The 97,649-nt window shown below is 59.3% G+C and carries 86 protein-coding genes; 49 read left to right on the top strand and 37 right to left on the bottom strand.

Features of this window, described 5'->3' with window-relative positions; translation table 11 throughout:
* Positions 1-267: 267 nt before the first annotated feature.
* Positions 268-1,452, bottom strand: a complete 1,185-nt coding sequence (locus ACWKWM_RS18950; protein WP_483847603.1) for an alpha/beta hydrolase — start codon at positions 1,450-1,452, stop codon at positions 268-270.
* Positions 1,453-1,663: 211 nt separating this feature from the next.
* On the opposite strand from ACWKWM_RS18950, the gene ACWKWM_RS18945 reads away from it, so the two are divergent.
* The 3 genes from ACWKWM_RS18945 (at position 1,664) to ACWKWM_RS18935 (ending at position 5,482) form a co-directional block, all read left to right on the top strand.
* Positions 1,664-2,818 carry an alpha-hydroxy acid oxidase gene (locus ACWKWM_RS18945; protein ID WP_483847602.1) on the top strand — a complete coding sequence of 385 codons (1,155 nt, stop codon included), beginning with the start codon at positions 1,664-1,666 and terminating at the stop codon, positions 2,816-2,818.
* Between the two features lie 231 nt (positions 2,819-3,049).
* The gene (locus ACWKWM_RS18940; RefSeq protein ID WP_483847601.1) at positions 3,050-4,135 is read left to right on the top strand and encodes a sugar diacid recognition domain-containing protein; all 1,086 of its coding nucleotides are present in this window, start codon (positions 3,050-3,052) and stop codon (positions 4,133-4,135) included.
* A gap of 210 nt (positions 4,136-4,345) precedes the next feature.
* Positions 4,346-5,482 (top strand): glycerate kinase, encoded by a 1,137-nt coding sequence (locus ACWKWM_RS18935; protein ID WP_483847600.1) that lies wholly within the window; start codon positions 4,346-4,348, stop codon positions 5,480-5,482.
* A gap of 123 nt (positions 5,483-5,605) precedes the next feature.
* Here ACWKWM_RS18935 and ACWKWM_RS18930 read toward each other — a convergent pair whose 3' ends face one another.
* Both ACWKWM_RS18930 and ACWKWM_RS18925 read right to left on the bottom strand, forming a co-directional pair.
* A complete protein-coding gene (locus ACWKWM_RS18930; RefSeq protein ID WP_483847599.1) occupies positions 5,606-5,875 on the bottom strand; it encodes a DUF2790 domain-containing protein in 270 nt (89 codons plus the stop codon).
* 211 nt (positions 5,876-6,086) lie between these two features.
* Positions 6,087-7,634 carry an MFS transporter gene (locus ACWKWM_RS18925; RefSeq protein WP_483847598.1) on the bottom strand — a complete coding sequence of 516 codons (1,548 nt, stop codon included), beginning with the start codon at positions 7,632-7,634 and terminating at the stop codon, positions 6,087-6,089.
* A 179-nt stretch (positions 7,635-7,813) separates the two neighbouring features.
* Here ACWKWM_RS18925 and ACWKWM_RS18920 point away from each other — a divergent pair, with 179 nt between their 5' ends.
* Both ACWKWM_RS18920 and ACWKWM_RS18915 read left to right on the top strand, forming a co-directional pair.
* The gene (locus tag ACWKWM_RS18920; RefSeq protein WP_483847597.1) at positions 7,814-8,692 is read left to right on the top strand and encodes a LysR family transcriptional regulator; all 879 of its coding nucleotides are present in this window, start codon (positions 7,814-7,816) and stop codon (positions 8,690-8,692) included.
* A gap of 118 nt (positions 8,693-8,810) precedes the next feature.
* On the top strand, positions 8,811-9,848 hold the full coding sequence (locus tag ACWKWM_RS18915; protein WP_483847596.1) for a Fic family protein: 1,038 nt from the start codon (positions 8,811-8,813) through the stop codon (positions 9,846-9,848).
* 69 nt (positions 9,849-9,917) lie between these two features.
* Here ACWKWM_RS18915 and ACWKWM_RS18910 read toward each other — a convergent pair whose 3' ends face one another.
* Together ACWKWM_RS18910 and ACWKWM_RS18905 are read right to left on the bottom strand one after the other, a co-directional pair.
* A complete protein-coding gene (locus ACWKWM_RS18910; protein ID WP_483847595.1) occupies positions 9,918-11,240 on the bottom strand; it encodes a cellulase family glycosylhydrolase in 1,323 nt (440 codons plus the stop codon).
* A 62-nt stretch (positions 11,241-11,302) separates the two neighbouring features.
* Positions 11,303-12,757, bottom strand: a complete 1,455-nt coding sequence (locus tag ACWKWM_RS18905; RefSeq protein WP_483847704.1) for a mannose-1-phosphate guanylyltransferase/mannose-6-phosphate isomerase — start codon at positions 12,755-12,757, stop codon at positions 11,303-11,305.
* Between the two features lie 632 nt (positions 12,758-13,389).
* On the opposite strand from ACWKWM_RS18905, the gene yegS reads away from it, so the two are divergent.
* Positions 13,390-14,307, top strand: coding sequence for a lipid kinase YegS (gene yegS, locus ACWKWM_RS18900; RefSeq protein WP_483847594.1), 918 nt, complete (start codon positions 13,390-13,392; stop codon positions 14,305-14,307).
* On the opposite strand, the gene ACWKWM_RS18895 is transcribed toward yegS, so the two are convergent.
* From ACWKWM_RS18895 to ACWKWM_RS18885, 3 genes are all read right to left on the bottom strand, one after another.
* Positions 14,291-14,950: a response regulator gene (locus ACWKWM_RS18895; RefSeq protein WP_483847593.1), complete on the bottom strand. Its 660-nt coding sequence runs from the start codon at positions 14,948-14,950 to the stop codon at positions 14,291-14,293. The two genes, yegS and ACWKWM_RS18895, sit on opposite strands and share 17 nt — an antisense overlap.
* Complete coding sequence (locus ACWKWM_RS18890) at positions 14,947-15,840, bottom strand: sensor histidine kinase (RefSeq protein WP_483847703.1); 894 nt, start codon at positions 15,838-15,840, stop codon at positions 14,947-14,949. Before ACWKWM_RS18890 ends, ACWKWM_RS18895 begins: the two co-directional genes overlap by 4 nt.
* Before the next feature lie 161 nt (positions 15,841-16,001).
* The gene (locus tag ACWKWM_RS18885) at positions 16,002-16,517 is read right to left on the bottom strand and encodes a hypothetical protein (RefSeq protein ID WP_483847592.1); all 516 of its coding nucleotides are present in this window, start codon (positions 16,515-16,517) and stop codon (positions 16,002-16,004) included.
* A gap of 427 nt (positions 16,518-16,944) precedes the next feature.
* Here ACWKWM_RS18885 and ACWKWM_RS18880 point away from each other — a divergent pair, with 427 nt between their 5' ends.
* Together ACWKWM_RS18880 and ACWKWM_RS18875 are read left to right on the top strand one after the other, a co-directional pair.
* Positions 16,945-17,874, top strand: coding sequence for a chemotaxis protein CheV (locus ACWKWM_RS18880; RefSeq protein WP_483847591.1), 930 nt, complete (start codon positions 16,945-16,947; stop codon positions 17,872-17,874).
* A gap of 131 nt (positions 17,875-18,005) precedes the next feature.
* Entirely contained in the window at positions 18,006-18,815 is an 810-nt protein-coding gene (locus ACWKWM_RS18875; protein WP_483847590.1) for an MOSC domain-containing protein, read from the top strand.
* Positions 18,816-18,934: 119 nt separating this feature from the next.
* Here ACWKWM_RS18875 and ACWKWM_RS18870 read toward each other — a convergent pair whose 3' ends face one another.
* Positions 18,935-20,863 carry a transglycosylase SLT domain-containing protein gene (locus ACWKWM_RS18870; protein ID WP_483847589.1) on the bottom strand — a complete coding sequence of 643 codons (1,929 nt, stop codon included), beginning with the start codon at positions 20,861-20,863 and terminating at the stop codon, positions 18,935-18,937.
* 211 nt (positions 20,864-21,074) lie between these two features.
* Here ACWKWM_RS18870 and ACWKWM_RS18865 point away from each other — a divergent pair, with 211 nt between their 5' ends.
* Complete coding sequence (locus ACWKWM_RS18865; RefSeq protein WP_483847588.1) at positions 21,075-22,985, top strand: ATP-binding cassette domain-containing protein; 1,911 nt, start codon at positions 21,075-21,077, stop codon at positions 22,983-22,985.
* 77 nt (positions 22,986-23,062) lie between these two features.
* Here ACWKWM_RS18865 and ACWKWM_RS18860 read toward each other — a convergent pair whose 3' ends face one another.
* Positions 23,063-23,506, bottom strand: a complete 444-nt coding sequence (locus ACWKWM_RS18860) for a universal stress protein (protein WP_483847587.1) — start codon at positions 23,504-23,506, stop codon at positions 23,063-23,065.
* 110 nt (positions 23,507-23,616) lie between these two features.
* Here ACWKWM_RS18860 and ACWKWM_RS18855 point away from each other — a divergent pair, with 110 nt between their 5' ends.
* The 7 genes from ACWKWM_RS18855 to ACWKWM_RS18825 all read left to right on the top strand — a co-directional run bounded on the left by ACWKWM_RS18855 (position 23,617) and on the right by ACWKWM_RS18825 (position 32,008).
* On the top strand, positions 23,617-24,054 hold the full coding sequence (locus tag ACWKWM_RS18855) for a hypothetical protein (protein ID WP_483847586.1): 438 nt from the start codon (positions 23,617-23,619) through the stop codon (positions 24,052-24,054).
* Positions 24,055-24,635: 581 nt separating this feature from the next.
* Positions 24,636-26,783 (top strand): fatty acid oxidation complex subunit alpha FadB, encoded by a 2,148-nt coding sequence (fadB, locus tag ACWKWM_RS18850; RefSeq protein ID WP_483847585.1) that lies wholly within the window; start codon positions 24,636-24,638, stop codon positions 26,781-26,783.
* A 23-nt stretch (positions 26,784-26,806) separates the two neighbouring features.
* Positions 26,807-27,982 carry an acetyl-CoA C-acyltransferase FadA gene (gene fadA / locus ACWKWM_RS18845; protein ID WP_483836866.1) on the top strand — a complete coding sequence of 392 codons (1,176 nt, stop codon included), beginning with the start codon at positions 26,807-26,809 and terminating at the stop codon, positions 27,980-27,982.
* A 103-nt stretch (positions 27,983-28,085) separates the two neighbouring features.
* Positions 28,086-28,322: a DUF1653 domain-containing protein gene (locus ACWKWM_RS18840; RefSeq protein ID WP_483847584.1), complete on the top strand. Its 237-nt coding sequence runs from the start codon at positions 28,086-28,088 to the stop codon at positions 28,320-28,322.
* A 110-nt stretch (positions 28,323-28,432) separates the two neighbouring features.
* Complete coding sequence (topA, locus tag ACWKWM_RS18835) at positions 28,433-31,039, top strand: type I DNA topoisomerase (protein ID WP_483847583.1); 2,607 nt, start codon at positions 28,433-28,435, stop codon at positions 31,037-31,039.
* A gap of 138 nt (positions 31,040-31,177) precedes the next feature.
* Positions 31,178-31,699 (top strand): DUF6586 family protein, encoded by a 522-nt coding sequence (locus ACWKWM_RS18830; protein ID WP_483847582.1) that lies wholly within the window; start codon positions 31,178-31,180, stop codon positions 31,697-31,699.
* Positions 31,700-31,774: 75 nt separating this feature from the next.
* Positions 31,775-32,008: a hypothetical protein gene (locus tag ACWKWM_RS18825; protein ID WP_483836862.1), complete on the top strand. Its 234-nt coding sequence runs from the start codon at positions 31,775-31,777 to the stop codon at positions 32,006-32,008.
* Between the two features lie 90 nt (positions 32,009-32,098).
* Here ACWKWM_RS18825 and sulA read toward each other — a convergent pair whose 3' ends face one another.
* Positions 32,099-32,590 carry an SOS-induced cell division inhibitor SulA gene (sulA, locus tag ACWKWM_RS18820; RefSeq protein ID WP_483847581.1) on the bottom strand — a complete coding sequence of 164 codons (492 nt, stop codon included), beginning with the start codon at positions 32,588-32,590 and terminating at the stop codon, positions 32,099-32,101.
* A gap of 11 nt (positions 32,591-32,601) precedes the next feature.
* Positions 32,602-33,210 (bottom strand): transcriptional repressor LexA, encoded by a 609-nt coding sequence (lexA, locus tag ACWKWM_RS18815; protein ID WP_349802667.1) that lies wholly within the window; start codon positions 33,208-33,210, stop codon positions 32,602-32,604.
* A 251-nt stretch (positions 33,211-33,461) separates the two neighbouring features.
* Between lexA and psrA the strand changes: the two genes are divergently transcribed.
* From psrA to ACWKWM_RS18800, 3 genes are all read left to right on the top strand, one after another.
* Complete coding sequence (psrA, locus tag ACWKWM_RS18810; protein ID WP_483847580.1) at positions 33,462-34,166, top strand: transcriptional regulator PsrA; 705 nt, start codon at positions 33,462-33,464, stop codon at positions 34,164-34,166.
* Between the two features lie 87 nt (positions 34,167-34,253).
* Positions 34,254-35,264 carry a beta-N-acetylhexosaminidase gene (gene nagZ, locus ACWKWM_RS18805; protein ID WP_483847579.1) on the top strand — a complete coding sequence of 337 codons (1,011 nt, stop codon included), beginning with the start codon at positions 34,254-34,256 and terminating at the stop codon, positions 35,262-35,264.
* A 9-nt stretch (positions 35,265-35,273) separates the two neighbouring features.
* Positions 35,274-36,014 (top strand): S-methyl-5'-thioinosine phosphorylase, encoded by a 741-nt coding sequence (locus tag ACWKWM_RS18800; RefSeq protein WP_483847578.1) that lies wholly within the window; start codon positions 35,274-35,276, stop codon positions 36,012-36,014.
* A gap of 112 nt (positions 36,015-36,126) precedes the next feature.
* Here ACWKWM_RS18800 and ACWKWM_RS18795 read toward each other — a convergent pair whose 3' ends face one another.
* From ACWKWM_RS18795 to ACWKWM_RS18780, 4 genes are all read right to left on the bottom strand, one after another.
* A complete protein-coding gene (locus ACWKWM_RS18795; protein ID WP_483847577.1) occupies positions 36,127-36,540 on the bottom strand; it encodes a cupin domain-containing protein in 414 nt (137 codons plus the stop codon).
* A 146-nt stretch (positions 36,541-36,686) separates the two neighbouring features.
* Positions 36,687-38,018, bottom strand: coding sequence for an OprD family porin (locus tag ACWKWM_RS18790; RefSeq protein WP_483847576.1), 1,332 nt, complete (start codon positions 38,016-38,018; stop codon positions 36,687-36,689).
* 352 nt (positions 38,019-38,370) lie between these two features.
* Positions 38,371-38,664, bottom strand: coding sequence for a hypothetical protein (locus tag ACWKWM_RS18785; RefSeq protein WP_483847575.1), 294 nt, complete (start codon positions 38,662-38,664; stop codon positions 38,371-38,373).
* 103 nt (positions 38,665-38,767) lie between these two features.
* Positions 38,768-39,451, bottom strand: a complete 684-nt coding sequence (locus ACWKWM_RS18780; protein ID WP_483847574.1) for a GntR family transcriptional regulator — start codon at positions 39,449-39,451, stop codon at positions 38,768-38,770.
* 296 nt (positions 39,452-39,747) lie between these two features.
* On the opposite strand from ACWKWM_RS18780, the gene ACWKWM_RS18775 reads away from it, so the two are divergent.
* The 8 genes from ACWKWM_RS18775 to pstB all read left to right on the top strand — a co-directional run bounded on the left by ACWKWM_RS18775 (position 39,748) and on the right by pstB (position 48,428).
* On the top strand, positions 39,748-40,575 hold the full coding sequence (locus ACWKWM_RS18775; RefSeq protein ID WP_483847573.1) for an enoyl-CoA hydratase/isomerase family protein: 828 nt from the start codon (positions 39,748-39,750) through the stop codon (positions 40,573-40,575).
* A gap of 1 nt (position 40,576) precedes the next feature.
* Entirely contained in the window at positions 40,577-41,773 is a 1,197-nt protein-coding gene (locus ACWKWM_RS18770; protein WP_483847572.1) for a CaiB/BaiF CoA transferase family protein, read from the top strand.
* 62 nt (positions 41,774-41,835) lie between these two features.
* A complete protein-coding gene (locus tag ACWKWM_RS18765; protein ID WP_483847571.1) occupies positions 41,836-43,143 on the top strand; it encodes an MFS transporter in 1,308 nt (435 codons plus the stop codon).
* A 323-nt stretch (positions 43,144-43,466) separates the two neighbouring features.
* A complete protein-coding gene (locus tag ACWKWM_RS18760) occupies positions 43,467-44,405 on the top strand; it encodes an IS110 family RNA-guided transposase (RefSeq protein WP_483847702.1) in 939 nt (312 codons plus the stop codon).
* A gap of 283 nt (positions 44,406-44,688) precedes the next feature.
* Complete coding sequence (gene pstS / locus ACWKWM_RS18755; RefSeq protein WP_483836851.1) at positions 44,689-45,708, top strand: phosphate ABC transporter substrate-binding protein PstS; 1,020 nt, start codon at positions 44,689-44,691, stop codon at positions 45,706-45,708.
* A gap of 70 nt (positions 45,709-45,778) precedes the next feature.
* Entirely contained in the window at positions 45,779-46,774 is a 996-nt protein-coding gene (gene pstC, locus ACWKWM_RS18750) for a phosphate ABC transporter permease subunit PstC (protein ID WP_483847570.1), read from the top strand.
* Positions 46,771-47,649 carry a phosphate ABC transporter permease PstA gene (gene pstA / locus ACWKWM_RS18745; RefSeq protein WP_483847569.1) on the top strand — a complete coding sequence of 293 codons (879 nt, stop codon included), beginning with the start codon at positions 46,771-46,773 and terminating at the stop codon, positions 47,647-47,649. The genes pstC and pstA overlap by 4 nt, the downstream gene beginning before the upstream one ends.
* Positions 47,649-48,428, top strand: coding sequence for a phosphate ABC transporter ATP-binding protein PstB (pstB, locus tag ACWKWM_RS18740; RefSeq protein ID WP_483847568.1), 780 nt, complete (start codon positions 47,649-47,651; stop codon positions 48,426-48,428). Before pstA ends, pstB begins: the two co-directional genes overlap by 1 nt.
* Here pstB and ACWKWM_RS18735 read toward each other — a convergent pair.
* Entirely contained in the window at positions 48,425-49,360 is a 936-nt protein-coding gene (locus tag ACWKWM_RS18735) for a LysR family transcriptional regulator (protein WP_483847567.1), read from the bottom strand. The genes pstB and ACWKWM_RS18735 overlap by 4 nt on opposite strands.
* 299 nt (positions 49,361-49,659) lie before the next feature.
* Between ACWKWM_RS18735 and ACWKWM_RS18730 the strand changes: the two genes are divergently transcribed.
* The 3 genes from ACWKWM_RS18730 (at position 49,660) to ACWKWM_RS18720 (ending at position 52,707) form a co-directional block, all read left to right on the top strand.
* Complete coding sequence (locus ACWKWM_RS18730; RefSeq protein WP_483847566.1) at positions 49,660-50,460, top strand: SDR family oxidoreductase; 801 nt, start codon at positions 49,660-49,662, stop codon at positions 50,458-50,460.
* Positions 50,453-52,303 carry a glycoside hydrolase family 15 protein gene (locus ACWKWM_RS18725; RefSeq protein ID WP_483847565.1) on the top strand — a complete coding sequence of 617 codons (1,851 nt, stop codon included), beginning with the start codon at positions 50,453-50,455 and terminating at the stop codon, positions 52,301-52,303. The genes ACWKWM_RS18730 and ACWKWM_RS18725 overlap by 8 nt, the downstream gene beginning before the upstream one ends.
* Positions 52,304-52,497: 194 nt before the next feature.
* The gene (locus ACWKWM_RS18720) at positions 52,498-52,707 is read left to right on the top strand and encodes a hypervirulence associated TUDOR domain-containing protein (protein WP_483847564.1); all 210 of its coding nucleotides are present in this window, start codon (positions 52,498-52,500) and stop codon (positions 52,705-52,707) included.
* Between the two features lie 775 nt (positions 52,708-53,482).
* On the opposite strand, the gene ACWKWM_RS18715 is transcribed toward ACWKWM_RS18720, so the two are convergent.
* From ACWKWM_RS18715 to ACWKWM_RS18685, 7 genes are all read right to left on the bottom strand, one after another.
* The gene (locus ACWKWM_RS18715; protein WP_483847563.1) at positions 53,483-54,007 is read right to left on the bottom strand and encodes a hypothetical protein; all 525 of its coding nucleotides are present in this window, start codon (positions 54,005-54,007) and stop codon (positions 53,483-53,485) included.
* Between the two features lie 199 nt (positions 54,008-54,206).
* Positions 54,207-55,646, bottom strand: coding sequence for a DUF2723 domain-containing protein (locus ACWKWM_RS18710; RefSeq protein WP_483847562.1), 1,440 nt, complete (start codon positions 55,644-55,646; stop codon positions 54,207-54,209).
* A 46-nt stretch (positions 55,647-55,692) separates the two neighbouring features.
* Entirely contained in the window at positions 55,693-56,664 is a 972-nt protein-coding gene (locus ACWKWM_RS18705; protein ID WP_483847561.1) for a lysylphosphatidylglycerol synthase transmembrane domain-containing protein, read from the bottom strand.
* On the bottom strand, positions 56,661-57,401 hold the full coding sequence (locus ACWKWM_RS18700; protein WP_483847560.1) for an SDR family oxidoreductase: 741 nt from the start codon (positions 57,399-57,401) through the stop codon (positions 56,661-56,663). Before ACWKWM_RS18700 ends, ACWKWM_RS18705 begins: the two co-directional genes overlap by 4 nt.
* A 32-nt stretch (positions 57,402-57,433) precedes the next feature.
* Positions 57,434-58,750 (bottom strand): FAD-binding oxidoreductase, encoded by a 1,317-nt coding sequence (locus tag ACWKWM_RS18695; protein WP_483847559.1) that lies wholly within the window; start codon positions 58,748-58,750, stop codon positions 57,434-57,436.
* Positions 58,747-60,198, bottom strand: a complete 1,452-nt coding sequence (locus tag ACWKWM_RS18690) for a UbiA family prenyltransferase (RefSeq protein WP_483847558.1) — start codon at positions 60,196-60,198, stop codon at positions 58,747-58,749. The genes ACWKWM_RS18695 and ACWKWM_RS18690 overlap by 4 nt, the downstream gene beginning before the upstream one ends.
* A gap of 198 nt (positions 60,199-60,396) precedes the next feature.
* Entirely contained in the window at positions 60,397-60,657 is a 261-nt protein-coding gene (locus tag ACWKWM_RS18685; RefSeq protein WP_483847557.1) for a transmembrane sensor/regulator PpyR, read from the bottom strand.
* Between the two features lie 228 nt (positions 60,658-60,885).
* On the opposite strand from ACWKWM_RS18685, the gene norR reads away from it, so the two are divergent.
* Positions 60,886-62,442, top strand: coding sequence for a nitric oxide reductase transcriptional regulator NorR (gene norR / locus ACWKWM_RS18680; RefSeq protein ID WP_483847556.1), 1,557 nt, complete (start codon positions 60,886-60,888; stop codon positions 62,440-62,442).
* 165 nt (positions 62,443-62,607) lie between these two features.
* Here norR and ACWKWM_RS18675 read toward each other — a convergent pair whose 3' ends face one another.
* Positions 62,608-64,056, bottom strand: coding sequence for an MFS transporter (locus ACWKWM_RS18675; protein ID WP_483847555.1), 1,449 nt, complete (start codon positions 64,054-64,056; stop codon positions 62,608-62,610).
* 105 nt (positions 64,057-64,161) lie between these two features.
* On the opposite strand from ACWKWM_RS18675, the gene ACWKWM_RS18670 reads away from it, so the two are divergent.
* Positions 64,162-65,481, top strand: coding sequence for an Nramp family divalent metal transporter (locus ACWKWM_RS18670; protein WP_483847554.1), 1,320 nt, complete (start codon positions 64,162-64,164; stop codon positions 65,479-65,481).
* Between the two features lie 271 nt (positions 65,482-65,752).
* Positions 65,753-67,219, top strand: coding sequence for an MFS transporter (locus ACWKWM_RS18665; RefSeq protein ID WP_483847553.1), 1,467 nt, complete (start codon positions 65,753-65,755; stop codon positions 67,217-67,219).
* A gap of 185 nt (positions 67,220-67,404) precedes the next feature.
* Here the strand turns inward: ACWKWM_RS18665 and ACWKWM_RS18660 are convergent, their stop codons facing one another.
* Positions 67,405-69,039 carry a phosphoethanolamine transferase gene (locus tag ACWKWM_RS18660; RefSeq protein WP_483847701.1) on the bottom strand — a complete coding sequence of 545 codons (1,635 nt, stop codon included), beginning with the start codon at positions 69,037-69,039 and terminating at the stop codon, positions 67,405-67,407.
* A gap of 319 nt (positions 69,040-69,358) precedes the next feature.
* Between ACWKWM_RS18660 and ACWKWM_RS18655 the strand changes: the two genes are divergently transcribed.
* Positions 69,359-69,970: a glutathione S-transferase family protein gene (locus tag ACWKWM_RS18655; protein ID WP_483847552.1), complete on the top strand. Its 612-nt coding sequence runs from the start codon at positions 69,359-69,361 to the stop codon at positions 69,968-69,970.
* Positions 69,971-70,128: 158 nt separating this feature from the next.
* Here ACWKWM_RS18655 and ACWKWM_RS18650 read toward each other — a convergent pair whose 3' ends face one another.
* The 3 genes from ACWKWM_RS18650 to ACWKWM_RS18640 are packed head-to-tail and all read right to left on the bottom strand — an operon-like array spanning position 70,129 to position 73,023.
* Positions 70,129-70,890: a substrate-binding periplasmic protein gene (locus ACWKWM_RS18650; protein WP_483847551.1), complete on the bottom strand. Its 762-nt coding sequence runs from the start codon at positions 70,888-70,890 to the stop codon at positions 70,129-70,131.
* Position 70,891: 1 nt separating this feature from the next.
* Positions 70,892-72,238, bottom strand: coding sequence for a GGDEF domain-containing protein (locus tag ACWKWM_RS18645; RefSeq protein ID WP_483847550.1), 1,347 nt, complete (start codon positions 72,236-72,238; stop codon positions 70,892-70,894).
* A 2-nt stretch (positions 72,239-72,240) separates the two neighbouring features.
* Positions 72,241-73,023, bottom strand: coding sequence for a substrate-binding periplasmic protein (locus ACWKWM_RS18640; protein ID WP_483847549.1), 783 nt, complete (start codon positions 73,021-73,023; stop codon positions 72,241-72,243).
* A gap of 533 nt (positions 73,024-73,556) precedes the next feature.
* Here ACWKWM_RS18640 and ACWKWM_RS18635 point away from each other — a divergent pair.
* The 4 genes from ACWKWM_RS18635 to ACWKWM_RS18620 all read left to right on the top strand — a co-directional run bounded on the left by ACWKWM_RS18635 (position 73,557) and on the right by ACWKWM_RS18620 (position 79,143).
* Positions 73,557-75,611, top strand: a complete 2,055-nt coding sequence (locus ACWKWM_RS18635; RefSeq protein ID WP_483847548.1) for a 2Fe-2S iron-sulfur cluster-binding protein — start codon at positions 73,557-73,559, stop codon at positions 75,609-75,611.
* Positions 75,612-75,638: 27 nt separating this feature from the next.
* Complete coding sequence (locus tag ACWKWM_RS18630; protein WP_483847547.1) at positions 75,639-75,848, top strand: hypothetical protein; 210 nt, start codon at positions 75,639-75,641, stop codon at positions 75,846-75,848.
* A gap of 173 nt (positions 75,849-76,021) precedes the next feature.
* Positions 76,022-76,873 carry a class A beta-lactamase gene (gene bla, locus ACWKWM_RS18625; protein WP_483847546.1) on the top strand — a complete coding sequence of 284 codons (852 nt, stop codon included), beginning with the start codon at positions 76,022-76,024 and terminating at the stop codon, positions 76,871-76,873.
* Positions 76,874-77,031: 158 nt separating this feature from the next.
* A complete protein-coding gene (locus tag ACWKWM_RS18620; protein ID WP_483847545.1) occupies positions 77,032-79,143 on the top strand; it encodes a hybrid sensor histidine kinase/response regulator in 2,112 nt (703 codons plus the stop codon).
* Between the two features lie 156 nt (positions 79,144-79,299).
* On the opposite strand, the gene ACWKWM_RS18615 is transcribed toward ACWKWM_RS18620, so the two are convergent.
* Entirely contained in the window at positions 79,300-80,361 is a 1,062-nt protein-coding gene (locus ACWKWM_RS18615) for an SDR family oxidoreductase (RefSeq protein WP_483847544.1), read from the bottom strand.
* Positions 80,362-80,471: 110 nt separating this feature from the next.
* Positions 80,472-80,954, bottom strand: coding sequence for a DUF2938 family protein (locus ACWKWM_RS18610; RefSeq protein ID WP_483847543.1), 483 nt, complete (start codon positions 80,952-80,954; stop codon positions 80,472-80,474).
* Positions 80,955-81,168: 214 nt separating this feature from the next.
* Here ACWKWM_RS18610 and greB point away from each other — a divergent pair, with 214 nt between their 5' ends.
* Positions 81,169-81,657, top strand: a complete 489-nt coding sequence (gene greB, locus ACWKWM_RS18605; RefSeq protein WP_483847542.1) for a transcription elongation factor GreB — start codon at positions 81,169-81,171, stop codon at positions 81,655-81,657.
* A 459-nt stretch (positions 81,658-82,116) separates the two neighbouring features.
* Here greB and ACWKWM_RS18600 read toward each other — a convergent pair whose 3' ends face one another.
* Entirely contained in the window at positions 82,117-84,630 is a 2,514-nt protein-coding gene (locus ACWKWM_RS18600; protein ID WP_483847541.1) for an ABC transporter permease, read from the bottom strand.
* Positions 84,630-85,313, bottom strand: coding sequence for an ABC transporter ATP-binding protein (locus ACWKWM_RS18595; RefSeq protein WP_483847540.1), 684 nt, complete (start codon positions 85,311-85,313; stop codon positions 84,630-84,632). Before ACWKWM_RS18595 ends, ACWKWM_RS18600 begins: the two co-directional genes overlap by 1 nt.
* A 10-nt stretch (positions 85,314-85,323) precedes the next feature.
* On the opposite strand from ACWKWM_RS18595, the gene ACWKWM_RS18590 reads away from it, so the two are divergent.
* The 3 genes from ACWKWM_RS18590 to ACWKWM_RS18580 all read left to right on the top strand — a co-directional run bounded on the left by ACWKWM_RS18590 (position 85,324) and on the right by ACWKWM_RS18580 (position 87,441).
* Positions 85,324-85,929: an arylesterase gene (locus ACWKWM_RS18590; protein ID WP_483847539.1), complete on the top strand. Its 606-nt coding sequence runs from the start codon at positions 85,324-85,326 to the stop codon at positions 85,927-85,929.
* A 66-nt stretch (positions 85,930-85,995) separates the two neighbouring features.
* Positions 85,996-86,289: a hypothetical protein gene (locus tag ACWKWM_RS18585; protein WP_483847538.1), complete on the top strand. Its 294-nt coding sequence runs from the start codon at positions 85,996-85,998 to the stop codon at positions 86,287-86,289.
* 186 nt (positions 86,290-86,475) lie between these two features.
* On the top strand, positions 86,476-87,441 hold the full coding sequence (locus tag ACWKWM_RS18580; protein WP_483847537.1) for a L,D-transpeptidase family protein: 966 nt from the start codon (positions 86,476-86,478) through the stop codon (positions 87,439-87,441).
* A 164-nt stretch (positions 87,442-87,605) separates the two neighbouring features.
* Here ACWKWM_RS18580 and oprI read toward each other — a convergent pair whose 3' ends face one another.
* A complete protein-coding gene (oprI, locus tag ACWKWM_RS18575; protein WP_003199355.1) occupies positions 87,606-87,857 on the bottom strand; it encodes an outer membrane lipoprotei OprI in 252 nt (83 codons plus the stop codon).
* 658 nt (positions 87,858-88,515) lie between these two features.
* Here oprI and ACWKWM_RS18570 point away from each other — a divergent pair.
* Complete coding sequence (locus ACWKWM_RS18570) at positions 88,516-88,797, top strand: GNAT family N-acetyltransferase (protein WP_483847536.1); 282 nt, start codon at positions 88,516-88,518, stop codon at positions 88,795-88,797.
* Positions 88,798-88,873: 76 nt separating this feature from the next.
* On the opposite strand, the gene ACWKWM_RS18565 is transcribed toward ACWKWM_RS18570, so the two are convergent.
* On the bottom strand, positions 88,874-89,947 hold the full coding sequence (locus tag ACWKWM_RS18565) for a 3-deoxy-7-phosphoheptulonate synthase (RefSeq protein ID WP_483836815.1): 1,074 nt from the start codon (positions 89,945-89,947) through the stop codon (positions 88,874-88,876).
* Between the two features lie 268 nt (positions 89,948-90,215).
* Here ACWKWM_RS18565 and ACWKWM_RS18560 point away from each other — a divergent pair, with 268 nt between their 5' ends.
* The 5 genes from ACWKWM_RS18560 to cysB all read left to right on the top strand — a co-directional run bounded on the left by ACWKWM_RS18560 (position 90,216) and on the right by cysB (position 94,364).
* Positions 90,216-90,551 carry a thioredoxin gene (locus ACWKWM_RS18560; RefSeq protein ID WP_483847535.1) on the top strand — a complete coding sequence of 112 codons (336 nt, stop codon included), beginning with the start codon at positions 90,216-90,218 and terminating at the stop codon, positions 90,549-90,551.
* Between the two features lie 46 nt (positions 90,552-90,597).
* A complete protein-coding gene (locus ACWKWM_RS18555) occupies positions 90,598-91,554 on the top strand; it encodes a putative 2-dehydropantoate 2-reductase (RefSeq protein ID WP_483847534.1) in 957 nt (318 codons plus the stop codon).
* Between the two features lie 144 nt (positions 91,555-91,698).
* Complete coding sequence (locus ACWKWM_RS18550) at positions 91,699-92,619, top strand: 5'-nucleotidase (protein WP_483847533.1); 921 nt, start codon at positions 91,699-91,701, stop codon at positions 92,617-92,619.
* A gap of 138 nt (positions 92,620-92,757) precedes the next feature.
* Positions 92,758-93,252 (top strand): universal stress protein, encoded by a 495-nt coding sequence (locus ACWKWM_RS18545; RefSeq protein ID WP_483847532.1) that lies wholly within the window; start codon positions 92,758-92,760, stop codon positions 93,250-93,252.
* Between the two features lie 137 nt (positions 93,253-93,389).
* Positions 93,390-94,364 (top strand): HTH-type transcriptional regulator CysB, encoded by a 975-nt coding sequence (gene cysB / locus ACWKWM_RS18540; protein WP_483847531.1) that lies wholly within the window; start codon positions 93,390-93,392, stop codon positions 94,362-94,364.
* 100 nt (positions 94,365-94,464) lie between these two features.
* Here cysB and ACWKWM_RS18535 read toward each other — a convergent pair whose 3' ends face one another.
* A complete protein-coding gene (locus tag ACWKWM_RS18535) occupies positions 94,465-95,199 on the bottom strand; it encodes a phosphoadenylyl-sulfate reductase (RefSeq protein ID WP_483847530.1) in 735 nt (244 codons plus the stop codon).
* Positions 95,200-95,352: 153 nt separating this feature from the next.
* Between ACWKWM_RS18535 and thrH the strand changes: the two genes are divergently transcribed.
* Positions 95,353-95,970, top strand: coding sequence for a bifunctional phosphoserine phosphatase/homoserine phosphotransferase ThrH (thrH, locus tag ACWKWM_RS18530; RefSeq protein WP_483847529.1), 618 nt, complete (start codon positions 95,353-95,355; stop codon positions 95,968-95,970).
* Positions 95,971-96,059: 89 nt separating this feature from the next.
* Here the strand turns inward: thrH and pabB are convergent, their stop codons facing one another.
* The gene (gene pabB / locus ACWKWM_RS18525; protein WP_483847528.1) at positions 96,060-97,412 is read right to left on the bottom strand and encodes an aminodeoxychorismate synthase component I; all 1,353 of its coding nucleotides are present in this window, start codon (positions 97,410-97,412) and stop codon (positions 96,060-96,062) included.
* Between the last annotated feature and the right edge of the window lie 237 nt (positions 97,413-97,649).

Raw genomic sequence — 97,649 nt, 5'->3', positions numbered from 1 at the left:
TTCGCGAGGCGGTTTATCGGCACTGCAGACGGGCACGGATTTTGTGGGAGCGGACCTGTCCGCGAATGCAATCGGTCAGGCGCTGCAAATGTGTGGGATTTATAGGCCTTTTCGCGGACAGGTCCGCTCCCACGGGATTTGGACTTACATCAGATTGCTGTGGCGTCCAAAGTCCCCTGTAGGAGCGAACTCTTCGCGAGGCGGTTTATCGGCGCTGAAGATGTCCCAGCGGTGCCCCTACCTCGCGAACAAGTTCGCTCCTACAGATCACGGCGCCACATGTTCCGGCACCTTCACCAACGCCCCTGCATCACTCAACACCTGCACCATCACCTTCGATTGCCAGTCGTAATACGGATTGAACGTAAGGCGCGCAAACACTTTGCCCGGTTCGCGATGCCCCCAGTCCGAATACCAGACCTGTTCGCCATTCAGGCATTTGTGCATATCGGCCATTTCCTGACCATTCCAGCAAATGCGCTGAGTGCCGTCCTTGCCATACAGGCGGTTGTCCGGGGAAAACATCAGCCCCATGTGCGAGAACTGGGCGATCCGGTACTCCGGCAGATAGTCGTTACGGACCAGCACCCGTGGCGTTTTCGCAGCTGGCGCCGGATGGTCGCCGTACCAGATCAAACGGCTGGCCGGATTGCTGAAGTGCTGGTTGAAGTTGTCCAGCACATAAGCAGTGTCCAGCACCGAGTCATGCTGGGTGATGGCGACGAACACTGGTTTGTCGTACGTGCGCTGCTTCAAGCGTGACTGAGCCATGACCGCGCTGCGATAGAACTGAGCAAAACCATTGGTGGGCACGTTCAGATAACGAACCGGTGTCTGCATCGGTCGGATGCCGTCGTTGGGTTTGGCCAGCCACGGCTTGAACCAGCCGATGTATTGGGTCACCCAGGCGTAGGTGTTGTCCGGCCGAAACGCAGGAGAAAACAGCACCAGTCCGGCGATTTCGTCGTGTTGATAGGCGTAATCGAGCACCAGATTGGCACCCGTGGAGAACCCGCCCAGATACACCTTCGGCACCTCTCGCGTCAGAATCTGCGTCTGCTCACGCACCACCTGCTGCCACTGTTTAAGCGATACATCGAGCATGTCCGAAGGCTGCGTGCCATGCCCCGGCAGCAACACCGTGCGTACCAGAAAGCCTTGAGCGGCGAGGGTGGTGCCGATGTCATTGAATGACCACGGCGAGTCGCCCAGTCCGTGCACCAGCAAAATCCCGCTTTTCGGTTTGCCGGAGGGCCGCCATTCGTGGGGCGCGTTCCACTCAAGTTCAGTGGCGTGATCGTCGGTCTGGAACGTTCGGTGCTGCTGCATCCACTCGATCGTTTGCTGACGATACTGGGCAAAACTGGACTGCCCCAGCGGCGGCGTGCTGTTCGAGGCGCAGGCCTGCAGGGCGAACAGTGGCAGAAGCAGGGCGAGACGGTTTTTTGCCAAGATTCAGGGCGCTCCGGTCGATGATAGGGATTGGCACCGAGTGCCTGATCAAGCGCGGTAAAAGCCAGTGGCTTCAGGTGTGAGAGTGGCCGCGTGCAAAATGATTCTGCCGATCTTATTGGCTTTTTTACTGACCGGTAACTGGTTACAGTCGACGCGGCGAACCGACCCTGCGGCCCGCCGCCCACATAAAGCTGTCTGGAGACGCTTCGTGTTCGATTCCCTGCACCGCTATCTGTCCCTCCATGATTTTGAGGAGGGCGCTCGCAAAATACTGCCAAAACCATTGTTTGCGTACGTGTCGGGTGCGGTCGAGGACGGCCATTCGCTGGACGCTAATCGCAGCTCCTTCGCGCGCTATGGTTTTAAACCGGATGTGCTGGTGGACGTATCGAAACGCGATACCGGCGTCGAGCTGTTCGGCCATCACTACAGCTCCCCGGTCGGCATCGCGCCCATGGGCATTTCGGCGCTTACCAGCTATCGCGGTGACCTGATCATGGCGCAGGCCGCGGCCGAGGCGAACGTGCCGTGCATCATGAGCGGCTCCTCGCTGATTCGGCTGGAGGAGGTAATCGAAGCCGCGCCCCGTACCTGGTTTCAAGCGTATTTGCCGGGCAAGCAGGAGCAGATCGATGCGTTGATCGCGCGGGTAGCCCGGGCGAACGTGCAAACCCTGGTGATCACCGTCGACACACCGGTGTCCGGCAATCGCGAAAACAACATTCGCGCGGGCTTTTCCACGCCGCTGCGGCCCAGCGCTGCACTGGCGTGGCAGGGCGTGACGCATCCGCGCTGGTTGCTCGGGACCTTCCTGAAAACGATCGTCAAGCATGGCATGCCGCATTTCGAAAACAACTACGCCAACCGTGGCGCGCCGGTGCTGTCATCCAGCGTGGTGCGGGATTTTTCCGACCGTGGGCATCTGCATTGGGAGCATCTGGCGTCCATCCGCAAGCAGTGGAACGGGCCGATGGTGATCAAGGGCGTGCTCAACGCGCCGGATGTGCTGCGCTGTAAAAATCTTGGAATCGACGGCGTGGTCGTCTCCAATCACGGCGGCCGACAACTGGACGGCAGCGTTGCGCCGCTGCTGGTGTTGCCAGAGATCGTCGATGTGGCAGACGGCATGACCATCCTCCTCGACAGCGGCGTGCGTCGTGGCACCGACGTCCTAAAGGCATTGGCATTGGGCGCTGACGCGGTGCTCATCGGCCGACCGTTCAACTACGCCGCCGCCATCGCAGGTCAACCGGGCGTTGCCCATGCGTTGCAGCTCATCACCAGCGAAATCAGCCGCGACATGGGGCTATTGGGGGTGACGTCGGTGAAAGCGATTGAGAAGCGGCATTTGGCGTTGAGCTGACTTTGTTTTCTTATGCAAAGTCCTTTGTCCTGGTCGCGATCGCGGTGGGTCTGAGAAACCGCATCGCAGCCTTCGTGACCTCGGCAGCTCCTACAGAATATTTGCGTCGGGCCAAAGATTAAAGGCAGTTGGGCTCTTCGCGCAGATTCAGGCATGCTTCCTCCAATCCTATAAAAACCCAGAATGTAATCGCCATGCCCAACGTCGCACCCTTCTTGCTGGACTTTTCCTATGTTCGCCCTTGATCACGCGCTGGCGCAGGACATTGTCGATCGGGCGATGGCGATTCTGCCGTGCAACGTCAATGTCATGGACTATCTGGGCATCATCATCGGCAGCGGCGAGGCGGACCGTTTGTACACACGGCACGAGGGTGCGCAGCTGGTGCTAGCCAACAGCCGTGTGGTGGAGATCGATTCCCACACGGCCAAGCAGTTGAACGGCGTGCGGCCTGGGGTCAACCTGCCGTTGATGCTGGAAAACAAGCTGGTGGGCGTGCTGGGAATTACCGGGGAGCCGGACGATGTGCGCGTCTACGCCGAACTGGTGAAGATGACCGCCGAAATGCTGATGGAGCATCGCCGTCAGCAGGCTGATCAGCAGTGGCGGCAACAGCGCACCGAGGATTTGCTGTCCCGGCTATTACTCGGCGACAGCCCGGACAGTCTGGTCGATGAGGCCGAAAAGCTGGGGTTGCAGCCGCAGCTGCCGCGTCAGGCGGTGTTGATCGAGCTGGAGGGCGATGCCGACAGCGCAAAAATCGCCAGTTGGTTGATGGGCCGTTACGCCAACAGCTGGTGCGTTGAGTGTGAGCCGGCATTTTTGTACTGGTGTCGCGCGGCGGGCAAGGACCGGGACGATGCGCTGTTGCTCGAGCAATTTCATGAGCAAGGCTGGTCGATCACGCGGATGGGCACGGTCGAGCAAACGCCTGATCTGGCGGGCTTGCGTCAGGCCTGTGTCGCCGCCCGGGATCTGCTGGACTACGCGCGGCATGTCAAACCGCACCAAAAACTGCTGCGCCTGGAAACCCATCGCCTGCCGGTGTTGTTCTGGCGCAATCGGCACGACTGGCTGGCAGAGCGCGTCGCCGAGCCGATCCAGCGCCTGACCGGGCAAACGCAATTATTGGACACCTTGCGTTGCTGGTTCGATTACAGCGGTGAAAGTCAGGCCTGCGCCGACGCATTGGGCATCCACCGCAACAGCCTGCGCTACCGACTGGAGAAAATCGCCGAAGTCAGTGGCTGCGATCCTTACCGCACCGATGATCTGCTGCGGCTTTACCTGGGCCTGGAAATGACCCCGCGCGCGTGAGCCTGACTATTCGCGCTACCTGCGGATTCGGAAGTGACCCATGACCCTGTGGGAGCGGACCTGTCCGCGAAGAGGCTTGCACATCCAACGTATCGTTAGCCGGTCGGTTTTGTTCGAATGACCAACCGTCACCACCCGCCCTTGTGCGAAGGTCACGGGGCAAACGCTGTCAACAATGCGAACATCGGGCATCGAACAAGGAGAACAACCATGAAAATCGTCATCGCCCCGGACTCTTTTAAAGACAGCCTTAGCGCGCAGGCTGTTGCTCAGGCCATCGGCAGTGGCCTCAGTGACGTTTGGCCGGACGCAGAGCTGGTCGAATGCCCGATGGCTGATGGCGGCGAGGGCACCATCGAAGCGGTGTTGGCAGCCTGCGGTGGCCAGTGGATGACGACTCACGTCAGTGGGCCGCTGGGTCAGCCACTCGAGGCGCAATGGGGTTGGCTCCCCGACACGCGCACCGCGATCATCGAAATGGCCATGGCCAGCGGTTTGCAGTTGCTGACTCTGGAGCAGCGCGACGCCACGATCACCAGCACCCAAGGCACCGGCGAGCTGATTCGCGCGGCACTGGACGCTGGCGCGCAGCGAATCATCCTGGCCATCGGCGGCAGCGCAACCAACGACGCCGGCACCGGCATGCTCTCGGCCTTGGGCGCGCGCTTTTTGGGCGAAGACGGTCAACCGTTGACGCCCGGCGGGCTGGCGCTGGCCAAGGTGGCCCGTATTGAACTGGGCGATCTGGATAAGCGTTTGCGCGATGTGCAGTTCGAAGTGGCCGCCGACGTCGACAACCCTCTGTGCGGCCTCAACGGTGCCTCTCATATCTTCGGACCCCAGAAGGGCGCATCCCCCGACCAGGTCCTGGCGCTGGATGCGGCGCTGGGGCATTTTGCCGACCAGTCGGCCAAGGCGCTGGGCAGGGACGAGCGTGATTATCCCGGTTGCGGAGCGGCGGGCGGCATGGGCTTCGCAGCCAAGGCCTATCTGAATGCGTCGTTCCGGCCAGGCGTCGAAGTGGTGGCGGACCTGACCGGGCTCGCAGACGCGCTGGATGGCGCTGATCTGGTGATCACTGGGGAAGGGCGTTTCGATGCGCAAACCCTGCGCGGCAAAACCCCGTTCGGCGTCGCCCGCATTGCTCGGCGCAAAGGCGTGCCGGTGATTGTGTTGGCCGGGACGCTGGGCGAGGGCTATGCCGATTTGTATGAGCACGGCATCAGCGCCGCCTTCGCGTTGACCAGCGGGCCGATGACCCTGGAGCAAGCCTGTCGCGACGCGGCAAAACTGCTGCACGACCGAGCGCGAGATCTGGCACGGGTGTGGCGGCTGGCGGCCAGTTGAACCGCGCTGCATGAGTCATGGAACGCCAGCGCTGAACGCTTTCAACGCCAGGCTTACCCTCTAAGCCTTTCGAAGGGGGCTCAAAGCTCGCGGAGGGCGAGCCGCTGGCACGTTCACACCGACTCAGTTGTCGCCCAGACAAGCATTGCCGTTGACTTCATAACGCACGACATGGGAAGTGCCCGCGTGGTCGACGTAGCTCATCTCCACCGGCCGCACGCCACAGAAATTCAGCATCGGAGTGTGGGTGACTTTGGCGATGTCGAGCTTGCTGCCATAGGTGTAGTCCTGCACTGGCGGCATGTTTTTCATGTCAGCGCTGGCAGCTACGGCGAAGGTGCTGAGGGCGGTCAGGGTGAGGGCGGCGAGGGTGGTTTTCAGGGTCAGTTTCATGATGGGCTTCTCTTCATTTGGGGGTGGGTTACTTTCTTGAGCCCGTATGACGAAGCGCCGTGATGGTTATTCCCTGACCCCTGAAAATAAATCTGATGGCGACCCAATCCGTGGAAGGGAGCTTGCTCGCGATGCGCAGGTTGGCGCAGCCATTATGGTTCAGAAGCACCGGCCTCTCGCGAGCAAGCACCCTTCCACCCAAAGCTTTTATTTACTGCGCAGAAACGTTGAGCGGCATCGCGGGGATCGGATTGCGCATTAGTTTGCCGACCAGCGCCGCGGCGACCAGCGCGCTCAATCCCGCCACCCACAACACCGATCCGAAGCCCGAAACGAACGCCTGCTGTGCCAGTGGCTCGACAATCAGGCGTGCACCGGCATCCAGAGGTTGCAACGCTGCCGCCATGTCACCGGCGACGACACGGGAGGCAAGGTGCTCAGCAATGTCCAGCCACTCAGGTGCCGCGGTTGCCAAACTACTGTTCAGCGCACGCACGGTATGGCTGGCAAGCAGCGCGCCATAGACACCGATGGCGAGCATGATCGAACTGAAACGCATCGTCGTGCTCAGGCCCGACGCCATGCCGGTGCGCTCGCGGGGCACGCAGGCCATGATGTTTTTCTGGGTGTCGCCGTTGAGCAGGCCCGCACCGGCGCCGGTCACCGCCATGGCCAGGGCGAACGCCGGATAACTGCCCAGCGAGGTGGCCCAGGCACACAGCAGATTGCCCGCGCCCACTAGACCCAACCCCAGCGCCATCATCGACGCCGGTGACAAATGCCGGGCCAGGCGAGGGCCCAGTCGGGGAAGCAGCAGCATGGTGATCGCAAATGGCAGCATGCCCAGGCCCGAGGCAATGGCGCTGAATCCCAGGCCGTTTTGCAGGTAAAACGGCAGCAGCGTCATCATCACCTGGGCGCATCCGGCGTAGGCGAACATGCCCAGCAACGCGCCGATGAAGCGCGGGTAGCGAAACAGCTGTAAATCCACCATGGGCCGGCGCTGCAGCTGCTCGGCGAGCACGAACAACCCCAACAGCGCAGCGCCTCCGACCAGCCGTGCAAAGGTCAGATGGTTGTCCCAGCCGATTCGATTGGCTTCGATCAGGCCCCACATCAGGCACAACAGGCTCGCGCTGAAAAACAGGCTGCCCCATGGATCCAGGCGTGCCGATTGCTCGTTTCGGGATTCGCTGATATTGCGCAGTACGGCCCACAGCAATACGCCGCCCACCGGCAGGTTGAGATAGAAAATCCAGCGCCATCCCACCAGTTCAGCGATCAAGCCACCGACGGTAGGCGCTGCGGTCATCGCAACCCCCATGCACGCGCCCCAAAACGCCCAGGCTTTGGCCCGTTCGGCTTCGTCGTGGAACACGTGGCCGATCGTCGCCAGCGCCGAGGTCAACAACAACGCCGCGCCGATGCCTTTCACCGCGCGGGCAAGGTCAAGCAGCAGGATGTTGGGCGCCGCACCGCAACCGACAGATGCAACGATGAACAGCACCAGCCCGCACAGCAGCATTTTCTTGCGGCCAAAGCGATCAGCCAGGCTGCCTGCCGGCAACAGCAGTGCGGCGAACGCCAGCATGTAAGCGCTGACGACCCATTCGATATCAGCAAAACCGGCGCTCAGATCACGAGCAATACTGGGCAGGGTGACGGCCACGATGTTGGTGTCGAGCACGATCAGCGCACACACGCCAGAGGCTGTGAGCAAGGTCATGCGAGGGCTGGGGCTTTTTGCTTGAACGGGCATGTTAGGTCTCAGCTAATGTAAGGGTAACCTTGTCGGGGCGAATTTGTTCACGAGTGCGTCGCACGTGTGCGCCGCAGTTCCAACGTCTCGCTGACAAGCTGGCTCCTACGGTAATCCCACATGGCATATGCTTTATTACCCGCGCACCGTCACTTCATTACCTTTGAGCTAATGCCGACATGGAAATCCGTCATTTTCGTTACTTCCTGGCTGTTGCCAAGCATCGGCACTTCACCCGTGCCGCCGAGCAACTGGGCATCGCGCCCCCGACCCTCACTCGCCAGATTCAAGACCTCGAAAGCGCGCTGGGCACCCGGTTGTTCGTCCGCGAACAGCGCGAAGTGCGGCTGACCGATGCCGGCCGGGCGTTGCAGATCGAAGCGGAACTGGCGGTGCGGCAGTTCGAATCGGCAACCCTCAACGTGCAGCGCGCCGGGCGTGGCGAAGCGGGGCGCATCGAGTTGGGCTACGTGGCTTCGGCGGTGTTTTCCGGCGTCCTGCAGCGGCAGGTCGGCCAGTTTCGCCAGCGCTTCGCCGATGTCGAATTCACCCTCACCGAATACCTGATGCCAGCATTGCCGCGCCTGATCGAAGAAGGCCGACTGGACGTGGGTTATATCCGCTCGCCCATGACCCTGCCCGACAGCCTGGACGCTGTGAAACTGCTCACCGAAGGTTTCGCCCTGGCGTTGCCGGACAGCTCTTGGCTGTGCAAGCTCAAGACCCTCAACGCGGTACATCTACAGCGCGAAACCTTCATCCTTCCGGAGCAGATTTCCGGGACGCTGGCGGTCGCCGCACACGGCGGTTTTGCGCCAACGCTGGGCCCGCAACCAGGTGGATTGGTGTCGGTGGTGGCGCTGGTCAGCCTGGGGCAGGGCATCGCCGTGGTGCCGGAGTCAGTGGTCGATCACATTCGCCTGCCCAATGTCGTGTACCGACAGATCGATGACTGCCAGCCTTCTTCCTATCTGTCGCTTATCCACCGGCGCCATGAAAAGGCGCCAGCGGTTGCGCGGTTTATCCAGCATGTCAGGGAGTACGGTCTCAGCCTGTGAGCGTCGAATAAATCAGACTTTTAAAACCGGGTACGGGGGATGCTTCGCACGCTTAAAGACGTGACAATGGCTAATCGTGACATCGACGTGTTCAACACCTGAGGATGGACCTGCCCGTATGAAGAAGTACCAACCGCCGCTGACCTTGACTGCCCGCATGCTTGCACTGGTGGCCGATATCAGCGAGCACGTCGGACGTCTGTCAGTACTGCACGAAACCAGCCTGACTCCAACGCTGCGGCGGGGCAACCGTATCCGTACCATCCAGGCGTCGTTGGCGATTGAGAATAATACGTTGAGTCTTGAGCAGGTGACGGCAGTCCTGGATGGGCAACGGGTGTTGGGATTGCCACGTGAGATTCAGGAGGTGCGGAACGCATTTGTCACCTATGAGGCCATGCCAGAATGGAGTGCCGCGCAGTGCACGGACTTGCTTAGGGCACATGGATTACTGATGCAGGGTCTGATCGATGATGCTGGGTGCTTTCGCACAGGTGGCGTAGGGATTTATCGCGGCGAGCGACTGCTGCATATGGCGCCGCCCGCCAATCGGGTTCAGACGCTGATGAATGATTTACTGGGGTGGGTGACGGACTCAGACCTGCATCCGCTCATCGCGAGCTGTGTGTTTCATTACGAATTTGAGTTCATCCATCCTTTTGCCGATGGAAACGGTCGCATGGGGCGCCTTTGGCAAACGTTGATACTAAGCCGATGGCGTCCCGTGCTTGCATACCTTCCTGTTGAAACCGTTATTCGTGACCAGCAGGAAGCCTATTACGCTGCGCTTTCTGCCTCGGATCAACTGGCTGAGGCCACGCCATTTGTTGAATTCATGCTGCTTGCGCTTCAGCAATCTCTGCTGGAAATCGATCAGTCGTCTGCATCGACCGCACAAGTAACCGCACAAGTAACCGCACAAGTAACCGAGCATGTTCTGCGCTTGCTGCGATGGCTTGAAGGTAAGCCGCCAGTTAGCGCTGGGGGATTGATGGAAGGCCTGGGGCTGAACCATCGCCAGTCATTCCGGCGCAGCTATTTGGCCCCTGCTCTGGACGCCGGTCTGGTTGAAATGACCCTCCCGGACTCCCTGCGAAGTCCTTCGCAGGCCTATCGGTTGACAGAGCGCGGCCTGGCCGTCCTCGGCGCTCGCTGATTCAAATGTTCAATGATCTCACTGATCCCGGACCCTGCCAGTGCCCGAGCTGTGGGTCTAGCCGGCTGATCAGGGTTCCCAGACAAGAATCTGCAACGACGGTTTGAGCGGCACGTCCACCCCCATCGCGTCTGCAAGAACGCTGTGACCGCCGGTTAGCGGGTCATATAGCGTGGCGGCCTTGACGGCGGGAATGTTCAGGTGCGCGCGGCTTTCACTCCAGGCCATCAACACATGGGAGCCGTCGGGTCGCGTCCATGGCACGGCGTACAAATCTTCGGGGACCGAAATGAGCAACGGCAGCGCATCGGGGCGCAACGTCGGGCCGGTGATCTGCAGGAAGTTGTGCAACGCGTTGTACACCGGTTTCGGATCGCCCTTGAGGTCAAGCAGACCATAGCTGCGCTCCCTCGGGCTTAGGGGGCGGTCGATATCACTGAGGCTGAACAGAAAAATCCGCTGGTAATCCAGCGCACTCATCAGTGCCAGACGGCGCAGTGTGTAGCTGGCCTGGCTTTGCAGTCCGGCGGCTTGCTGGGTTGGCAAAGGCCCGCCGTAGCTCGACCATCCCCACTCGGTGGCCCACACGGTCTTGACCCCTGAAGTGTGCAGCAGACCGTTCATTTCATTGGCCCGCAGCAGAAAGTCCCGGTCCTGCACCGAGTCGCCTTCCGGGTAATCGGAATAGGGGTGATAGGCAGCGACGATGTTCTGATCGGCCAGGCCCATGTCCAGCATGCTGCGCAGCAGATTCCCCGTGCTGCCCAGCATCTGGCCGTAGTAGGCCATTCCGGCGGTCACCACGTTTTTGCCGGGTACGACGTCGCGGATTGCCTGGGCGGTCTGCGTCAGCAGGTTGTAGTACGCCTTGGGATCGGCCATCGGCAGCCAGCTAATGTTCGGCTCGTTCCACACCTGCCAACTGTCGACGTCGGGGTAGTACTGGCTGAGCGCGGTCATGCGCTCGGCAAAAATGTTGAAGTCCTCGGGAGGGTACTGGTCACTGTTGCTGGCGCCCGCGGGTGCGCTGCTGACGAACTCGGCAGACCCGGTCAGATAGGCCAGCACGCTGTAGTGGTGAAGACGGGCGGCCTCCATTGCGGCGTCGAGTCGGGCCAGGTTGTACTCGCCTTTGGCAGGCTCCAGGTTTGACCAGTTAAGCGTCCAGCGCACCCAGCTCAGACCGAGTTGATCGAGCCGGGCCATCTGTTTCTGGTAGACGGCAGGGGTAAACGCGTCGAACTGTACATTGACGCCCAGATAATCCTGCCACTTCACCTCTCGGGGTGCTCGCAGGATGGTCTCGGCCCAGGCAGTCGCTGTGCAAAGTGACAACGCGCCGATGATCAGCGCGTTTTTGATCGGTCCCCAACTCCTGTAAGGCATTAACACCACTCCCTTGCGGGCCAGGCTGCCATTGCGGCGTTGAATGCCCGGCCCGTCAGCTCGCCACGTCAGGCTTTGACGGCATCCGGTACGCGGCCATAGATGTCGGTAAAACGCACGATGTCGTCTTCACCCAGGTACTCGCCGCTCTGTACTTCGATCATCACCAGATCAATCACACCTGGATTGACCAGGCGATGGGTGTGGCCCGGCTTGATGAATGTCGATTCGTTGGTGTCGAGCATGAACTCGCGATCGTTATTGCTGACCAGCGCCATGCCGCTGACGACAATCCAGTGCTCGCTGCGGTGGTGGTGCATCTGCAATGACAGCGACGCCTGAGGCTTGACCACGATGCGCTTGATCTTGAAGCGCTTGCCTTCTTCGAGCACGGTGTACGTGCCCCAGGGGCGAGTGACGGTGTTGTGCAGCAGATAAGCCGGATGGCCCTGACGCTTGAGTTCCTGGGCGATGACTTTGACTTCCTGAGTGCGCGAGGCATCGGCAATCAAAAGCGCGTCCGGGGTGTCGATGATGATCAGGTTGTCCAGGCCCACCGCGCCCACCAGGCGTTTCGGCGAGTCGATGTAGCAGTTGGTGACGTCGTGCAACACGGTCTGACCGTTACACTGATTGCCTTGTTCGTCGCCTTGGGTCAACTCGCGAATGGCCTGCCAGGACCCAATGTCGCTCCAGCCCAGTTCGCAGGGCACCACCGCTACTTTCTGCGAGCGTTCCATCAGCGCGTAGTCGATCGAGATGTTCGGCACGAGGGCGAAGCTGGTGCTGTCGAGCTCCATCTGCAACTCGTTCTTGCCTTCTTTGCTCGTGCACTGCGCCAGGCAATGCCGGACGGCGGCCATTACGTCGGGCGCGTGAGTTTCCATTTCACTGAGCAGCACATCGACCCGCATGCAGAACATGCCGCCGTTCCACAGGTGCAGTCCGCCGCTGACGTAGTCCTGGGCAGTCTGGACATTGGGTTTTTCAACGAAACGCGCAACCTGAAACGCCTGGCCATTGAGCGACTGACCCTTCTCGATGTAGCCAAACCCGGTTTCGGGCTTGGTCGGTTTCAAGCCGAATGTCACCAGCCAGCCTTCATCGGCGAGTGCGCGGGCGCTTTCGACGGCGGCGCTGAACGCTTCAAGGTCTTCGATCAGGTGATCGGCAGGCAGGATCAGCAATTGCGCGTCATCGCCGTAGCGCGACTGAACGTGCAGGGCCGCAGCCGCTACGGCCGCCGCCGTATTGCGACCGAAGGGTTCGAGCAGAAAGTCCAGCTGCACCTTGCTCTTGTTCAGCAGGCGGTAGTCGTCGACGGTGCGGAAATACACTTCGCGGTTGGTGACCGTCAGCAGACTTTGGACATCGGCCAGCCCGGTGGCACGCAGGAACGTTTTCTGCAGCAGGCTTTCGCCGTCAGGAAGGCGCATGAAGGGTTTAGGCATGGCCTCACGGGAAACAGGCCACAGTCGGGTGCCGGCGCCGCCAGCAATAATGCAGGGAATCAGGGTGCCCATCATAAAACCTCGCGAAAAATACACACTGCACACGCAGTGGGAGAGGGAGCGTGAAGATCGAAGCAGATGGACCCATGTTGAATACGCTCAAGATCCCCGCCGCCTATCCAGGCGGCACAGCTCGGCAAAGCCTTGTGGATCTGGAGCGACCGCATACAGACATCCTCATTCTTCAATCCGTGAATCCATGATTGGCTGTTGAATCCGGCATTTTGTTATTAAAAGTCAATAAAATGACTTTTTAGCCTAACAATCCTGTTTTAGCCAATAATTTGTCGATTAAGCACATTCTTGCGAAATATTTCAATGCCCGCAGGCCGCCAAGCATTCAAATTTTTTACACCAGCAATGGTTACAACCGTTGATGTGTTGAGCGAAAACCCTCAAATGGATAGTTATTGGACAGCGGGGTGTAACGCAAGGAAGCGAGACCAGCTGGGTGGAGAGTAGTCGAAGGCTTTAAACCGGGGCTTTGCGTTGTATGAGGCATTCGCGCGCATCAGCCAACCCCTGTGACGGACCGTTTGTCGTCTTGCGTGGCAGAAAAGTTTTTTGAATAAGCTCCGGCTTTTTCCTACACGCGTGAGGTCAAACTCTCTCGCATTGAATCGGACAGCTGAAGAGGGACAGACATGACAGAGCGCAGGGCGATTTTGATTCTTCACGGTAAGCAGGCGCTTAACGACGAAGTCCGCAGCGCGGTGGAAAAAAAACGCCAGCGCGGTTGGCAACTGGACGTGCGGCTGACGTGGGAAGCGGGTGATGCGCAACGGATGGTGCATGAAGCTTTGGCTGATGGCCATACACAGATCATTGCCGGCGGTGGCGACGGCACCCTTCGCGACATCGCCGAAGCGTTGGCGCTGGCCGAAGGTAACGCCAGCCTGACGATATTGCCTCTGGGCACTGCCAACGATTTCGCGCGCTCGGCCGGAGTGCCGCTGGAAGTCGAAAGGGCATTGGATTTACTGGATGTGCCTGCGCATTCGGTGGACATGGGCGACGTGGACGGGCACCTGTTTCTGAACATGGCCACCGGCGGATTCGGCAGTCAGGTGACCGCCAATACGTCCGAAGACCTGAAAAAAATTCTTGGCGGCGCGGCCTATCTGTTCACTGGTTTGTCACGCTTCAGCGAACTGCGGGCAGCATACGGTGAACTCAATGGCCCGGACTTTCACTGGAAGGGCGATCTGCTCGCGTTGGGCATCGGTAACGGTCGTCAAGCGGGCGGTGGTCATCCCCTGTGCCCGACGGCGTTGGCCGATGATGGCTTGCTGGACATCAGCGTTTTGCCCGCGCCGCAGGAAGTGGTCGGAACCTTGAAAAGTCTGCTTGAAGGCGGCCTTGGGTTTGAAAACCTGTTCGTGCGCGCACGCCTGCCGTGGGTGGAGCTCAAATCCACTGAGGGGCTGGATATCAATCTGGACGGCGAGCCTCTGCGCGGCGAGAACCTGCGCTTTGAAATCAGGCCTGCTGCCTTGCGCGTGCACCTGCCGTCGCACTCGCCGCTGTTGAGTCAGTCAGCGCGACTCAATCGTCCAGACTGATGATCTGCTCGCGCACGCAAAACAGCACGAGCCCGGCGACGTCGTAGATCTGCAGGCGTTTCATGATCTGCGCCCTGTGAGTCTCCACGGTCTTGATGCTCAGGCTCAGACCGTTGGCGATTTCCCGGGTGGATTTGCCCCGTACGACCAGACGCAGGATCTCGAGTTGGCGCGCGGTGAGGTTGTGGTTTTCCACTGGCTCCACCTTGCCCGATTGCCCACCGTTGAGCGCTTGATTGATCACGGTATGGGCAATGGCGGGGCTCAGGTAGCGCTCGTTTTTGCGCAGTGCGTGCAGCGCCTGTTCGATTTCAGTGGCGGTCGCATCCTTGAGCAGGTAGCCATGGGCCCCGCCCTCCAGAGCACGCATGATCATGTGTGGTTCGGTGTGCATCGACAGGATCAGCACTTTGGTGTCCGGCAGCGCCTTGATCAAGCGCTCCAGCGCATCAAGGCCGTTGCTGTCCTTCATGGAAATGTCGAGCAGGATGATGTCCGGTTTGAGCGCCTGCGTCAGTTCCAGCAATTGCTCGCCGTGAGCCGCTTCGCCAATCACGGCGTAGCCTGGAATATCCGACACCAACGCACGCACGCCCGCCCTGATCAGTGCGTGGTCGTCGACCAACAGAAGATTGCACGTCATGACGGCTTATGACTTATATCAGCACGCCCTCGGGCGCGGGGTTCCCAGGGAAATAAAGCCTGAATGTGAGTGCCTTTGCCGGAAGTACTTTCGACGCTGAAGGTGCCGCCAATCAACGCTGCCCGCTCCGACATACCCGCCATGCCGCGTTGGCCCTGTTCGGCAGGATTGAGCGCAGGCGCAAAGCCACGTCCATCATCGCTAACGCTCAAGGACAAACCCTCGGCACGACGTTGCAGACGCACAACCAGGTTGCTGGCGTCGGCGTGCCGCAAGATATTGGTCACTGCTTCCTGGGTGATGCGAAAGGCCGCCACGGCCATTTCCTCGGGAATGCCTGAAAGACGTTGCTGGCATTCCAGGCTCCACAACACCTGCGTATCGGCCAAGGTGCGCAACAGATGCGCGCGCAGGCTGGCCTCCAGGCCCAGGCTCGTCAATTGCCGGGGGTTGAGGATGGCCGAAACATCGCGCACCTTCGCCAGCGTCTCGTCCAGAGTGCTGTTGAGCGTTGTCCAGTGTGGCTGCAAGTCGTGGGGTAGGCGCCGTTGCAGCCAGTCGCTTTGCAGTTTGGCCGCCGTCAGCATCTGGCCGATGTCGTCGTGCAGCTCCCGGCTAAGCCGATGGCGTTCTGTTTCCTGGACCTGGAGCATGTGATCCGCCAACTCCTGAGGTTGAAACTGGATTGAACGGCCCCGCCGTCTTTTGGCATACCAGACAGTCAGGAATGCAACGAGATTGAGCGTCAGCAAGCTTAGCGGCAGTGCGAGGCCTGCCACGTACAGCGCCAGATTGCACACCATTGCGCCGACGCAAAGCACAGCGGCCAGCCGCCAGGCGTTTTTGGTGCTCGGCGGCCATAACTTGAAGGGTTTGTTGCTGGCGTGCATAAGAACTGTAGCCATCGAGTGTCTATTTGGCGGGCGCCGATGTTACCTCAAATACCCGGCGAATTAAGCGCTGAATTGTCGGACAACTCGATAAGACGGTTACCTGTAAGCGGCTATTGAATGAGTGGGTCGAGGAGCCGGTTGCCCACCATCCGGACCCTTCAAATGCTACTGGTGTGGCGTGTGCGGCCATCAGCGCATGAGTCTGCGGGCTTTGCTTGCAAGGCACCCGACGGTGTCCACCTCACAGGATGGACCGGGCTGGGCTCAACGGTTCCGATCCCTGAGCAGCAACCAAAGTGTTCGAGCAACTCCTGCTGTTCCTGGTCATCGAGCAACAGCTCGCCCGATTCCGGGTCAATCAGTTCGACCTGCCAGGCCAGCAGTGAAAAGCAGCGACGCAGAGACTCGAGCGTCTTGGGATGAATGCGCGCAGCGGCATGGGCGAAGTACAGCAAATAGCGCAGTTGACGGGCGAAGCTGGCAATGGGCGCGACGTGGGCCTTGTCCGCTTCACCGGCGATTTTTTGCAATGAATCCAGCAGGCCCTCGATGGCGTCCTTGTCATCGCTGATCAACTCCAGATGCGCCAGGCATTCATCTGAACGAGTCAGCAATGCCTGGGAATCGCTCAGAAACTCACTGTGTAGCTGATGCCACTCATTGCCGTTCAGCATGCGTAATCTCCACTGTCCATGTACGGCGATCGAAGGTCGCGCGTGGCGAGAGGCATCAAATTAGTGTTGAAGACAACGGAATGTATGTAGGCCGTTTCTGATTGTGTCCGATCGTTCGCACAACTTGCGACAGGGTCGGGCTTTCGGTGCCTGCTGCGCTGTTGCTGCCGGGCGGCCCGCCCACGCAGGTTGAACGGTTCGGGGGTTTTGTTGAGCACGACCACGAACCTGACTCCATTCGTTCAGTGAGAATGGCGTCACAGTAATGGCTATTAGAAACTACGAACATCAGGCTTGTCCTGAGGGTGGCTAAGGGCGACCCCTAGGGTCTGGCTGCCGATGCCTTTGAATTACGATTAAGGTCTGGCCGCACGTTGCCGATAGCGTATTAGCAGAATCAATATGAACCTTGCTCCAGGAGCAACAGATGGCTGGCATTCTCGACACGGTAGACCAACGCACACAACTGGTGGGTGAGAACCGCCTGGAAATTCTCATGTTTCGCCTGGCCGGCCGGCAGCTGTTTGCAATTAACGTGTTCAAGGTTCAGGAAGTGCTTCAGCTGCCCAAGCTCACGTTGATGCCCCAGCGTCACCCCTTTGTCTGCGGCGTGGTCAATCTGCGTGGGCAAACGCTGCCAGTTATTGATCTGTCGCAAGCGATCGGCATGCGTCCTTTGGTGCCGAGCCCGTCCAGCACGATCATCGTCACCGAGTACAACCGTTCGGTTCAGGCGTTTTTAGTCGGTGGCGTGGACCGCATCGTCAACATGAACTGGGAAGCCATTCTGCCGCCACCGACCAGTGCAGGTCGCCAGCATTATCTGACAGCCATCAGCAAGGTCGATGATCAGTTGGTGGAGATCATTGACGTGGAGAAGGTGCTCGCCGAAATCGTCCCTTACAGCGCCAAGGTTTCTCGCGAGAAGCTCGAGGACCCGGTGCTGGAACGCGCGCGCGGTCGTGAAGTGTTACTGGTCGACGACTCCAACGTTGCCTTGGCGCAGCTGCGCGAAACACTCGGGCAACTGGGGGTGAAGATGCACGTCGCCCGCGATGGCCTCAAAGCCTTGAACATGCTCAAGGCCTGGGCGGACACCGGCGAGGTCATGACCGACAAGCTGTTGATGGTTTTCACCGATGCGGAAATGCCGGAGATGGACGGCTACCGGCTGACCACCGAAATCCGCAATGACCCTCGACTGCGCGGGCTCTACGTGGTGCTGCACACCTCGCTTTCCGGCAGTTTCAACGAGTCCATGGTCAAGAAGGTCGGTTGCGATAACTTCCTCTCCAAGTTCCAGCCAGACAAACTGGTGGACGTGGTGCGTGAGCGCTTGATGCTCGACAACCAGTAACCAGCCTTTTCCAGCCCTCGTGACCGGTTTTGAACCGCTTGCGGGGGCTTTTTTTTTATATCTGTATGGCTGTGGCCAGTCATTGCCTCGTATACAGTGGCGCCTTTATCGCTCGCAAGAAGGAAGCGTTCATGGCACAGCTCAGTGCGTTGTATCGGTACCCCCTCAAATCCTGCAAGGCCGAATCGCTGCAACAGGCGAGTTTCGACCAGTTGGGGCTGGCCGGTGATCGACGCTGGATGCTGGTGGACGAGAGCAATGGCCGGTTTTTCACTCAGCGGGCGCTGCCGCAGATGTCGCAACTGTCGGTGCTCTGGAACCAGGCCGGTGGCGTGACGATATCGGCGCCAGGCCATGAAGCGCTGGACGTGCCGGTGCCAGAAGATGTTGAAGCGAACCTGCGAGGTATTACGGTCTGGCGCGACTCCTTCCGCGTGCCGGACGCAGGTGATGAAGCGGCGCGCTGGGTCAGCGATTTCATCGGCAAGCCGACGCGCATGGTGCACATGCCGGCAGAGCGGGCGCGCTGGTTGCCCAGCGGATTTGGCGAGACCAATGACCGTGTGAGCTTCGCTGATGGTTTTCCGTTGTTGCTGATTGGTCAGGCGTCGGTCGACGATTTATCCGGCAAGATCGGCCGCCAGCAGGAGATGCTGCGCTTCAGGCCGAATCTGGTAGTGGAGGGCGCACAAGCCTTCGCCGAGGACGGCTGGAAGCGCATCCGCATCGGTGAGATGGAATTCCGTCTACTCGTCGGCTGTGCGCGGTGCATCCTTACCACCATTGACCCGGCGACCGGCCAACGCACCGAAGACCGCGAACCGCTGACGACGCTCAAGACCTATCGTGAGTGGGAAGGCAATATATGGTTCGGGCAGAACGTGGTCAGCGATGGACCCGGCGTGCTTGAAGTCGGGATGAAAGTTGAGGTGTTGGAGTAACGTGCAACTCGGGATCGCGGCCAACGCGGTTCCGGTAGGAGCCAACTTGTTGGCGAGCGGGGCGATACGGTGTGTCAGGTGTATCGCCTCGCGAACAAGTTCGCTCCTACAGGATCGCGTTACAAATCATCAAAAAACCGTTCATGCCAATCCACCAGCGGCTGCGGTGCATTGAGCTTCTGGCCATAGATCACTGCATACGACAGCACGTTCTGCACATATTGACGTGTTTCATCGAACGGGATGCTCTCCACCCACACATCGAACGCCAGATGGTTTGCGCCCCGCAGCCATTGCCGCACGCGGCCTGGGCCTGCGTTGTAAGCCGCTGAGGCCAACACGCGGTTGCCGTTGAACTGGCTGTGCACCTGGCTCAGATAGGCCGCGCCCAACTGAATGTTCTTGTCCGGGTCCAGCACCTGGGCCGGGGAGGCCAGAGGAATGCTGAACTTGCGTGCGGTTTCCTTGGCGGTGGCTGGCATCAGTTGCATCAGGCCGCTGGCACCGACGCCTGAACGTGCATCGTCCATGAACGCGCTTTCCTGACGCGTGATCGCAAACACCCAGCTCGAATGCAGACCGCGCACCTGAGCTTCGCGCACCAGAGTGTCGCGGTGAGCCATCGGGAAGCGAATATCCAGGTCATCCCAATACTGCGCCTGACTGATCGTGCGGATCGCCGGGAAATACCACTTCATGTCATAGGCCAGTTTGGCCTGGGCGACCATTTCGTCCCGGGTGAAGCGGCGGGTGACGTGGTACCACTCGCGACGCCCGTCGACGATCTGCCCGCGCTGATAAAACTCAAGAGCCCGGCGCACCCCCGGGGTGTTGCGCACCTTATTGATGGTGGCCTGACTGAGCATCAGCGGCTTGTTGTTCAGTTGGTAGGGGGTCTGTGTGCGGTCAGCGGCCAGAAAGCCGTAGAAATCACGTTCTCTGGCGACTGATTTGTACAGCGCTGGCAGCAGCGGGCTGTTGGGTTGCGACAGCTCCAGCGTCCGCGCCTGCCAGTAGCGCCAGCGGTTAGTGGTCGCCAGGGTTTGCGGCAAACGTCGGGTCAGTTCGTAAGCGTCGTTCCAGCGCGCCAGACGCAATAGCAAGCGCAGACGCCATTCGGTCACCGTGTCGTCGCGCAGGTCAGGGTCGTACCGGGTCATCACCTCCAGCGCCCGGCCATCGTAGCTGCGGGCCAGGGTCAGGCCGATTTCCTTGGCGATCTGCACTTGTTCTTCATGGGAGAAGCGCAGTGTAGGGGCGTATGCGTCCAGCAGTTCCAGGGCGCGCTGCGGGTCCTGCTTGGCAAGACGACGCAGGCCCAGGCCCACAACGTCGGACATCGCCTCGTCAGCTGGCAGGAATTGTGGCTGGTTATTGACCATCTCTGGTTTCTGCGCCACGGCGATCAGCAGGCGACCTTGAGGCGCAAGGGAGTTCAGGCTGTTGACCAACTGATTGGCCAGCGCGTAATTGCGGGTCTGCGCGGCCAGTTTGGCGCGCTGCCAGCGTTTCTGTTCAGTGAGTTGACCTTCGGCGGCCCATTGAGCGAAAAACGCATCGCAGGCGGCGGGTAGGGTCTTGCCAGTCATCCACAGCTTCTCGGCGTTGGCATAACCTTCGGCGCGCAAGTTGTGACCCAACTGGTACTGGCCATACAGGCAGTCCAATTCAACGAAATTGTTCTTGGGGTCGTAGTGTTCGACAAACGGCTGCCAGTCGCCACGGGAAGCCAGCAGGCGCAGCCAGCGCAGCTTCATGTAGTTGGCCTGAGGCAGATCGCCGTGGTCAGCGAAGAATTTTTCGACTTCCTGATTGCTTGCGGTGTTAAGCCGGGCGGTCAGCTCGTCGTAAGCCAGATACGGCTCAAGGGGGTAATCGGCCAGCGCCGCGCCGTACATTCGGTAAGGACCGGCGTCGCCTTTGGCCAGCGCACGCTTGGCCTCATCGTAATACTGGCGTTGTTGGGAAAGGTCGACCGCTTGAACGGACTGGGCGGCGGTCGCCGACAGAAGCAGGCAGGACAAAAGACTGAACAAACGACTGCGCATGAGACTTCCGTGCAGATGGATCGTGAAAAGTGCCGACAGCTTAGCGGTTTGCCACCGCGGGTTGAAGTGTCGTGGCATCGACGGTCACGGATAGCAACAAACGGCGCGTATAAATACTGTTATTTGGATCGAGGGCGCCACATCTGTCATCCAATGCCCACATCGATTGGGTATCTCAGGTAGAATGCGCGCCCGGTTTTTGGAGAAGCTCATGACCCTGCTCAAATTCAGCGATGTGTCCCTTGCGTTCGGCGCTATGCCGCTATTAGACAAGGTGTCGTGGCAGATCGCCCGTGGTGAGCGGGTCTGCATCATCGGCCGTAATGGCACCGGTAAATCCAGCATGCTCAAGCTGGTCAAAGGCGTGCAAAAGCCCGACGACGGCAGTGTCTGGCGTGCGCCCGGTCTGAAAATCGGCGAATTGCCCCAGGAACTGCCCGTAGCCGACGAACGTACCGTGTTCGACGTCGTGGCCGAAGGTCTGGATGGCGTGGGCGCCTTGCTCGCCGAGTACCATCACCTGAGCCAGAACATCGTCACCGCCGAGGACCTGGACAAGCTGATGCACGTCCAGCAGGACCTCGAAGCTCGTGACGGCTGGCGCTTGCAGCAACTGGTCGACAGCACCTTGAGCCGTCTGCAGTTGCCCGCCGACAAAACCCTTGCCGAACTCTCCGGCGGCTGGCGTCGCCGGGTGTTGCTGGCCCAGGCGCTGGTCTCCGAACCTGACCTGCTGCTGCTCGACGAACCCACCAACCACCTGGACATCGGCGCGATTGCCTGGCTGGAAGAAGCGCTCAAGGATTTCCAGGGTGCTGTTCTCTTTATCACGCACGACCGGTCCTTCCTGCAGAACCTCGCCACGCGCATCCTCGAACTGGATCGCGGCGGCCTGATCGACTGGAACGGCGACTACGCCAGCTTCCTGGTGCACAAGGAAGCGGCGCTGGCGGCGGAAGAAACCGCAAACGCACTGTTCGACAAGCGTCTGGCCCAAGAAGAAGTCTGGATCCGTCAGGGCATCAAGGCACGTCGCACCCGTAACGAAGGCCGCGTCCGTGCGCTGAAAGAACTGCGCGTCGAGCGCAGCGAACGTCGTGAGCGTACCGGCAAGGCCAACATTCAGCTTGATACCGCTGACAAGTCAGGCAAGCAGGTAATGGTGCTCGATAACGTCAGCTTCGCTCACCCGGGCGGCCCGATGCTGATCAAGGACTTCTCCATGGTCCTGCAGCGCGAAGACCGCATTGGTCTGTTGGGCGCCAACGGTACTGGCAAAACCACGCTGCTTAAGTTGATGCTCGATAACCTGCAACCTACCAGCGGCACTGTGGAAGTGGGCACGCGTCTGGACGTCGCCTATTTCGATCAGCTGCGTCATCAACTGGATCTGGAAAAGACCGTTATCGACAACGTGGCCGAAGGGCGCGATTTTATCGATATCGACGGCCAGAGCCGCCACGTCCTGAGTTACCTGGGCGATTTCCTGTTCAGCCCACAACGTGCCCGCACGCCGGTCAAGGCGTTGTCCGGTGGCGAGCGTGCGCGTCTGTTGCTGGCCAAGCTGTTCAGCAAGCCGGCCAACCTGCTGGTGCTCGACGAGCCGACCAACGACCTGGACGTAGAGACCCTCGAGCTGCTTGAAGAAGTGCTGTTGACCTTCAAGGGCACCGTGTTGATGGTCAGCCACGACCGGGCATTCCTCGATAACGTCGTGACCAGCACCCTGGTGTTCGAAGGCGAAGGCAAGGTTCGTGAGTTCGTCGGTGGTTATCAGGACTGGCTGCGTCAGGGCGGTTCGCCGCGTCTGTTGGGCGTGACTGACAGCAAATCCGGCAAAGCGGAACTGGCCACTGCGGTGACTGCCGCCGAGCCGGTGGCGGCTGCTGAAATGCCGGTCGCGAAGAAGAAGCTGAGCTACAAACTTCAGCGTGAGCTGGAAGCGTTGCCGGGGCAGATCGATGCGGTTGAGTCGAAGATGGCAGTGCTGACGGCTGAGATGGCCGAGCCTGCTTTCTATCAGCGTCCTGCCGAGCAAACCACTGCCGTCATCGCGCAGCTCGAAAGCCTGCAAGGTGAGCTCGACGGCTTGCTGGAACGCTGGGCCGAGCTGGACGACTGATTGCTTGAAGTGGTGATGTAAAAAAGCCCGAGCCCCTTCAAGGGCTCGGGCTTTTTGCTGGCGCGGTAGGCGCGTGCTTACTCGGCGCGCTTGACCAGACGTACAGCCAGCACGTCGCAGGGCGCACCGTGCAGCACGTCATTGGCTGTTGAGCCCAGCAGCAGTGACAGACCATGACGGCCATGGCTGCCAACCACGATCAAGTCACAGTGATGTTCCTTGGCAAGCTGGTGGATTTCCTGGCGCGGTTGGCCGTAGGTCAGATGACTGTCGCCAGTCTTCACTTCCGGGTACTTGAGCTTCAGAGCTTCAAGCTTTTCCTTGGCCTGGTCGAACTGTTGCTGTTGCAGTTGCGAAAGATCCATAGGGACATCGCCACCGAATGCCATGGCCATTGGCTCCACGATGTGCACCAGCGACAGCTTGGCTTCGCTGGCCAGCGCCAGATTCATGGCCCGTTTGATGACCGGATCGCACTCTTCAGTGAGGTCCACGGCAACCAAAATATGTGTATAGGACATGGGATGTTCCTTCTGAGGTTTGCGATGGTTTTAATTATGGCTCTTTTCACGCGCCTCATGGCACGCCTTTGTGTCTGCAACTGCGGCCATTTCATTCAGGGAACAGGCAAATGACGGTATGGATCGTGATTGCAATCCTCGCCGCCGTCCTGAGCCCGTTGGTCTGGCTGCGTCCGTCGCGGCAGCAGAGTGGCAGAATGGCGTTGCGGATGGAAGCCAGACGCATGGGGTTGGCGATGCAATTAATGCCGCAGGACTGGCCGCACTGGCTGCCCAAGGAGCCGCCGAGCCCGTGCGCGCAGTACCATCGTCCGCGCCGATCGTCCAAGCCAGACAGCTGGGTGTACTTTCAGACAGAACCTGGGTTGTGGCTCAATAAATGGCGCGAGCCCTGCGAGGACGCGCGTTTGTTGGAGCAATTTAAGACTCTGCCAGCCGATACGTACAAGGTTGAGGCGGGCAAGCAACTGATCGCTTTGTACTGGGGCGAGAAGGGCGAAGAGCAAGTGTTGCAGCGCATTGCAGCGGTGCTCAAAGCACTCGCCTGAGTAGCCTCCTGCCAAATCGCAGGCATTAAAAAGCCCGATAACAACATCGGGCCGGGGTTGGCCAGGCAGGCCGATAATTCTGTGTGCGTTCAACTCGGGGCACTCTGCGTTGCAGCGCCGCTAATTGAGTGCAGATTCGCTACGATGTCTCGAAACGACCCGTCTTGATGCGCAGTGCGCTGAATGTAGACCTTATTGGTGCATTTGTCTGCGGCTGATCCAATTTTTTCTCTTTTTATAAGCATCTCTCGCCTTTCGAGCATTTCACGTTCATTTCTCGCGTTTAACTTCATCAACGCAATGAATGCGTGCGTATCAATCTCGCCTGCCAACCCGGATTTGCCGCTTATGCCCCCTGTCGCCTCAATTGACAATTGCCGGAATATGGATGAAGGTAGGCGCACCCAATCAAACGGGCGTATGAATTGAGCGTTTGCCGTAGGAATGCTCTGACAGACGCCCGAGTCGTGTCGACGGGGTGCCTGGTGTTTGGTGGTCGGTAGCGGCGATATCGCCGTGTCTTTCGCCGGAATCAGCGTCCGATGCGTATTGTTCAGCTTCCATATCGTGGAGATCAGTTGATGATTTACGAAGGTAAAGCCATCACGGTTACGGCTCTTGAAAGTGGCATCGTCGAACTGAAGTTCGACCTCAAGGGTGAGTCCGTCAACAAGTTCAACCGCCTCACCCTCAATGACTTGCGTCAGGCCATTGAAGCCATCAAAGCCGATGGCTCGGTCAAGGGCGTCATCGTCACCAGCGGTAAAGACGTGTTCATCGTCGGCGCTGACATCACTGAATTCGTTGAAAACTTCAAGCTGCCAGACGCAGAGCTGGTCGCGGGCAACCTGGAAGCCAACCGGATTTTCAGTGATTTTGAAGACCTGAACGTGCCAACCGTTGCCGCGATCAATGGGATCGCGCTGGGTGGTGGCCTTGAAATGTGCCTGGCCGCTGACTTCCGTGTGATGTCCACCACGGCCAAGATCGGTCTGCCAGAGGTCAAACTCGGCATTTACCCGGGTTTCGGCGGCACCGTTCGCCTGCCACGCCTCATCGGCGTCGACAATGCTGTGGAGTGGATCGCCTCCGGCAAAGACAATCGCGCCGAAGATGCACTGAAAGTGGGCGCGGTCGATGCGGTTGTCGTTCCTGAAAAGCTTCAGGAAGCGGCACTGGACCTGATCAAGCGCGCCATTTCCGGCGAGTTCGATTTCAAGGCCAAGCGTCAACCCAAGCTTGAAAAGCTCAAGCTCAACGCCATTGAGCAGATGATGGCCTTCGAAACCGCCAAAGGTTTCGTTGCCGGTCAAGCGGGCCCGAACTATCCGGCGCCGGTCGAAGCGATCAAAACTATCCAGAAGGCTGCCAACTTCGGTCGCGACAAGGCGCTTGAAGTCGAAGCCGCCGGTTTCGTCAAGCTGGCGAAAACCTCGGCTGCCGAGAGCCTGATCGGGCTGTTCCTCAACGATCAGGAACTGAAAAAGAAAGCCAAAATCTACGACGAAGTCGCCAAGGACGTGAAGCAGGCAGCCGTGCTCGGCGCTGGGATCATGGGCGGTGGTATCGCTTATCAGTCGGCTGTCAAAGGCACGCCGATCCTGATGAAAGACATTCGTGAAGAAGCCATTCAACTGGGTCTTGGCGAAGCGTCAAAGCTACTCGGCAAGCGCGTTGAAAAAGGTCGGCTGACGCCAGACAAAATGGCTGAAGCGCTCAATGCGATTCGTCCTACATTGTCTTACGGCGATTTCGGCAACGTCGATCTGGTCGTCGAGGCCGTGGTCGAGAACCCGAAGGTCAAGCAAGCCGTGCTGGCGGAAGTCGAAGGGCAGGTGGGCGAAGACACCATCCTGGCTTCCAACACATCGACCATCTCCATCAGCTTGCTGGCTAAGGCTCTCAAGCGTCCGGAAAACTTCGTCGGCATGCACTTCTTCAACCCGGTGCACATGATGCCGTTGGTAGAAGTCATTCGCGGCGAGAAGTCCAGTGAAGTGGCCGTCGCAACCACCGTGGCCTACGCCAAGAAAATGGGCAAAAACCCGATCGTGGTCAACGACTGCCCGGGCTTCTTGGTCAACCGCATCCTGTTCCCGTACTTCGGCGGTTTCGCCAAGCTGGTCAGCGCTGGCGTCGACTTCGTGCGCATCGACAAAGTGATGGAAAAATTCGGCTGGCCAATGGGCCCGGCGTACCTGATGGACGTGGTCGGCATCGACACTGGCCACCACGGTCGCGACGTCATGGCCGAAGGCTTCCCGGATCGCATGAAGGACGACCGTCGTTCCGCGGTTGACGCGCTGTATGAGGCAGATCGCCTGGGCCAGAAGAACGGCAAAGGCTTCTACGTTTACGAGACCGACAAGAAGGGCAAACCGAAGAAGGTCGTGGATGCTTCCGTGCTGGAAGTGCTCAAGCCGATTGTCTACGAACACCGTGAAGTCAGCGACGAAGACATCATCAACTGGATGATGATCCCATTGTGCCTGGAGACCGTGCGTTGCCTGGAAGACGGCATCGTCGACACGGCCGCTGAGGCTGACATGGGCCTGATTTACGGCATCGGTTTCCCTCCGTTCCGCGGCGGCGCACTGCGCTATATCGACTCGATCGGTGTTGCGCAATTCGTAGCCCTGGCTGACCAATACGCTGATCTGGGCGCGCTGTACCACCCCACTGCGAAGCTGCGCGAGATGGCCAAAAACGGCCAGAGCTTCTTCGGTTAAGTGCCCAACGAGTAGGTGAATATATGAGCTTGAATCCGAAAGACGTCGTGATTGTCGACTTCGGTCGCACCCCGATGGGCCGCTCCAAGGGTGGCATGCACCGCAATACCCGCGCTGAGGACATGTCGGCGCACTTGATCAGCAAGTTGCTGGAACGCAACGCCAAGGTCGACCCGGCAGAAGTCGAGGACGTGATCTGGGGCTGCGTCAACCAGACCCTGGAGCAGGGCTGGAACATCGCGCGCATGGCGTCGCTGATGACCCAGATCCCGCACACGTCGGCTGCGCAGACCGTGAGCCGCCTGTGCGGTTCGTCCATGAGCGCGCTGCATACCGCCGCTCAAGCGATCATGACCGGTAACGGGGATGTGTTCGTCATCGGCGGGGTCGAGCACATGGGCCACGTCGGCATGATGCACGGCGTCGATCCCAACCCGCACATGTCGCTTTATGCCGCCAAGGCGTCGGGCATGATGGGCTTGACCGCTGAAATGCTTGGCAAGATGCACGGCGTGACCCGCGAGCAACAGGACGCGTTCGGCGTGCGTTCTCATCGTCTCGCGCATCAGGCCACCGTTGAGGGCAACTTCAAAGACGAAATCATCCCGATGCAAGGGTATGACGAGAACGGCTTCCTGAAGATGTTTGACTACGACGAGACCATCCGTCCAGAAACCACGCTGGAAAGTCTGGCCGCGTTGAAACCTGCGTTCAACCCTAAAGGCGGCACCGTGACAGCGGGTACTTCCTCGCAAATCACCGATGGCGCTTCCTGCATGATCGTGATGTCCGGGCAGCGTGCCATGGACCTCGGCATCCAGCCGTTGGCGGTTATTCGTTCGATGGCGGTGGCGGGCGTGGATCCTGCGATCATGGGCTACGGCCCGGTCCCGGCGACCCAGAAAGCACTCAAGCGGGCGGGCCTCTCCATCGGGGATATCGACTACTTTGAACTCAATGAAGCCTTCGCCGCGCAAGCGCTGCCAGTGCTGAAAGATTTGAAAGTGCTCGACAAGATGGAAGAGAAGGTTAACCTGCACGGCGGCGCTATCGCCCTGGGCCATCCATTTGGATGTTCCGGAGCGCGTATCTCCGGTACCTTGCTCAATGTCATGAAGCAGAAAGGCGGCACCCTGGGTGTTGCGACCATGTGCATTGGTCTGGGACAGGGCATCACCACCGTGTTTGAACGCGTTTAATCCGGTGTGATGTTGCAAGCCGGGGCCAGGTGCCCCGGCTTTTGTTTTTTCCGGGAAATGTTTTTTGGCAGTTTTTTTCGCTGCATTTTGCGAGGGCCGCACCATGAAGCTGCAACCAGGTCTCTACCGTCATTACAAAGGCCCCGAGTACCGTGTTTTCGGTGTCGCGCGGCATTCCGAGACCGAGGAAGAAGTGGTGTTCTATCAAGCGCTATATGGCGAATACGGGCTCTGGGTCCGGCCGTTGAGCATGTTTGTGCAGTCGGTCGAGGTTGACGGCGAGCACGTGCCGCGCTTTGCTTTGGTCGAGGCCGAGCCCGACCGTTTCACGCAGTCTTGAGGCTGGCGGTTGTAATACCCCGTGCTTGACCTCACCTTGTAGCCACTATATATAGCGGGGCCTCGACGGCTCTCTCGTCTTTTTTCTAGCATTCAGGAATTTTCCGATCCATGGGCAAATCGCTGGTCATTGTGGAATCCCCGGCTAAGGCCAAGACCATCAACAAGTATTTGGGCAACCAGTACGTGGTGAAGTCGAGTATCGGCCATATCCGAGACCTGCCCACCAGCGGTTCGGCTAGCGCCAGCAAGGAGCCTGCCGCCAAGCGTGGCAAGGCCGTTGCCGGTGAAGCCCCCGCGTTGTCGCCCAAGGAAAAGGCCAAGCGCCAGTTGGTTGCCCGTATGGGCGTCGATCCGGACCACGGCTGGAAAGCCAAATACGAAATCCTTCCCGGCAAGGAGAAGGTGATCGAGGAGCTGCGTCGTCTGGCTAAAGACGCCGACACCATCTATCTCGCGACGGACTTGGACCGCGAAGGGGAAGCCATTGCCTGGCACCTGCGCGAAGCTATTGGCGGTGATGACTCTCGCTACAAGCGCGTGGTGTTCAACGAAATCACCAAGAAGGCCATTCAGGAGGCTTTCTCCAAACCGGGTGAGCTGGACATTGATAGGGTCAACGCGCAGCAGGCCCGTCGCTTCCTCGATCGCGTTGTCGGTTACATGGTCTCGCCGCTGCTGTGGCAGAAAATTGCTCGTGGCCTGTCTGCCGGTCGCGTGCAATCGGTCGCCGTGAAGCTGGTAGTGGAGCGTGAGCGTGAAATCCGCGCGTTCAACCCGGAAGAATACTGGGAAGTTCACGCTGACCTGGGCACTGCCAAGGGCGCCAATGTGCGCTTTGAAGTCGCTCGGGAAAACGGCGAAGCGTTCAAGCCGCTTAACGAAACCCACGCCATGGCTGCACTGGAAAAGCTGAAAGTCTCGGCCTATTCCATCGTCAGGCGCGAAGACAAGCCGACCAGCAGCAAGCCCTCGGCGCCGTTCATCACGTCAACTTTGCAGCAGGCCGGTAGCAACCGGCTGGGCTTCGGCGTGAAGAAAACCATGATGATGGCCCAGCGCTTGTACGAGGCCGGCTACATCACCTACATGCGTACCGACTCCACCAACCTGTCGGCTGACGCTGTGGCCATGGCCCGCACTTATATCGAAACCGAGTTTGGCAAAAAGTATCTGCCGGAATCGCCTCTGGTTTACAGCAGCAAGGAAGGCGCTCAAGAGGCTCACGAAGCGATTCGACCTTCGGACGTCAATACGCACCCGAGCAAGTTGACGGGGATGGAGCGTGACGCCGAGCGTCTTTACGAGCTGATCTGGCGCCAGTTCGTGGCCTGCCAGATGCCGCCTGCGCAATACTTGTCTACCACAGTCAGCGTCGCTGCCGGTGAGTTCGAACTGCGTGCCAAGGGCCGCATCCTCAAGTTCGACGGTTACACCCGCGTCATGCCGCAAATGGCCAAGCCGGGCGACGATGACGTGCTGCCTGACATGGCCCAGGGCGACAAGATGAAGCTGATCAAGCTTGATCCGACCCAGCATTTCACCAAGCCGCCAGCGCGCTACTCCGAGGCGAGCCTGGTAAAAGAAATGGAAAAACGCGGCATCGGTCGTCCTTCGACCTACGCTGCGATCATTTCGACCATCCAGGACCGTGGCTATGTAGCGCTGCACAACCGCCGCTTCTACTCGGAAAAGATGGGCGACATCGTCACTGAGCGTCTGTCCGAGAGCTTCTCGAACCTGATGGACTATGGCTTTACGGCCGGCATGGAAGAGAACCTCGACGACGTGGCCCAGGGCGGTCGTGACTGGAAGAACGTGCTCGACGAGTTCTACGGCGACTTCAAGAAAAAACTGGAAGTGGCCGAAGCCGCTGACAGTGGCATGCGTGCCAACCAGCCAGTGATGACTGACATCCCGTGCAAGGTGTGTGGTCGTCCGATGCAGATTCGTACTGCATCGACCGGTGTATTCCTTGGCTGTTCAGGCTACAGCCTGCCAGTGAAGGAGCGCTGCAAGGCAACGGTCAACCTGACGCCGGGCGATGAGATTGCCGAAGACGACGAAGGCGAGTCTGAATCCCGCGTATTGCGCGGCAAGCATCGCTGCCCGATCTGCAGCACGGCGATGGATGCCTACCTGCTGGATGAGAAGCGCAAGCTGCACATCTGCGGTAATAACCCGGACTGCGCAGGTTACGAGGTCGAAGAAGGTACCTACCGGATCAAGGGCTACGAAGGCCCGAGCGTGGAGTGCGATAAGTGTGGCGGCGAAATGCAACTCAAGACGGGCCGTTTCGGCAAGTTCTTCGGGTGCACCAACTGCAAGAACACCCGCAAGCTGCTGAAAAGCGGTGAAGCGGCGCCTCCGAAGATGGATCCGGTGAAAATGCCGGAACTCAAGTGCGACAAGGTAGACGATACCTACATCTTGCGTGACGGCGCCTCGGGCTTGTTCCTGGCCGCCAGCCAGTTCCCGAAAAACCGCGAGACTCGTGCGCCTTTGGTCATGGAAATCGCGCCGCACAAAGACGAGATCGATCCGAAGTACCACTTCTTGTGCGAAGCGCCGAAGAAAGATCCGGACGGCCGACCAAGTGTTATCCGCTACAGTCGCAAGTCCAAAGAACAGTACGTGCAGACTGAAGTCGAAGGCAAGCCAACCGGCTGGCGTGCGTTCTACGACGGCAAAGCGTGGAAGGTCGAAGACAAGCGCTGATCATGAGCGCCTGACTCCACTGGCAGGCGCGTGCGGTTTGCGTTAAAAGTGTCCCTCGGTTCGCCGGGGGATTTTTTTGTCCCGATGATGAATACCGTCTGTGCCGGTTCTTACTCGTCAATGGTGGAGGCCACTGTCATGGCTCACGAACTCTATACCCGTACCAATCAGAAACTTTTTTTTGCAGGTCTGGCACTCGAAGCCATGGCCAAGGCAAAAACCAGCGGGGCGATGAATGCTCAAGGCCTGGAGACGGCTGAACGTGAGGCGGCGGTGTTTCATTTGTATGGTGCGCTGCTCGGGCTATGCCACGAGATCGCAGGCTATTACCGACTCCCGCAAGCCAGTGCGCCCCGTGCTGAAACACTGCTGACCCCGCAAGTGCTTGAGGCAATCGCGATCCCGGAGATGGCGGAACTGGTAGAGCTGGCCCAGCAGAGAGAAACCTGGTTGGCACAGCTGTTGGAGTCCTACAACGCATTGTTTCAACCGCCACGGGCGCCGAAAAAACCCAAAGGTGACGTCACTCAGCCGCTGATTATCTCAGTGGGCAGTGAAGAGCAGGCTGAGCCAGAGCTGAGCCGGGAAGAGATGGAAAGCTGGCGTCAGCAGCTCAAGGGGCTGGCAATACGCTTCAGGGAAGGTCTCAGCGAGTGCTGAATCCGGGTGATCGATGGACTAGGGCCTGAGGCATCCGGCTGGTACAATGCCGGCCTTTCGTGGAGAACTGTGTTAATGCCAACGTCTTTTCTGGAAATTGTCGAACTGCCTGACGGCCGTATCGAGCTACGTCGTGCTGAAGATGAAGGGTCGTTGGTTACCCTGAATTTTTCGGAAGACGCCAAAGTTTTTCTGCAAGGCCAACATGTTGAAGTTGCCAAGGCGATGTTGAGCGTTGGTGTCCAGATGGCCGGTCGTCTTGCCGAAGGCGAGCTGGAAAAAGACGATGGCCCCCGGGTGCTTCACTGATTCACCGCTGTTCTGCCTACAGCATACTTTTTGTCGGACTCTCGCCTCTGAGACGTCCTGCAGGTCCTGAAACGCAACTGCCTGGCGATCTTAGCCCAGGCGAATGTTCAGGCTTTGCGCATCCCCAATCCTTGCTGCGCTGACAAGCTGTTGCCGCGCGGCGCCGCTGATCAGACTGATCCAGCTAACTACGGTATGACTACGCCCGAGCCTCAGGGCTTCTCGCGTCAACTCAAGTGCGCTTTGTGTGCCGCGTGGTTGCAACAGAAGAATGCGTTCCCGGTTCAGCCCCGCGTCTCTCAACCATGCCTGTGTCACGCTCGCTGGCGGAGCGATCAACGTCAGCCAGCGTGCATCCTGATCCTGGCTCAGTTCGCGCAAGATAGGCGCCAGTAGATTCAGGCAGTTCCCGGCCGCCCCACGCAATGACAACTCACTGAAAGCTTCCGGTTCGTTACTCCACGGCGCTTCGATCACATCTTCAAGGATCGGAACATTGAGCATCGGCGCCAGCGGTTGCGCCATGAATGCTTCGAACAATGGCAGTTGCGCATGTTGTTGGTGTGTCTGTGGGAACTGCATAAACGTTCTCCTTAGCGGCGAATGACGCCGACGCTCAACCCTTCGATAACCAGATCCTGGTCTTTGAGGTTCACTTCAATGGGGGCGAAGTCCGGGTTTTCTGCGATCAACCAGACTCTGCTGCCTTCGCGCTTGAATCGTTTGACGGTCACTTCATCGCCGATACGGGCTACCACGATCTGACCATTACGGGCCTCGCGGGTGGTGTGCACCGCTAGCAGATCACCATCCAGAATGCCGACATCTTTCATGCTCATGCCGTGTACGCGTAGGAGGTAGTCAGCGCTGGGATGGAAAAAGGCGGGGTTGATGCTCAGGGATTCTTCGATGTGTTGCTGCGCCAGGATAGGGGCGCCGGCAGCGACTCGGCCAATGATCGGCAGACCGCTATCGTCTGCCTTGGCTTCGAAGCCGGGTATGCGGATGCCACGGGAGGCGCCCGGGGTCATTTCGATAGCGCCCTTACGGGCAAGGGCTTTAAGATGTTCTTCGGCGGCGTTGGGCGACTTGAAGCCCAGTTCCTGAGCGATTTCCGCACGGGTAGGCGGATAGCCATTGTCTTCCAGGCAGCGTTTTATGAAATCAAGGATTTCGGCTTGGCGTGACGTGAGTTTGATCATGGGGCTCGCTCTGTCTTTTTATACAGTGACTGGGATTATATACAGTGAATTGAACTTGGCAATCCTCCTTTTCAGTTCACGCGCCAGGTGGTTGCAATCCCGATAAAACGGCCGCCATCAAGGGGCGGGCTACAGGCCCCGACGTATATGATTAAATGCACGTGACCGAGCGGCCAGAAAACGAACGGCAGGGTTGACAGTCACCCGGCTGAAACGTATGTTTCAAACAGTTGTTTGTCAGGCAGAGAACCATGGCCCAGTCGGAAACAGTTGAACGAATTCTCGATGCAGCGGAACAGTTGTTCGCAGAAAAAGGTTTTGCCGAGACCTCCCTCAGGCTGATTACCAGCAAGGCGTCAGTCAATCTGGCGGCAGTTAATTATCATTTTGGCTCGAAGAAGGCGCTGATCCAGGCGGTGTTCTCGCGTTTCCTGGGGCCGTTCTGCATCAGTCTCGATCGTGAGTTGGAGCGTCGTCAGGCCAAACCCGATCACAAGCCCACCCTTGAAGAACTGCTGGAAATCCTCGTCGAGCAGGCGCTCGTGGTTCAGCCCCGCAGCGGCAATGACCTGTCGATCTTCATGCGCCTGCTGGGTCTTGCGTTCAGCCAGAGCCAGGGCCATTTGCGGCGTTATCTGGAAGACATGTACGGCAAGGTGTTCCGCCGCTATATGTTGCTGGTCAACGAAGCGGCCCCGCGCATCCCCCCCATTGAATTGTTCTGGCGTGTGCACTTCATGCTGGGCGCCGCTGCGTTCAGCATGTCGGGCATCAAGGCCTTGCGCGCGATTGCCGAGACCGACTTCGGCGTCAACACCTCGATCGAGCAGGTCATGCGGCTGATGGTGCCGTTTCTGGCCGCGGGCATGCGCGCCGAAACCGGCGTGACCGACACAGCGATGATCAGCGCTCAGCTCAAGCCCCGCACTAAAAGCCAGGCCCCTGCCAAAGTCTGATCGCAGGCGGATGCCTTCGCATTTGCGTCGCATCCGTCGATCAAGCACCATGCCCGCCATGTGCATGGTTTGTTGAAGGATTTTCGTATGAGTTCTGGCCGCCAAGGCTCCCTGATGGTGGACGTCGCCGGTACCTGGCTGACGTCTGAAGACCGTCAGTTTCTGCGTCAACCCGAAGTGGGTGGCCTGATCATTTTTGCTCGCAACATCGAAAGCCCGCGTCAGGTTCGCGAACTCAGCGCGTCCATCCGCGCGATCCGGCCTGATCTATTGCTCGCCGTGGACCAAGAGGGCGGACGTGTTCAGCGTCTGCGTCAGGGCTTCGTGCGATTGCCCGCGATGCGCCACATTGCCGATAAGCCCAATGCTGAGTCGTTGGCCGAAGCTTGCGGCTGGCTGATGGCGACTGAAGTGCTCTCGGTCGGTCTGGACTTGAGTTTTGCGCCCGTGCTGGACCTCGATTACCAGCGTAGCGCCGTCGTCGGCACCCGAGCCTTCGAGGGCGACCCGGAGCGCGCCGCCTTGTTGGCAGGCGCCTTCATCCGTGGCATGAACGCCGCTGGGATGGCCGCCACCGGCAAGCATTTCCCCGGACACGGTTGGGCCGAGGCCGATTCCCATGTCGCCATTCCTACCGACGAGCGCAGCCTTGAGTCCATCCGCGCCAACGATCTGGTGCCGTTTGCTCGTCTGAGCAAGCAGTTGGCTGCGGTGATGCCAGCCCACGTTATTTACCCGAAAGTCGACTCTCAGCCCGCCGGTTTTTCCCGGCGCTGGTTGCAGGACATCCTGCGTGGCGAACTGGGTTTTGACGGAGTGATTTTCAGCGACGATCTGTCCATGGCAGGCGCGCATGTGGTGGGGGATGCGGCCAGCCGTATCGAAGCTGCATTGACCGCCGGTTGCGACATGGGTCTGGTCTGTAACGACCGAGGTGCAGCGGAACTGGCTCTGAGCGCGGCGCAACGCATGAAGATCAAGCCAGCCCCGCGGATCGCCAAGATGCGCGGACAATCTTGGGCCACCACCGAATATCGCCAGCATCCACGCTGGCTCGCAGCGTTGTCGTCACTGCGCGCTGCGCAACTGATCGATTAAGGACATGCCATGACGGTTTACGCGATTATCGGCGGCACAGGTCTGACGCAACTCGACGGGCTGACGATTCGTCAATCGCTGCCGATGAACACGCCGTACGGCGCGCCGTCTGGCGATATCCAGGTGGGTGAATACGCCGGCCGTGAAGTGATGTTCCTCGCGCGTCATGGTCATCCGCATCGCTTTCCCCCGCACAAGATCAACTACCGCGCCAACCTGTGGGCTCTGCAGCAGGCGGGCGCGCAAGCGATTCTTGCTGTGAATGCCGTAGGCGGCATCCATCCTGACATGGGCACCGGACATTTCTGTGTGCCCCATGATCTGGTGGACTACACCAGCGGCCGTGAGCACACATTCTTCGCTGACGATCTGGAGCAGGTCACCCATATCGATTTCAGTCATCCTTACAGCGAGCCGCTGCGTGCGCGATTGATCGATGCGCTGAGCGCCGAGGGTTGCGGCTTCAGTGATTTTGGCGTCTACGCCTGCACCCAAGGCCCGCGCCTTGAAACCGCAGCGGAGGTTTCACGACTGGAACGCGATGGCTGCGACATCGTCGGCATGACCGGTATGCCGGAAGCCGCGCTTGCCCGCGAGCTGGGACTTGAATATGCCTGTCTGGCGCTGGTGGTGAATCCGGCTGCGGGCAAGTCGCCCGCTGTTATCACCATGGCCGAGATCGATCAGGCGTTGCAGGCGGGTATGGGCACGGTCAAGGCAGCGCTGGCTCGCGTGTTGAGCGCGGCGTAACCGACAGCGCAAGTCTGTAGGAGCCAACTTGTTGGCGAGCAAACGGCGCGATCTCTCGGTTCATCGTCTAGCGAACAAGTTCGCTCCTACAGGTACGTGCGCCTGTGGCGGATCACTTACCCATCGGCCTCAGCACTTCGCCGTTCTCATCCATGAACACAAACACCAGCAACTTCGCAGGCTTGGTGGCGCTGGCGTTTTTTGATTCGTAGTGTTTGGAGCCCGCAGGTTCGTAGAACGTCTGGCCGGGTTTGTAGGTGATGGCTTTGCCATCGTTGACCCGCGAAATCACTTCGCCCTCCAGCACATAAGCAAGCGTCGAGCCTTCGTGGGTGTGGGCGATGGAGGCCTGGCCAGGTGCGTAATCAACAGTGAGCATCACCGCTTTTTTACCTGGCGCGTTGAGCATCGGGTGTTCTTCGAGAACCGTGACCTTTTCAGATCCGGCCTCGTGAGCAAATGCGCTAAGCGAAAGTGACAGCGCCAAGCAGGACAAGGCAGTGGCCAGCAGCTTCAGAGATTTCATGATCGATCCTGGGAGAGTGAGTGTGCAGACAAATTAAGCCTGGCCTGCACACGGTCACACTCCCAATTGGGCCAAAGATCACTAGTCCAATTGCTTTGCCGATCGTCCTCATCTCTCCATGAACGACGGTCGCTCAACGCTAGCTGTCAAAGTATCGAGATCGGGTAGTCGACGATCAGGCGGAACTCATCTTGATCACCCTCGGCCTGATCGGCATTGCCGCGATGCCATGCCTGGCGAATGCGAAACGAAAGGTCTTTGGCGGGACCGGCCTGCACCACGTACTTGGCTTCAAGGTTAGTCTCGTGATGTTTGCCATCTGCGCCGTAGCCGTATGCCTGATAGGGGCTGTCGGCGGCCATTTTGCTGCCGTCGATGTCCTTGCCGTTGGCGTAACGCGCCATGAAGCTCAGCCCTGGCACGCCGTAGGCGCTCATCGCCAGATCGTAGCGCGCCTGCCAGGATTTTTCTCCGGGGCCGTTGAAGTCCGAGTACTGAATGGAGTTAGCCAGGAAGATCGAGTCGCCCGTAGTGCCCGGGCCGTTATCGCCGAAAGAGGCATAGTCGAAAGGCTCGTCACCGTGGACTTTCTGATAGGCGAGGGTGACGGTGTGACCTGCCATGAAGCTGTAAGCCGCTGCCAGCGACCAAGTCGTGTTGTCGATGTCGCCGGCCTTGGCCTGACCTTCATCGGTTGTGCGATAAATGTTGAAATCGAACGCCACCGATTGGTCGCTCGGCAGTGCCAGCACATAGTTGGCGTTGCCGTAGTACTGGCGCCAGATGTCTTCGAATTCGGAGCCGTACAACGACACGGTCAGGCTATCGCTGACCGCGTACTTGCCGCCGACAAAATCCACGCTGTTGGCCGTCACGCCTGCGTAACTGGCGTAGATTTCGTTACTTGAACTGGTGTGCTGTGGGCCATTGCCTGCCGTGAAGTGACCTCCTTCCAGATCCAGCCCGCTGAACTCACTGCTTTGCAGGCTGAAACCGGTGGCCGTCTGGGGAAACAGCCGCGTGCCACCCGCTGCGAACACTGGTGCCGTGGGCTGCATTGTGCCCCATTTCAACTCGGTCTTGGACAGGCGCATCTTGAGCGCACCGCCCGCTGTGGAAAACTCGTCCTCGGGACTGCCGTTGCTGTCGACCGGTATGTTGCCAGTGCCGGAATGCCCGGCGCCGCCGTCGAGTTTCAGGCCGTACCAACCGTAGGCGTCTACACCGAAACCTACGGTGCCCGGCGTAAACCCCGAGCTGAAATTGGCCATGGCCGCCTGGGACCAGTCACGTCGATCACCCGCGCCATTTTTACCGTCACGGTTGAAGTAATAGTTGCGCAGAAGCACGTTGAGTTTGGCGTCTTCTACGAACCCTTTTGCATCAGCCTGATCGCTGACGAGGGCCTCCGCTTCCACGGACTGGACGTATCCTGCTGACACCGCCAGGGCAATCAGACTTAGACCTATCGCTTTCATAAGGGCGTTACCTTTGGCTGCTTTTAGGTTGTTTGCCGTCTTTCAAACAGGACGGCGCCGACTTGCGGGCAAGAGGCAAAGGATAAGCGCTCAAATTCAGTTCGCCACTGCACGGGGCCAATCTCGTGCTCAAAGTAGTGGTTTTCTGACGATTGGTTTTAAAACAGTGAATTACGCAGCGGGCCTCATTTGCTTTCTGAAGTTGGACGATTCGCTTAGGTACGCAAGAGCCCCCGGGAGGGCGTCTGGTTAGGGAGGGGAACAGGAAGGGTGGAGCAGACAGCGAACGAGGCGGGGATCCGTTGAATCGCCGCCTCGTTGACTGGTTTACATCGTCGCAGCCTGAATCTTATTACTTGGTGCCGCTCGCCTTGGCTTTACCGCTTTCGGTACTGCCACTGGAATCGCCGCCGGTGGTTGGCGTGCTGCCATTACCGTTGTTGCTGCCCATGCCTTTGGTGCCTGGGGTGGAAGAAGTATCTGAACGGGTGGTGCCGTCGGTGCTTTGACCCATGCTCGATGAGCTGTTTTTCGGACCGGTGCTGTCCACTGGATTAGTCGGGCCGGTAGAGCCTGCGAATGCGGCTCCGGAAGCAGCCAGCATCAGACCGGTAAGCGTAAGGGCAGTCAATTTTTGCTTGATCATGATATGAATTCCATTGTTGTCGTGGATACACCTTTGTCCCGCTGGCGTTGGCAGAGGTGCCCTTAATCCCGACAAACGGTCATGGCCTCCTGCGATCATGTACTCAAGCCGAGCGCTGTACGCTGACGATTCCGTGCTCCAGCATCGTCGCCAGAAACACGTCCACCTTATTACGCAGGTGATCTTCCATCAGGGTGCGCAGTTTTTTGCTGTCGCCTTTCTTGAGATACACCAGCATTTGCTCATGCTCAGTCACCGCCTGCAGCCAGCGCCCCGGCGTAGGGGTCAGGCGCTTGCGCACATGGCGCAACCGGGCGTTGAGGTTGCTGAACATTTCCGATAGCACGCGGTTGTCAGCCACCGCCAGAATCTTCAGGTGGATGGCCTGGTTCAATTCGAAATAACCGGGCAGGTCGCCCTGTTCGTAGCTGAGGCGCATGGCGGCTTGCAGGGTTTCAAGTTCAGCAATGTCGGAGCCGGAAATTTTCTGGCACGCCTGTTCTCCTGACAAACCCTCAAGTGCCGCCAGCAAGGTCAGCATATTGGCCGCTTCATCCAGCGTCACGCTGGCAACTTTCGCTCGTCGGGTGGCGGAGATTTCCACCAGTCCCTCACGCGCCAGCATCTTGATCGCCTCGCGCAGCGGTGTGCGCGACACCTCGAGGGCTTCGCACAGAGCGCGTTCTGAAAGTGGCGCGCCAGGCTGTAGTTCTCCGCTGATGATGCGTTCACGCAGTGCCGCGTACGCGGCCTCGTTGATGTTCGTTGAAAAGGTGTTCCCGGACATAAGGTCAATCTCCATCGGTATCCCAGATCATTTTTGTAAGCGTCCGTTGGGTGCATACCGTAACCGTGCTGATTATCCGGGCGAATGGCGAAATAATCTACGCGTGGTCGTGAAATGAGCCACATACGGCCTCTATGCACTGTTTGTGCGGCGTAATTCAGGGGATGTCATTCGTCAGTACCCACTTCCATTGGTGAAAAATTTCTTGCGCAGAAATACAGCAGGCCTATATTTGGGATACCAAAACAAAGAAACGGTATCCCAAATACCGATTTCTAGAACAAAAAAGGTACGCTATGAACAGCCACGTTATCCCCCAAACTCCCTCCGCCAAATCGCCCTCGGTAGCGGCCCCGGTTCTGGTTGAACGCGATGCAGATGTTGTCACCGTGATCCTCAACCGTCCGGAGAAACTCAACGCCACCACCATGCCGATGTGGCAATTGCTCGATGACACCATCAGCGCCCTGGATGCCGATGATTCAATCCGCTGCATCGTGATTCGCGGCGCAGGTACTCGCGCTTTCGGGCCGGGCAACGACATTTCCGAATTCGAAAGCCATCGCAGCAATGTTGAACAAGCGCGCTTATACGGCCCGGTGATGCATGGCGCGCTGCGTGCGATTGCCCGTTGCAAGCATCCGTTGGTGGCAATGATTCACGGCATCTGCGTTGGCGGCGGTTTGGGCATTGCATCGTTATGCGATATCCGCATCTGCGGCGAGTCCAGCCGCTTCGGCGTACCGGTCAACAAATTGGGGCTGGCCATGTCCCACGATGAAATGTCCGGCTTGATGCGCATCGCCGGTCCCGACATCACCCTGGAAATGCTCTTGGAAGGGCGGGTCTTTGGCGCCGCCGAAGCGCTGCAAAAACGCATCGTCAGCCGCGTCGTCGCCGATGCCGAGGTCGAGCAACGCGCACTGGAAAGCGCCAGGGCCATCGCGGCGGGCGCGCCTTTGGTTGCGCACTGGCACAAGAAATTCGTGCAGCGCAGCACCGACCCCACCCCATTGACCGCGCAGGAATACGACGAGGCGTTTGATTGCTTCGGGACCGAAGATTTCCAGACCGGTTATCAGGCCTTCCTGGCCAAGCGCACCCCTGTTTTCGGAGGCAAATGACATGGCTGGTCCATTGCAAGGCATGAAAGTCATCGAGCTGTCGCACATCATGTCCGGCCCCATCTGCGGGATGATGCTGGCGGACATGGGTGCTGACGTGATCAAGGTCGAGAAAATGGACGGTGGCGACGACTGCCGCCGTTTTGCGCCGATCCTTGAGCACGGCGAATCGGCCTCGTTCATGATCCTCAACCGCAACAAGCGTGACATCGCTTTGAACCTCAAGACCGAAGGCGGCAAGACCGTGCTGCGGCGCATGTTGGCCGACGCCGACGTGGTCACCGAGAACTACCGCAAAGGCACGATGGAGAAACTGGGACTGGGTTACGACAGCCTCAAGCTGCTTAATCCCGGCCTGATTTATTGCTCGGTGTCCGGTTATGGCCGCACCGGGCCGTATGCCGACAAGGGCGGTTTCGACCTGATCGCCCAAGGCCTGTCCGGGATGATGAGCGCCACCGGTGAGCCGGGTCAGGACCCGATCAAGGCCGGCTCGCCGATTGCCGACATCAATGCGGGCATTCTCGCTGCGCTGGGTATCGCTGCTGCTTACGCGCATAAACAGAAGACCGGGCAAGGTCAGGTGGTCGACACCTCGTTGCTGGAGGCGGGGTTTCAGCAGATGTACTGGCCCGCCGCCAATTACTTCGCCGAAGGCGTGATCCTGCCGAAGATGGGCTCGGCCAACTCCACCAGCACGCCGTATCAGGCGTTCCGCACCCAGGACGGCTGGATCAACATTGGCGCGGCCAATCAGGGCAACTACGAGCGCTTGCTGCAGGTGCTGAACGCGCCGCATATCAGTGACGATCCGCGCTTTACCAGCAACGTGCTGCGGATGAAAAACCGCGAAGCGCTGGTGGCGTTGATCACCGAATGCCTCTCCCACGACACCACCGACAATTGGGTCAAACGGCTGGACGCAGCGGGTTTGCCGGTGGGTGCGGTGCTCGACATTTCCCAAGCGGTGGAGCATCCGCAGATTCTCGAGCGCGAGATGATCGTCGAAACCCATCACCCGGTCACCGGTTCGGCACGCAGCATCGCGCTGCCGATTCACTTTTCCGAAACCCCGAAACAGGTCAACCGACCATCGCCGCTGCTGGGGGAGCACACCGTGGAGATTCTTCAGGAATACGGCTTTGACGATGCTCAGATTTCCGATCTGCGACGCGAGGGCGCGATTCTGGAGCTGTAAGCCTGATCTACACACGAGCGCATTAGTGAACAACTACAAAAAAGACACTGAGGATCGCAACCATGAAACGGCTAAAACTCAAGGCCACCACCACTGTGCTGGTGATGCTGTGCCTGATGTACTTCATTACCTACGTCGACCGGGTCAACATCAGTACGGCGGCCAGCCAGTTCAGCTCTGAACTCGGACTGAGCAACACGCAACTGGGCTTTATCTTTTCCGCGTTCGCATACCCCTACGTGATCTTCCAGTTCATCGGCGGCTGGGTCAGTGACCGCTACGGCGCCAAGCGCACGCTGATCGCCTGCGCTTTTATCTGGGCCATCGCCACCGCGTTGACCGGCATGGCGGGCGGTTTCGTGTCACTGGTGCTGGCGCGTTTGCTGTTGGGGCTGGGGGAGGGCGCAACGTTTCCAGCGGCCACCAGCGCTATGGCGTCGTGGATTCCCAAGGACAAACGCGGCATGGCGCAAGGCATCACCCACTCGGCGGCGCGTTTGGGTAACGCCGTGGCCCCGGTGCTGGTGATGGCGTTGATGAGCGCCTACGACTGGCGCTTTGCGTTTTACCTGCTGGGCGCCTTGAGTTTCGGCTGGCTGGTGTTGTGGGTTGTGACGTACACCGAGAAACCGGCCGATCACCCGCGCATCACCGAACAAGAGCTGCGCAGTTTGCCTGCGCCGAAGATCCATCCCAAGGATGTGCCCGGCACCTGGGCGCGGCTGTACAAGCGCATGCTGCCGGTGTCCAGCGTCTATTTTTGCTACAACTGGATTCTCTGGCTGATGCTCAGCTGGATGCCGCTGTACTTCATGCACAACTTCAACCTGAACATCAAAAGCGCGGTGATCTTTACGTCGGGCGTATTTTTCGCAGGCGTTGTGGGGGATCTGGTCGGCGGCATGATCAGCGACCGCCTGCTGCGGCGCACCGGCAACCTGCGCATTGCCCGCAGCTACATGGTGGCGACGTGCATGGCCTTGACCGGCTTGTCATTGATCCCGGTGTTGATCCTTCACGAGCCGATGTATGCGCTGCTGTGCCTGGGGGCTGCGATGTTCTTCAACGAAATGACCATCGGCCCGATGTGGGCGATTCCGATGGACATCGCCTATGACCGTTCCGGCACGGCCAGCGGGATCATGAGCGGCACCGGCTTTACGGCGGCCATTGTCAGCCCGGTGCTGGCCGGTTACCTGATCGACCAGACCGGCAACTGGAACATTACGTTTCTGGTGTCCATCGGCATCATGGTGTGCGGGGTGTTGCTGACGTTCACCATGAAGCCGGAAAAACCGTTCGTGGCAGAGCTGAAACCTCAGGCGCAAAACTTTGAAACACATAAAGGCAAAGAGGCTGTCGCGAAGTAAAAGCCTGTTCCTTTCTGTGAACGGCCCCTGTTGGAGCGAGGCTTGCCCGCGAAGCTAAGACCGTGGTTTGCCTGATCCATCGCGCGGTTAACTTCGCGGGCAAGCCTCGCTTGTATGGTAGGACTTGAAGGGAGGAGGAGGGACAAGACTCGCATCTGACTGTTCGCGCAGTACAGACCGTTGGAGATTTCACCCCTCCTCCTTTCACCCAAGCGCCGATAAAGAATGCTTCTGGCTAGACCGACGATAGGAACAAGCCTGCGCCTCTGGGTGACCCCTTCAAGTCCCTAAACCTTATCCCGGAGGTTGCTCCCATGGCAATGCTGGTCTGTGCGTCAAAACCGATTGTGGGCGTAGATGTCGCCAAAGATGAGTTGGTGATCTACCACGCCGAGCGCGATCTGCAGGAGGCTATTCCCAACACCAAAACGGCTATCAAAAAGTGGTTGAAAGCGCTGCCGGCAAAAGTCGCAATCGCCATTGAAGCCACCAATGTCTATCACCTGCTGTTTGCCGATATGGCCCATGAGACCGGCTGTGTCGTCTACATGGTCGGCGGATACGAGCTGAGCCACTACCGCAAAGGTGTCAATGTACGCGCCAAGACCGATGCCCTGGATGCCCGTTTGCTGGCGCGCTATTTGAAAAATGAAGCCGAAGAGCTGCACCCGTGGACGCCGCCATCCCCGCTCTATCGTCAATTGCTGAGCCTGTTCCGCAGACGTGCAGCGCTGGTCCAGGCACGCACCAGCCTGACTCAAAGCTGGGCTAACGAGCCGCTTCTGAAAACCTCATTCGCAGCTCAGGTCAAGTCAATGCAAAGACTTGAGGCACTTGTCGAGAAGATGATCAAGAGTCTCCTGGAAAAGGCTGGTTTGCTGGGGACATTGAAACGTTGCATGCAGGTTGAGGGGATTGGATTTTTAACAGCGGCCCGGCTGCTGACCACCTTTGAGCGAGGCACGTTCAGGGGCAGCGATGCGTTTATCGCTTTTCTGGGCATGGACTTGCGGGTGTCCAAGTCGGGACAAAAGGACGGGCGCCGCAGCCTGACCAAACGGGGCGACTCAGAGGCCCGTCGACTGCTCTACAACGCGGCGATGTCCGCCAGCCGCACAGCCGCCTGGAAACCTTTCTACGAACAGCAAAGAGCCCGCGGATTCAGTACCACGCAGGCGCTGGTTATCCTTGGCCGTAAACTGGCGAGGGTGGTGTTCGCTTTGCTGAAAAACCAAAGCGAATACCAATCAAAGGCTGTTTAGGGGGTTACGCAGGACCATAGAATCTCCAACAGTTACAAATTGAGCCCGGATGCTCAAACATGGCCCATTGATACCAAATTTCCACAAAACTAGACAACCCCCGCTTTCTTCAATGAAGCCGGGGGTTTCGTTTTTACAGACTGTAGGAAAACGCCTACAAAATCCCGCCAATTTCCGCCGCTGTCGAGAGACTGTCATCAGACTGAAATGTTTCCAGTTTTAAATCTGCCTCGGGTCATGAAGAGTGACCACACACACCAAATTCCCTTGTTGAGGTACTGCCGTGATTCTGCTGACTAAAAAACGCCTGTCACTCCTTCTGGCTTCAATGTGCTTGAGCGGGATGGCACACGCTGTTGACGTCACTGGTGCAGGTTCGAGTTTCGTATTCCCGGTGATCTCCAAGTGGTCCCAGGACTACAGCAAGAGCGCTGACAACCGCGTCAACTACCAGTCGATCGGTTCGGGCGGCGGTATCGCTCAAATCAAGGCAGCTACCGTGGACTTCGGCGCATCCGACGCTCCAATGTCCGCTGAAGACCTGAAAGCCGCAGGCCTGGGTCAATTCCCAAGCGTGATCGGCGGTATCGTCCCGATCTACAACGTTGAAGGCATCGAGTCCGGCAAGCTGAAACTGGACGGTCAGTCACTGGCTGATATCTTCCAGGGCACCATCAAAACCTGGAACGACCCTAAACTGGTTGCTCTGAACCCGGACCTCAAACTGCCAGCGACCGCGATCACCGTGGTTCACCGTTCGGACGGTTCGGGTACTTCGTTCAACTTCACCAGCTACCTGGCAAAAGTCAGCGACGCGTGGAAATCCGGCCCAGGTACAGGCTCAGCCGTTCAATGGCCAGTGGGCGTGGGCGGCAAGGGTAACGAAGGTGTGGCAGCCTACGTAAAACAGATCAAGGGTTCGATCGGTTACGTTGAATACTCCTACGCTACTCAGAACAAAATCTCCTACTCGCAGCTGAAAAACGCCGCAGGCAAGTTCATCGAGCCTAATGCCAAGGCGTTCGCCGCTGCCGCTGACACCGCCGATTGGGCCAGCGCCAAAGACTTCAACCTGATCATGACCAACGCCCCGGGCGACGCCGCATGGCCGATCACCGCGACCACCTGGATCATCATGTACAAGCAACCTAAGAATGCCGAGAAAAGCGCCGCTGCTTTCGACTTCTTCAAATGGTCGCTGGAAAAAGGTCAGTCTCAGGCTGAAGCCCTGGAATACGTAGCACTGCCAAAATCGCTGGTCAGCAAGATCGAAGACTATTGGAAAACCGAGTTCACCAAGTAACTCAACGCTTCTGAGTCTTACCCCTGTCATCGCCACCCGGTGACAGGGTTTCTTTGCGAGTGGACCTACCATGACTGAAAACACCCAATACATGTCCGCTGTCATTCCGGATGTCCAATCCGAGAGCGAAAAACGCGCGGCCCGCGATCACCGTCATGACGCCTGGTTTCGGCGCACGATGCTAGGCGCGGCTCTGTTGGTGCTGGTTCTGCTGGCAAGTATTGCTGGCTCGACGCTGTGGGGCGGTGCCCTGGCGTTCAAGACCTTTGGTTTCGAATTTCTCACCAGTACCGAATGGGACGTGGTCAACGGCAAGTTTGGCGCGTTGGTCCCGATCTACGGCACGTTGGTGACCTCCTTTCTCGCGCTGCTGATCGCCGTTCCGGTGAGTTTCGGCATCGCGATTTTCCTGACTGAAGTTGCGCCGCCCTGGTTGCGCATGCCGATCGCCTCGGCCGTCGAGCTGCTGGCGGGCATTCCTTCGATCATCTACGGCATGTGGGGCCTGTTCGTCTTCGGCCCCTTCATGGCAGAAAACATGGCGCCCTGGATCAACGACAATCTGGGCGCCTTGCCTTTGATCGGTCCGATCTTCCAAGGCCCGCCGCTGGGCATCGGTATGCTGACCGCCGGTATCGTGCTGGCGATCATGATCACCCCCTTCATTACCTCGGTGATGCAGGAAGTCTTTCGCAGCGTCCCGGTGGCACTCAAAGAATCGGCTTACGCCCTGGGCGGCACGACGTGGGAAGTGGTCTGGGACATCGTCCTGCCTTATACCCGCTCGGCGGTGGTCGGCGGGATTTTCCTGGGTCTGGGCCGCGCGCTTGGCGAAACCATGGCGGTCACCTTCGTCCTCGGTAATGCCCACCAATTCTCGGCGTCGCTGATGATGCCGAGCAGCTCGATCGCTTCGGTGATCGCCAACGAGTTCAGCGAGGCCTATACCGACCTGCACCGTTCGGCACTGATCGCTTTGGGCTTCCTGCTGTTTGTTGTGACGTTCATCGTCTTGGCGCTTGCCCGTTTTATGCTGTCTCGTCTGTCGCGTAAGGAGGGGGTATGAGCAAGGTCGAAAACGAGAACCTGTATCGCGTTCGCAGCATCAAGAACATCATCGCCATGGTGTTGAGCTGCGGCGCTACGGCGTTTGGACTGCTGTGGCTGGTGTGGATTCTGCTGACCACTGTGGTCAATGGCTTTCAGGCCCTCAATGCCCGGCTGTTCACCGAAATGACACCTCCGCCGGGCTCCGAAGGCGGTTTGGCCAACGCCTTCTATGGCAGCTTCTTGATGTCCGGGATCGGCCTGTTGATCGGTACGCCGATTGGCTTGATGGCGGGAATCTGGCTGGCCGAGTTTGCTCGTCATACCAAGCTCGGCAACGCCGTGCGCTTTATCAACGACATCCTGCTGTCGGCACCGTCGATCGTGTTGGGCCTGTTCGTGTACACCGCCGTGATTTTGCCGTTGAGCGCCGTCACCAACCATCAGGTCGGCTTCTCTGCACTGGCCGGTGCCCTGGCCCTGGCGTTGCTGGTGATCCCGGTCGTTGTGCGCACCACCGATGAAATGCTTCAGCTACAACCCTCGACCATGCGCGAAGCCGCGTTGGCGCTGGGCGTGCCGCAGTGGAAACTGACCCTGCAAATCGTCCTGCGCGCAGCCAAGGCCGGCGTCGTCACCGGCGTGTTGCTGGCACTGGCACGCATCACCGGTGAAACCGCGCCGCTGTTGTTCACCGCCTTCGGTAACCAGTTCTGGAGCAGCGACATCCTCAAGCCGATCGCCAGTGTCCCGGTGGTGATCTTCCAGTACGCCATGAGCCCGTTCGATGACTGGCATTCCCTGGCCTGGGCCGGCGCGCTGATCCTGACAATGTTCGTTCTGGTTTTGAGCCTGAGCTCCCGTTTAATTCTTTTGCGTAATAGGTCGTCCTGATGAATAACCTTTCCCTTGCCGATGAAAAAACCAAGATCCAGGTGCGCGGCCTCGAGTTTTTCTATGGCGACAACAGGTCGCTCAAGTCCATCGACATGAACATTCCCGAGAAGCGCATCACTGCGATCATCGGCCCGTCGGGTTGCGGCAAGTCAACGCTGTTGCGGGTGTTCAACCGCATCTACTCGATGTACCCGAAACAGGAAGCGCGCGGCGAAGTGCTGCTCAACGGCGAGAACATCCTGGCCCCGAGCTATTCGATGAACCGTCTGCGCAGCAACGTCGGCATGGTATTCCAGAAGCCGGTGCCGTTTCCGATGTCGATTTTCGAGAACATCGCCTACGCCGTGCGTCACCACGAGAAGCTGTCCCGTCGTGAGATGGAAGAGCGCGTTGAGCAGGCTTTGCGTGGCGCTGCGCTGTGGGACGAAGTGAAAGACAAGCTCAAGCAGAGCGCTCAGAGCCTGTCGGGTGGTCAGCAACAGCGGTTGTGCATCGCCCGGACCATCGCGTTGCGCCCGCAAGTGTTGCTGCTGGATGAGCCGACTTCGGCGCTGGACCCGATCTCCACCGGCCGGATCGAGCAGCTGATCACTGAGCTCAAAGAGCAGTTCACGGTGATCATCGTGACCCACAACATGCAGCAGGCGGCACGCTGCTCGGACTACACAGCGTTCATGTTCATGGGTGAACTGATCGAACACGGCGACACCGACACCATCTTCACCAAACCGTCCAAGACTCAGACCGAGGACTACATCACCGGTCGTTTCGGCTAACCGACCGGATTGATAGCGGGGATCGCGTGCGGGTCCCCCATGAACATTTCCAGCTTCTTGCGCAACCAGCGCTCGGCAGGGTCAGTGTCCATGACGCTGAGCCAGACCATCGACAAGTCGAGCATCGGTGTCACGAATGGCAACGGTTCGCCGTACAGCAGGCCGGCGTTGCTCAGCGCGGTGGTCAAATGATCCGGCAGGTTGCACAGCAGATCGGTGCCGGCCATCAACGCGGGCAGGGTGCTGTATTGCGGCACCGACAGCACGGTATGGCGCTTGCGCCCGATCGCTTCGAGCCATTCATCAGCAAAACTGCTGATGTTGGCCACGTACGACACCACCACATGCGGGCGCGAGCAATATTCGTCCAGCGTCATTGGCTTGGCAGGCTTGCGTGCCTGCACCACCATGGGCTGCATCTTGCGCAATTGCTTGCGCTTGGCATTGGCCGGCAATTCACGGGTCAGGCACACGCCGACGGTGACTTCGCCGGACATCAGCAGCTCCGAGATATTCCAGTAATTGACCTGTTTGATGACGATCACGATCCCCGGCGCTTCCTCGCGGATGTTGCGCAGCAGGGCGGGGATCAAGCTGTATTCGACATCGTCGGAGACGCCGAGGCGAAAGGTCATGTTGCTGCTGGCCGGATCGAAGTCGCTGCTCAGGCTCAGGGCCACTGACATCGCATCCAGCGCCGGCGACAGGTGATGAATGATCTCGTGCGCCCGCGCCGTCGGCTCCATGCGGTGGCCGACACGAATGAACAATGGGTCATTGAACAGCGCACGCAGGCGGTTCAGGGCAGCACTGATGGTGGGCTGGCCGAGGAAGAGTTTCTCCGCAGCGCGGGTCACGTTACGTTCTTGCATCAAGGTTTCGAACACCACCATCAGGTTGATGTCGGCCTTGCGCAGTTCATTTCGATTCATCGGTCGTTGCCCCCAATACCCAACATCTGGTCACCCGCTGTTACGAAATGATGGGCGACAGTTTATGGAGAGCGGTTGTGTGGCGTCCAGCGTGGTGGGGTAGATAACCGAGATTTCAGGCGCATGAAACTCTGTAGGAGCGAATTCATTCGCGAATCGGTGGCTCGGGCAATGAGGATCGCGTGACTGCACGGACGCCTCGCGAATAAATTCGCTCCTACAGATCGCCGGCGCTCGCGACTGAACTCCTCCATACGCCACCAGTCAGCATTTAAACGCTCACATGAGGCTCGACATTTATGCTGATTTCTTTGAAGGGCCAGGTCGCCCTTGTCACGGGTGGCAGTTCAGGGCTGGGCGCAGCGTCCGCCAAGGGCCTGGCCGATGCTGGCGCAGCCGTTGTCATCAACTACAACTCCCACGCCGAACCCGCTGAAAAACTCGCGCAACAGATCCGTGATGCAGGCGGCCAGGCCCTTGCGGTCGGCGCCGATGTCTCGAAAGAAGAAGACGTCGAAAGGCTATTCGCCAAGACCCTGGAAGCCTTCGGTCGGCTAGACATCCTGCTGGCCAACTCGGGCTTGCAGAAAGACGCCGCCATCGCTGACCTCACGCTGGCAGATTGGAACAAGGTCATCGAAGTCAATCTGACCGGCCAGTTTCTATGCGTGCGAGCGGCGCTGCGCCAGTTCGCCAAACAAGAGATCCGCCCCGAGGTTTCCCGGGCGCTGGGCAAGGTCATCCACATGAGTTCGGTGCACCAGCTGATTCCTTGGGCCGGGCACGTCAACTACGCGGCGTCCAAAGGCGGCATCGATCTACTGATGCGCAGCATCGCTCAGGAAGTCGGCGAGCAGCGTATCCGCGTCAACAGCATCGCGCCAGGCGCCATTCGCACGGCCATCAACACCAAAGCCACCGAAGGCGATGCCGAGAAAAAGCTGCTGGAATTGATTCCGTACGGGCGTGTAGGGGAGGCCGAAGATGTCTCCAACGCCGTGGTCTGGCTGGCTTCCGATGCCTCGGATTACGTGCATGGCACCACCCTGTTTATCGACGGCGGCATGAGCCTGTACCCGGAGTTCCGAAACAATGGTTGAACACGCGCAACAACCACAGTCCATACCTTGCGACGAGTTGCAAAACCCGATCGAGAACCACGGGATCATCGGCGACATGCGCAGCGCAGCCCTTGTGGCCGACACCGGCAGCATCGACTTCTGCTGCTGGCCGGATTTCGACAGCCCGTCGATCTTCACCGCGCTGCTTGATACCCCGGACGCCGGGATTTTCCAGCTCTCGCCCGACCTGCCTGATGCCCGCCGCCAGCAGTTGTACCTGCCGGAGACCAATGTGCTGATGACGCGCTGGATCGCTGAGGACGCCGTCGTCGAAGTCACGGACCTGATGCCCATTGCCGCTGATCCAGAAGACTTGCCGCGGCTCTCGCGCAGGATTCACGTACGACACGGCCGCTGCAAGGTGCGGATGGTATGCCGGGTTCGGCATGACTACAGCCGCGCCGACACCACGGCGCGCATGGACGGCGAGGATGTGGTGTTCGAGGCCGAAGACCAACCGTCGATGCGCCTTTCCTCGACTACCGCGTTGAGCCTGGATGAGTACGCTGCGGTCGCCGATTTCGAGATAGAGAAGGGCCAGATCGTCGAATTCATTCTGGGCGGCGCCGACGATGAACAGGTCAGCGCCGGCAAGTGCGACCGCTACCTGAAAGACACCGTGAAGTTCTGGACCAGTTGGAGTCGACAGTCCGAATATCGTGGGCGCTGGCGTGAGATGGTCAATCGTTCGGCCTTGGCGCTCAAGCTGCTGACCTCCCGCAGGTACGGCGGCATCGTCGCGGCGGCGACGTTTGGTCTGCCGGAAGAGTCCGGCGGCGAGCGCAACTGGGACTACCGCTACACCTGGATCCGCGACGCCTCGTTCACGGTCTACGCCTTCATGCGTTTGGGCTACACCGAGGAAGCCAACAATTTCATGCACTGGGTCCGTGAGCGCATGGGCGATTGCTGTGAAGACGCTAACAAGCTCGGCATTTTGTATGCCTTGGACGGTCAGGAAGAATTGCCCGAAGTGGAGCTGGATCACTTGTCCGGCCACGGCGGCGCCACGCCGGTGCGCGTTGGCAATGAGGCATACAAACAGACGCAGCTGGACATTTACGGTGAGCTGCTGGATGCGGTGTACCTGTCCAACAAATACGGCGAAGCGATTTCCCACGAAGGCTGGAAGCATGTCACCCGGCTGACCAATGATTTGTGCGACACCTGGCGCAGCAAAGACGTCGGGATTTGGGAAATGCGCGGTGACGATAAGCATTTTCTGCATTCGCGGCTGATGTGCTGGGTGGCGCTGGACCGTGCGTTGCGGCTGTCAATGAAGCGCTCGCTGCCGGCACCGTTTGATCGCTGGGACAAGGAGCGTCAGGCGATTCACGACGACATCTGGAATAACTTCTGGGACGAGGAACGCGGCCATTTCGTGCAGCACATAGGCAGCAAGAATCTGGATGCGTCGATGCTGCTGATGCCGTTGGTACGTTTTGTCGGCGCCAGTGATCCGCGCTGGCTGTCGACGCTGGACGCTATCGAAGGGGCCTTGGTGCGCGACGGCATGGTGTATCGCTATCGCAATGACGACACGCACGACGACGGATTGATGGGCGAAGAGGGCGCGTTTGTCGCGTGTTCGTTCTGGTATGTCGAGTGTCTGGCCCGGGCGGGTAAGGTGGAGCAGGCGCATCTTGAGTTCGAACAGCTGCTGCGTTACGCCAATCCGCTGGGGCTGTACGCCGAAGAGTTCGACGCCCACGGCCACCATCTGGGTAACACCCCCCAGGCGTTAAGCCACTTGGCGCTGATCAGTGCGGCAACGTTTTTGGACCGCAAACTCGATGGTGGCAAGACGCAGTGGCAGCCGTGAATTCAATGACGTCTTCGCGGACAGGTCCGCTCCCACAGGATCTGCGCAAAGCTTGTAGGAGCTGACGAGCCGCCGAAGGCTGCGATTGCGGTTCGCCTGAAACATCGCATCGCAGCCTCGCGCTGCTCGTCAGCTCCTACATGGATTGCATCGGACTCACACACTTTATCCATTCATCAAGCCCGGAGCCAACCATGACCCACCCCTTCAAAGTCGGCGACCATGTCACCTGGAACTCCGAAGTCGGCCACATCAAAGGCAAAATCACCAAGATTCACACCAGTGACGTCGAGTTCATGGGCCGCCATCGCAAAGCGTCCAAAGACGAACCGCAGTACGAAGTCAAAAGCGACAAGACCGGGCATCTGGCGATGCATAAAGAAGATGCGCTGAAGAAGGTCTAGTCGCCGCGGACGATTGCCCTGCCGGCTGCTGTTTCCGCTCTGCGGGTTGCCGATCACTCCTACGCCCTCCGGGCAGAAGCGGAGAGTCGCCCGCCGCGCACCGTTTTCGATTCTGGGCGCAGCCCGTAGGAGCCTTGCTTGCAGGCGATCTGCCGGGAGCCGGCAGCAAAACCTGTGCATGCGGTATGACTGATATATCGAGCCGCCCAATTCCAGGGCTGCTTCGCCGCCCATCGTCGGCAAGCCAGACTCCTACGCCCTCCGGGCAGAAGCGAAACGTTGCCGCCGCACATTGCTTCTGATTCTGGGCGCAGCCCGTAGGAGCCTTGCTTGCAGGCGATCTGCCGTGAGCCGGCAGCAAGACCTGTGCATGCGGCATGACTGATATATCGAGCCGCCCAATTCCAGGGCCGCTTCGGGGCCCATCGTCGGCAAGCCAGACTCCTACGCCCTCCGGGCAGAAGCGGAGAGTCGCCCGCCGCGCACCGTTTTTGATGCTGGGCGCAGCCCGTAGGAGCCTTGCTTGCAGGCGATCTGCCGGGCACCGGCAGCAAAACCTGTGCATGCGGTATGACTGATATATCGAGCCGCCCAATTCCAGGGCTGCTTCGCCGCCCATCGTCGGCAAGCCGAACTCCTACGCCCTTCGGGCAGAAGCGGAGAGTCGCCCGCCGCGCAACGTTTTTGATTCTGGGCGCAGCCCGTAGGAGCCTTGCTTGCAGGCGATCTGCCGGGCACCGGCAGCAAGACCTCTGCATTCGGTACGTCCCCACTTCTAAGCGCGAATATTGACCAGTGACTTCTCTTGAGGGCTCTTCCCAAACTCTTCAAGCGCTTTCACAACCGCTATAGCGGCATTCAAGTCAACGAGGGTGGCTTTCGAATAGTCGTCACCCTGCGTGATGTGCTTTTTCAAGAATTCCAGACTTCGGTCAAAGAAGGCATAAGCGTCGACCACCTTATCGCTGTAGATCTCATTGCCCTGGTTATCAAACTCGACATCGATATTGGCGATGGTACTTACCAGGTCTTCGTCAATTATCCCGAGGTCGCTCAGCATCGTCGCAACCGCAAAAAGATCTTTTGAGGTAGTGTGACGAGGGTCGAAGCCTCTTAAGTTAATGTTCAATCCTTGCAGCTTTTTCACGTTGGAAATGTCTTGGTCCGCCCAGTACTGGCGTACTTTTTCCTTCACTTCGGCCCCCGGACTATTGGTCTGGGATTTGATGTTGAACTGCTTGTTTGGCACTGCAACGTACGACTCTAATCGCCCCTGAACTTTACTTAAATTTCCGATCATAAAATCTCCTGAGATCCGGGTGGGTCTTCAGAAGTGTCGGGCGTCCTGTGGAGATATTGAACGGTTGGCCGTGAAGACGGCATCATTGCCTTATTTACAGACCCTTCCCACATCTACCACCGTAGCCATCCTACAAAAATAAAAAAATGCGCCCCGAAAGACGCACCTTTGACTACTCACAGCGTTAAGTCTGGGCGAGTTACAACGTCCCCTTCGCCTTCACCGCAAACCCCACCGGCAACGCGTCCAGCTGAAACCGACTAGCAATCACGCCGCAATAGCTGGTACGTGCCAGATACGCCCCGGACCCTTGCAGGTAAGAGGTGATGTCTTGCACCTCTTCACACAGCTCGAAGGTGCGGTTCTTCAGGCGCCCGCTCGCTTGTGCCGAGCGCAGGGCGCCGTTTGGGGTCCAGTCGGAGATGATCAGCGCGCCTTCGGGGGCCGCTTGTTCGTAACTGCGCACGAAGGCTTCGGCTGAGCGATCGGGCAGGTAAGGCACCATGAAGTAGTGAATGTCATCGCGAAAGGGCAGTTTTTCGGTGTGGGTCGGCAGCTCAATGATGTTGCTGGCGTAGACCGAATACACCAGCAGAATCGCTACCGGGGAGCAGAGCGCAGACGCTGGCATCAGCTTCTCTGCGCGCACTTTGTGCAGCAATTTCTGCAGTTGAAGCACTCCCAGCAAGCTCAGCAGCACCACCCCCGGCAGAAAAAACGTAAACCGGTCAGTGACGTTGTAAGACACCGCGAACACAAAGTTGAGCATCGCCGCCGCCCACAGCAGGCGTAGCGCCGGGCTCTTGGGAAACAGCACCAGCCCCAGGATCTGCGGGCCGATCAGCGACAGCATCAGCAGCACTACCGAGTTTTTTTCGTGCCACATGTCGTCGAAGCGAAACAGCGAGCCCTGCCACGTAAGCTCCGATGCCCGATCGGGAATGCCGATCAGGTAGCGGTGGCCAATCTCGATCAGACTGCGGCCGGCTTCCATGTCCTGGACGATGGCCGGGAACGTCACGGAAAACCCCAACGCTGCGCCAGGAATGGTCAGCAGCGTGCGCCAGCGATGTTGCCAGACCAGTTGCAGGTACAGCGGCAGCAACACGATGAAGGTCAGTTGATGGATCGCCGCCGCCAGGCCTGTGAACACGCCGATGAGAAACAGGCGCTGCAACTGGCCAAGCTTCAAACGCGCATCGAAATGCACCATGTACGCCAGCATCACCAGCAGCGTATGCAACAGATACACCTCGGCTTTGGTCGAGATCCAGAACACCGCATGGGACAGAATCGCCACGGCCACCGCCAGCAGCGCCTGGCGCGAATTGGCGCCGACACTGATCCCCAGCCGGTAAACCACCCACGCCAGCGGGATCAGCAGGAACGAGTTGAGCAGACTCAGCAGCAGCGGGCCGAACAGGTTGTACACCGCCGTGATGAAAAACTGATACAGCGGATGATCCAGCGGCCCTAGCGATTCGCTGAAGTACTGGCCCTGTGAGGCATCGGCGAGGAACACGCCATTGTCCATCCATTGAATCGGCCCGCTGGACGCCAGAAAGCTCCAGACGATAGCGCCGATGACCAACAACAGCGGGATGAGCGTCGATGACCGACCTCGTTTGCCTGCAACCATGACTTCTACTCCTGTCCCTTTTTTGCTTGAGAGTGCGTGTTGAGTGTTATTGAGCCGGCTGACTGTGCAGCGGGGTTTCGCCTTTGAGTTTGAGCAGCATCACCGCGCCGATCGCCACAGCGAACCACAACGTGGCCAGGCGAATCAGCACCGTGGCAGCGATGGCATCGGCGCTGGACATGCCTTTCCAGACCAGCAACCCGACCATCACCGCTTCTGCGCCACCCAGGCCACCGGGCATGAAACTCACGGCGCCTGCCAGCATGGCCAGGGCGTAGACGAACACCGCGAACGTCAGCGGAATATCGGCCCCCATCCATTGCAGAATCCAGTCGAACGCCAGCGCTTCTGCGCTCCAGGCAATCACGCTGAGCAACGTCAGACCGAGCAGCAGGCCCAGGCGATTGCAGCGCTGGGCCTGCAACAACACCTGCATCAGGTGATGCAGCAACCCGATGACCTTGCCGCCTTTTGTCGGCAGCATCAGTGTCAGGCGCTCAAGCAATCGGCGTTGCGACAGCACCAGCAAACCGACCAGCACCAGGCTGACGCCGACCACGATCATCGGCAGCGCCTCGGGGTACAGCGACAGGCCGAACAGAGTGAGCAGCACCACCGCGAACAGGTCCGACAGACGCTCACTGATGAACGCCGCAAAGCTCTTCGGATACGGCACGCCCCAGCGCTTGAGCAGCACGCCGCGCAGTGCTTCCCCGGCTTTGCCCGGCGTGGTCGTCAGGGCAAAACCGGCCAGATAAATGTTCAGGCTCGGGCGCCAAGGCATCGGATGGCCCAGCACTTTCAGGTACGCCTGCCAGCGCACGAAGCGCAGGCCGTAGTTGACCGACGACATGAACAGCGCGATGAGGATGCCAATCAGGCCCACTTCGCCCACCGCCTGGCCGACCGCGTGCCAGCCGCCCCAAAGCGAGAATCCCAGATATCCCAACGCCGAGCCGACCACCGACAGCACCACCGCTCGGAAGCGCCAGCCGGACAGCAGCAGAGGCTCGTTCACAAGTTGAGCCTCTTGAACACCGGTTGCGGAATCGAGCGGATGATCCACATGATCAGCGCCCAGAAACCGGGGGCATACAGCGTCGGCACCTTATTGGCGATGCCGGTGACGATGCGTTGCGCCACCTGCGCCGGTTGCGCGAGCAACGCGGCAGGCAGCGCCAGGCCCTTGGTCATCGGCGTGTCGACAAAGCCCGGCTTGATCGTGGTGACGTGCACGCCAATCTTGAACAGCCTGGCCTGCAAGCCTTCGCAATAGGTCGAGACCGCAGCTTTAGCGCTGCCGTACAGATAGTTGGAAGGGCGTCCGCGATCGGCCGCCACCGACGAAATAATCGCCAGACTGCCGCAGCGCTGAATCTCGAACTGCACCGCCAGCACCGTCAGCAGGGCAATCACCGACGTGCAGTTGTTGGCGAACTCGCGCAGCGCCAGATCGACGTCCACTTCGCAGGCTTTCTGGTCGGGCAGGGTGCCATGGGCGATCAGGGCGATGTCGATCTGCCCCAGCGCGGTCAGGCAACGGCTCACCATCAACGGGTGCGCCTGAACGTCATTGGCGTCCATTTCGTGCAGCGTGACATGGCGCGCGCCGCGCCCTTTGAGGTCGGCGGCGGTCTGTTGCAGCTTGTCGACGTTACGCGCCACAAGGAAAAAATCGCTGCCCTGCGTGGCCCATAAACGGGCGCAGGCACTGGCGATGGCTGAGGTGGCACCGATGATCAGGACGCGTTTCATGGCGGTGTTCGCCTCCGTCTTCATAGCTGATTTCATAAGATCACGCGTCTCCAGAAACGGGACATCAGGGAGGGATCGCGCAGCGCTTCCAATTGCTCCCAGGCGGGGTACGCCTGACGAAAATCAGCGCCGCTCATGTGGGCATCCTTGGCCGGATACAAGCGGCCTCCGGCTGCCCGGACGATGTCGTCCAGGCGCGGGAATACAACGTTTTCAAGGGTTTCGCTCTGGGGGAAATCCAGTGCCAGCGAAGTACCTGGCAGGGGGAATGAGAGCAGCCCCGGCGAGCTGATGTCGCCACAGCGCTTGAGCACCGCAAGAAAAGATCCCTGACCGGAGTCGGCAATGGCTGCCAGTAACTCGCCCATGGCAACTTCGGCAGTGGCATCGGGGATGACGCATTGGTATTGCTGAAAGCCGCGCCGACCGTAAATCCTGTTCCAGTGCAGCACCCGGTCCAGCGGGTAGAAAAACGGCTCGTACCGGCTGCGTTTCTGCGTGCGCTGGCTGGGGTGCAGGCGCCAGTAGGCGTTGTTGAACGCGCTCAACGACAGCTTGTTGATCAGCGACACGGGCGGCGTCACCGGCATGCTCAGTTTCGAGCGCTGGCCGACTTCCAGCGAGCCGTATTGCGCGTGGTCGCCGACGATGAACACGCCGCGGCCGGTCTCGGCGCCCTTGGCCAGACAATCGACCCATGCCACGCTGTATTCATGCTGTGCATCCAGCTCGGCGGACAGCGCAAAAAATTCCGCCAGATTGCCGAAGCGCTGCACCGTGAAATCAATCTGGCTGGCGCGAATCGGGATCAGCTGGATGTCCGCCCACTCGATCACACCGGTCAGGCCAAGGCCGCCGATGGTGGCCGCAAACAGCTCGGTATTAACGCTGGGAGAACAGGTGATCGAGCCCTCGCCTTGGCGCAACAGACCAAAACTGCGCACATGACGGCCAAAAGTGCCGCGTACGTGGTGATTCTTGCCGTGAACATCGTTGGCGATGGCACCACCGATGGTCGCAAATTGGGTGCCGGGGGTGACTGGCAGAAACCAGCCCTTGGGGATCGCCACCGCCAGCACGGCGGCCAGGGTAATACCCGCTTCGACACGCACGGTGCCAGCCAGCCAGTCAGCACCGATCAACCGGTCAAGGGCATTCATGTGCAGCACTTCATTACTGCTGGCCAGACAACTGTCGCCGTAACTGCGACCGTTGCCGAAGGGCAGGCTGCTCTGGTGGCTGTCGATCACCCGATCCAGATGCGCGGGCAAATCGTCCAGCCATTCACAACGATGGCCGCGCTGCGGTGTACGCGGGAAGCGTCCCCAGGAATACAACGGCGTACTCATGCGGCAATCCAGAACATCATCATGAACGCGGCGCCAATGAGCTGGCTGGTGCGGTCACGGATGGCGAACACCACCGGGTCGTCGTTCATCATGCCGCGATGGGTCAACATCCATACCCGCGTGACCCAGAACAGCAGCAGCGGGCACGCCAGCCAGATGATGTGCGGTGTGCCATACAGCGCGGTGGTGGCGGCGTCCTGGATGTACAGCGCCAGAACCATCACCGCCAGGTACCCGGACGAGGCGCCTAGAGACGCGATCATGTCCAGATCCCCCGGATAATAGCCGCGTCCGCGGGCCATCGTGTTGACCTCTCGGGCCCGGGCATCGCGCAGTTCGGCGTAGCGCTTGACCATCGCAAGGCTCAAGAACATAAACATTGAGAAGGCGAGAATCCAGAACGTCAGCGTCAGGTTGAACGCGGCGACGCCGGCGATGATGCGCGCGGTGTAGAGCATCGCCAGCACAATCACGTCCACCGCCATCATGCGTTTGAGGTGCAACGAATACGCCAGCGTCAGGCCGTAATACGCCGCCATGACCGCCGAGAATTGCCAGGGCAACAGCATCAGCGCGCCACCGAAGGACAACGCGAGCAAGGTCGGCACCAGTAACAGTCCGGCCTTGATCGACAGTTTTCCGCTGGCGAACGGGCGGTTGCATTTGCTCTTGTGGTGGCGGTCGTCGCACAGGTCCAGCAGGTCATTGAGGATATAAACGCTGGAGGCGCACACCCCGAAAAACAGAAACGCCAGGACGCCGTCCCGCACCAGTTCGAACTGGCTGATGCGATGTGACGCCAGCAACGGCACGAACACCAGCGCGTTTTTCAGCCACTGGTGCATGCGCAAGGCTTTGCGCCAGTCGCGCAGGGAAGGGGTATTGGAGTGAATGACCGGCTCGATCTCGCGCACAGCTTTTATGCGCTGTTCCACACCTGAATCGGGGTTCACTAAATAGGCCTGGCGCGACACGCCCCAGATCGGCAAATCATCTTTTGAGTTGCCCAGATAGTCGAAACCACCTTCACCGTAGTGCGCCACTAACAAGTCGCGTTTGTTATTACCGGACAAGTTGCGATTGGCGTTAGAGGCCAGGACAAGATCGAACAGCTCAAGATGTTCGGCAATTTTTTCCGCCAGACTGACATGGCTGGCAGTGGCCAGTACAATCATGCGGCCCTTGGCTTTTTCGGCCTTTATCAGCTCGATGATCTGCGGATCGTAGGGCAGCACCGACACATCAATCTGCGTCTCCAGCGCGAGGCCTTCTTTCAACGCTGCCTTGCCCTTGAGCAGCCAGCCCAGCAACTTATAGGCTTTGAGCGGCTGGCTTCTGACGAACGCCATGGCTGTTTCCATCAGCAGATCAGAACGCAGCAAAGTGCCATCCAGATCAACTACCAGCGGCGGATAAGTTTCGAGAACTCGTCCCTGAATTCTGGCCATAGTGAGTGCTCCTTTGAGGTCGACTCGACTATAGTCACAATTGTTTTTTTTCCGACTCATTTAAATTAAACAGCGGCGGTGAAGACGACAGTGACCTGACGTCAGAATTTATTACACGTTGAAGTGGCATTTTCGAAACTAGCCGTTTCAATAATGAAACACTGCGCTGGCAACTTTTTGGCGAGCCTGCGATGACTGTTATTTGGCGATGTGCATCAGGGTAATGCCGTTTTCTTTACGCAGGTTGTGCTGTGCCAGGAGACGCATGACGTAACCGATCTTGATCAGCGTCGGCCCGACAATGGTCATGGCGTGCAGGCTGACCAGGCCTACCAGATTCAAATGCAGGTCCAGCACGTAAGCGCCGAGGATGCCCGTCAGCAGCATGATCAGCCCAGTCCACAGGACGCGAGTCGAAAGGGACAGCACATTGATTGGGTTGTTGAAGAAATCGAACATGGCCGTTACTCCTGAATCGATGATGACGAGGCAACTGCTCGCCGGTATCAAGCCTTTATCAGGAAACGTGCCAATTCCATCGGGCTTTTAAATCAATGGGTTAAATGCGCTGTGTCGTAACGACCTGAGCGGCGTGCTGTCGTTTTAACGTGCCGCGCTGTCATAATGACCGCGATTTAAATACCGTTAGCTGGACGTTCTGTGGATCAGTCCGCCTTTGAGGTCGTTATGACGAATCCCTTGCTGTTGGCGTTGGTGCCCCTGGTGGCCGACCTGTCCCGGGAACTGCCGGACGAAGAGCGCTATCGGCGCCTGCTGCGGTCCTTGCGCCAACTGCTGCCGTGCGATGCGGTTGCGCTGTTAAAGCTCGACGGCGATGTGCTGGTGCCGATGTCAGTAGAAGGGTTGAGTCCTGACACCCTCGGGCGCCGGTTCAAGGTGGAGGAGCATCCCCGGCTCAAGATCATCCTGGAACATCGCGGTCCGACGCGTTTCTCCACTGACTGCGATCTGCCGGACCCTTACGACGGCCTCGTCGATGGTCATCACGGCCACCTGGAAGTCCACGATTGCCTGGGGTGTCCGCTGTATGTGCAGGACAAACCCTGGGGCGTGATTACTCTGGATTCTCTGGACCCCTCAACTTTTGGCGCGCTGGACCTGGACAATCTTCAAGCGTTTTCCAGCCTGGCGGCGGCCACGGTAACGGCCAGTGAGCGGATCAATCAGCTGTCGCGCAATTTTGAAGACCAGCGTCAACTGGCTGAAGTCTACAAACGCGCCGCCGGAGGGCGCGGCCCACGGGAGCTGATCGGCCAAAGCGCGGTGCACAAACGTCTGCAGCAGGAAATCCAGTTGGTCGGCAACAGCCCGCTGACCGTGTTGATCACCGGCGAAACCGGGGTGGGGAAGGAACTGGTCGCCGAATCCATCCACCTCAGCTCGCCCAGGGCGCACAAACCGCTGATCAGCCTCAACTGCGCGGCGTTGCCGGAACTGCTGGTGGAAAGCGAGTTGTTCGGTCATGTGAAGGGCGCGTTCTCCGGTGCGGTCAGTGGCCGCAGCGGCAAGTTCGAACTGGCCCATGGCGGCACGATCTTCCTCGATGAAGTGGGCGAGCTGCCACTGCCGGTGCAGGCCAAACTGCTGCGGGTTTTGCAGAGCGGGCAGTTGCAGCGTGTGGGTTCTGATCAGGAGCACCACGTAGACGTGCGGATCATTGCCGCCACCAACCGCGACCTGGCGCAAGAGGTCAAGGAAGGGCGCTTTCGTTCTGACTTATATCACCGCCTGAGCGTTTACCCGCTGCTGGTGCCGCCGCTGCGCGACCGGGGCCGCGATGTGCTGCTGCTCGCCGGTTTTTTTCTCGAAGAAAACCGCGCCCGCATGGGACTGCGCAGCCTGCGCATGAGCGCCGAGGCGCAAAAGATGCTGGTGGATTACACGTGGCCGGGCAATGTGCGCGAGCTGGAACACTTGATCAGCCGTGGCGTACTGAAGGCGTTGTCGGGGCACACTGAGCGTCCGCGAATCCTGACCATCGAGGCTGCCGCGCTGGGCCTTGACGAGGGCGCCTCTGTACCTGCACCCACCCTCGCGATCAACGGCATCGCGCCCATCATCAAACCCGGCGAAGGACTGAAGGAAGCGGTGGACGCCTACCAAACCATCCTCATCAGCGAAGCGCTGGAGCGCCATCAGGGCAAGTGGGCAGACGTGGCGCGAGAGCTGAACGTTGATCGCGCAAACCTGAGCCGCCTGGCCAAGCGGCTCGGGATTCGGTGAGTGGGATTGCACAAGCACCGCCAATCCACCGTGGGAGCGGACCTGTCCGCGAAGGCAATGTATTAGGCGCTACAGATGGGCTGGATGTTCCGGCCTCTTCGCGGACGGGTCCGCTCCCACAGGTCTATCTGTGTCTCAAGAAATCGGCCGCCTCGCCACCCACCGTCAATGCGCAATGTCCTCCAGCGCCAGGTTCCGCGTCCTCGGTCCGAACGTGGCGATGGTGATCATCACGATCAGCATGCTCACGACGATAAACGTCAGCACCCCCGGCGTGCCGAAGTGGTCCAGGAAGAAACCGATCAGCAAGCTGCTGAACACCGTCGACAACCGGCTGAACGAATAGCAGAAACCCACTGCCCGAGCGCGGATGTTGGTGGGGAACAGTTCGCTCTGGTACGAGTGATAGCTGAAGCTCAGCCAGGCGTTGCAGAAGGTGATCATCACGCCGCAGAAGATCAGCCCCACCGGGGTAGTCTGCTGGGCGAACACGGTGCCGAAGATCATCGCACCCAACGCCGAGCCGACTATCTGCCATTTATTCTCGAAACGGTTGGCGAACTTGACGAACAGCAGCGGCCCAAGCGGGTAGGCGAGCGTGATAACGAACGCATATGCCAGGCTGTGGGTGACGCTGACGCCCTGACCGGACAGCAACGCCGGCAGCCAGTTGCCAAAACCGAAAAAGCCGATGGCCTGGAACACATGAAACACAATCAGCATCAATGCGCGGCGGCGGTAGGGCGGCTGCCAGATGTCGGCGAAGCGGCCTTTGCCTTCTACCGTCACGGTGTGGGTCTCGGGCTCGTCGAGGGTTTTGCCGGGCTCTTTGCGTTGCAGGTCGTTGACGCAGCGCGCCTCGAGGTCATCCATGATCCGCTCGGCTTCGTCGAAGCGTCCGTGTTGCGCCAACCAGCGCGGGGACTCGGGCAAACGTGAACGCAGCCACCAGATAAACAGCGCAAACACGGCGCTCGCCAGCACCACCCAACGCCAGCCGGAAATCCCGAACGGCGCTTGCGGCACCAGCCACCAAGACATCAACGCCACCGACGGCACCGAAAGAAACTGCACGAAAAAGGCGAAGGCAAACGCCGAACTGCGCATGCGTTTGGGCACCAGTTCCGAGAGGTACGCGTCGATGGTCACCAGCTCAATCCCCAAGCCAATGCCCACCAGAAAGCGCATGCAGATGATGCCCAGCGCCGAAGTCTGGATGCCCATCAACACGGTAGCGACGGTGTACCAGATCAGCGCAAAGGTGAAAATCGCCCGACGGCCGAAGCGGTCTGCGATGGGGCTCAGGCAACTGGCGCCCAGAAACAGACCCAGAAATGTCGCGGACGCAAACGCCGCCTGATCAGAGAAACCGAACACGCCCTGATTGCCGGTGGCGAACAGCCCGTCGCGAATCAGGCCTGGGCTGATGTAGGCGGTCTGGAACAGATCGTACAGCTCGAAAAAGCCGCCGATGGACAGCAGCGCAACGAGTTTCCAGAGTGTGGCAACAGCGGGCAGGCGATCAATGCGCGCCGAAATGTGCGCGGCCCGCACCGGGTCAATGCCGTCGGAGCCATTAGCCGTCTTCGCGGCCGTTTGTGCAGAAGCAGACATGTCGAAGTTCCAGTTCCGTGGGACCGGCCATGGTAACGGAATCGAGACAAAACATTTCTGCGCGTTTAAGCTCCGTGGCTTGTTGCCATCAGCCATCGGATTCCCGTGAAGTACAAACTCCCCACCACCGCCACAGCCCCGTTTTGCCCATCCGCTGTGACTGACACGGTCGCCATTCCGGCCAACGCCTCATTCGCCCGCAAAATGATGCTATTCGTCGGGCCCGGGCTGTTGATCTCGATCGGCTACATGGACCCTGGTAACTGGGCTACGGCCATTGAAGCGGGTTCGCGTTTCGGTTACTCGCTGCTGTTTGTCGTGGTGCTGGCCAGCCTGTCGGGCATGGTGTTGCAAAACCTCTGTTCGCGCCTGGGCATCGCCACGGGTCGGGATCTTGCGCAGTTGTCGGCCCAGCGCTACAGCCCCAATGTCGCGAAAGGGCAGTGGATACTGGCGGAACTGTCGATTCTGGCGACGGATCTGGCAGAAGTGCTGGGCGCTGCGCTGGCGTTTCATCTGCTGCTGGGTGTGTCGATTACCACCGGTGTAGCGCTGACGGCCTTCGATACGGTCATCGTGCTGGCGTTGCAAGGCGCTAATTTTCGACGTCTTGAAGCAATCATTCTCGGGCTGATCGTCACCATCGCGACGTGCTTCTTTATTGAGCTGGCGCTGATCAAACCGTTCTGGCCGGACGTTGTGGCCGGGCTCAAGCCGTCGTGGGACGTGCTGAGCAATCAAGAGCCGTTGTACATCGCCATCGGCATTCTTGGCGCCACTGTCATGCCGCATAACCTGTATCTGCACTCATCGGTGGTGCAAACCCGAGTCAACGGCACGACCCAAGCGGCCAAGGCCAGTGCGATTAAATACGCCCGGGTCGACACCATTGGTTCGCTGACCCTGGCGCTGATCATCAACGCCGCGATTCTGATTCTCGCGGCGGCGGCGTTTCATGGCACTGGGCATACCGAGGTGGTAGAGATTCAGGACGCCTATCACCTGCTCGACCCGTTGGTGGGCGGCACATTGGCCAGCGTGTTGTTCGGCGTCGCCTTACTGGCAGCCGGGCAAAGTTCGACCTTCACCGGGACCATCGCCGGGCAGGTGGTGCTGGAAGGGTTTCTCAACGCGAAGATTCCGTGCTGGCAGCGGCGCCTTATTACCCGGGGACTGGCGTTGATTCCGGCGTTCATCGGCGTGATCTGGTTCGGTGACGGCGCAGTGGGGAAGATGCTCGTGCTGAGCCAGGTCGTGCTCAGCCTGCAACTGCCGTTCGCGTTGTGGCCGTTGATTAAGTTCACCAGCGACAAACAGCTGATGGGGCCGTTCGCCAACAGCACAACCACCAAAATCCTCGCGTGGGGGTTGTTCGGCCTGATCTCGGTGGCCAACCTGACGCTGATGTATTTTTGGGTGAGTTGATCTGTGAAGGTTTGTAGGAGCGAATTTATTCGCGAGCGGCCGGTTCTGCTGATGCATCTTTATCGCCTGAAACGTTGCCTCGCGAATAAATTCGCTCCTACAGGATGTCAGGATCGCGAATAAATTCGCTCCTACAGGATGTCAGGATCGCGAATACATTCGCTCCTACAGGATGTCAGGATCGCAAAGGTGATCGCTTTCGCTGAACTCCCTGGCAGCCCCCGAACTCTGAACCCAAAGGCTGCCACGGCCTGACGGTGAGGATGAGCGCATGGCGACCACCAGTATCTCCGCGCAGGCGGACACTCGCGGCGAGTTGTTTGAGACCGACATTCCGGCGCGGCTGGACCGTCTGCCGTGGGGGCGGTTTCATACTTTGCTGGTGATTGCGCTGGGCATCACCTGGTTGCTCGACGGCCTGGAAGTCACGCTGGCTGGCTCGGTATCCGGCGCGCTGAAAGACAGCCCGGTCCTGCATCTCACCAACAGCGACATCGGTCTGGCGGGCGGCGCCTACATCTTCGGTGCGGTGCTGGGAGCGTTGTTCTTCGGCTGGCTGACCGATCGTCTCGGCCGGCGAAAACTGTTCTTCATCACCCTCATTCTGTACGTCAGCGCCACCGCAGCCACGGCGTTTTCCTTCAGCCTGTGGAGCTTCATGCTGTTTCGCTTTCTCACCGGCATGGGCATCGGCGGCGAATACACGGCGATTAATTCAACCATTCAGGAGTTCACCCCGGCGCGCTTTCGTGGCTGGGTGGACCTGACCATTAACGGTACTTTCTGGATCGGCGCAGCCATTGGCGCCGTTGGCTCGATTGTGTTGCTGGACCCCGGCTGGATCGGCGGCGATCTGGGCTGGCGCCTGTGCTTCGGTATAGGCGCGGTGCTCGGTTTGCTGATATTGGTGATGCGGCTCTGGCTGCCGGAAAGCCCGCGCTGGCTGTTGATCCATGGCCAGACCGAGGAGGCGACGCAGATTGTCGAGAATATCGAAAAGCGTTTTCGCGAACAGGGCCATGAACTGCCAGCACCCACCGGCAAACCCCTGCGCCTGCACGCTCGGGATCACACGCCCTTGAGCGAAATTTTCCAGACGCTGTTCGTCAGCTATCGCCAGCGCGCATTAGTCGGGATGACACTGCTCACTGCTCAGGCGTTTTTCTACAACGCGATCTTCTTCACCTACGCGCTGGTGCTGACCGAATTCTACGGCGTACCGTCGTCGCACATCGGCTGGTACGTGTTGCCGCTGGCACTGGGTAATTTTTGTGGACCGCTTTTGCTGGGGCGGCTGTTCGACGTCATCGGCAGACGCGTGATGATCAGCCTGACCTACGCCATTTCCGGTGTCCTGCTGGCCATCAGCGGCTACCTGTTTCAGCAGGAATTACTCACGGTCACCCAGCAAGCCATCGCGTGGATGGTGATCTTCTTTTTCGCCTCGGCAGCTGCCAGTTCGGCCTACCTGACCGTGGCAGAAACCTTCCCGCTGGAAATTCGTGCCCTGGCCATTGCCGTGTTCTACGCCTTCGGCACCGGTTTAGGCGGGATCATCGGGCCGACGCTGTTCGGCGAATTGATCGACAGCCATGATCGCGGCAACGTGTTCATCGGCTACCTGATCGGTTGCGCGTTGATGTTGATTGCGGCGTCCGTGCAAGCGATCTGGGGCGTAGCGTCGGAGCGCAAATCCCTCGAAGAAGTGGCGCGGCCGTTGTCCCAGGCGCATGACTGAGGACCGTGCTGTACGGACCCATATTGGATCGGCAGCACCACTAAAATGTGGTTCCAACGCAACTCCAGTGGGAGCGGACCTGTCCGCGAAGAGGCCGGTACACCAAGCGCATTTCTTGCGCCTGACAAGCAGTCTTCGCGGACAGGTCCGCTCCCACATTCCTGGGTACGATCAAATATTGGGAATCACCCACCGCTCCTGCAACTGCTGAATATATCCAGCTTGGGCTGATACTCCGCCGTCGTTACACCGAGCAAACCCAGCACCGAATGAAACATGTAATCGTGGCTCAGGTCAGGCTGGTCGCGCTTGGCTTGCAGGCATTTGAGGTCGACGGCGGCGTCTTTGAGCGTCTGGTTGCCGAACCACATGACCATTGGCACGTGGGTCTGCGCAGCCGGGGCAATGGCATACGGAGCGGCGTGTAGGTAAACGCCGTTTTCGCCCAGGGATTCACCGTGATCGGACACGTAAATCATCGACGTGTCGACCTTGTCCTGATTGCGCTTGAGCAGTTCGATGGTCTGCGCCAGGAAATGATCGGTGTACAAAATGGTGTTGTCGTATACGTTTTTCAGCTCGTCCGAGGTGCAGCTCCCCAGTTGATTGGTGTGACAGACCGGGGTGAAACGCTCCAGGGATTGGGGATAGCGGTCGTAATATTCGGGACCGTGGCTGCCGTCGGAATGCAGGACGATGATCGCGTTGTCCTGCAGGGTGTCGATGTAGTCCTGTAGCCCCACCAGCAGCGATTCATCCAGGCAATGGGTGCCGTCGCAGAACGGGCTCGGCTGGTTCTTCGGGATGTCACTGTGGGGCACGCGCAAACAGGCGCCTTTGCAATCGCTGTTATTGTCCAGCCACACCACCTTCAGGCCCGCCCGCTGGAGAATGTCCAGCAGGCCTTCGTAGGTTTTACCCTTTTTGTCGCTGTAATCGGTGCGCGGAAATTTCGAGAACATGCACGGCACCGAGACAGCCGTCGACGTGCCGCAGGATTGCACTTGGGTGAAGTTGAGAATGTCCAGTTTAGCCAGCTCAGGATTGGTCTCGCGCCCGTAACCGTTCAGCGAGAAGTGATCGGCGCGAGCCGTTTCGCCGACCACGAAGATCATCAGGCTTTTCTTCGGACGCTGCTGCGCTTGCGGGCTCAGGGCTGCATCGGCGCCAACGGTCTGGACTTTCAGGGTTTCCTTGATCGCGACGCTTTGCTTGGTCAGCTTGCCCAGGGCGTATACGTAGTTGGTTGGATTAATGAAGTGCGTGAGTTTGTCTTCGTCGCGAAAGATCGGCGCGTAGGTCGAATAGAACGCGCCCACCGACACCGCAATCACCAGCACGCAGCCAATGGCGACCAGCACCTTGTTGACCAGTCCTGGCAGCACCCGCCGATAGGTCACGGGCGCCCACCAGATCAGCACGATCGGCAGCACGCCGAGCACCAGCAGATACCCCAACAGCTTGGCGCTGAGCAAGGCGCTGGCTTCAGCAGGATTGGTTTCCAGTACGTTCTGCATCATCACCGTGTCGATGGCGATGCCGTAACTGCCCATGAAATACGCCGCCGCCGCAGAGCACAGCGCCACCAGACTCAATACTGGCTTGAGCGTTGGACGGAACGAGAAGGGGATCAGCAGCAGCGTGAAAGCGGCCCACAGGAAAAACGCAAACGACACCTGAAACGCCAGGGCCTTGATCCCTTGCAGCTCGGTCAGGCCGACGAGCGCATGCCAGGTGGCAACGTTGTAAAACGCAACAAGACAGAGTGAAAACAGCAGCACCAGACGGGTAGAGGTAAGGCGTTTGAACATCGATTTCATTTCCATATAGAGCGCTGATCACGGCGAAGCGGGCGCGCACCGTTCTGCGTCGTCAAGGTCCGGGAGACCTGTGCGCGGTTCGATGGCTCAGCTGATGAAGCATGGGGAAGGTGTTGTTACAAAGTTTTTCAGATCAAATGTGAATAACTCGTGAAGCCCGCAACGCTCGCCCTTCGATTATGCTCATTTGGCCAGAACGACCGCCGTTGCAAGCGCGTTTGTCCAAGAATTTGCTTATGGGCCGTGCCAACCTGTGGCTGGATCGGGAGTTGTTTCAAGCGTAGTCAATCATTGGAAATGATCGAGAAAAGGAGAGCACATGAAACTCATCGGTATGCTGGATTCGCCCTACGTTCGGCGGGTCGCTGTCAGTCTGAAACGCATGGGTGTCGCATTCGAGCATGAGCCGATTTCGGTGTTTCGCGGGATCGAGCAATTCAAGGCCATCAATCCGCTGGTCAAGGCGCCGACGCTGGTGACCGATGACGGGGTGGTGCTGATGGAGTCGTCACTGATTCTGGATTACGTGGAGAGCCTGGTCGGGCCCGGGCGAGGGCTAATGCCCCAAGGGCTGCCGGAACGTGTTCAGGTGTTGCGCGTGACGGGGCTGGCGATGGTGGCCTTTGAGAAAGCGGTGCAGATTTACTATGAGCGCAATTTACGGCCTGCCGAGATTCAGCATGCGCCCTGGCTTGATCGCGTGGGCTCGCAACTCAAATGCGCCTGCGCAGAGATCGAAGCCGAATTGACGCGCAGGCCGCTTGCGTGTGACGCACTTATTGGTCAGGACGGCATCAGCGTGGCCGTGGCGTGGGGATTCATCCAATTGGTGGTGCCGGATCAGGCATCAGCGCAGGATTATCCGCTGCTGGCGCAATTCAGCGCGCAGGCCGAGAAGCTAGAGATATTTGTGAGTTCACCGATGGTGTAAGGCTGCGTCCTCTGGGCTGGAGTAATAATGATCGTTCCCACGCTCTGCGTGGTAACGCAGTGGTGAACGCTCTGCGTCCAGGTGACGCGGAGCGTCAGAGGCTGCATCCCCACGCGGAGCGTGGGGACGATCAAATCCGGGGTATTGGCCTATACAATTCAACGCGACTGTTGGGCCAACACCTTGGCCAGGCTGCCATCGGCCTTGAGCGTCTCGAATGCCTGGCGGATGCGTTTAACGGTGTCGTCGGGGGTGGTTTGGCTCAGGGCGATGTAAAGGCCTTTGGACAGCTCGTCCAAGGTGTAAACCGCTTCCAGATCTTCAAACGCGATATGCAGGTCTTCGCATTGTTCTCGCGCCTCACGTTCGGGCATGGGCACCAGTTCCAGCTGACCACTGACCAGCTTGCGCAGGTTGTCCAGGTTGTTGGCCGACACCACCACTTTGGTGAAACCCTTGCGTTCCAGGTATTGCTGCCGGGCGTCATCGCGAACGACCCCTACGCTGTAGAGCTTGGCGTCCGACAACTCCTTGACCCGTACATCCTTGCGCTCACGCAGTTTGTAGAAAACCGGCGTGACCTGATCCAGTTCGCCGACCCATTTGAACAGCGCCTCGCGTTCGGCGCTGCGGATGATCGGGTAGATCAGCACGTTGGATTCCAGGCGCGCCATGTTGTAGGCGCGGGCCCACGGGTACAGCGTCATCCGGTAATCGGTAATACCCGCCAAAGCCAGCGTCTGCTCAACGATGACACTGGCCGACCCCACCACCTTGCCGTGTTCCAGATAGCTGTAGGAAGAGTCTTCGGTGACAACCTGCAAGGGGGCGGCGTGCGTCGGCGTGCAGGTCATCCCCAGAAGGGCTGCGCACACAAGGCTTGCGCAACGGCTGACGCAATACTTCGAAAAAGCGCTCATGTCAGCTCACGCTCCTGTTCCGGCCTTGGCTTTTGGCGCGATACAACGCTTTGTCGGCGCTTTGCAGCAACTGATCGAAACGCTCCATCGTGCCTCGGTTCAGCTCGGCAATGCCGATGCTCAGTGTAATAAACGGCGAGATCGGCGAGGCGCCATGACGCAGTTGTCTGCGGCTGAGCATCTGGCGCAGATGCTCAGCCGCCGCGTGTGCCTGCAACTCGTCAAAGCCCGGGAGCAATACCGCAAACTCTTCACCGCCCAGCCGCGCCACCAACTCGCCGGAGCGCGTAAACAACGTGCTCATGATCAACGCGACGTCGCGCAGGCACTGATCGCCCATGGCGTGGCCATAGGTGTCGTTGTAAAGCTTGAAAAAATCGATGTCGCACATCAGCACTGACAATGGCTGCTGGTGGCGCAAGGCGCGGTTGAATTCAAGTTCTTTGATTTCGTCGAAATGCCGGCGGTTGGCCAGGCTTGTCAGCGGATCGAAACGCGACAGCGCTTCAAGCCGGGTGTTGGCCGCCTGCAACTCAGCGGTGCGTTGCTCCACCAGTTGGGCCAAATGGTCGCGGCTGGCAGACAGCGCCACTTCGTCACGGGCCTGACGCTCAAGGTGCGTGGCCAGTTTGTCCTGCAGATCGTTGACCCCGGCTTCTAGCAAGGTCAGCTCATCGCCGGTCTTGCGGCGGCGTTCCAGGGTCAGCCGTTGGGTCAGATTCTGGGGCGTCAGTTGGCTCAAATGTCGGGCGATGTGCCGTACATGCAGCGTCACCGAGCGGTTGAACATGCCCATGATCAGCCCGGCCAGCGCCAGCGACTGAATGATCTGGGTCAGCATGATGATCGCCACTTCACGCCAAAGGCGCGTCCACAGCAGGCTTTCATCGCCCTCGATGGTCAGCTCGCCGACCACCTCGTTGGCGCCGGGGTAGGGAGCAACGGTCAGTTGGCGGTGCAGCACCGGCGCCAGGTTTGAGCCTTCGTGGCCGGGCCGTTTGCGTTCCAGCACCTCCGGGACTCGTCCGGGGCGCACGATCTTCAACTCCACGCGACCGACCGGCGCCGCCAGCGCCACGCTGTCCACCTGAGCCTGCAACGCGTCACTGTCCATTTCCCAGACGGCCTTGGACAACGTGCCCTGAAACACCTGATCGATCAGCGTGAGTTCGGCATTCATCGTCGCCAGGTTGTTGTTCCAGGCAAACCAGGTGCGCACCGCTACCGTCGCCACGGTAAACAGCACGCAGAACGCGAGTGTCGCTACTACCAGTCGCCGCGCCAGCGAGCCGGTTTGCGGCAGTAACTCCGGGTTTGCCTGCAATGGGGTGTCGGACTCTGTCAGCATGCTCAATCCCACTTCCGGGCAATCGCGTCATAGGTCCCGTTGTCACGAATGGCTTGGAGGCCCTCTTGAAAACGCTTCACCATCGCGTCCGGCGTCTTCTTGCTGAACGCCATGCTGAAGCCGCCGCTGTCTTCCAGTTCAGGCAGACGCAAAGACTGCACCAGCACGCTGGAGGGGTCATCACCGGCCTTACGCGCTAGATATCGGGCGTTGAGTTCGTCGGATATCCAAAGGTCGACATGACCGAGCTTGAGCTTTTCGTAATTGAGCTCGTAGCGGTTACTGCTCTGCAATTGCACGCCGACCTTGAATTGTTTACTGATCAGGTATTGCTCGCCGACGTCTTCGTTCACGGTTGCGGTCTGGAAGCGCTTGGCATCGTCGAGTTGCTGCAGCGTCAGGCGGTGATTGGCGTAAGAAAACAAATACCAGCGGCACGGCGCAATGCTGCCCACCCACTTGAACAGCGATTCGCGAGCTGGGCTGCGGGTGATCGAATAAATCAGGATGTTTTCGCCATGCAGCGCCAGGTCGTAGGCCCGCGCCCAGGGCATCGACTGAATGCTGGCCTGCACGCCGACCTGTTTGAGCACCGCCTGGACCACCTCGGTGCTCATGCCGGTGAGCTTGCCGTCCTGAGTCATGTTGTAGGGCGGCAGTTCTTCGGTGACGATGCGGATCGCCGGCGGCACGTCGGATGCCGAGGCAGGCGCCCCGAGCAGGCACAGCAAGGCAGCGCTTAGCAGCGCTGGAAGTAGTTGACGAAGCAACAGCGGCGATGTCATGGACAACAATCTCATTGACTGCACTCGCGAGCGTCGCTGCGCCCTGTACAGGGTCGGCAGCTAACGGGCGGATGGCTTCTTACACTTGATTTATCGGCGCATATTGCAGCGGCTTGAGCCACAGCGCATCAATGCATCCATTGCGGTGAGCACACACGATGGCCCGCCAGCATCGCAGTTGCTTTGGCGTTTTGCCACGTCCCATTGCCTGGGCATTGTTGATCTGGATAAACGGTCGTTTGAACGGCCGGAACTCCTTATTTTTCCGGTACATCCCGTCGGCCAAGGGCGGCCCAAAGCCTTGCGCTGCTCATCATCTCCCCCGGTTTTTGTCAGCCCCGAAATTTCGTAGCGGCGCCGATCCCGCTGTAGGAGCGCGCTTGCCCGCGAAAACGGACTCTCAGACGCCGATTGCCAGATTCATTGCAGTTTCTGCAACAGTGGATTGCCTTGTCTGGTGATTCCGTCCTTACGGTGAAGCGATCAAACTGATTCACCTGCGCAATCTGACGCTGCTGACCGGAGACGCCGCCATGAACCCATCTGCTCAAACCACTTCCCTCTGGCACGCTGGTGAACAGCGTTTGCAAGCCCATGTCGGCGTCGCCGAGCGTATGGAGCAGCATGGCAGGAAGGTGGTGCGTGATTACATGCCCGATCAGCATCGGCAGTTCTACGAGCAGTTGCCCTACATCGTCATCGGCGCGGTCGATGATCAGGGCTGGCCCTGGGCGAGCGCGCTCGATGACCGCGCGGGCTTCATCACCTCGCCCGATCCTCGCCTGTTGGCTATCAGTCGGCTGCCCGATGCCGATGACCCGCTCAGCCAGGGTTTGAAACCGGGCGCGGCGCTGGGGATGTTGGGGATTGAGCTAAACACCCGGCGGCGCAATCGCATCAATGGGCGAATCAGCAAACTCGACGCCGACGGTTTTTCTGTCGAAGTCGAACATGCGTTCGGCAACTGCCCACAGTACATCCAGCTGCGGCATCTCAAGCAGACATCACGTCCTGCACCGGTCGATCGACCAAACCCAGCCCCCATGAGCGAATTGGACGACGCGGCGACCGCCACCATTCGCGCTGCCGACACGTTCTTCGTCGCCAGCTACGTGGACCTCGACGGCGATTCACAGCGCCGTCAGGTGGACGTGTCCCATCGCGGCGGCCAGGCCGGTTTCGTCCGGGTCGAGGGCAATGTGCTGACCATTCCGGATTTCGCCGGCAACCTGCATTTCAATACCTTGGGCAATTTTGTGCTCAATCCCAAAGCCGGACTGCTGTTCATCGACTTTGAGTCTGGCGATGTGCTGCAGGTCATCGGCCAAGTGGAGATCATCCTTGAGGGACCGGAAATTGCCGCGTTTCAGGGCGCTGAACGGCTCTGGCAGGTAAAAGTGCAGGCCATGATTCGTCGGCCTGCCGTCTTGCGCTCGCGCTGGACCCTGGAAGGCTACTCGCCCAATAGCCTGATGACCGGCAATTGGCAACAGGCCGCCGCCCGCCTGAAAGCCCAAACCCTGTCGGAGCAATGGCGGCCGTTGCGGGTGACGCGTATAGAGGACGAAGCCTCTGGCATCCGCTCCTTCTACCTGGAACCCAATGACGGCGCAGGAATGCCAGCATTCAAAGCCGGACAGCACTTGCCCTTGCGCGTGACTTTGGTCGGGCAAGACAAGCCAGTGATCCGCACCTACAGCCTGTCCAGTGCGCCCTCGGACGACTTCTTTCGCATCAGCGTCAAGCGTGACGGCGCGGCGTCGGCGCACCTGCATGATCAAGTCCGGGTGGGGGATATGCTGGAGGCTCGCGCGCCCCAAGGCAGTTTCACGGTTGATCCCGCCGAGCGTCGCCCACTGGTGCTGATGGGCGCCGGCATCGGCGTGACGCCAATGTTGGCGATGCTGCGCGAGGTCATTTATGAGGGCAAGCGGGTGCGCCGCATGCGCCCGACCTGGTTCATCCAGAGTGCACGTCGTCTGGTGGATCTGGCATTCCGCGCAGAAGTGGACACACTCATTGAAACGGCTGGCGATTCTCTGACCGCCATCCGCTTGCTCAGCCAGCCCGAAACAGGCGGCTGGCAAGGCGACGGTTTACAAGCGTTTGGCCGTATTGACCTTGCGCTGCTCAAATCAGTATTGCCGTTCGACGATTTCGATTTTTACCTGTGCGGCCCGTCAAGTTTCACCCAAGGCTTGTACGACGGGCTCAGGGCCATGCACATCCGCGACGAGCGCATACACGCCGAGACATTCGGGCCGTCGACGCTCACCCGTACTCGCGATCAACTGTCCGCTGGCTTGCAACAGCCGCCAGCTTCCGCCACCTCAGTTCCGGTGGTATTTGAAAAATCAGCCAAGGAGGGACGCTGGCAGCCAGAGGGTGGCAGCCTGTTGGAGCTGGCCGAAAGCCGTGGCCTGAATCCCGAATACAGTTGCCGTGGCGGTTCATGTGGCACCTGCAAAACCCGGCTCATCAGCGGCCAGGTGCATTACCCGGTTCCGCCCGCCGAGATGCCGGCGGCGGACCATGTGCTGATCTGCTGCGCAGTCCCGGCTTCAGGGCCGTTGGTGCTCGATCTGTAATCATCCATGCGTGTGCAGGAGGTTGTGATGAGTGAATGGCCGGTTGGTAAAGACGAAGCCCCCACCCCTTTTCAACACACTGAACAGGAAGCGTCGTGGCTGGCGCCGCAATGCATGTGCCCGCTCTCGGGCGATACGCCTGAGTCACACCCCTGCGATGAGCGCCCGGTCACGCTGGGTTTTATCGCCTGGATGCGCCGCGTATCGATCTTCCATAGAGACCGGCATCGGCATTGAACTTCGCCTGAGCGGGCAGGGGTCAAGGCCCCTGCGACTCAATGACGGGGTTGAATGCGCGGCAGGGTAGCGTGATGATGAGCGCCGATTCGTCAGCCAGATTCCAGGCTTGGCCCAGCCCGCATTGACCTGCCGTCACAAGGACGTCCATTTTGATCTCACGTAGAAGCGTTTTGACTGCCTCATTGCTCGCCGTTCCAGCGTTGGCCAGTTTCAAGGCATTGGCTGCTGATTCATCGAAGCCGTTGCACGCTCGACTCGTTGAACTTGAAAGCCGGTGGGGTGGGCGACTGGGCGTTGCCATTCTTGACACCGGCAGCGGTGAGATGCTGTCGCATCGGGGCGATCAACGTTTTGCAATGTGCAGCACCTTCAAATGCCTGGCGGCTGCTTTCGTTCTGTCGCGGGTCGATGAGGGTAAGGAAAGCCTCTCGCGGCGCATCTCCTATGACAAGAGTCAGCTGGTGCCGTACTCGCCGGCTACCGAATCCCACGCCGGAAAAGATGGCATGACGATGGGGCAGCTCTGTGAAGCCGCAGTCACCCTCAGCGACAACACCGCCGCCAATCTGATGCTCGACAGTTTCGGTGGCCCTGCCGGGCTGACCGAGTGGTTGCGCACGCTGGATGATCTGGTGACTCGGCTCGACCGTCGGGAGCCTTCGCTCAATGAAAACAAACCCGGCGACCTGCGCGACACCACCACACCGATCAGCATGGCCTACACCCTGAAAAACATCGTGCTGGGCAAGACGCTGTCGGACGCATCCCGCGAGCAACTCGTTGCCTGGCTGGTGGCCAATACCACCGGCGGCAAAAAACTGCGGGCAGGCCTGCCGAAGGACTGGCGGGTGGGCGACAAGACGGGCTCCGGCGCGAACAAGGCCACCAACGATGTGGCCGTGATCTGGCCCCCTCAACGCGCGCCTATCATTGTCACGACCTTTTATTCTGAAGGCGGCGGCAGTGACGATGAGCGCAGCGCAGTGATTGCCGACGTCGCGCGACTGGTGGCATCGCGCTGAATCACCGTTAATTGCAACTTGCTTTCAGGTGATTGCAACGCCCGGTGAAGTTAGCTATACGACGTTGAAATTTTTCTGATTTCCAATGCTCGAAACATCGGTAAGCGCAATAAATCAGCAGCTGGCCGCCAGGGGCCGTCGTACAGCAGAGTGAGCCGATGCCTTTTTTGACTGATGATTACGGGTGTGCCGGATGGGGCGGCGAGATGGCTGGGCGCATCCGGGCCTTCAACTGGTCAATGACCGATTTGGGGCCGATGAACAGCTGGTCGCGCAGCCTGCGCTCGGCGGTGCAGCTATTGCTCGCCTCACCTGTGCCGCTGGTGATGCTCTGGGGTCGCCAGGGCTACATGATTTACAACGACGCCTATTCGCTGTTCGCCGGTGGTCGGCACCCATACCTGCTCGGTACACCCGTTGAGTTGGGCTGGCCCGAAATCGCCGATTTCAACCGCAACGTGGTCGACACCTGTCTGGCGGGAAACACCTTGTCCTTCAGAGACAAGGAACTGGTGCTGCTGCGCGACGGCAAACCCGAAGACGTGTGGATGGACCTCTATTACAGCCCGGTGCCGGGCGACGACGGAGCACCCGCCGGGGTCTTGGCTATCGTCGTCGAGACCACCACGCACGTGCTCTCCGAGCGCCTTCGCGAATCCGCCGAACAGGCTTTTCGCGCCACTAACGAACGTTTGCAGCTGGCGCTCAACGCAGGCTCTCTGGTGGGCTCGTTCGTCTGGGACATCAAGGCCAATCGGCTGTCGGGTGATGAGCGTTTCGCTCGCACGTTTTGCTTCTCCGCAGAGGAAATCGTCGAAGGCGTGCCGATAGAGGGCGCAGTTGAAATCATTCACCCCGATGACCGCGAGCGCGTGAATCAGTTGATCGCACATACCGTTGAGCACGGTGGACCGTATAACGCCGAATACCGGATTCGGCGCCCCGATGGCAGTTACATCTGGGTCCTGGCCAGCGGGCGTTGCGAGTTCGATGTTGATGGCGAAGCACTGCGTTTCCCGGGGGTGCTGATCGATATCCACGAGCGCAAGATTGCCGAGGAGTCACTGCTCCAGCTCACTCGCACCCTGGAACAGCGCGTGGCTGAAGAAGTGCGCGCGCGTTCGGTGGTGGAGGAACGGCTGCGCCAGTCGCAAAAACTCGAAGCCATCGGCGGGCTCACCGGAGGGGTCGCCCATGACTTCAATAATCTGCTGCAAGTGATCGCGGGTAATTTGTACCTGCTGGCGCGGCAGGAGCCGGATAACCCCCGCGTGCAAAAGCGCGTCAACGCGGCCACGGCGGCAGTGGAGCGGGGCGCCAAGTTGTCCTCTCAGCTGTTGGCGTTTGCCAGGCGACAAGCCCTGTCGCCGGCCGTTTACAACTTGCGGCGTATTTATGAGGGGCTTGGCGAACTGCTTCAACGCGCGCTTGGCGAAACCATTCACGTTGATATCCAGTTGCCTGAGGACGGTTGGCGGATTCATGTGGACCGCAACCAGTTGGAAAACGCGCTGCTCAATCTGGCGATCAACGCCCGCGACGCCATGAAAGGCGAGGGCACGATCACTGTCAGCACCGAGAACGTGGTGCTCGATCATCTTGCCTGTGCAGGCAAGGGACTGAGCCCCGGCGAATACGTGCTGTTGAAAGTATCCGACGTCGGCAGTGGCATGGCGCCAGATGTCCTGGCGCATGCTTTCGAGCCGTTCTTCACCACCAAGCCTGACGGTCACGGCACAGGGCTTGGCCTGAGCATGGTATTCGGCTTCGTTAAACAAACCGGCGGTCATATCGAAATCACCAGCGTCGCTGGTGCGGGCACTGAAGTTCGCATGTATTTTCCTCGCAGTTTTAAGCCGGAGGTGCTGGAAAGACCCAATCACACCATCACATTCGCAGGCGGCCACGAAACCATTCTGGTGGTTGAGGACGACGATGCGGTGCGCACTACATCCGTGGAGCTTTTGCAGCAGGCGGGCTACAACACGCTGGTCGCAGCTAATGGGGATGACGCCATGGCGATATTGCGCAGCGGCGCGATGATCGATCTGATCTTTACCGACGTAGTGATGCCGGGACTGATCAAGAGCGCGGATCTCGCAGTTTGGGCCCGGCAGCAGTCACCGCAGGTGCCAGTGCTGTTCACGTCCGGCCACACCCGCGACGTACTGGCACGCACTCATGAACTGGGCAATACGACGTTTCTCTTGAGCAAACCGTATGGGCCGGAGGCGCTGGGCGAGATGATTCAGGCGGCGTTGCGGGGGTAGAAGCGGCGACGCATGCCCGTGTAAGCATGCGAATTATGATCTGACGCAAATCCCGTGGGAGCGGACCTGTCCGCGAAGAGGCCGGAATATCCGACGCATTTGTTGCGCCAGATGAGCAGCCTTCGCGGACAGGTCCGCCCCCACGTTAATTTTTGATCAGGGAATCAATCGCTCCTCGCGCAGTTGATCGAACACATCGAAGAACGCCTGATCACTGGCTTTGAACCCGGTAAAGCCCAGCGCGCGGCTTTTCGACATATCGGTGACGACTTCAATCGGGCGGCCCAGGTCAGCATCGGTGTGCCACGGCGAAACCAGACGGCTGATGTCCGACTCTTTCAGGCCGTGCTCGGCCACGATCTGGTTCCAGGCAGCCTGGTCGTCGGCCATCTGGGTTTCCAGCGGCGAGAGCTTCTCCGGGTAGGCCGCAGGGTGCAGGCCGAAATACTCGGCGATCTGGCCCCACATCCAGCTCCAGCGAAACACGTCGCCGTTGGTGATGTTGAATGCCTGATTGGCTGCCGCCGGGGTGGTCGCTGCCCACAGCTGTTGCGCGGCCAGTTGGCGCGCGTCGGTCATGTCGGTGAGGCTGTCCCACTGAACCCGTGAGCCAGGGAACACGAATGGCCGGCCAGTGGCTTTGCAGATCGAGGCGTAGACGGCGAGGGTGGTCGCCATGTTCATCGCGTTGCCGACCGCGACACCGGTCACCGTGTGCGGGCGGTGCACGCTCCAGGTGAATCCGTCTTTTTCAGCTGCGGCGAACACCTCGTCTTCCTGGGCGTAATAGAAGTTCTCGATGTCCAGACGGCCCTGAGATTCGCGGAAAGGCGTCTGAGGCAGACTGCCTTTGCCATAGGATTCAAAGGGACCTAGGTAGTGTTTCAGGCCAGTCACCAGCGCCACATGCTGAACACTGCCCGCCGCACGCAAGGCGTCGAGGACATTGCGCACCATGGCGGCGTTGACCCGAATGTTCTCGGCCTCAGTGGCCTGTCGCGACCAGGTGGTGATGAACACGTGAGTCGGTTTCACATCCGCCAGCGCCTTGCTCAGCGATGCGGGGTCCTGCAGATCGGCGGCCACCGGGATCACGCCGGGCACTTGTGACGGCTGGCGTGAAAGCGCGGCGACCTGCCACTGGTTCTCGAGCAATAGTTGGGTGATAGCGCTGCCGACGATGCCGCTGGCGCCGACGACCAAAGCGGTCTGGGTCATGGGGTTCTCCTGAGAATAAAGATGAGCGATGACCCGAAGCAATTTCTGTCCGGATGAGGTTGTCAGAGCCTGCGCGAGCGTCAGAGGTTCAACCGGATGCGGATATCGCCTCAGCCGACCAGCAGCGCCGTGAGGTACATCCCGATGGCAAACACCACATGGCCAATAACGTTCTGCAACCGTGCAACCGGAGGGTTCGGTGCCTTGTTGCACGCCATGCCCACGCCCATGCCCGGCTGCAAAATGAACCATCCCGCGCCTACTGTGACCAGCCCTACCACCAGGGCTGGCAGAAAGGTCGGGCTGTGCGCCCATTGCACACCCCAGACGATCAACACGACAGCCGCAAAAACGACGCCGACCGCGTAATGCATTGCCCAGCCGATGGTCAGCTCATTGTCGACAGGCGCTGCGTTGGCGATCCCTTCACGTCGCACGAATCGTCCTTGGGGCAAGCCGGCGAACCAGCGTCCGACCAAATGCCAGGGCGGTGTCGGCAGGCCAAGAGTGGCTTTGAGCAACAGCGCCCACAGGTCCAGCAAAGCGGTGCCGCCGATGCCGATGAGTATCGACAGGTAGATGAATTCGAACATCACGATCCTTGGCTTTATCGAGGGAGGAGGTGGTAGCTGGCTGGCGCACAGGCAGCCTTTCGGGTTCACCGGTCCGCTCGGGATCAGTTTGCCGATCAGCACGTTGTAACTGGCGCGCGGGGCAAAGGGAAGTCAGAGGCGCAAATACTTCAAGCCATGGGTTACGCTACGCGCCGACAAGAACAGGCCGGTCAGGGTTGGGAGAAGGATTGACGTGAACACCAAAATCATCACCCGCGAGGGCCATGCAGCGCTCAAGCAGGAGCTCGACCACCTCTGGCGTGTTTACCGGCCGGAGATCACGCAAAAAGTCGCGTGGGCGGCTTCGCTCGGTGATCGCAGCGAGAACGCCGATTACCAGTACAACAAAAAACTGCTGCGCGAGATCGACCGGCGAGTGCGTTATCTGCGCAAGCGGCTGGAAGATATGCGGGTGGTGGATTACTCCGCCGAGCAGGAAGGGCGTGTGTACTTCGGCGCCTGGGTCGAAATTGAAAACGAAGCGGGGGAGTGCAAGACCTTTCGGGTGGTGGGCTACGACGAGATTTATGGACGCATGGACTACATTTCCATCGACTCACCCATGGCCCGGGCGCTTCTGAAAAAAGAAGTCGGCGATGAATTCGTCGTGCAGATCCCCACCGGGGAAGCGTTGTGGTGGATAAACGAGATCCGGTATCCGAAGCAGTCCGAATCTTCCTGACCTGAAACAGATCCCGTGGGAGCGAACCTGTTCGCGAAGAGGCCGGTACGTGCGACACACATGTTGCGCCAGATGAATCGCCTTCGCGGACAGGTCCGCTCCCACAATGAGACCTGCAGTGTTGTTAAATCCAGGCATGACGCTCCTACAGTGGATCTATAGCGTCGCTGGCCTCTGATTCAACACAAACCCTGTTGGAGCGAGGCTTGCCCGCGAAGCCAGCGCCTCGGTTTACCTGACACTGCACAAAGCCAGCGCCTCGTTTTCACCTGACACTTAGCGTCGTCAGCTTCGCGGGCAAGCCTCGCTCCAACAGGTTCGAACTTGCGGACTGACACAGACCCGGTGGGAGCGAACCTGTTCGCGAAGAGGTCGGTGCATTCGATGCATCATCGGCGTCCGGCAAACAGCCTTCGCGGGCAAGCGCGCTCCTACAATTAAGTGCGCAGCAATGTCCTGTCACCCTTCGCGCAACACCGCCAGCGGGCTCGCATTCAACGCTCGTCGGGTGCCGAACACGCCCGCGCCGCCCACCAGCAACGCGCCGATCACCGGCAGTAACAGCAGCCACACGTGCGGCGCCCATTGCAGATTGAAGGCGTAGCGGTAAAGCGCAAAACTCACCAGCTCACAACCCAGCGCCGCCAACACCCCGCTGACTGCGCCCAACAGGCCGAACTCGATGCGTCGCGCTTTGGTCAGCAACGCGCGGTTGGCGCCCAATGCCCTGAGCAGCGCTCCCTGCCGAATCCGTTCATCCAGCGTCGCCTGCAATCCGGAAAACAGCACCGCCATGCCCGCCGCCAGTACGAACAACAGCACGAACTGCACCGCCAGCGTCACCTGATCGAGGATGCTGCGCAATTGCTCCAGCAGCGCCTCGACTTGCAGGATGGTCACCGCCGGGAAGGCCCGGGACAGCTCGACGATCTGCTTGTCGTTGCCCGGCGCCAGATAAAAGCTGGTGAGGTAAGTGGCGGGCACATCCTTGAGCGTCCCCGGCTGGAAGATCATGAAGAAGTTCGGCTGGAAGGTGTCCCAATTGATGTCGCGCAGACTGGTGACTTTCACTTCTTTGGTCAGTCCGCCGATCACGAAACTCAAGGTGTCGCCCAGCTTCATGTCCAGACTCTTCGCCAGTTTTGTTTCCACCGAAACACCGGGGACCGTATCGGCGGCAGGCGGCTGATCACTGGTCCACCACTGGCCTTCGGTGATGGTGTTGCCCTCCGGCATCGTGGCGGCCCACGTCAGATTCAGGTCCCGTTGAGTCGCGTTTTCGCCGCGCGAATCCTTGGTGACGAACTTGTTCACCGGTTCGCCATTGATGCTCATCAAGCGCCCTGGAATCATCGGGTACAGCGGCGCACTGTGAGTCGACAGCTGACCGATGCGCTCAGCAAAATGGTCCTTGTCGTTGGGCAAAATGTTCAGCGCGAAATAATTGGGCGCGTCTTTAGGCAACTGGTTTTGCCAGGTGTCCAGCAGTTCGCCACGCAGCAGCGCGATCAGCCCCATCGACAGCAGAATCAAACCGAAGGCCAGGGATTGCCCGGCCGCTGCCAGCGGATGACGCAACAGCTGACCCAAACCCAAGCGCCACGGCAGCGACGCATTGGCCAGCAATCGGCGCAGGCTTTTAAGGGTCAGCAGCAACACGCCGCCCAACACCAGCGCCGCGATCAAGCCACCGCCCAGCAGGGCGAAGGTCAGCACCAGATCCAGGCTCAAACGCCACATGATCAAACCCAAGGCAAACAAGGCGGCGCCGTAAACCAGCCAGGTGCTCGCCGGAATCGGCAGCATGTCGCGGCGCAATACGCGCAGCGGCGGCACGCGGCCCAGTGCAGCCAACGGCGGTAAAGCGAAACCGGCGAGCGCTACGAGGCCCGTACCGATGCCCGCCAACGCTGGCAGCAAGCCACCCGGTGGCACCGCTGCCGGCAAGAGGTTTTCCAGCAGGTAAAACAGACCCAGTTGCGCGAGCCAGCCGATGAAAGCGCCCGTCAGGCTCGCCGCCACGCCGAGCATCGCCAATTGCAGACTGAACAACACCAGCGCTTCATTGCGCGACAAACCCAGGCAGCGCAAAAGCGCGCTGGCATCGAAGCGGCGTACGGCAAAGCGTGATGCTGAAAGCGCCACGGCCACACCGGCCAGCAACACCGCCACCAGGCTCGCCATGTTCAGGTAGCGCTCAGCTTTGCCCAGCGCGCCGCCGATCTGTTGATTGCCGTCACGGGCGTCGTCGATTTTCTGATTCGGTGCCAGGCCCGGTTCGATGGCCTTGCGATACGCCGCGAGCGCTTCTGGCGTGCCGCGCCACATCTCGCGGTAGCTCACGCGACTGCCCGGCTGCACCATATTGGTGGCCGCAAGGTCGGCGAGGTTGATCATCACCCGTGGCGTCAGGCTGTAGAAATTGCCGGCGCGATCAGGCTCGTAAGTCAGCACGCGGCTGAGCGTGAGGGTTTTCGAGCCGACGTCGATGCTGTCGCCGACCTTGATGTTCAGCGCTACCAACACCCGCGCTTCAGCCCAGGCTTCACCGGGCTGCGGCTCGCCGCCCGTGGTTTCGGTCTCATAGGGCGCGGGAGCGCTTTTCAGTTCGCCGCGCAGGGGATAGGCCGCGTCTACCGCCTTGACGCTCGCCAGTTGGATGCCTGCGTCGGTGGCCACAACGCTGGAAAAGATCACCGTTTGTGAGTGGTCCAGTTTCAGAGCGGTGCCCGCATCGATCTGTTCAGCACTGGCCGGGCTGGAACCGCCCAGCACCAGATCGGCACCCAGAAACTCAGTGGCCCGCAGGGTCATGGCGCTGTTGAGTCGCGACCCGAAATAACCAATCGCGGTGCTGGCCGCCACCGCCACCACCAACGCGAAAAACAGCACCCGCAGCTCGCCAGCACGAAAGTCGCGCATCAGTTGGCGGCTGGCAAGGTTGAGCAGACGTTGAAACGGCAGACGTGCCATCAAGGCTCCAGAGGGGCGACCAGACGGCCACCTTCAAGACGGATCAGGCGCCGGCAGCGATGGGCCAGGCGTTCGTCGTGCGTGACCAGCACCAGCGTCGTGTTGCGCTCTTTGTTCAGATCAAACAGCAGATCGCTGATGCGCTCGCCAGTATGGCTGTCCAGGTTGCCGGTGGGCTCGTCAGCGAACAGCACGCTGGGGTCGGCGGCGAAGGCGCGGGCAATCGCGACGCGCTGTTGCTCACCACCGGACAACTGACGCGGTGTGTGGGTCAGGCGTTGGCCCAGGCCGACACGTTCCAGCAATCCGCGGGCCTGTTCGCGGGCGTCCTTGCGACCTTCGAGCTCCATGGGCAGCATGACGTTTTCAAGCGCGTTCAAACTGTCCAGCAGCTGGAACGATTGAAAGACGAAGCCTACGTGTTCGGCGCGAATCCGCGCGCGCTGGTCCTCATCGAGGTCACTGAGGTTGCGACCAGCCAGCGTGACTGAGCCAGCGCTGGGCAGATCAAGACCTGCAAGCAGGCCCAGGAGGGTGGATTTGCCCGAACCCGATGCGCCGACGATGGCCAGCGTGTCGCCCTTGTTTAGTTCCAGGGAGAGTTCGTGCAGGATGGTCAGGTCACCTTCGGTGCTGGGGACCACTTTGCTGAGGTTCTGCGCACTGAGAATACTTTCGCTCATGGAGAATCCGATGCGTGCGTGGTTTTTAAGTGCTGGCCTGGGTTTGTTGCTGTTGTCTCAAGGGGCTGCGGCGGGCACGGTGCTGATCGTTGGCGATAGTATCAGCGCGGCTTTCGGCCTGGATACCCGGTTGGGGTGGGTCAGCTTGCTGGAGCAACGTTTGGCGAAGGAAGGTTACAAGGACAAAGTGATCAATGCCTCGGTCAGCGGCGACACCAGTGCCGGTGGCCAGGCGCGGCTGCCAGCGCTGCTTGCAGAGCACAAGCCGGATTTGGTCGTGCTGGAATTGGGCGGCAACGACGGCCTGCGCGGCCAGCCTCCGGCGCAATTGCAACAGAACCTTTCAGCGATGATCGACAGTTCCCGAGCCGCCGGTGCAAAAGTCCTACTGCTGGGGATGCAGATTCCTCCCAACTACGGTCCGCGATATACCACGGCCTTCAAGGAGGTTTACAGCAATCTGGCCACCGATAAAAAGGTCGCGCTGGTGCCGTTCATGCTCGAAGGGGTAGGGGGTGTTCCGGAGTTTACCCAGGCCGATGGTTTGCATCCTGCGGCCAATGCTCAGGGCAGATTGCTGGAAAACGTCTGGCCGAGCCTGAAACCGCTACTTTAAAGGGCTGCAGGGCTTTTCTGGGCAGGGGCTTTGGGCTAAGGTGGCGCCCCCGCTTTGGAGCCCCCCATGCCGCGCCGTCCTTCCTGGTCCCTTTTTGCTTATCAACTGATCGAGCCTGATGAGCAGCTCGACCTCTTTGCATGCCAGGAAATCCGCGTGCATCTGGTCGCGCGTCAGCTGGAACTGGCCGGTTCCGCGGACCGTACGCTGTGCGGGTCACTGTTGCCGGCGCAGCCGCGGTGGTCGGCGGTCCAACAGGGGATTTACCAGGACGAAAGACTGTGCCCGCTGTGCCGGGCGATCATCGATGCACAGCGCCGGGGCTGGGCGCCGATCTGGCCGGAGCTTGAAGACGCGTGATGAGGCGCGAATGCACTTGAAGCCTCTGTAGGAGCGAACTTGTTCGCGAAGAGGTCCCGACATTCAATGCATTCTTCTGCGCCTGTAACCGAGCCTTCGCGAACAAGTTCGCTCCTACAGAAGCCTGGCGTGCGTGTACAATCGCATTTTTCCGTTTCCCGCCCCGTTTACCCAAGGATTCTCCGGATGTTGTCGCGCATTCCAGCCTTTGCTCGCTGTCTGTCGCTCGCTGCACTGTGTGCGGCTGGCCCTGTTTCCGCTCTGGAGTTTCCGTTGCCGCCGCCCGGCGAGGACATCATTGGCCAGGTCCAGACCATCACCGCCAAGTACGAAGACACCTTCGCCGACCTGGGTACTCAGTACGATCTAGGCTATCTGGAAATGATTGCGGCCAACCCTGGTGTCGATGCCTGGTTGCCGGGTGCTGGCAAGCAGATCGTCTTGCCGACCCGTTTCATCCTGCCACCGGGTCCGCGTGAAGGCATCGTCATCAACCTGGCTGAATACCGTTTGTACTACTACCCCAAAGGCCGGAACGTGGTGTACACCTTCCCGCTGGGCATCGGTCGCGAGGGCTGGGGTTCGCCGATCTCAACCACCAAGGTCACGGCCAAGACGCCGAACCCGACCTGGACCCCTCCAGCCTCGGTCAAGGCCGAACACGCTGCCGATGGCGACATCCTGCCGAACGTTGTGCCGGCCGGCCCTGACAACCCGTTGGGCCCCTTCAAGTTCGGCCTGGGTCTACCGGGCTACCTGATTCACGGCTCGAACAAAAAGTTCGGCATCGGCATGCGCACCAGCCACGGCTGCTTCCGCATGTACAACAACAACGTGCTGGAAATGGCCGACATGGTGCCGGTGGGTACAACCGTGCGGATCATGAGTGAGCCGTACAAGTTTGGCGTCAGCGGCGGGAAGGTGTATCTCGAAGCGCACACGCCTCTGGACGAGAGCGGTAATCCGTCGGTGGTCGACAAGCACACGGCAGTGATCAATGCCCTGCTCAAGCGCGAAGACCTGGCCAACAAGGTGCTGATCAATTGGAATGAAGTACGGGATGTGGTCGCTGCCGAAGACGGCATGCCGGTAGAGATTGCGGTGCCGACGACAACACCCGTGGTGCCCAGTGCGCCGGTCGTGCTGCAATAGTCGATTTGCAGTGACACGAGCTGGACGCCGATGCCCGTCCGCAAGGCCTTATAAAGGGGCTGAGCGGACGGGTTTTTTATTGCCTGGATAACGCCTCGTGAGCGCCCGGCAACAAAAAAGCCGATCCGAAACCGGATCGGCTTATCAATAATCCCGAGGGACTATTACTTGCGGCTTGCCTTATCCAACATACGCAGAGCGCGTTCGTTGGCTTCGTCAGCAGTTTGCTGAGCTTTTTGAGCAGCAGCCAGAGCTTCGTCAGCTTTGCGATAAGCTTCATCGGCACGGGCTTGCGAACGAGCTGCTGCATCTTCAGTTGCAGTCAGACGAGCTTCGGTTTCTTTGGATGCGCTGCTGCAACCGGTGGCCAGAACTGCGGCCAGAGCCAGAGCAGAGAATTTCAGAACGTTGTTCATCGTGTTCCCCTTAAAGGACTTCTATCAAATTAGTCATCTCTCGGAAGTGAGAAAATGACCGGCGTACATACTACCCATTGTTTGTAGTAAGTAAACGGACGAAGCGCAAGATGTGAACAAAATTCTTTGCTTTGAAAGTGTTCCGTTCAACTTCTCACGCCCTTTGTACGAAAAAAGCCCGCACTGACGGGCCATCTGCACGACAGTCCATTGATATTAGGCGACGACTCAACGGTCTGCCTATTATCGATAAGTCAATTGCCTACGCGTTGAGAAGTGCGTCGCATGTATGTGCTGTTCGCCAGTGCTGTATATCCCATTTATGTGTCTTATGTGCATCCACAAGACTTGGCGCGAATCTGACTGTGTCAATGGACATTACTGGTGTTGTCAGGTTCCACTCTTAACACGCTCAGATGTTCGGCGATGCATTTACCGATGATTCACTTGAGCACATTCGGCAATGGCGCCTACTATTTGCTGGTGCTCATTTGTTGAGAACAGCAATGCTCTCTCGGTGTCCAAATCTGGCACAAGGTGGCGTAGCAGGCTGCGTGAAAACTACCTGAATCGGTTTTTGCGCTGCTTGAAGAGGTTCCTTCGCCGGGGAAACATCGGTAAGGTAGGGGTCAAAATCCAAGACCCGCGAGGAGTAATGATGAGCGAGGCGCTGTCGATCCACCATGACAAGACCGGTCACCAGTTTGAAATAAACATCGACGGTCACCGTGCCTATTTGACGTACATGGACCTGGGCAAGGAAACCCTGGACATCTACCGCACGTTTGTCCCCAACGCACTTCGGGGACGAGGCATTGCAGCGGCATTGACCGAGGTTGCACTCGATTATGCCGATAGCATGGGTTACACCGTCATTCCATCGTGCTCGTATGTCGAGCGCTACATGGAGCGTAATCAGCGTCAAGCTGCGAAGATCTGAACCGCCGCACCGTTTCACCAGCGCCATAAAAAAACGCCGAGCATTTGCTCGGCGTTGTTGGTTTTGCGTGATGCGATCAGCGCTTGCGGTTGGGCAACACGCCCTTGAGTTTGGCGTGCATGCTGCGCAAGGTTTTCTCGGTGCTTTCCCAGTCGATGCAGGCATCGGTGATGGAAACGCCGTACTTCAAGTCCGCCAGATCCTTGGGAATCGACTGCGCGCCCCAGTTCAAATGGCTTTCGACCATCAGGCCAATGATCGATTCATTGCCTTCCAGGATCTGGTTGGCAACGTTCTCCATCACCAGCGGTTGCAGAGCCGGGTCCTTGTTGGAGTTTGCGTGGCTGGCATCGACCATGATGTTGGGCTTGATGTTCGCCTTGTTCAACGCCTGTTCGCACAGGGCGACGCTGACCGAATCATAGTTGGGCTTGCCGTTGCCACCGCGCAGCACCACGTGACCATAGGCGTTGCCTTTAGTGGTGACGATGGACACGCCGCCTTCCTGGTTGATACCCAGGAAACGGTGAGGGCTGGAAACGGACTGCAGCGCGTTGATCGCCACGGTCAGGCCGCCGTCGGTGCCATTCTTGAAGCCCACGGCCGAGGACAGGCCCGAAGCCATTTCCCGGTGGGTCTGGGATTCAGTGGTACGCGCGCCGATGGCCGACCAGCTGATCAAGTCCTGCAGATACTGCGGGGAAATCGGGTCCAGTGCTTCGGTGGCGGTAGGCAGACCTTTTTCGGCCAGCTCCAGCAGCAATTGCCGACCGATGTGCAGACCGTCCTGAATCTTGAAGGAGTCATCCAGGTACGGATCGTTGATCAGGCCTTTCCAGCCCACCGTGGTCCGGGGTTTCTCAAAGTAGACGCGCATCACCAGATACAGCGTGTCGGACACTTCGGCGGCCAGCGCTTTCAGGCGGTCGGCGTATTCGTGGGCGGCCTTGAGGTCATGGATCGAGCAAGGCCCGATCACGATGAACAGGCGGTGATCCTTGCCATCGAGAATGTTGCGAATCACTTCGCGACCCTGGCTCACGGTCTGCTGGGCAGCAGCGGTAAGGGGGATTTCGCGCTTGAGCTGATCCGGAGTGATCAGTGTCTCGTTGGAAGCTACGTTGAGGTCGTCAATCGGTAAATCAGCCATCGTGTTACTCATCAGGTCACGGATGCTGGCCGCCAACGTCCCCGTGCGGCGGAGCCGAGCATGATTGAGCGCAGCGGGGGAGCGGAACCTTAGCGCGTTACCCTGCCTTTGGACAATGGGCAAACAGCGCTTTCGTCCAGCGACAGCGGCTCGATACGACGTACTGCGGACAAAAAATCGGGACCTGCTAAGCCTTTGCCCGGCAGAATTTGTAAACTGGCTGCGCGCCAGGCCTATAGTGTGCAGCCATCGTTTGGGGGGGAACCACGTGGATCAACTGCAATTGACGGATTTCGACGTGGACCAGCAGTTGCTGTCGCTGGGCGGCACGTCGTTACTGATATTCACCAGCCTTGGTTGTTCAAGCTGTCGTTGGGCACGCGACCATCTGCCGCAGCAGTCGCTGCCGGTTGATCGCCTCTGCTGGATCGATGCCGAGGAAAATGGCGGCGCAGTGCAGCGCTACGGTGTGTTCCATCTGCCGGCGCTGTTCGTGATCCGCGACGGCGAGTTCTTCGGACCGCTGCGCAGCAAACTGCTTGTACATGACCTCAGCCAAGGGCTTGATCGGGCTCTGATTCTCAGCCCCGACGAGTTGCCTTGAGCCAACGAAACGCTCTGACCCGATAAATGCTTCATATGGGACCCACATGACCAAAGACACCTCGAAACCGCGTATCGGCATCATTGGCACCGGCGCCATTGGCGGCTTTTATGGCCTGATGCTGGCGCGCGCCGGCTACGACGTACACTTTTTACTGCGCAGCGAATTCAGCGCGGTGTCGGAAAACGGCTTGCGCCTGGACAGCAAGGTCCACGGCCTGCTGACGCTGGACAATGTTCAGGCGTATTCCTCGGCCGCCGACATGCCGCCGTGTGAATGGTTGCTGGTGGGCGCCAAGACCACCAGCAACGCCGACCTTGCCCCGGCCATCTCGCAGGCGGCCGCGCCTAACGCCAAGGTGCTGTTGTTACAGAACGGTCTGGATGTCGAAGAGGCGCTGCGTCCTTTATTGCCGGACTCGCTGCACCTGTTGGGCGGCTTATGTTTCATCTGCGTACACCGCACCGGTCCTGGGCAGATCGCTCATGAGGCCTTCGGTGCGGTCAATCTGGGTTATCACAGCGGCCCCGGCTACGGAAATAATCTGCGTCAGTCGATCCTCGAACACGGCGCTGACCTGTTCCGTGCGGCCGGGATCGAAGCCACGGCGATGGAAAACCTGGAGCAGGCGCGCTGGCAGAAGCTGGTGTGGAATATCCCGTACAACGGCCTCTCGGTATTGCTGGGTGTGGGCACGAGCGGATTGATGGCCGATGCCGACAGCGCCGAGCTGATCCACGAGGTGATGAACGAAGTGGTCGAAGGCGCCGCGGCATGTGGGTTTGACCTGCCGGCAGGCTATGCCGAGCGCCTGTTCAACGTCACGCGGCAAATGCCCGATTACCGGCCAAGCATGTTCCATGACTTTATCGAGAAACGGCCGCTGGAGCTTGAGGCGATTTACGCCAAGCCCCTGGCCGCCGCGTTGGCAGAAGGGTATGACATGCCCAAGATCCGCGCGCTGCACCATGCGTTGTCTTTTATGGATCGGCGCAATCGGTAATTCTGAGTATTCCCGATATCTGTAGGAGCGAATTTATTCGCGAAGTGATGTGCCGGGCGCCGCAAATAGGTCGGATGCACCGCCATCTCGCGAATGAATTCGCTCCTACAGAACAGTGTGATGCATTCAACGATGGGAGCACCGATGTCCAACGAGCTAGTGACAAAAGCCCCGAGCAACAAACTGGTGCTGGCGATTTCCTCGCGGGCGCTGTTCGACCTGCGCGATAGCCACCAGATTTACATGGCCGAAGGCGTTGCGGCTTATCGCCAATACCAGATCGACCATGAAGACGAAGTCCTTGAGCAGGGCGACGCTTTTCAGCTGGTACAGAAGCTGTTGAGCCTCAACACCAGCCTGAGCAAAGCCCGGGTCGAAGTGGTGCTGGTTTCGCGCAACAGTGCCGACACGGGCCTGCGGGTGTTCAATTCGATTCAGCATTACGGGCTGGATATCTCTCGTGCTGCCTTCGTCGGCGGGCGCAGTCCGTTTCCTTATCTGGCGGCGTTCGGCAGCCATCTGTTTCTCTCAACCCACGCTGAAGACGTGCGCAGCGCGCTGGACGCCGGTTTCGCCGCCGCGACCATCCTCTCAGGCGGCGCCCGACGTGCCGCCAGCGCTGAACTGCGCATCGCCTTCGACGGCGACGCTGTGCTGTTCTCCGATGAGTCCGAGCGGGTTTATCAATCAGGCGGTCTGGAAGCGTTTCAGGCCAGTGAGCGCGAAGCCGCCCGACGCCCCCTGAGTGGCGGGCCGTTCAAGCCGTTTCTGGAAGCGCTGAATCTGTTGCAGCGTGAGTTTCCCGAAGAGACCTGCCCGATTCGTACCGCACTGGTGACCGCCCGTTCGGCGCCGGCCCATGAACGCGTGATCCGCACGCTGCGGGAGTGGGATATTCGTCTGGACGAGTCGCTATTCCTCGGAGGCCTGGAAAAATCAGCTTTTCTGGAAGCCTTCGCCGCTGATGTGTTCTTCGATGACCAACCCGGCCACTGTGAGAAAGCCCGTGATGTGGTCGCCACCGGGCATGTTCCCCACGGCATCAGCAACGAACTAAAACCGTGAGCCGTTAGACCTTAATGTTGTATCGGACCGGCCGGTTTGCGATAGCGCTGCTAAGCTGAAATCCAGATCTGAGCAAATGGCCGCAGGCTGATCGTCGTCCAGTGTCTGCGTTGCCGTTCCTGGCTGTCCGGAGGTCCCATGATTCGTTCGATGCTGTATGCCACGGACCTTGGTCTGTACGCGCCTTATGTTTTGCAGCATGCGTTGGCGCTGGCTCGAACATTCAAAGCCGAGCTGTACGTGATTCATGTGGTCGAGCCGATGGGATTGTTCGCCGAGTCGGTGTTGCAGAGCTATCTGGGGGAGGATGTGCTCAAAACGCTGCACAGTGAAGGCGTCAACAACGTCATAGAAAGCATTGAGTCGCGCGTGCTGGACGGCTTTCGCGAAGAACTGGGGGAGGGCAACAGAGATCTGGAATTGATTCGCACGGTGCGGGTGGTTCAGGGCGATCCCTCCAACGTGATCCTTGATCAGGCGCAAAAGCTGGCGGTCGATCTGGTGGTCGTCGGCAGCCACAGCCATGGTACCCAGGGCGACACACCGATAGGTCGTACTGCGGCGCGGGTTTTGCAACTCTGCGAAGTGCCGGTTTACATGGTGCCGATGATTCAGACCCGGTCCGGCGTTTAAACGCGCGCAAAAGGTTAAATCCAGCGTGCCATTGCTGCTTAAAAGTGATAAAAAGTTCTAGCTGCGCTCTCCTGACCAATACTCCAGTTATATACCGTCGTGATGCCCGTGGCGTCTGCCGGCCTTGAGGGATACATATGAAGCTTCAACAATTGCGCTACATCTGGGAAGTGGCGCACCACGACCTCAACGTTTCGGCCACGGCACAGAGCCTTTACACCTCTCAGCCGGGCATCAGCAAGCAGATCCGTTTGCTGGAAGACGAGCTGGGCGTCGAGGTTTTCGCGCGTAGCGGCAAGCACCTGACCCGGGTGACGCCAGCGGGGGAGCGCATCATTACTACCGCAGGGGAAATCCTGCGCAAAGTCGAAAGCATCAAGCAAATTGCCCAGGAATTCTCCAACGAGAAAAAGGGCACCCTCTCGATTGCCACCACTCACACTCAGGCGCGTTATGCCCTGCCGCCGGTGATCAGCAACTTCATCAAGCAATACCCGGACGTGGCGCTGCACATGCATCAGGGCTCGCCGATGCAGATTGCCGAAATGGCAGCAGACGGCACCGTGGATTTCGCCATCGCCACTGAAGCGCTGGAGCTGTTCGGCGATCTGGTGATGATGCCGTGCTACACCTGGAACCGCTGCGTGGTCGTGCCCCAAGGCCATCCGCTGACCAAAGTGCCGAAGCTGACCCTGGAAATTCTCGCCGAATACCCGATCGTCACGTACGTGTTCGGATTTACTGGCCGTTCGAAACTCGACGAAGCGTTCAGCCATCGCGGTCTGACGCCAAAAGTAGTGTTCACGGCAGCTGACGCCGACGTCATCAAAACTTACGTACGCCTGGGGCTGGGCGTGGGCATCGTGGCCAAGATGGCGGTGGACCCGAAATTGGACAGCGACCTGGTGGTGCTCGATGCCAGCCAATTGTTCGAAGCCAGCGTGACCAAGATTGGTTTCCGTCGCGGGACCTTCCTGCGCGGTTTCATGTGCGATTTCATCGAGAAATTCGCCCCGCACCTGACACGCGATGTAATGGCCAAAGCCATCGCCTGCCACAACAAGCAAGAGCTCGAAGAGCTGTTTGCCGGGGTGCAGCTGCCAGAGCATTGATTAAAGCGATCTCCTGTAGGAGCGAACTTTTCGCGAGGCGGCGTGACTGACTCGCCGCTGAATCGCTTCGCCAACAAGTTGGCTCCTACAGGGACGGTGTTTATGCCTTCCCGATCAAATTCCCGGCATGCAGCCCACACTCTTTCTGTGTGGCTTCTTCCCACCACCAACGGCCTTCGCGTTCGTGCTGGTTGGGCAGGACGGGGCGGGTGCAGGGTTCGCAGCCGATGCTGATGAAGCCGCGCTCGTGCAACGGGTTGAACGGCAGTTCCAGCATGCGGATGTAATTCCACACGTCGCTGCTGGTCATCTGCGCCAGCGGGTTGAATTTGTACAGCGGGCGTTCCGGGGTCGAGAACGCACCGTCGATTTCGACCACCGCCACACTGTTACGGGTGCTCGGGCTCTGATCCCGGCGCTGGCCTGTAGCCCAGGCGGTCACGGCACTGAGTTTGCGCCGCAGCGGTTCGATCTTGCGCACGCCGCAGCACTCGCCATGGCCATCCTTGTAAAAACTGAACAGACCTTTCTCTTTGACCAACGGCTCAAGTGCACGCTGGTCTGGGGAGACGATCTCGATCTGGATCTTGTACTGCTCGCGTACCTGCTCGATGAAGCGGTAGGTCTCGGGATGCAAACGACCGGTGTCCAGACTGAACACCTTCACGTTCTTGTTGATCTTCCAGGCCATGTCCACCAGCACGACATCTTCCGCGCCGCTGAAGGAAATCCACAGCTCGTCACCGAAGTGCTGGAAGGCAAATTTGAGGATGTCCTGAGCGGACTTGTTGGCGTAAGTCGCGGCGATTTCAGCGACGTCGAAGGGTTGGCTCATCAGGCGGCTTCCTAATATGAAGTGGCGCTTAAGCGCTCGTAATGGCGGCGATGGTAACAAAATCCTTCGCTGGTTTGCCCATAACCTGTGTTTACGCAGGCCTCAGCCAATGGTTAGAGTGGCGCTTCATCAATGAGCATCAAGGAGTGTGCTGTGGAAATTGCCTGTCTGGACCTGGAAGGTGTGCTGGTCCCGGAAATCTGGATCGCGTTTGCGGACAAAACCGGTATCGAGTCGTTGCGCGCGACCACCCGGGACATTCCCGATTACGACGTGCTGATGCAGCAGCGCCTGCGCATCCTCGATGAGCATAGGCTCAAGCTGTCGGACATTCAGGAAGTGATCAGCACGTTGAAGCCGCTGGACGGCGCGATTGAGTTCGTCGATTGGCTACGGGAGCGGTTTCAGGTGGTGATTCTGTCGGACACGTTCTACGAGTTTTCCCAGCCGTTGATGCGTCAGTTGGGTTTCCCGACATTGCTATGCCACCGCCTGATCACCGACGACAACGATCGCGTCGTCAGCTATCAGTTGCGCCAGAAAGACCCCAAGCGTCAGTCGGTGCTGGCGTTCAAGAGTCTGTACTACCGAGTGATTGCCGCAGGCGATTCGTACAACGACACGACCATGTTGGGCGAGGCGGACGCGGGCATTCTGTTTCATGCGCCGGACAACGTGATCCGCGAGTTCCCGCAGTTCCCGGCGGTGCATACGTTCGAGGAGTTGAAGCAGGAGTTCATCAAAGCGTCGAATCGGGCGTTGAGTTTGTAGCTGCCTGCGTTCCCTCTGTGGGAGCGAACTTGTTCGCGAAGCGGCGTATTTGGTACACCCTGTCAGTCGCATCGCCAACAAGTTGGCTCCTACAGGATTTTGAGAGTCTCCAGCGTCTCCAACAACACCCGCACCTTTGTAAACGTCTCTTGATATTCGGACTCACAATCCGAGTCCGCAACGATCCCGCCGCCACCCCAGCACGACATCTGTCCATCTTTGGCCAGCAAGCTGCGAATGGTGATGGAGCTGTCCATTTCTCCTCTCACGTCCAGGTACATCAATGAGCCGCAATACAGCGCGCGTCGCGTCGGCTCCAGTTCGTCGATGATCTGCATCGCCCGGATCTTCGGTGCGCCGGTGATCGAGCCACCGGGGAAGCTGCCGCCAAGCAAGTCCAGCGCATCGTTTTCAGCGGCCAGTTCGCCTGTCACGCTGCTGACCAGATGGTGCACGTTCGGGTAGGTCTCCAGACTGAACAACTCCGGCACCTTGACCGAGCCGGTTCGGCAAGTGCGGCCCAGGTCGTTGCGCAACAGGTCGACGATCATCAGGTTTTCCGCACGGTCCTTTTCACTGGCGAGCAGTTCGGCGGCGAACGCTGCGTCCTCCTCAACCGTTTTGCCCCGTGGCCGTGTGCCTTTGATGGGGCGTGTTTCCACCTGACGCTGGCTGACTTCGACGAAGCGCTCGGGGGACAGGCTCAGAATCGCGTCCCCCTCGGGCAGTGCCATATAACCGGAAAACGGTGTGGGGCAGGCGATTCTCAAAGCGCAATATGCGGTCCACGGATCGCCCGTGTAAGGGGCGCGAAAACGTTGCGTGAGGTTGACCTGATAGCAATCACCGGCGTGGATGTACGCCTGAATGCGTTCGAATGACTGTCGGTATTGCGCGGCAGTGAGGTCGGGCCTGAAGCTGCCGTCGAGCGCAAAAGGTAGCGCTTGGGTTGACGTCGGTTGCTCGAACAGATCGATCAAACGGCGGCGTTCGTCTTGAGCGACGCTGGGGTGAAACACCAATTGACTGGTCTGCTGTTGGTGATCGCTGAGCACGGCCCAGGCATAAAGGCCAAGGTGCGCAGAGGCAAGGTGCAGATCATCAATGGCCTGCGCGGGCAAGGGCTCAAGCAAACGGCCAAAGTCATAAGCCAGATAACCCATCAAGCCACCCGCGAAAGGCAGTGGGCAGAGGTCTGGCAACTGCGCTTCGCCCAGACCCTTCAGGCTGTCACGCAGGCGCTGCAGAAATGTCAGCCCCGGCTCATTTGCCTGAGGGGAAAACTGCTCCAGCGGCCAGGCGCTGAGCATGTCGAAGCGCCCGCGATCGGCCTCGGGCCTGCCGCTGTCCAGCAGTACCGCACCGGGCGCATGGCGCACGACCGCAAAATAGACGGCAGGATTGGCGTGATAAGGCAGTGGATGTACGGAGCAGGTTGGCATGCGAAGACAGTCATGGAGCGCGAGGAGGGCGATTGTAGTCTTCTGGCCTTTGCCGGTCGAGCGCGTGACCTGTAGGAGCCAACTTGTTGGCGAGGCGGCTGGTGCGGTGTGTCAGGTACATCGCCTCCCTGTAGGAGCAAACTTGTTGGCGAGGCGGCTGGTGCGGTGTGTCAGGTACACCGCCTCCCTGTAGGAGCCAACTTGTTGGCGAGGCGGCTGGTGCGGTGTGTCAGGTAC

This window comes from Pseudomonas rosaeacicularis, assembly GCF_057128745.1.
The sequence above is the reverse complement of the archived record's forward strand: the minus strand, read 5'-3'. Positions and strand labels throughout refer to the sequence as shown.

Excerpts from the sequence above, each read along its gene's own strand:
- fadB (WP_483847585.1), top strand. The coding sequence starts at position 24,636 with ATGATTTACGAAGGTAAAGCCATCACGGTTACGGCTCTTGAAAGTGGC.
- ACWKWM_RS18935 (WP_483847600.1), top strand. The coding sequence starts at position 4,346 with ATGAAAATCGTCATCGCCCCGGACTCTTTTAAAGACAGCCTTAGCGCG.
- ACWKWM_RS18635 (WP_483847548.1), top strand. The coding sequence starts at position 73,557 with ATGAACCCATCTGCTCAAACCACTTCCCTCTGGCACGCTGGTGAACAG.
- ACWKWM_RS18735 (WP_483847567.1), bottom strand. The coding sequence starts at position 49,360 with ATGAATCGAAATGAACTGCGCAAGGCCGACATCAACCTGATGGTGGTG.
- ACWKWM_RS18720 (WP_483847564.1), top strand. The coding sequence starts at position 52,498 with ATGACCCACCCCTTCAAAGTCGGCGACCATGTCACCTGGAACTCCGAA.
- ACWKWM_RS18555 (WP_483847534.1), top strand. The coding sequence starts at position 90,598 with ATGACCAAAGACACCTCGAAACCGCGTATCGGCATCATTGGCACCGGC.
- ACWKWM_RS18940 (WP_483847601.1), top strand. The coding sequence starts at position 3,050 with ATGTTCGCCCTTGATCACGCGCTGGCGCAGGACATTGTCGATCGGGCG.
- oprI (WP_003199355.1), bottom strand. The coding sequence starts at position 87,857 with ATGAACAACGTTCTGAAATTCTCTGCTCTGGCTCTGGCCGCAGTTCTG.
- ACWKWM_RS18905 (WP_483847704.1), bottom strand. The coding sequence starts at position 12,757 with ATGGGCACCCTGATTCCCTGCATTATTGCTGGCGGCGCCGGCACCCGA.
- ACWKWM_RS18620 (WP_483847545.1), top strand. The coding sequence starts at position 77,032 with ATGCCTTTTTTGACTGATGATTACGGGTGTGCCGGATGGGGCGGCGAG.
- ACWKWM_RS18615 (WP_483847544.1), bottom strand. The coding sequence starts at position 80,361 with ATGACCCAGACCGCTTTGGTCGTCGGCGCCAGCGGCATCGTCGGCAGC.
- ACWKWM_RS18600 (WP_483847541.1), bottom strand. The coding sequence starts at position 84,630 with ATGGCACGTCTGCCGTTTCAACGTCTGCTCAACCTTGCCAGCCGCCAA.
- ACWKWM_RS18700 (WP_483847560.1), bottom strand. The coding sequence starts at position 57,401 with ATGAAACGCGTCCTGATCATCGGTGCCACCTCAGCCATCGCCAGTGCC.
- ACWKWM_RS18870 (WP_483847589.1), bottom strand. The coding sequence starts at position 20,863 with ATGCGCAGTCGTTTGTTCAGTCTTTTGTCCTGCCTGCTTCTGTCGGCG.
- ACWKWM_RS18715 (WP_483847563.1), bottom strand. The coding sequence starts at position 54,007 with ATGATCGGAAATTTAAGTAAAGTTCAGGGGCGATTAGAGTCGTACGTT.
- ACWKWM_RS18565 (WP_483836815.1), bottom strand. The coding sequence starts at position 89,947 with ATGGCTGATTTACCGATTGACGACCTCAACGTAGCTTCCAACGAGACA.
- pstA (WP_483847569.1), top strand. The coding sequence starts at position 46,771 with ATGAGCAAGGTCGAAAACGAGAACCTGTATCGCGTTCGCAGCATCAAG.
- ACWKWM_RS18610 (WP_483847543.1), bottom strand. The coding sequence starts at position 80,954 with ATGTTCGAATTCATCTACCTGTCGATACTCATCGGCATCGGCGGCACC.
- norR (WP_483847556.1), top strand. The coding sequence starts at position 60,886 with ATGACGAATCCCTTGCTGTTGGCGTTGGTGCCCCTGGTGGCCGACCTG.
- ACWKWM_RS18865 (WP_483847588.1), top strand. The coding sequence starts at position 21,075 with ATGACCCTGCTCAAATTCAGCGATGTGTCCCTTGCGTTCGGCGCTATG.
- ACWKWM_RS18590 (WP_483847539.1), top strand. The coding sequence starts at position 85,324 with ATGCGTGCGTGGTTTTTAAGTGCTGGCCTGGGTTTGTTGCTGTTGTCT.
- pstB (WP_483847568.1), top strand. The coding sequence starts at position 47,649 with ATGAATAACCTTTCCCTTGCCGATGAAAAAACCAAGATCCAGGTGCGC.
- ACWKWM_RS18920 (WP_483847597.1), top strand. The coding sequence starts at position 7,814 with ATGGAAATCCGTCATTTTCGTTACTTCCTGGCTGTTGCCAAGCATCGG.
- nagZ (WP_483847579.1), top strand. The coding sequence starts at position 34,254 with ATGAGTTCTGGCCGCCAAGGCTCCCTGATGGTGGACGTCGCCGGTACC.
- ACWKWM_RS18665 (WP_483847553.1), top strand. The coding sequence starts at position 65,753 with ATGGCGACCACCAGTATCTCCGCGCAGGCGGACACTCGCGGCGAGTTG.
- fadA (WP_483836866.1), top strand. The coding sequence starts at position 26,807 with ATGAGCTTGAATCCGAAAGACGTCGTGATTGTCGACTTCGGTCGCACC.
- ACWKWM_RS18780 (WP_483847574.1), bottom strand. The coding sequence starts at position 39,451 with ATGTCCGGGAACACCTTTTCAACGAACATCAACGAGGCCGCGTACGCG.
- ACWKWM_RS18855 (WP_483847586.1), top strand. The coding sequence starts at position 23,617 with ATGACGGTATGGATCGTGATTGCAATCCTCGCCGCCGTCCTGAGCCCG.
- ACWKWM_RS18585 (WP_483847538.1), top strand. The coding sequence starts at position 85,996 with ATGCCGCGCCGTCCTTCCTGGTCCCTTTTTGCTTATCAACTGATCGAG.
- ACWKWM_RS18885 (WP_483847592.1), bottom strand. The coding sequence starts at position 16,517 with ATGCTGAACGGCAATGAGTGGCATCAGCTACACAGTGAGTTTCTGAGC.
- ACWKWM_RS18730 (WP_483847566.1), top strand. The coding sequence starts at position 49,660 with ATGCTGATTTCTTTGAAGGGCCAGGTCGCCCTTGTCACGGGTGGCAGT.
- pabB (WP_483847528.1), bottom strand. The coding sequence starts at position 97,412 with ATGCCAACCTGCTCCGTACATCCACTGCCTTATCACGCCAATCCTGCC.
- ACWKWM_RS18840 (WP_483847584.1), top strand. The coding sequence starts at position 28,086 with ATGAAGCTGCAACCAGGTCTCTACCGTCATTACAAAGGCCCCGAGTAC.
- ACWKWM_RS18725 (WP_483847565.1), top strand. The coding sequence starts at position 50,453 with ATGGTTGAACACGCGCAACAACCACAGTCCATACCTTGCGACGAGTTG.
- topA (WP_483847583.1), top strand. The coding sequence starts at position 28,433 with ATGGGCAAATCGCTGGTCATTGTGGAATCCCCGGCTAAGGCCAAGACC.
- ACWKWM_RS18685 (WP_483847557.1), bottom strand. The coding sequence starts at position 60,657 with ATGTTCGATTTCTTCAACAACCCAATCAATGTGCTGTCCCTTTCGACT.
- ACWKWM_RS18535 (WP_483847530.1), bottom strand. The coding sequence starts at position 95,199 with ATGAGCCAACCCTTCGACGTCGCTGAAATCGCCGCGACTTACGCCAAC.
- ACWKWM_RS18880 (WP_483847591.1), top strand. The coding sequence starts at position 16,945 with ATGGCTGGCATTCTCGACACGGTAGACCAACGCACACAACTGGTGGGT.
- ACWKWM_RS18695 (WP_483847559.1), bottom strand. The coding sequence starts at position 58,750 with ATGAGTACGCCGTTGTATTCCTGGGGACGCTTCCCGCGTACACCGCAG.
- pstC (WP_483847570.1), top strand. The coding sequence starts at position 45,779 with ATGACTGAAAACACCCAATACATGTCCGCTGTCATTCCGGATGTCCAA.
- ACWKWM_RS18645 (WP_483847550.1), bottom strand. The coding sequence starts at position 72,238 with ATGCTGACAGAGTCCGACACCCCATTGCAGGCAAACCCGGAGTTACTG.
- ACWKWM_RS18710 (WP_483847562.1), bottom strand. The coding sequence starts at position 55,646 with ATGGTTGCAGGCAAACGAGGTCGGTCATCGACGCTCATCCCGCTGTTG.
- ACWKWM_RS18655 (WP_483847552.1), top strand. The coding sequence starts at position 69,359 with ATGAAACTCATCGGTATGCTGGATTCGCCCTACGTTCGGCGGGTCGCT.
- ACWKWM_RS18860 (WP_483847587.1), bottom strand. The coding sequence starts at position 23,506 with ATGTCCTATACACATATTTTGGTTGCCGTGGACCTCACTGAAGAGTGC.
- ACWKWM_RS18800 (WP_483847578.1), top strand. The coding sequence starts at position 35,274 with ATGACGGTTTACGCGATTATCGGCGGCACAGGTCTGACGCAACTCGAC.
- ACWKWM_RS18895 (WP_483847593.1), bottom strand. The coding sequence starts at position 14,950 with ATGACGTGCAATCTTCTGTTGGTCGACGACCACGCACTGATCAGGGCG.
- ACWKWM_RS18775 (WP_483847573.1), top strand. The coding sequence starts at position 39,748 with ATGAACAGCCACGTTATCCCCCAAACTCCCTCCGCCAAATCGCCCTCG.
- ACWKWM_RS18690 (WP_483847558.1), bottom strand. The coding sequence starts at position 60,198 with ATGGCCAGAATTCAGGGACGAGTTCTCGAAACTTATCCGCCGCTGGTA.
- yegS (WP_483847594.1), top strand. The coding sequence starts at position 13,390 with ATGACAGAGCGCAGGGCGATTTTGATTCTTCACGGTAAGCAGGCGCTT.
- ACWKWM_RS18785 (WP_483847575.1), bottom strand. The coding sequence starts at position 38,664 with ATGATCAAGCAAAAATTGACTGCCCTTACGCTTACCGGTCTGATGCTG.
- ACWKWM_RS18650 (WP_483847551.1), bottom strand. The coding sequence starts at position 70,890 with ATGAGCGCTTTTTCGAAGTATTGCGTCAGCCGTTGCGCAAGCCTTGTG.
- ACWKWM_RS18570 (WP_483847536.1), top strand. The coding sequence starts at position 88,516 with ATGAGCGAGGCGCTGTCGATCCACCATGACAAGACCGGTCACCAGTTT.
- ACWKWM_RS18580 (WP_483847537.1), top strand. The coding sequence starts at position 86,476 with ATGTTGTCGCGCATTCCAGCCTTTGCTCGCTGTCTGTCGCTCGCTGCA.
- ACWKWM_RS18825 (WP_483836862.1), top strand. The coding sequence starts at position 31,775 with ATGCCAACGTCTTTTCTGGAAATTGTCGAACTGCCTGACGGCCGTATC.
- psrA (WP_483847580.1), top strand. The coding sequence starts at position 33,462 with ATGGCCCAGTCGGAAACAGTTGAACGAATTCTCGATGCAGCGGAACAG.
- ACWKWM_RS18765 (WP_483847571.1), top strand. The coding sequence starts at position 41,836 with ATGAAACGGCTAAAACTCAAGGCCACCACCACTGTGCTGGTGATGCTG.
- ACWKWM_RS18930 (WP_483847599.1), bottom strand. The coding sequence starts at position 5,875 with ATGAAACTGACCCTGAAAACCACCCTCGCCGCCCTCACCCTGACCGCC.
- ACWKWM_RS18545 (WP_483847532.1), top strand. The coding sequence starts at position 92,758 with ATGATTCGTTCGATGCTGTATGCCACGGACCTTGGTCTGTACGCGCCT.
- ACWKWM_RS18770 (WP_483847572.1), top strand. The coding sequence starts at position 40,577 with ATGGCTGGTCCATTGCAAGGCATGAAAGTCATCGAGCTGTCGCACATC.
- sulA (WP_483847581.1), bottom strand. The coding sequence starts at position 32,590 with ATGCAGTTCCCACAGACACACCAACAACATGCGCAACTGCCATTGTTC.
- ACWKWM_RS18830 (WP_483847582.1), top strand. The coding sequence starts at position 31,178 with ATGGCTCACGAACTCTATACCCGTACCAATCAGAAACTTTTTTTTGCA.
- ACWKWM_RS18790 (WP_483847576.1), bottom strand. The coding sequence starts at position 38,018 with ATGAAAGCGATAGGTCTAAGTCTGATTGCCCTGGCGGTGTCAGCAGGA.
- ACWKWM_RS18875 (WP_483847590.1), top strand. The coding sequence starts at position 18,006 with ATGGCACAGCTCAGTGCGTTGTATCGGTACCCCCTCAAATCCTGCAAG.
- lexA (WP_349802667.1), bottom strand. The coding sequence starts at position 33,210 with ATGATCAAACTCACGTCACGCCAAGCCGAAATCCTTGATTTCATAAAA.
- ACWKWM_RS18925 (WP_483847598.1), bottom strand. The coding sequence starts at position 7,634 with ATGCCCGTTCAAGCAAAAAGCCCCAGCCCTCGCATGACCTTGCTCACA.
- ACWKWM_RS18675 (WP_483847555.1), bottom strand. The coding sequence starts at position 64,056 with ATGTCTGCTTCTGCACAAACGGCCGCGAAGACGGCTAATGGCTCCGAC.
- ACWKWM_RS18550 (WP_483847533.1), top strand. The coding sequence starts at position 91,699 with ATGTCCAACGAGCTAGTGACAAAAGCCCCGAGCAACAAACTGGTGCTG.
- ACWKWM_RS18660 (WP_483847701.1), bottom strand. The coding sequence starts at position 69,039 with ATGAAATCGATGTTCAAACGCCTTACCTCTACCCGTCTGGTGCTGCTG.
- ACWKWM_RS18595 (WP_483847540.1), bottom strand. The coding sequence starts at position 85,313 with ATGAGCGAAAGTATTCTCAGTGCGCAGAACCTCAGCAAAGTGGTCCCC.
- ACWKWM_RS18630 (WP_483847547.1), top strand. The coding sequence starts at position 75,639 with ATGAGTGAATGGCCGGTTGGTAAAGACGAAGCCCCCACCCCTTTTCAA.
- ACWKWM_RS18915 (WP_483847596.1), top strand. The coding sequence starts at position 8,811 with ATGAAGAAGTACCAACCGCCGCTGACCTTGACTGCCCGCATGCTTGCA.
- ACWKWM_RS18640 (WP_483847549.1), bottom strand. The coding sequence starts at position 73,023 with ATGACATCGCCGCTGTTGCTTCGTCAACTACTTCCAGCGCTGCTAAGC.
- ACWKWM_RS18795 (WP_483847577.1), bottom strand. The coding sequence starts at position 36,540 with ATGAAATCTCTGAAGCTGCTGGCCACTGCCTTGTCCTGCTTGGCGCTG.
- cysB (WP_483847531.1), top strand. The coding sequence starts at position 93,390 with ATGAAGCTTCAACAATTGCGCTACATCTGGGAAGTGGCGCACCACGAC.
- ACWKWM_RS18890 (WP_483847703.1), bottom strand. The coding sequence starts at position 15,840 with ATGCACGCCAGCAACAAACCCTTCAAGTTATGGCCGCCGAGCACCAAA.